Consider the following 115,343-nt stretch of genomic DNA (forward strand, 5'->3'; position numbering starts at 1 on the left):
GGGCATGACCGTGCAGCAGGCCCTCGACAAGCTCTGAGTCGTCCGCGTCGGCCGCCGGGCGCCGCCCCCGGGGGCACTCTCCCGCCGCAGCGCCGAGGCCCGTCTACCCTGAGCCGCGAACACGGCCACGGGGAGGCATTCGGATGCGGCGGGAAACGGATCGTCTGCGGGAGCCGGCGGCATGGGCGCTGGTCGGTTTTCTGGCACTGCGGTTGGCGGTCGACGCGCTGCGCGTCCTGTTCGGCGTCGGATCGGGCGTGGACGGCTTTCGGGCGCGCGCCTACGGCGGCCAGTCGACGCTGCTCGACGCCCTCGCTCCGGTGCTGCTCGCCGCCGCGGTGCTCCTGGTGACCCATGCCGGACGGCCCACGCCGCACGCTCGGGCGATCACCCGAACGGCGCTCGGGGTGCTCGCCGTACAGGGGATCGTGGGGCTCACCGCGGCCCTGGGCGCACTCGCCTACGACGGCGGCGGCTTCGCCCACATCCCGGCCGGGGCGCGGGTGGAACAGAGCGCGCTGAACGTGGGCGTGCTCGTGTTGTTCGCGCTGTGCGCCTACTTCCTGATCGTGGTGCTCGGCGCGCCGAGCCCGCCGACGGTCACCCGCGGCCGCTCGCTACCGCCGCAGGAGTGGCCCTCGTACGGACAGGACGCGACCGCCGCCGGGCAGCCGGTCGCGAGCCGGCCCGCGCCGACCGGGCAGTATCCGGCGACCGGGGCGCACACCGCCGCCACGACCGCCGTCGACGCCGGCTCGACCGGCGGGACGGCCGCGATGCCTCCGCGACCGACGGCCCCGCCGCCCGTACAGGCTCCCGGGCGGACCGACGCGTGAGCGCCGGAGTCGGGACGGAACCGGCGGAGGGCATCCCCGCGCCGCCTCGACTGTGGCGGTCGCGCCGCCGGTTGCGCGCCCTCGGGCGCGGTGTGGTCGGCCTGCTCTTCGCCGGCGCCGTGCTGGTGACCGGTGCCCGGCTGCTCGTCTTCGACGCGATGTGGCCGGTCGCGATCGTCACGGTGTTCGCCCCCTACGCGGCGGCGGCCTCGGTGGTCGTGTTGCTCGGGGCGGCCCTGGTGCGGATGCGGATCACCCTGCTCGTCGCGCTGGGCCTGGTGGTCGTCCACACCCTGTGGATGTTGCCGCGCCTGACCCCGGCCGGCGCACCCGCTCCGGGCGGCACCCGGATGCGGGTGATGACCGCCAACGCCTACTTCGGCACCGCCGACGCGGCGCGGATCACCGCGCTGGTGGTCCGCGAGCGGGTGGACGTACTCGCCGTGCAGGAGTTGACCCCCGAGTCGGCGGCGGCCCTGGACCGGGCCGGACTGACCCGGGAGCTGCCGTTCGGCGCCGGTCACGCGGAGCCCGGCGCGAGCGGGCTGGCGATCTACGCACGCCGTCCGCTGACCGACGCGCGGCCGTTGCCGGAGCGGACCACGATGCCGATGCCCGGCGCCACCGTGGAGATCGACGGGCACCGGATCCGGCTCCAGGGTGTGCACACCATCCCGCCGATGCGCGGGCAGGCCGGGAAGTGGGCGCACGACATGGACGCGCTGCGCCGCGAGGCGGAGCGCCGCACCCTGCCGACGGTGTTCCTGGGCGACTTCAACGCGACGCTCGACAACGCCTCGTTCCGCGCGCTGACCGACACCGGGCTGCGGGACGCGCACGAGGAGCGCGGGCGTGGGTTGACCCGCACCTGGCCGATGGCCCACTTCCACGGGCTGCCGCCGCTGTTCGGGATCGACCACGTGTTGGTGGCGGGCGGCATCGACGTGGTGTCGGTGTCCGAACACCGGGTGCCGCGCACCGACCACGCCGCGGTGATCGCCGAACTGGCCCTGCGCTGAACTGCGCCGGCGCGCGTCAAGATCCCGTCAGGAACGCCCCCACCTGCGTCGACGCCGCGTCAAGAGGGCGGGGCGGGCGGCTTCGGGGGCCTAGCGTCGGTGTCGAGGGGCACCGTGCCTCACGCACTTTCGAGGATTGATCACATGTCCGCTCTGCTCGCCGTCTTCGCCGTCGTCGTGATCGCCCGCGTCCTGGCCACGTGGACGTTGTCCGGGTTGTTCGCCCGGCGTCCGGCCGGTTCGGCCGACCCGGCGACGGGCGGCGGCACCCGCGCCGACAGTGTGCTCGCCGCCTGAGAGCCGATCGCGCCCGACACGAAACGAACGGCGGGGCCGTCACCCACGTGGGTGACGGCCCCGCCGCTGCACGCGCCTTCGGAACGCGGGCCGCCGGTCCGCGAACCGCGCGTCAGTGTCCGGTCGGGTGCCAGACCGTGCGGATCTCGGTGAACGCCAGCATGCGCGCGGTGCCCGGGTCCGCCGTCCAGTCCGGCTCCTTGGCCCCGGGGCGCAGCACCCGCTTGAGGTTGTCCGCCGCCGCGATCTCCAGGTCGCGCGCCGACGCGACGCCCGCGTCCGGCGCGACGCCGGTCAGGTCGATCGCGTTGACGTCCTGGTGGGACGCGAGCGTCGGGGCGATCTCCGCCGGGTGCCCGGTGAGGATGTTGACCACCCCGCCGGGCAGGTCGGAGACGGCCAGGACCTCGGCGAAGGACAGCGCGGGCAGCGCCGAGGCGCCGGCCGCGAGCACGACGGCGGTATTGCCCGTGGCGATCACCGGCGCGACCGCGCTGGTCAGGCCGAGCAGCGAGGAGCGCTGCGAGGCGATCACCGCGACCACGCCGGTGGGCTCGGGCGTCGACCAGTTGGCGAACGGCCCGGCGACCGGATTGGCGCCGCCGGCGACCTGGGCGAGCTTGTCGGTCCACCCGGCGTACCAGACCCAGCGGTCCACGGCCGCGTCCACCGCCGCGAGCGCCTTCGTACGGTTGATCCCCTCGGCGGCGGCGACCTCGGTCGCGAACTGCTCGCGCCGACCCTCCAGCATCTCGGCGATCCGGTACAGGATCTGGCCCCGGTTGTACGCGGTGGCGCCCGACCAGCCCGGGAACGCCTTGCGCGCGGCGACCACCGCGTCGCGGGCGTCCTTGCGGCTGCCGCGCGGGGCGTTGGCCAGGGTCCGGCCCTTGCTGTCGGTCACCGCGTACACCCGCCCGCTCTCGGACCGGGGGAACTTGCCCCCGACGTACAGCTTGTAGGTCTTCAACACCTCAAGGCGCTCAGACATCGAGGTAGGCCTCCAGCCCGTGGCGGCCACCCTCGCGGCCGAAGCCCGACTCCTTGTACCCGCCGAACGGCGAGGCCGGGTCGAACTTGTTGAACGTGTTGGTCCACACGACGCCCGCCCGCAGCCGCTGCGCGGTCCACAGGGCCTTGGCGCCCTTCTCCGTCCACACCCCGGCGGACAGGCCGTACGCGGTGTTGTTGGCCTTCTCCACGGCCTCGGCGGGAGTGCGGAAGGTCTGTACGGTCAGCACCGGGCCGAAGATCTCGTCCCGGGCGATCCGGTGCGCCTGGGTGACGCCGGTGAACACCGTCGGCGGGAACCAGAAGCCCTTGCCCGGCAGCTCGCCGGCCAGGGACCAGCGCTCGGCGCCCTCGGCCTCGCCCGCCGCGACCAACTCCTGGATGCGGGAGAGCTGCGCGGCCGAGTTGATCGCGCCGACGTCGGTGTTCTTGTCCAGCGGGTCGCCCACGCGCAGCGTCTTGATCCGCCGGGTCAGGCTCGCGAGCAGTTCGTCGGCCACCGACTCCTGCACGAGCAGTCGGGAGCCGGCGCAGCAGACCTGGCCGCCGTTGAAGAAGATGCCCTCGACGATGCCGTCCACGGCGGAGTCGATCGCCGCGTCGTCGTAGACGATGTTCGCGGCCTTGCCGCCCAGTTCGAGGGTGACCCGCTTGCGGGTGCCCGCGATGGTGCGGGCGATCTCCTTGCCCACGGCGGTCGAGCCGGTGAACGCGACCTTGTCCACGTCGGGGTGGGCGATCAGCGCGCGCCCGGTCTCCCCGGCGCCGGTGACGATGTTCACCACGCCGTTCGGCAGCCCGGCCTCGACGCAGATCTCGGCGAAGCGCAGCGCGGTCAGCGGGGTGGTCTCGGCCGGCTTGAGCACCACGGTGTTGCCGCCCGCGAGGGCCGGCGCCACCTTCCAGGCCAGCATCAGCAGCGGGAAGTTCCACGGGATGACCTGACCGGCCACGCCGATCGGCCTCGGGTCGGGCCCGAAGCCCGCGTGCGCGAGCTTGTCCGCCCAGCCCGCGTAGTGGAAGAAGTGCGCCGCGACCAGCGGGATGTCCACGTCGCGCGACTCGCGGATCGGCTTGCCGTTGTCGATCGACTCCAGCACGGCCAACTCGCGCGCGTGCTCCTGGATCAGTCGGGCGATCCGGAACAGGTACTTGGCGCGCTGCGCGCCGGGCAGCGCCGACCACGACTTGAACGCCTTGCGCGCGGCCTTGACCGCGCGGTCCACGTCCGCCTCGCCGCCGACCGCGATCTCGGCCAGCACCTCCTCGGTGGCCGGGTTCACCGTCTTCAGCCGGCCGCCGTCCGTCGCCTCGGCGAAGGCGCCGTCGATGAACAGCCCGTACGCCGGGGCGATGTCGACGATCGCGCGCGACTCGGGCGCGGGCGCGTACTCGAATGGGTTGCCCATGGCTGTCAGTCCACCGTCACGTAGTCGGGGCCGGAGTAGCGGCCCGTGGCCAGCTTCTGGCGCTGCATCAGGAGGTCGTTGAGCAGGCTGGAGGCGCCGAGCCGGAACCAGTCGGGGTCCAGCCAGTCGGAGCCGACCGTCTCGTTGACCAGGACGAGATACTTCATCGCGTCCTTGGTGGTGCGGATCCCGCCGGCGGGCTTGACGCCCACCTGGCGACCGGTCGCCTCGCGGAAGTCGCGGACCGCCTGGAGCATCACCAGCGTCACCGGCAGTGTCGCGTTGACCGCGACCTTGCCCGTGGACGTCTTGATGAAATCGGCGCCCGCGAGCATCGCCAGCCACGACGCGCGGCGAACGTTGTCGTACGTCGACAGTTCACCGGTCTCCAGAATCACCTTGAGGTGGGCGCTGCCACCGCCCGCGGCCTCGTCGCGCGCGCAGGCGGCCTTGACCGCGACGATCTCGTCGAAGACGTCGCGGTAGCGGCCCGCCAGGAACGCGCCGCGGTCGATGACCATGTCGATCTCGTCCGCGCCGGCGGCGACCGCGTAGGCCACGTCGGCGAGCTTGACGTCGAGCGAGGCGCGCCCGGACGGGAACGCGGTGGCGACCGCGGCGACGTGTACGCCGGAGTCGCCGAGCGCCGCCTTGGCCTCGGCGACCAGATCGCCGTAGACGCAGATCGCGGCGGGTCGGGGGGTGTCGGGGGCGCCCGGGTCCGGATGCAGCGCCTTGGCGCACAGGGACCGGACCTTGCCCGGGGTGTCGGCACCTTCCAATGTGGTCAGGTCGATCATCCGGATGGCGAGGTCGATCGCGGCGACCTTCGCATCCGTCTTGATCGAGCGGGTGGCGAGCATCGCTGCCCGCGCTTCGGTTCCGACCCTGTCGACGCCGGGAAGCCCGTGCAGGAAGCGTCGAAGGGCCGCTTCGGACGAGGTGACCTCGGCCGGGTCGGCGAGAATTGCAGACGGCATGCTCACAAGACGAGCATATCTACTCGCGTAGCGTCCGGGCCGGCGGTCCGGTCGAGGCAAAGTGCCGAGGCGTTCGATACCCGGGCATCGACACCCGCGCGCCGTGGTGCGGCACAATCACCGGTCATGAGCAGCGACGAGGACATCACCACGTACCGCTCCCGACCGGCGATGGCCGTCGGGGTGCTTCTGATCGCCGTCGGGCTGTGGATGGTGATCGACACGTTGATCCGCGGCGACGGGGACACCAAGTGGCTCGCGATCGCCGTCGTGGTCTTCTTCGCGATCCTGGTGGTCGCGCTCACGCTGCGCTCGGCGGTGCTGGTCGGGCCGGAGCAATTGGTGATCCGCAACCCGTTCCGCACCATCGTGGTGCCGTGGGGCGCGGTGGAGCGGGTGCGCGCCGAATACTCGATCGAGGTGCGCGCGGACGACAGGTCCTTCCACATCTGGGCGATCCCGGTCTCGCTGCGCGAACGCAAGCGCGCGCTGCGACAGCAGGGCCGCGCCGCCGCCGAGGATCCGTACGGCCGCGGCAGCGCGCACGACCTGCCCCAGCTCTCGCACGCCGACCAGGTGGTGGACGACCTGCGCGGGATGAGCGAGCAGTTCGCCAAGGCGTCCACCGGTCCGGTGCGGGTGCACTGGTCGCCGGAGATCCTGGGCGGCCTGGCCGTGTCCGGCGTCGCCTCGGTGCTGCTCGGGCTGCTCTAGGACCCGCCGCGATCCGCTCCGGCGCGGATCGGGCCGATCTCCGGCGCACACGCGAGCGGCCCTCGACCCGGGTGGGGTCGAGGGCCGCTCGCGTGTGCGTGGCCAAGCGTCAGGCCGTCGGGCCGATGCGGTCGATCAGGATCGGGGTCGGCTCGAACGTGGTGCCCGTCGGGGCGATCGTGATCGCGTCGGACAGGATCTCGGTCGCGTACTCGAAGCGCTCCGGGGTGTCGGTGTGCAGAGTCAGCAGGGGCTGACCGGCGACCACCGTGTCGCCCGGCTTGGCGTGCAGTTCGACGCCCGCGCCCGCCTGGACCTGCTCCTCCTTGCGGGCCCGACCCGCGCCCAGGCGCCAGGCCGAGACGCCGACCGCGTAGGCGTCGACCCGGGTCAGCACGCCGGACGAGGCGGCGGTGACCACCTGCGTCTCGCGCGCCACCGGCAGCTTGGCGTCCGGGTCGCCGCCCTGGGCCCCGATCATCCGCCGCCACACGTCCATCGCCGAGCCGTCGCGCAGCGCGTCGGCCGGATCGATCCGGGTCTGCCCGGCCGCCGCCAGCATCTCCCGGGCCAGCGCCACGGTCAGCTCGACGACATCCGCCGGACCGCCGCCGGCCAGCACCTCGACCGATTCGCGGACTTCGAGGGCGTTGCCCGCGGTCAGACCCAACGGGGTGGACATGTCGGTCAGCAGCGCGACCGTCTTGACCCCGTGGTCCACGCCCAGCCGGACCATGGTGCGGGCCAGTTCGCGCGCGTTGTCCAGGTCCTTCATGAACGCGCCCGAGCCGACCTTGACGTCGAGCACCAGCGCGCCGGTGCCCTCGGCGATCTTCTTGCTCATGATCGAGCTGGCGATCAGCGGGATCGCCTCGACCGTGCCGGTCACGTCGCGCAGCGCGTACAGCTTCTTGTCGGCCGGCGCCAGTCCGTCGCCCGCCGCGCAGATCACCGCGCCGACGTCCTCGAGGACTCGCAACATCGCGTCGTTGGACAGCGCCGCCTGCCACCCCGGGATGGCCTCCAGCTTGTCCAGCGTGCCGCCGGTGTGGCCGAGGCCGCGACCGGACAGCTGCGGCACGGCGACACCGCACGCGGCGACCAGCGGGGCCAGCGGCAGGGTGATCTTGTCGCCCACCCCACCGGTGGAGTGCTTGTCGGCCGTCGGCCGGGACAGCGTCGAGAAGTCCATCCGCTCGCCCGAGGCGATCATCGCGTCGGTCCAGCGGTTGATCTCCGTCGCGTTCATCCCGTTGAGCAGGATGGCCATCGCGAGCGCCGACATCTGCTCGTCCGCGACCTCGCCGCGGGTGTACGCATCGACCACCCAGTCGATCTGAGCCGCCGTCAGTTCACCGCGGTCCCGCTTCGTTCGGATGACCGAAATCGCGTCCATGCCGTCCATTTCCTCTCGGCCGCCGAGGCGGCCCGTTCGACTTCCGGACACACGGTGCTACGCGAGGTCCTCGGGCCCGAAGGCATCCGGCAGGATCTCCCGCAACGGCCGTATCCCGTGCTTGGTTTCCAGCAACATCCCCGGGCCGCCGTGCTCCCACAGCAACTGCCGGCAGCGCCCACAGGGCATCAGTACCGCACCCTCGCCGTCCACGCAGCAAAACGCCACGAGCCGGCCGCCCCCGCTCGCGTGCAGCGCGGACACCAGACCGCACTCCGCGCACAGCGTGAGGCCGTACGACGCGTTCTCCACGTTGCACCCGGACACGATCCGGCCGTCGTCCACGAGGGCCGAGGCGCCGACCGGATACTTCGAGTACGGCACGTACGCGCCCCGCATCGCCGCCCGCGCCGCGTCCCGCAGCGCGGGCCAATCGATCTCCGACACGCCCGTCATCCCTTCGTGTAGGGCTTGTTGGCCGCCGCCGGAGCGCGCACCTTGCCGACCAGACCGGCCACCGCGAAGATCGTCACCACGTACGGCATCATCTGCAGGAACTGGCTCGGGATCGACGTGTTCAGCGGCTGCAACGAGGTCGCGAGCGCGCTGGTGAAGCCGAATAGCAGCGCCGCGGCGACCGCCCCCAGCGGACGCCAGCGCCCGAAGATGACCGCCGCGAGCGCGATGTAACCCGCGCCGGAGGTCATGTCCTTCGAGAAGGTGCCCACCGTGCCGATGGTCAGGAACGCGCCGCCGACACCGGCGATCGCGCCCGCCATCATCACGTTGCGGTAGCGGGTCGCGTTGACCTTGATGCCGACCGTGTCCGCCGCCGTCGGGTGCTCGCCCACCGCGCGGGCGCGCAGCCCCCAGCGGGTGTGGAACAGGCCCAGGTGCACGATCACGATCAGCGCGTACATCAGGTACACGATCACGTTGACGTCGAACAGGACCGGGCCGATCACCGGGATGTCGGCGAAGCCCGGGATCCGGATGTTGTCGAACACGCCCGGGTCGTTGTACTGCTCGGGGTCCTTCTGCAGCAGCTGCGTGTAGAGGAAGCCGGTGATGCCGGTGACCAGCAGGTTGATCACCACACCGAGGACGACCTGCTCGACCAGGTAGCGCACCGCGAAGACCGCGAGCAGTCCGCCGATCAGCGCGCCCGCGACCGCGCCGGCGGCCAGCCCGGCCCACAACGACCCGGTCACCGACCCGGTCAGCGCGGCGGCGAACGCGCCGAACAGGAACTGGCCGTCGATGGCGATGTTGACCACGCCGGAGCGCTCGCCGATCACGCCGGCGAGCGCGCCGAGCACCAGCGGCACCGCGGCCAGCAGGGTGTTCTGCAGGGCGCCCGCGAAGGACATCTGCTTGCCCGCGACCGCCCACACCAGGAACGCGATCACGAACGCGATCAAGAACAGCGCGATGCTCAGCCGGACGGCCAGGCGCGAGCGGTCGAAGGCGATCCGCAACCCGCCCGCGACCATGCACACCACGGACATCGCGATCGCCACACCGCGCGCGGGCAGCGACAGGTCGCCCACGTGGGTGGTGTCGCGGTTGGGCACGGTCATCCCGAAGACCGCGTCCTCGCCGCCCGAGGTGCCGAAGCCGAACGCCCACAGCGCGTACAGCCCGACCAGGACGAAACCGATGCCCGTGATCAGGGCCTTCTTCCGGGCCGCGGCCCGCACCACGTCGGCGGCCTCGCCGGTGGGGTTCACCGGAGCCTCCACGTCGGGGGCGATCACGGTGTCCGCCACCTGCGTGCCTCCTTCAGGATTCCGCTCGGTCATGCCTGGACCCCCACGGTCTCCTTGGCGGCCAGCGGCCCGCCCTCGGCGCCCTTGCGGGCACCGCGCAGCCGGAAGATCGAGCGCACCAGCGGCGGCGCCGCGACGAACAGCACGATCACGGCCTGGATGACGATGACGATGTCGACGGACACGTTCGCGGACGCCTGCATGACCGAACCGCCCGCGCGCAGCGCGCCGAACAGCAGCGCGGCCAGCACCGTGCCCAGCGGCTTGGTCCGACCGAGCAGGGCCACGGTGATCGCGTCGAAGCCGATGCCGGCGTCGATGGCCGGGGTCAGCGTGTGTGCCGGGTTGGTCGAGCTCATCACCTGCGAGACACCGGCGAGACCGGCCATCGCACCGGCGATCACCATCGCCAGGATCTGTGCCCGGGCCACGCTCATCCCCGCCGTACGGGCCGCGTCCGGGTTGGAGCCCACCGCGCGCAGCTCGAAGCCGAGCGTGGAGCGGTTGAGCAGCCACCAGTAGATCCCGGCCGCGAGCAGCGCCAGGATGATGCCGAAGTGGATCCGCAGGTTGTCGCCGAACAGGTTCGGCAACACCGCGTTGTCGTGCGCGTCCTTGCCGATCGGCTGCGACTGCCCGCCGCGTCGGAAGGTGTCGGTGGTCAGCAGCCAGCCGAGCAGCAGCACCGCGACGTGGTTGAGCATGATCGTGACGATCACCTCGTGCGCGCCGAAGCGGGCCTTGAGGAAACCGGCGATGCCCGCGTACAGACCGCCGCCGATCACGCCGGCGAGGATCACGAACACCAGGTGGATCACCGGCGGCAGGTCGACGACGAACCCTATCCACGACGCGAACACCGCGCCGGCGATGATCTGCCCCTGCGCACCGATGTTGAACAGCCCGGTGCGGAACGCGATCGAGACCGCGAGACCGCCGAAGATCAGCGGGGTGGCCTGGGTGATCGTCTCGGAGATCGGCCGGAAGTTGTCCTCGATCGAGCCGTCGGCGAACAGGTCCGGGTTCATGATCGAACCCTTGAACATCGCGCTGTAGGCGTCGGAGACCAGGCTCCACGAGGCGGACAGCGCGTCGCCGGGGGCGGCGGTGAAGTACTTGTACTGGTCGAGCACGTCCTGGTCCGCGAGGATCATCAGGACGCCGCCGACCACCAGGGCGAGCAGGATGGCCAGGAACGTCACCACGGCCGAGTTGCCGGTGATGATCGCGTCGAGCATCGCTCGGCCCAGGGACGACTTGGGCGGCGCGGTCGCGCTCGCCCCGGTCGCCGCCGGCTTCGCCTCGCTCGGCTTGCCGGGCGTGCTCTTGTTGTCCTCGGTCACGCTGGGTCCTCCTCCCCCGGGGTTGCGTCGCTCTCGTTCGTGATCGTCTTGGCCTCGACCGGCGCGGCCGGGGCCGTGTCGCCACGGGTGGCTCCGGCGCCGTCGCCGTGCTCCGCGCCGGGCAGCACGCCGGCCATCAGCAGCCCCAGGTCGCCGCGCGAGGTGGTCGGCGAGACGATGTCCACGATCCGGCCCCGGTACATCACCGCGATCCGGTCGGCCAGCGCGACCACCTCGTCCAATTCGGTGGACACGATGATCACCGGGGTGCCCACGTCGCGCTCGGCCACGATCCGCTTGTGGATGAACTCCATCGCCCCCACGTCCACCCCTCGGGTGGGCTGCGAGGCGATGAACAGCCGCAGCGGGCGCGAGAGTTCGCGCGCGACCACGACCTTTTGCTGATTGCCGCCGGACAACGTGCCCGCCGGCGAGTCGATGGTCTGGGTGCGGATGTCGAACTCCTCGACCCGCTTGCGCGCGTTGTCGCGCACCGCGCTCGGCACGATCGACCCGCGCCTGCCGAACGGCGCCTGGGTGACCATGTCCAGGACCAGGTTCTCGGCCACCGTGAAGTCGCTCACGATGCCGTCGTGCTGGCGGTCCTCGGGGACGAAGCCGACCCCGGAGCCGAGGATCTGCCGCGGGCTCATGCCCGCCAGGTCCTTCCCGTCCAGGCTGATCGACCCGGCGGCGGGGGCGCGCAGCCCCAGGATCGCCTGGGTCAACTCGCTCTGGCCGTTGCCGTCCACGCCCGCGATGCCCAGGATCTCGCCCTCGCGCAGGTGCAGGTCGACCCGGTCCACCACGGCCTGCCCGTTGGCGTCGAGCACGGTCAGGTCGTTGATCTCCAGACGCACCGCGCCCGGCGCGGCCTCGGTCTTGTCGACCACCAGCTTGACCGGCCGGCCGACCATCAGCGACGCGAGTTCCTTCTCCGAGGAGGCCGGGTCGGCGGTGCCGACGACCTTGCCGCGACGGATCACGGTGATCCGGTCGGCGACGGCCTTGACCTCCTTGAGCTTGTGCGTGATGAACACGATGGAGTGGCCGGACTCGCGCAGAGCGCGCATCACCCGGAACAACTCCTCGGTCTCCTGGGGGTGAGCACCGCGGTGGGCTCGTCCAGGATCAGCACCTTGGCGTCGCGCACCAGGGCCTTGAGGATCTCCACCCGCTGTTGCAGACCGACGGGAAGGTCCTCGACCAGCATGTCCGGGTCGACCTTGAGGCCGTACTCGTCGACGAGGTCGAGCACCTTCTTGCGGGCCCGACGGCGGTCCAGCCAGCCCATCGGCTTGGTTTCCTCGTGGCCGAGCATGACGTTCTCGGCGACGGTGAAGACCGGGACCAGCATGAAGTGTTGGTGGACCATGCCGATGCCGGCGTCGATCGCGTCACCGGCGGTGCGGAACTTGCGGGGGGTCCCGTCGACGACGATCTCGCCCTCGGTGGGCTCGTAGAGCCCGTAGAGCACGTTCATCAGGGTCGACTTGCCGGCACCGTTCTCACCGAGAAGGCAGTGGATCTCCCCCGGCTCGACGGTCAGGTCGATGTGGTCGTTGGCGACCAGCGACCCGAACCGTTTCGTGATTCCGCGCAGTTCGAGCTTCAACGCGGAGACCTCCTCGGCTACGCCCCCCGCGAGGGGCCGCTACGGGTTCGACCCGGGTCCCCTCGGGGCCCGGGCGGTACGGACACGGGCGCCGCGGAATTGCTTCCGCGGCGCCCGATCGCTTGAGTCAGCTCTTCGGCTGGTTCTTCGAGGTGATCTTGATCTTGCCGCTGACGATGTCGCCCTTGACCGCGGTCAGCTCGGACTTCAGGTCGGCGGGGACCTTCGAGTCGAAGTCGTGGAACGGGGCGAGGCCGACGCCGTTGTTGGCGAGGGTGCCGATGGTGGCCTTGGTGGTGAACTGGTTGTTCGCCGCGGCCTTGACCGCGTTGAACACCTGGGCCTTGATGTCCTTGGTCACCGTGGACAGGAACACCGACTTGTACTGCGACGCGCTCTCGAAGCCGTCCTGGTCGACCCAGATGACGCTCGCCTTGCCGCCGCTCTTCTGCACCGCGGAGGCCGCGCCGAGGCCGGTCTGGCCGGCGACCGGCATGATCACGTCGGCGCCCTGGGCGATGAAGTCGTTGGCGATGCGCTCACCGTCGGCCGGCGAGTCGAACTTGCCCGCGAGCGAGCCGTCGCCCTTGACGTCGTCCCAGCCGATGACCTGGACGTTCTTGCCCTTGGTCTGGTTGTAGTACTTGACGCCCTGGACGTAGCCGTCCATGAACACCGTGACCGGCGGGATCGGCAGCGCGCCGAAGGTGGCGACCTTGCCGGACTTCGAGTAGCCCGCGGCGAGGTAGCCGCCGAGGAAGCCGGCCTCGGCCGTGTTGAACTCCAGGCCCTGGACGTTCGGCTCGATGCTGGACGAGTCGACGATCGCGAACTTCTGGTCCTTGTGCGTGGACGCGGCGGCCTTGGTCGCGTCGGCCATCAGGCCGCCGACCGCGACGATCAGCCCGCACTTGTCGTTCACGAGGCTGTTGAGGTTCGGCACGTAGTCGTTCTCGGTCTTCGAGGTGATGTACTTCACCTCGACGCCCAGCTCCTGCTTGGCCTGCTGGAGGCCCGCCCACGACGACGCGTTGAACGAACGGTCGTCGATGCCGCCGGTGTCCGTCACCATGCATGCCTTGAAGTCGATCTTCACCGCCTGCGTACCACCGGGGGTGGCGCTGGTGCCCGAGTCCGACTTCTTGTCGTCCTTGGGCTTGCTACCGCACGCGGCGGTGGCGGTGAGGGCGAGAGTGACGCCGACCGCAGCCGCGGTCACCTTGGATACCCGGCGCACGGGTGTCTCCTTCCGATGAGCGCCCCTTCGGGCGCTGCTCCCAGATGCAGACTCTGACGCGCTTGGATCCCTGGTAAACGCGCGTAGACCTGCTAGCCGTCGGAGAGCATACCTAGTAAAAGAATATGAGCGACAAAAACCGGAAATCGCCACCGCAACACGCCCCGTTAGCCCGGCCGATTCGACGAGGCCGAGACGGGTCGACGCGGAACCGGGCAGTCCGCGACATGACCAGGACGTGACAAGTCGTGACAGGACGGAAAAGACCCGGTGCCGCACGACGTCGAACGGCACCGGGTCGGAACATTACAGACTCGCGAACGCGACAGGAACGGGGACCGGAGTCGCGATCGTTAACAGTTCCGCATACGTCCGTTCCGGACCCGGCCGGCCCCTCGGGCGGCGCCGGGTCCGGTCGGGGTCAGCGGAAGGGGCGCAGCGCGAGCCCGGCGAACAGCTCGACACCGATCCCGATCGCCCGCTCGTCGACGTCGAACTGCCCCTGGTGCAGGTCGTATACGGGTTCTCCGACCGGTCGCACGCCGAGCCGGGTCAGCTCGCCGGGGACCCCTTCGAGGAACCACGAGAAGTCCTCGCCGCCGAGGCTCTGCTCGGTGCCCTCGACCGCGCTCGCGCCCAGCACGCCGGTGGCGACGGTGCGCATCGCGGCGACCGCGTCGGGATCGTTGACCACCGGCGGCACGCCGCGGTGGTGCTCCAACTCCCACTTCGCGCCGTAGGTCGAGGCGATCACGTCCACCAGCTCGTGCATCACGTCGGGGGCCTGCCGCCACGCCTCCAGGTCCAGGCAGCGCAGGGTGCCCTCCAATTCGCCGTGCTGCGGGATCACGTTCGGCGCGGAGCCGGACTCGATCCGCCCCCACACCAGGCTCGCGCCCGAGCGCGGGTCGATCCGGCGCGAGAACGCCGAGGGAAGCTCCGCGGCGAGCTTGGCGAGCGCGGTGACCAGGTCGGTGGTGCGGTGCGGGCGGGCGGTGTGACCACCGGCACCCGTGAGCGTGATCACCACCCGGTCGCAGGCCGAGGTGATCGCCCCGGAGCGCAACCCGACCCGGCCGACCTCCACCTTGGGGTCGCAGTGGATCGCGTGGATCTCCGAGACGCCGGCCAACCCGCCGGCCTTGATCACGTCGAGCGCGCCGCCCGGCAGCTTCTCCTCGGCCGGCTGGAAGATCAGCCGGACCGGGCGCGACAGCAGACCCTCGCGGGCGAACTCGGCCAGCACCAGAGCGGTGCCGAGCACGATCGAGGTGTGCACGTCGTGTCCGCAGGCGTGCGCGCGGCCGGGCACGGTCGAGCGGTACGGCACGTCCTTGACGTCGTCGACCGGTAGCGCGTCGATGTCGCCGCGGAACGCGATCAGACCCCCGTCGGCGCGGCCGCCGGGCGAGGCGCGATCGGGTCTGATGTCGCACACCAGGCCCGTCCCGGGCAGCAGTCGCGGGTGCAGACCCGCGCGTACCAGCCGTTCCCGGATGAGCCCGGTGGTACGGAACTCCTCCCGACCCAGCTCTGGGTGCATGTGCAGATCGCGCCGAAACGCGACCAGCTCGTCGGCGAAAGCCGCGGCCTTGCCGGCGGCCTGGGCGGAGAGGGAATCGCTCACCCACGCAAGGGTACGTTGCATCGGTCTTCCCGACGTGGTAGGGAGCGAATTACCCCCGTTCGGGTGAGAAAAAAGCCTCCCGCCGGCGCATGCGCTACGGCCGGTAGGGGTATGACTTACCGCTCGTTCCCACATTGGAAGGCTTCTGCCCACTCGCGCCGCTATAAACCAAGCGCCCCATTGATCAGGACTCTCCTTGCCTGCCATGGAACGCGTCCAGGATGCGAGACGCGGCAAGGGTCGCGGTGAGATTGCCGGCCCGGACGTCGCGTTCGAGGGCGGGCACGATAGCCCGTACCGAGGGGTGCTCGCGCAGCTCGGCGAGGAGCGCGTCGTGCACCGTCGCCCAGGTCCAGTCGACCTGCTGGCGGCGGCGCAATTCGGCCAACTCGCCGGTGGCCTCCAGGGTCTGCCGGTGCTTGAGGACGGTCTCCCAGACCTCGTCCAGGCCCTCCCCGGACAATCCCGAACAGGTCAGCACGGGCGTCGTCCACGACTCGCCGGGCCGGCGCATCAGCCGCAGCGCGCCCGCCAGTTCGCGGGCGGCCCGGCGCGCGGCGAGGGCGTACTCGCCGTCCGCCTTGTTCACCGCGACCACGTCGGCCAGTTCCAGGACGCCCTTCTTGATGCCCTGGAGCTGATCGCCGGTGCGGGCCAGGGTCAGGAACAGGAAGCAGTCGACCATGTTCGCCACGGTCGTCTCGGACTGGCCCACGCCGACCGTCTCGACCAGGACCACGTCGTAGCCGGCCGCCTCCATCAGCACGATCGACTCGCGGGTGGCTCGGGCCACCCCGCCGAGCGTGCCGGCGGTCGGCGAGGGCCGGACGAACGCGTGGTCGTCCACCGCGAGCCGGCCCATCCGGGTCTTGTCGCCCAGGATGCTGCCGCCGTGCCGGGAGGAGGACGGGTCGACGGCGAGCACCGCGACCCGATGGCCCGCGCCGGTCAGCCGGGTGCCCAGCGTCTCGATGAAGGTGGACTTGCCCACGCCCGGCACGCCGGTGATGCCCACCCGGTGGGCACCGCCGGCGTGCGGCAGCAACTTGACCAGCAACTCCTGCGCCAGGTCGCGGTGGTCGGCCCGGGTGGACTCGACCAGCGTGACCGCCCGGGCCAGGGTCGTGCGATTGCCCGCGAGCACGCCCTCGGCGTATGCGCCGACGTCGATCACCCGTGCCATCAGTCGACCGGCAGCTCGTGGTCCAACTGCTTGTACAGGCCCCGGAGCAGGTCCACCGCGGCGTCGGCGATCACCGTGCCGGGCGGGAAGACGGCGGTGGCGCCCATGTCGAGCAGCGGCCGCACGTCGGCGGGCGGGATCACCCCGCCGACCACGACCATGATCTCCTCGGCGTACAGCGCGGCCAGTTCCCGGCGCAGCGCCGGCACCAGGGTGAGGTGACCGGCCGCGAGCGAGGACACGCCGACCACGTGCACGTCCGCCTCGACCGCCTGTCGGGCCACCTCGCCCGGCGTCTGGAACAGCGCGCCCACGTCCACGTCGAAGCCGAGGTCGGCGAACGCGGTGGCGATCACCTTCTGCCCCCGGTCGTGCCCGTCCTGGCCCATCTTGGCCACCAGGATGCGCGGCCGGCGGCCCTCCAGTTCCTCGAACCGGGCGACCAGCCCGCGGGCCGTCTCCACGTTGGCCGACATGCCCACCTCTTCCCGGTAGACCCCGGTCAGCGTGCGGATCTGCGCCTGGTGCCGGCCGTACGCCGACTCCAGCGCGTCGGAGATCTCGCCGACGGTGGCCTTGGCCCGGGCCGCGTCCACCGCGAGCGCGAGCAGGTTGTGTTCGAGGTCACGCGGCCGGGTGCCCTCGACGTCCGCCTGCGCGGCGCCGGAGAGCGCGGCCAGCGCCCGGCGCACCGCGTCGTCGTCGCGTTCCTCGCGCAGTCGGCGCAGCTTCTCCAACTGGCCCTCGCGCACCGCGTTGTTGTCGATCTTGAGCACGTCGATCGCCTCGTCGCTGGCGACCAGGTACTTGTTGACGCCGATCACCGACTGCCGGCCCGAGTCGATCCGGGCCTGGGTGCGCGCCGCCGCCTCCTCGATGCGCAGCTTGGGCAGGCCCTCGGCGATCGCCGACGCCATGCCGCCCGCCCGCTCGGCCTCGGCGATGTGCTCCCGGGCGCGTACCGCGAGGTCGTGGGTGAGGCGTTCGAGGTAGGCCGAGCCGCCCCACGGGTCGATCACGTCGCACGTACCCGACTCCTGCTGGAGCAGCAGTTGGGTGTTGCGCGCGATCCGGGCGGAGAAGTCGGTCGGCAGCGCCAGCGCCTCGTCCAGCGCGTTGGTGTGCAGCGACTGGGTGTGGCCCTGGGTCGAGGCCATCGCCTCCAGGCAGGTGCGCACCACGTTGTTGAACACGTCCTGGGCGGTCAGCGACCAGCCCGAGGTCTGCGAGTGGGTGCGCAGCGAGAAGGACTTGGGGTTCTTCGCGCCGAACGACTTGACGATGTCGGCCCACAGCAGGCGCGCCGCGCGCAGCTTGGCGACCTCCATGAAGAAGTTCATCCCGATCGCCCAGAAGAACGACAGGCGCGGCGCGAACGCGTCGATGTCCAGGCCCGCCTCGACGCCCGCGCGCAGGTATTCGATGCCGTCCGCGAGCGTGTAGGCCAGTTCCAGGTCGGCCGTGGCCCCGGCCTCCTGGATGTGGTAGCCGGAGATGGAGATCGAGTTGAACTTCGGCATCTTCTGCGAGGTGTACGCGAAGATGTCGGAGATGATCGACATCGAGGGTTTGGGCGGGTAGATGTAGGTGTTGCGGACCATGAACTCCTTGAGGACGTCGTTTTGGATCGTCCCCGTGAGCTGTTCCGGTGCCACCCCCTGCTCCTCCGCCGCGACGATGTAGAGCGCGAGTACGGGCAGCACCGCGCCGTTCATCGTCATCGACACCGACATCCGGTCCAGCGGGATGCCGTCGAAGAGTTGGCGCATGTCGTAGATCGAGTCGATCGCCACCCCCGCCATGCCGACGTCGCCGGTCACGCGCGGGTGGTCCGAGTCGTAGCCCCGGTGGGTGGCCAGGTCGAACGCGATCGACAGGCCCTTCTGGCCCGCCGCGAGGTTGCGCCGGTAGAACGCGTTGGACTCCTCGGCGGTGGAGAAGCCCGCGTACTGGCGGATCGTCCACGGCTGGTTGACGTACATCGTCGGGTACGGCCCGCGCAGGAACGGCGTGATGCCCGGGTAGGTGCCCAGGAAGTCGAGCCCTTCCAGGTCCTCGTCGGTGTACAGCGCCTTGAGCGGGATGCCCTCGGGAGTGTCGTGGGTCAGCGCGTCGGCGTCCTTGCCGGTCTCCTCGCGCACCGCGTCGCGCCACGCGTCGAGGTCGCCGGACGCGGGCGCGTCGAGCTCGACCTGGGTGAAGTCGGGAATGCTCATTTCGCCCCCTCCGGGGTCGGCGAGAGGTTGTCGTACGTGGTGTGCAGCACGTCGAGCGCGTCGCATCCGCTGTACACGTACCCGTCCACGTCGGCGCCGTGCGCCTTTTGTCCCGCGAGCAGGATCCGACCCGCTCCGGCGGCACGCAGCGCGGCGGCGACCGGGGCCGCGAGTGTGGCGTAGAGCTTCTCCGAGGAGGTCAGCACGACGGTCGCCGGACGGCCCGCGTCGATCCAGCGCGCGACGGTCGCCTCGGCCGCGCTCTCGTCGCTCTCGGTGGTCCCCGCCTCCACGGTTGCGATGCCGCCGGCCGCGAACAGGTTGGCGGCGAAGCCGGCCCGCGCGGTGTACTGCGCGAGCGGTCCCAGGGTGGCGAGGAAGACGGTCGGCCGGGCGCCGGTGGCGGCGAGCCGCGCGTCGGAGCGGTCGCGCAGCGCCTCGTACGCCTCGGCGTAGCGCACCCGGGGCAGCCCGGCGGCGGAGACCGGGATCTCGGGCGCGGGTTCGCGCACGACGGGGGCCTCGGTCAGGTTCGGGAATTCGCTGACCCCGGTGATCGGGTCGGTCCGGGTGGCGATCGCCCGGTCCCGTGCGGCGCGCACCTCGGCGAGGCGGTCGGCGAGCCATCCCGAGTCGAGCGTCGCGACGATGTCGCCTCGCCGCTCGATCTCCTGGAAGAACGCCCATCCGGCCCGGGCGAGGTCGTCGGTGAGTTGTTCGACGAACCACGAGCCGCCCGCCGGGTCGATCACCTGGGCGAGGTGCGACTCCTCCAGGAGCAGTGCCTGGGTGTTGCGGGCGATCCGCCGGGAGAACGCGTCGGGCAGCCCGATCGCGGCGTCGAAGGAGCGCACGGTGACCGCGTCGGCGCCGCCGACGCCGGCCGCGAAGGAGGCGACCGTGGTGCGCAGCATGTTGACCCAGGGGTCGCGCCGGGTGGTCATCGCCCACGAGGTCAGCGCGTGCTGGCGCTGGGCGCCGGCCGCGGGGGACGCGCCGGATGCCTGGGCCACCCGGGCCCACAGCCGGCGTGCGGCGCGCAGTTTGGCGATGGTGGGGAACTGTTCGGCGGTGGCGGCGAAGCGGAACTCGATCAGCCCGAGGGCGGTGTCCACGTCGAGCCCGGCGGCGGTGAGCGCGCGCAGGTAGGCGACGCCGGCGGCGGTGGCCGCGCCGAGTTCCTGCCCGTCCGAGCCGCCCGCCTCGTGGTACGGCTGTCCGTCGGCGACGATCGCCTGGATCCCGGGGAACTCCGCGTGGGCGCGCGCCGCGAGCCGCGCGGCGGCGGGCAGGTCGGCGCCCGAACCGGTGCGCGCGTGCGAGGAGATCGGATCGGCGCCGAGGTTGCCGCGCAGGTCGGCGGGCGCCACGCCGCTCGCCCGGAACACCGCGAGTAGGGCGTCGGCGGCCGGAACGAAGTCGGCGCCGGTGGCCAGGGCCACCGGCGCCAGGTCGAGCAGCACGCCGTCGAGCGCGCGAGCCAGCGCGTCGGGGGCCAGCGCGTCGGCCCCGACGTGCAGGAAGACGGAGGTGACCCCGTTCTCCAGGTCCGCGAGCACGCTCTCGTTGGCCCGCGCCGGGTCGGTGTCCGCGTGCGCCTGGCGTACGTCCCAGCCGTCGGCCGCGTGACCGGCCGCGCGCGAGCCCCGGACGAACGGGCTCAGTCCGGGCAGGCCCGGCCGCGCCGCGGCCTCGGTGTAGAGCGGGGACAGCGTGATGCCGTCGTAGGTGGTGGTCGCGAGCAGGTCTTCGGGGCGCTCGGGCGTGTCGTTCTCGCCCAGCACCTTCGATTTGCGGAGCACGCCGGCCACGAGGCGCTGCCATTGGTCCCGCGTGGGTTGCGGGAACCGGCCAGCGAAGGTGGATCCGGTAGACGTGCCGCCATCGACAGTAGCCTCCGTCATGCGTCGCATCGTAGGGACCGGGGCGGCGGATGAATACGCACCACTGATGTGATGTCAGCCCTACCGGCGGGTCACCCCACCGACCTGCGGGTTCGCGCTTGCGGTGATCTTTCGTCCGGGCGTGGCCCGCTTTCCCCCATACGAGTGCTGACGGGGCGTCAGGAAATCGGAATCCCGCTACGCGCGCGTCACCCGGATGGTTCCACTCCGGCATGCGGAATGGATCACATCGCGCGCCCTGCAACAAGAGGGCCCCCGAACGGTGGCTACCATGGCCGGGGCCGGGCGACCGATACCCGGCCGGGCCGACCGACAACCAGAGGGTCCGACACCGAACGCGGACACCCTCCCAGCCGGCCGTGTCCCCTCATGTACCGCACCCGGAGGGTAGTTTCCGTGCCGGCTGGAACGCTCTACCGCGGCCGGGAAGGCATGTGGTCCTGGGTGGCTCATCGAGTCACCGGCGTCCTCATCTTCTTCTTCCTGTTCGCGCACGTCCTCGACACCGCACTCGTACGGGTATCCCCCGAGGCGTACGACGAGACGATCGACATCTACAAGAACCCGTTCGTCAACCTGCTCGAATACGGGCTCGTCGCGGCCATCCTGTTCCACGCGCTCAACGGTCTGCGGATCATCGCGGTGGACTTCTGGGAGAAGGGCCCGCGCTACCAGAAGCAGATGCTCTGGACGGTCGTCGGCGTCTGGGTCGTGTTGATGGCCGGCAGTGCCTACCCGATCCTGCAGCACTCGATCAAGACCATCTTCGGGAGCTGATGTGTCCGCCACCATCGAAAACGCACCCCGGATCCACGGCGGCGGGCCGTCGATCGAGTCGCCGCGCAGCAAGCGTTCGCCGCGCTCGACCAAGACCAACTTCGAGCTGTACGGCTGGCTGTTCATGCGGCTGTCCGGCGTGCTCCTGGTCGTCCTGGTCCTGGGCCACCTGCTCATCCAGCTCGTCCTGGACGGTGGCGTGTCCAAGATCGGCTTCGCGTTCGTCGCGGGCCGCTGGGCGTCGCCGTTCTGGCAGTCGTGGGACCTCATCATGCTGTGGCTCGCCGAGCTGCACGGTGTCAACGGTCTGCGCACGATCATCAACGACTACGCGGAGCGGGACCAGACCCGGTTCTGGCTCAAGGCGCTGCTGTACACGTCCGCGCTGATCGTGCTTTTCCTGGGGACGCTGGTGATCTTCACCTTCGACCCCAACATCGGCAACTGACCGCGGCCGACCCAGCACCCGAGGACTGAACGAGCATCATGCAGACCCACAAGTACGACACCGTCATCGTCGGCGCGGGCGGCGCCGGCATGCGCGCGGCCCTGGAGTCGAGCAAGCGCAGCCGTACCGCCGTACTGACCAAGCTGTACCCCACGCGTTCGCACACCGGCGCCGCGCAGGGCGGCATGTGTGCCGCCCTCGCCAACGTCGAGGAGGACAACTGGGAGTGGCACACGTTCGACACGGTCAAGGGTGGTGACTACCTCACCGACCAGGACGCCGCGGAGATCATGTGCAAGGAGGCGATCGACGCCGTCCTGGACCTGGAGAAGATGGGCCTCCCCTTCTCCCGGACCCCCGAGGGCCGGATCGACCAGCGCCGCTTCGGCGGGCACACCCGCGACCACGGCAAGGCGGCCGTGCGCCGCTCCTGCTACGCGGCGGACCGCACCGGCCACATGATCCTCCAGACGCTGTTCCAGAACTGCGTCAAGCAGAACGTCGAGTTCTACAACGAGTTCTACGTCCTGGACCTGCTCCTGGCCGAGGACGAGGCGGGCAACAAGACCACCTCGGGCGTGGTCGCCTACGAGCTGGCCACCGGCGAGATCCACGTCTTCCAGGCCAAGTCGGTGATCTTCGCGACCGGCGGCTTCGGCAAGGTCTTCAAGACCACCTCGAACGCGCACACCCTCACCGGCGACGGCATGGGCATCGCGTGGCGCCGGGGGCTGCCGCTGGAGGACATGGAGTTCTACCAGTTCCACCCGACCGGTCTCGCGGGCCTGGGCATCCTGCTCACCGAGGGCGCCCGCGGCGAGGGCGGCATCCTGCGCAACGCGGACGGCGAGCGCTTCATGGAGCGCTACGCGCCGACCATCAAGGACCTCGCGCCGCGTGACATCGTCGCGCGCTCGATGGTCCTGGAGGTGCTGGAGGGTCGCGGCGCCGGTCCGAACAAGGACTACGTCTACCTCGACCTGACCCACCTGCCGGCGGAGCAGATCGAGGAGAAGCTGCCGGACATCACCGAGTTCGCGCGCACCTACCTGGGCGTCGAGCCGACCACCGAGCTGGTCCCGGTGTACCCGACCGCGCACTACGCGATGGGCGGCATCCCGACCAACGTCGAGGCCGAGGTGCTGTCGGACAACACCACGGTGGTCCCGGGTCTGTACGCGGCCGGCGAGGTCGCCTGCGTGTCCGTGCACGGCTCGAACCGGCTCGGCACCAACTCGCTGCTCGACATCAACGTGTTCGGCCGGCGCGCGGGCATCGCCGCCGCCGAGTACGCGACCACGCACGACTTCGTCGAGCTGCCCGAGGCCCCCGAGGCCACGGTCGTCGAGCTGATCGAGCGGCTGCGCGACAGCGCGGGCACCGAGCGGGTCGGCCAGATCCGCGCCGAGATGCAGGAGACGATGGACGCCAACGCCGGCGTCTACCGCACCGAGGAGACGCTGAAGCAGGCGCTCGCCGACATCAAGGGCCTGCAGAAGCGCTACCTCGACGTCTCCATCCAGGACAAGGGCAAGCGGTACAACACCGACCTGCTCGAGGCGATCGAGCTGGGCTTCCTGCTCGACCTCGCCGAGGTCCTGGTCGTCGGCGCGCAAAACCGCAAGGAGTCGCGCGGCGGCCACGCCCGCGAGGACTTCCAGGCGCGCGACGACGAGAACTACATGAAGCACACGATGGCGTACCGCGAGGTCGACGCGAAGGGCGAGCACTCGATCCGCCTGGGCTACAAGCCGGTCGTGGTCACCCGCTACCAGCCGATGGAGCGTAAGTACTGATGACTGCCGTAGTGGAAGAGACCGCGCCCGGCACCGGGCACGGCAGCACGGCCGCCGAGCGCGACCACACGCCGATCGTGATCACGCTGCGGATCCGCCGGTTCAACCCGGAGACCGACGCGGAGCCGTACTGGCAGGACTTCAAGGTCGAGGCCGACCCGACCGAGCGCATCCTGACCGCCATGATGAAGATCAAGGCGGAGCAGGACGGCTCGCTCACCTTCCGCCGCTCCTGCGCGCACGGCATCTGCGGCTCGGACGCGATGCGGATCAACGGGCGCAACCGGCTGGCCTGCAAGACCCTGGTCAAGGACCTGGACATGGCCAAGCCGATCACGGTCGAGGCGATCAAGGGTCTGAAGCTGGAGAAGGACCTCGTCGTCGACATGGATCCGTTCATGCAGGCGTACAAGGACGTGATGCCGTTCCTGATCACGTCGGGCAACGAGCCGACGCGCGAGCGGTTGCAGTCGCCCGAGGACCGCGAGCGGTTCGACGACACCACCAAGTGCATCCTGTGCGCGGCGTGCACCACGTCGTGCCCGGTGTTCTGGAGCGACGGGCAGTACTTCGGCCCGGCCGCGATCGTCAACGCGCACCGGTTCATCTTCGACTCGCGGGACGAGGGCGCCGAGGAGCGTCTGGAGATCCTGAACGAGAAGGAGGGCGTGTGGCGCTGCCGCACGACCTTCAACTGCACCGAGGCGTGCCCGCGTGGCATCGAGGTCACCAAGGCGATCCAGGAGGTCAAGCGCGCGCTGATCTTCCGCCGCGTGTGATCGATCCGCACCGACGAGGGCCCGGAACCGTGCTTCGGTTCCGGGCCCTCGGGCGTTCGGAGTCGGCGACCGTCAGCCGGCTTCCGCCGCGCGGACCCGGTCGCCGTGGCGCAGGGTCGCGGCGCGCAGCGCGGTCTCGGCGTCGACGCCCTGACGGGCGGCCAGTTCGGTGACGGCCAGCAGCAGGTCGCCGATCGCCTCGGGGCCGGCGTAGTCGTCGGCGTCGACGGCCGGCGGGAGCGCGGGGGTGGGCACGGTCAGGCCGGCCCTGCCGGTGCGGGAGAGGAACTTCGCGGCCAGCGCCAGCGCCGGCTGGCTCATCGCGATGCCGTCGAGGGCCGACGCGCGATGCGACTTCTCCGCGGCCTTGAGCGCGTCCCAGTTGGCCTCGACCGCCTCCGGGGTGTCGGCCTCCACGTCGGCGAACACGTGCGGGTGGCGGCTGATCAGCTTGTCCACGATGCCGCCGGCCACGTCGTCGATGCCGAACGGGTCGGCCTCGTCCTCCTGGGCGACCCGGGCGTGGAAGAACACCTGCATCAGCACGTCGCCCAGTTCCTCGCGCAGGTGGTCCCGGTCCCCCGAGTCGATCGCGTCGACCAGTTCGTAGGTCTCCTCGACCAGGTAGCGGGCCAGCGACTCGTGGGTCTGCTTCGCGTCCCACGGGCAGCCGCCGGGCGAGCGCAGCCGGTCCATCACCGCGACCAGGTCGAGCAGGCGCGCGCCCGGCAGGTCCCAGGCGCCGGGCAGCAGTTCGATCTCCGGGACCGGCTCGCCGCCCTCGTCGCCGGCCGCGACCCGGGCGAGGGCCGGGCCCAGGCCGGGGTCGTCGTCGGTCGCCGCGAGCCAGACGACCAGGCCCGTGCGGGCCCGGTCGAGCAGGTGCCGGGCGAGCGCGAGCGGGCCCGCGTCGAGGTCGGCGATGTCGACCTCGACGCCCGCCTCGCGCAGATACGGCAGTTGGGGGTGGTCGGCGTCGGCGGTCAGCACACACCCGGTCGGCGTGCCGGCCGCCTCGCGCAGCGTGCGCCACGCGGGCCAGCTCAGCAGGCCGGGGGCGACCCGGTGGGTGCCGGCGAGCAGGACGAGGCGGGCGGGCGGCGCGGCGGTAGGCGAATCACTCACCCGGCCAGCCTACGGTCCGGCTCAGGTGCCGCTCGCCGCCCCGGGCGGGGCGTCGGCGGAACCGGCCGCCGGCTGCGTGCCCGGGGCCAGCCACGAGTAGGACGCGGCGGTGGTGGTCAGCTTCGCCGAGTCCCAGGTGCCGTACCTCGGGTTCACCTTGATCTTCATCGAGGTCGCCACGTCGCCCAGGTAGGCGTCCAGCTGCGCCTGGCCGTCGGCGGTGCCCAGGTCGATGTGGCGCACCCGGGCGATCTCCGCCTTCAGCGCCTCGGTCCGGACGAAGTCGTCCACCTCGGCGGGCAGCACGCCGATCCGCACCAGGCGGGCCTCCAGGTTCTGTGGGCCGCCGAGCCGGGCCTCCAGCGTGCGGCGGGCCTGGAGCACCTGGGTCGCGTTCAGACCGACGTGGTTGCGCTCGGCCGCCTCGGCGATCACCCGACGCGAGATCAGCTGGACCAACTCGGCCTGGTTGGCCTCCAGTTGGGCGCTGGTGCCGTTGAGCGGCAGGTTCTGCCGGGAGAACGCCTGCTCCAGCTTGTCGACCTTGGCGTTGAGGGTGGAGATCTCGATGCGCTCCCCGCCGACCATGGCGGCCGCGCCCGCCTTGGATTCCGAGCAGCCGGAGAGCGCGAAGCCGGTGACCAGCACCAGCCCCACCGCGGCCACCCGGGCCCGGGACGCGGCCCGCCGCCGGCGGTGCGCGGAATCGACAGGGACGGAACGCGACGTGCGACTCACACGAACTCCCGATGCTCGATGGCGCTGTACGGCGGTACGACTGTCGGCCACGGCGGATGTGCGACCCATGACCAACGATCAAAGATACGGGTGGGCACGCCCGAAGTCCGCACATTCGCCAAGATCATCCGCGGCGGCCGGCCACCGGCCGCGGCTGCCGGACCGGCGACGACGCGCCGGTCCGCCGGCCGGGGAGCCGGCTCGGGCCTACTTCTTCGCCGCCGCGATCGGCTCCAGCAGGATCGCGTCCACCAGATCCCGCGCCCAGGTCAACAGCGCCCCGTCACGCAGCGGTTGCCCGCCGATCCGGGCGGTCATCGGCTTGGGCACCAGGATCTGCTGGGTCGCCGCCTTGACCAGCGTCTTCGGGTAGAGCCGCTGGAGCCGCAACTGCTGCGACTCGCGCAGTTCGACCGGGCCGAACCGGACGAAGTTGCCCTGGAGCGTGACGTCGGCGATCCCGGCGGTGCGTACGTGCGCCCGGAACCGGGCCACCTCCAGCAGGTTCTCCACCGGCTGCGGCAACGGCCCGTAGCGGTCCACCAGTTCGGCCCGCACCGCGTCGATGTCCGCCTCGCAGGTGATCGCCGCGATGCGCCGGTAGGCCTCCAGGCGCAGCCGCTCGCCGGGCACGTAGTCGTGCGGGACGTGCGCGTCGATCGGCAGTTCGACCCGGATCTCCGGGACCTCCTCCGCGCCGTCGCCGCCCGCCGCGAGTTCCTTGTACTGGTTGACCGCCTCGCCCACCATGCGCACGTACAGGTCGAACCCGACGCCCGCGATGTGCCCGGACTGTTCGCCGCCGAGCAGGTTGCCCGCGCCGCGGATCTCCAGGTCCTTCATCGCCACGAACATGCCCGCGCCCATCTCGGTGTGCTGGGCGATGGTGGCCAGGCGCTCGTGCGCGGTCTCGGTCAGCGGCTTCTCCGGCGGGTACAGGAAGTACGCGTAGGCCCGCTCGCGGCCCCGGCCCACCCGGCCGCGCAACTGGTGCAGTTGGGACAGCCCGAAGTTGTCGGCCCGCTCCACGATCAGCGTGTTGGCGTTGGAGATGTCGATGCCGGACTCGACGATCGTGGTGCAGACCAGGACGTCGAACTCCTTCTCCCAGAAGTCCACCACCACCTTCTCCAGCGCGTTCTCGTGCATCTGGCCGTGGGCGATGGCCACCCGGGCCTCGGGCACCAGTTCGCGGATCCGGCCCGCCGCGCGGTCGATCGACTCGACCCGGTTGTGGATGTAGAAGACCTGCCCCTCGCGCAGCAGTTCGCGCCGGATCGCGGCGCCCATCTGCTTCTCCTCGTACGGCCCCACGAAGGTGAGCACCGGGTGCCGCTCCTCGGGCGGCGTGGTGATCGTGGACATCTCGCGGATGCCGGTGACCGCCATCTCCAGGGTGCGCGGAATCGGCGTCGCCGACATGGTCAGCACGTCGACGTTGGCGCGCAGCTTCTTCAACTGCTCCTTGTGCTCGACGCCGAAGCGCTGTTCCTCGTCGACGATGACCAGGCCCAGGTCCTTGAACCTCGTCTCGGCCGAGAACAGCCGGTGGGTGCCGATCACGATGTCGATCGAGCCCTCGCGCAGGCCCTCCAACACCGCCTTGGCCTCGGTCTCGGTCTGGAACCGGGACAGCGACTTCACCACCACCGGGAACTGCGCGTAGCGCTCGGAGAAGGTGGAGAAGTGTTGCTGGACGAGCAGCGTGGTGGGCACCAGGACGGCCACCTGCTTGCCGTCCTGGACCGCCTTGAACGCCGCGCGCACCGCGATCTCGGTCTTGCCGTAGCCGACGTCGCCGCAGATCAGCCGGTCCATCGGGATCGGCTTCTCCATGTCGCCCTTGACCTCCTCGATCGAGGAGAGCTGGTCGGGCGTCTCGACGTAGGGGAAGGCGTCCTCCAACTCGCGCTGCCACGGGGTGTCCGGGCCGAAGGCGTGTCCGGGCGCGGCCATCCGGGCCGAGTAGAGCTTGATCAGGTCGCCCGCGATCTCCTTGATCGCCTTCTTCGCCTTGGCCTTGGTCTTGGCCCAGTCGGCGCCGCCGAGGCGGTGCAGCGACGGGCTCTCGCCGCCGACGTACTTGGTGACCTGCTCCAACTGGTCGGTGGGCACGAACAGGCGGTCGCCCGGTTGGCCGCGCTTGGCGGGGGCGTACTCCAGGACCAGGTACTCGCGCTGCGCGCCCTGCACCGTGCGCTGGACCATCTCCACGTAGCGCCCCACGCCGTGCGACTCGTGCACCACGAAGTCGCCGGGCTTGAGCTGAAGCGGGTCGACCATGTTGCGCCGCCGGCTGGGCAGCCGGCGCATGTCCTTGGTCGAGGTGCGCTGCCCGGAGACGTCCTCCTCGGTCAGCACCAGGGTGCGCAGCGATTCGGAGCCGAAGCCGTGTCCGATGCAGCCGGTGGTCACGTGCACCACGCCCGTCTCCGGCACCTCGGCGAGGTCCGCGTCGAGCCGGGCCGGCACCCCCTCGCCGGACAGCGTCTCGACGAAGCGCGCGGCCGGTCCGTGGCCCTCGGTGACCAACACCACGCGCCAGTCGTCGGCGAGTCGGCCCTTGATCTCGGCCAGCACCCGCTGCGCGTCGCCGCGGTAGGCCTCGACCTCGACCGCGCCGATCTCGGTGCCGGAGTCGTCGGCGTCGGTCCCGAACGGGCTGAGCGACCACCACGGCACGCCGATCCCGGCGGCGTGCTCGCGCACGTCGGCCAGGCTCCACAGGGACGCGGCGCCCAGGTCGATCGGGCTCTCCCCGCCGCCCGCCGCCGCGGCCCAGGACGCGTCCAGGAACTCGCGACTGGTGGCCACCAGGTCGGCGGAGCGGGTGCGGACCCGCTCGGGGTCGCAGACCAGCACGTGACTGCCCGCGGGCAGCACGTCGAGCAGCAGCTCCATGTCGTCCACCAGCGCGGGGGCGAGCGACTCCATGCCCTCCACGGCGATGCCCTCGGCGATCTTGCCGAGCATCTCGACCAGCCCCGGATGCTCCACCAACAGCTCGCGGGCCCGCTCGCGCACCTCGTCGGTGAGCAGCAGCTCTCGGCACGGCGGAGCCCACAGGCCGTGTTCGGCCGTCTCCAGGGAGCGCTGGTCGGCGACCTTGAACCAGCGGATCTCCTCGACCTGGTCGCCCCAGAACTCGACCCGGAGCGGGTGCTCCTCGGTCGGCGGGAACACGTCGAGGATGCCGCCGCGTACGGCGAACTCGCCACGCTTCTCCACCAGGTCGACGCGCGCGTAGGCGGCCGCGGCCAGGCGCTCGACCACGGTGTCGAGATCGATCTCCTGCCCGGCCACCAGGGCCACGGGCTCCAGCTCGCCCAGGCCCTTGACCTGCGGCTGGAGCACACTGCGGATGGGCGCGACGACGACCTTGAGGGTGCCGGTGCCGGCGTCGGCGCGCTCGCCCGAGGTCGGGTGGGCGAGCCGGCGCAGCACCGCGAGCCGGCGGCCGACGGTGTCCGAGCGCGGGGACAGCCGCTCGTGCGGCAGCGTCTCCCACGAGGGGTATTCCACGACGGAGTCCTCGGGCAGCAGCGACCCCAGGGCCGCGACGAGGTCCTCGCACTCTCGGGTGGTGGCGGTGACCGCGAGTACGGGTCGATCCGCGCGGGCGGCGACGGCGGCCACCACGAAGGGGCGCAGCGCCGGTGGTCCGACGAGGTCGAGGGCGGTACCGCGGCCCTCGGACGCGGCCCGCACCGCCTCGGCGACGGCGGGGTCCTGGACGACGATGTCTAGCAGACCGGTCAGGCTCATGGGCCGGTTGGATCCTCCGCAACGCGAACGGCCCCGACCTTGGAAAAGGACCGGGGTTCCCCGACAACCCTACGCCCGAAGGGGTCGGTACCGCCCGCGATGGCAACGTGTGACTGTGACCAGTACCGCCCGTCCCTCCCCCTTGGCAATGTGACCGATAGGGGGTCCAATGGCCTGCGAACAGGAATCTGACGGGTCGTCGGATTTCCGGCGGGCGGCCGTCGGGAGTCCGGGCAGCGGCTGGACCAGGGGAGACGACGGACACGATGAGCAGCGCGCAGCAAAAGCTCTACATCGGCGGCGAATGGGTCGAGCCGGAGCGCGGTCACTACGAGGTGATCAACCCGGCCACCGAGGAGGTCGTGGGCCTGGCGCCCGAGGCGTCGCCGGCGCAGGCGACCGCGGCGACCGCGGCGGCGGCCGAGGCGTTCGGCACCTGGTCGCGGACCACCCCCGAGGAGCGCTCCCGGATCCTGGACCGGGCCGCGGACCTGTTCCTGAAGATGGGCGGCGAGGTGGTCCCGCTGGCCTCCACCGAGACCGGCGCCACGCTCTCGGTCGCGGGCATGATGCAGCTGGGCACCACGTACTCCCGGTTCAAGCGCTACGCCAAGGGCGCGCTCGAGCCGACCGAGTTCCCGCTCGCCCCGCAGCCGACCCCCGAGACCGCGCTGAGCCGGGCGGGCATCTTCGGCGCCGTGGAGGTGCGCCAGCCGGTCGGCGTGGTCACCTGCATCACCTCGTACAACAACCCGCTGGCGAACACCGCGGGCAAGGTCGCGCCGGCGCTGGCGATGGGCAACACGGTCGTGGTCAAGCCCGCGCCGCAGGACCCGCTGGCGGTGTACCGGATGGCCGAGGCGCTGGCCGAGGCCGGGCTGCCGGCGGGTGTGCTGAACGTGGTCACCGGCTCGGGGGTGGACGTGTCCGAGGCGACGGTGGCCTCGCCGCACGTGGACATGATCAGCTTCACCGGCTCGACCGCGATCGGCGCGCGGATCGCCGAGGTGGCCGGCCGTACCTTCAAGCGTCAGCTGATGGAGTTGGGCGGCAAGGGCGCGTGCATCGTGCTCGACGACGCCGATGTGGACGCGGCGGTGCACGGCATCGGCACGGTGTGGAGCTTCTACGCGGGCCAGATCTGCACCGCGCCGACCCGGGTGATCGCCCAGCGCGGCATCTACGACCGGCTCGTGGAGCGGCTCGCGGAGCACGCGAACGGGCTGAAGGTGGGCAGCCCGCTGGATCCCGCGACGCAGGTCACCCCGGTCATCTCCGCGGTGCAGCGCGGCCGGGTGGAGGCGCTGATCGCCAAGGGCCGCGAGGAGGGCGCCCGCCTGGTGGTCGGCGGCGAGCGGCCCGACTTCGCGAAGGGCTTCTACGTGGCGCCGACGCTGTTCGCGGACGCGAGCAACGAGATGACCATCGCGCGCGAGGAGTTCTTCGGCCCGGTGGTCACGGTGATCCCGTTCGACGGGGACGAGGAGGAGGCGATCCGGATCGCCAACGACTCGGACTACGGCCTGATCTCCTACGTCTTCGCCGGGGACACCACGCGCGCCTACGGCATCGCCCGCCGGCTGCGCTCCGGTGGTGTCGGGGTCAACACCGTCGGGCGCAACATGGAGGCCCCGTTCGGCGGCTTCAAGCAGTCGGGCGTCGGCCGCGACGGCGGTTCCTACGGCCTGGCCGCCTACAGCGAGATCCAGAGCATCGTCTGGCCCAGCGCCTGACCGGCGCGACACGGTCCGCGAGCGGCCCCGGGATCCCTCCCCGGGGCCGCTCGCCCGTTTGCGGCGGCCCCTTCGTGTTCGCGTCCGGGACATCGCGGGTTCGCGGGTTTCCCGCGTGGGGGTGGAGGTGTGGCCATAACCTGATGGGCGGTTCGCGGCGCTCGGTCGTGGGCCCGTCAGGGGGGATCTCTCGCGATGTCGCAACCGCAACGTCTGGTCCGGGCCTGGTCGGTGCGCGCGGGGGCCGCGCGTACCCAGGTGGAAGCCGGGGTGCGGGCGCGACGATGGTTGTGGTTCCGCGAGGCGTTCCCGGACATCGAGCGGTTGCGCGTGGTGGACCTGGGGGGCTGTGCCGAGTTCTGGTGGCACGCCCCGGTACGGCCCGCGCACGTGCGGGTGGTCACGACGGCCGAGCGGGCCGCCGAACCGGCCCCGTGGCTGGCGGTGGAGGCCGGCGATCCGCTGGCCTGGAACGGCGGTTGCGACCTGGTGGTATGCGACGGCCTGCTGGACCGGCTGGCCGCGCCGACCGACCGGGCCCGGCTCGCCGATGTCGTGCACGCCTCGGCCGAGCGCTACTGGCTGCGCACCGCCGCGCGCGAGCACCCGCTCGATCCGCAGACCTCGCTGCCCGCCGTGCACCTGCTGCCCGGTCGGGTCCGGACCCGGATCGACGGCTGCGCGCCGAGGGTGTTTCCGGCCCGGCGCGCGGAGTTGGCCGCGCGCTTTCCCGGATCGGTGGTCCGCGGTGAGCGGGTGGCCGGGCTCGTGTCGTCCTGGGTGGTGGCCAAGCCGCGTGCCGATCACGTGCCAGGCCGCCCCTGACGTTGCATTCCCAGCCGCTCGGGGGTGGGCGGCTGCGCGAGGAGGGGGATTCTCGGATGCGTGTTGTCATCGCCGGTCAGGGATACGTGGGACTGCCGCTGGCGGTTCGGGCCGCGCAGGTGGGCCACGAGGTGGTCGGCTACGACGTCGACCGGGGGCGGGTCAAGCGGCTGGCGGCGGGTGAGTCCTACGTCGAGGACATCCCCGCCGCCGAGGTGCGCGCGATCTCGGACGCGGGCCGCTACCGCGCCACGAGCGAGCCGAGGGATCTGGGCGGCTACGACATCGCGGTGATCACCGTGCCCACGCCGCTGCGCGAGGGCGTACCGGACCTGAGCTACATCGAGGAGTGCGCCCGCACGCTCGCGCGGTATCTGCGCCCGGGCGCGTGCGTGGTGCTCGAATCGACCACCTACCCGGGCACCACGGAGGAGTTGGTCGGGCCGATCCTGGAGGAGGGCTCGGGGCTGACCGCGGGCCGCGACTTCCACCTGGGCTACAGCCCGGAGCGGATCGACCCGGGCAATCCGACCTGGAACCTGGTCAACACCCCGAAGGTGGTCTCGGGGGTGGACGCCGCCTCGCTCGCGGTGGTGAAGGGCTTCTACGGCTCCCTGGTCGAGCGCGTGGTGCCGGTGTCCTCGCCCAAGGAGGCCGAGCTGGTCAAGCTGATCGAGAACACCTTCCGGCACGTGAACATCGCGCTCGTCAACGAGGTCGCCATGTTCGCCCACGACCTGGGCATCGACGTGTGGGAGGCGATCGACGCCTGCTCCACCAAGCCGTTCGGGTTCCTGCGCTTCACGCCGGGTCCCGGGGTCGGCGGGCACTGCCTGCCGATCGACCCGTCGTACCTGTCCTGGCGGGTGCAGCGCGCGCTGGGTCGGAGCTTTCGTTTCGTGGAGTTGGCCAACGACGTCAACAACCACATGCCCGACTACGTGATCCGCCGGCTCACCGCCGCGTTCAACACCCGGCGGCGCTCGGTCAACGGCTCGCGCGTGTTGTTGGTGGGGCTCGCGTACAAGAAGAACACCGGCGACGCCCGGGAGTCGCCGTCGACGCACGTGGCCCGCCTGCTGCTGAACCTGGGCGCCGAGGTCAGCGCCGCGGATGCGCACGTGGAGCGGTCCCAGGTGGTGGACGCGCGGTTGCGGCGCGTGGAGTTGACGCCGGAGACCGTCGCCGCGGCCGACGCGGTCGTCCTGCTCGTGGACCACGACGACGTGGACCTGGAGTTGCTGCGCACCGCCGAGTACGTGCTCGACTGTCGTCGGGTGCTCGGCGCGGGGCCCAACATCGAGGTGTTGTAGGCCGATCGCGGCCGGCGCGCGGTGGTCGGGGGCGTCGACCACCGTGCGCCGTTCCGCACCTCCCGGGTTCCTGCGGCCCGTTCCCGCCGGTCCCGGCCTACCTGTACTCGATGATCCTCGTCTTGTGCCCGGTGGCCTTGGTGTGCGCCTTCGCCGCCACCTGCGCCGCGTCCTTCGACCGGTACCGCTGGCGGGCGCCGTCCGACTTCGACGGACAACCGCCTTCTTGGCAGACCCATCCCCAGGTGCTCATGGACAACCTCCAGACATCACGGGCGCCACTCCCGTCCCGACCGAGGACACGAATGACTTGGACGGCCACACCGCAGCACCTGCGACCGCCGTGTGACCGACACTCGACACGCCATGACACGCTCGTGACGGAACCCGGACGTTCCGGAGAAAAACGTTTTCCTTTTGAATGCTTACCGCTTCGCTATCGACATACAAAGGATGCAATACCGCGATCAATGTTCTTTTCTGCCTATTACGACGAAAGAGTGGTACGGGATAGCTCGCCGGGGTGACGGCGCGCAAGGCGCGGCGGTCGGCTGCCGATAAGCGCGACACGTTATGTCAACCGGATCGCCTCGAACGCATGTCTTCGGCCCCGGCGGCGAATGTCACGGATTCGGGACACGCGGACCGGCAGGATCGACGGCGGCGAGCGGGCCGGGCGCGGCGGCCGGGCCGACCCGCAGCGGCACCGTCCCGCCCGAGACGCACTCCCCGGTGTCCAACCGCCACTTCCAGTGGTGTCGGGGGCACTCCAGCACCCCCGCCTCGATGTCCGCGTGCGACAGGTCCTCGCCGGCGTGCGGGCAAAAGCGCTGCATCCGCACCCCGCACCGCTCGATCGACTCGCCGTGTGCGGCCGACTCGCGCTCCCTGACCATCTGCATGGTCTGCGCCGGGTGTTCGCCGTAGCGCAGCAGGCTCATCAGGGTCAGGTCGAACACGTCCGGATCGCGGGCCAGGCCGAGCCGCATGGACAGCAGCGCCTCCTCCCAGCCGACCTCGCCGTCCACGATCGCGCGCAGCGCCCGCTGCGGCACCTCGATCGTGTAGGCGGGGTCGACCGGTTCGTCCTCGAACACGATGTCGCCCGCGATCCGGCCCAGCCGCACCGACCACGAGCCGCCGTCCGAGGTCAGTCGCACGTCCTTGCGCCACGCGCCGAGAAAACGCTTGTTCCAGCTCTGCAACCGGGCGAAATAGGCGTCCAGTTCGGCCGGCGTCACCGGCTCGAAGGGCGGTTCGGCGTACGCCCGCCACTCCCGCTCGCGGCGGTCCCGATAGGCGCTCAGGTAGGCGTCGGTGCGCCAGTGCGCCACCGGGCCGGTCGGCGCCGCGAGGTCGTCGCCGGGCGCCGCCTCGATCACCCGCACCCTCGGGCAGGCCGCCGCGAAGTCGGCCGCGAACGCGTCCCACAGCGGGAAGATGGTCTCGTCGCGGTCGTTGAACCGGGCCAGTTCCGGGTCCAGGAACACCGGCGGGCCGGCCGAGGGCAGATAGGACCGCGCGCCGGTCAGCCGGACCTTGCGCACCAGCGTGTCGAACAGGTCCGAACGCACCTCGGCGGTCTTCTCGCGCTGCGTCTCCCCGGGGTACGCGTAGGCGTTCGGATACCACATCGCGCCGGAGAACTGCGCGGACAACAGGTCGATGTCGTCCGGGAGTTCGCCGAGCGGGGTGTTGCAGTCGTTGAGGTCGAGGAAGCGGTATCCGTCGAGGTCGACGAGCAGCCCGCTGTCCTCCTTGTGGCTGGTGTCGAGGAACATCGTCAGGGTCAGCCCGGGCACGGGCGTGAACGACTCGCGGTGGCCGAGCACCACCTGCTCCCGGAACCCGAGCGCGGTCATCCGCCGGACCAGCGACTTGGACCGGTAGCGGGGCAGCACCGCGGTGACGCCCCGATCCAGCCGGTCGAGCAGCCGTTCGTCGAAGTGGTCCTCGTGCAGGTGCGAGAGGTAGAGGAGGTCGGGTCGGCCGGCGACCACCTCCGGCAGCAGTTCGCGGTTGTCCGGAAAGGGAAACCACGAGCCGAGGAAGGCGGGATGGAACCACGGGTCGATCAGCAGCGAGACGCCGGCGTGCGCGACCACGAACCCCGCGTGGCCGAGATAGCGGATCGCGCCGGGCGCCGGCGAGTCCGGCCCGGGAGCGACCGGCCGCGCCCGGCGGCGCTCGGACCCGGCCGTCACAGCCGGCTCAGCGCTCCCGCGAGCACCTCCGCGACGCGCTCCTGCTGCCCGGCGGTCAACTGCGGGTACAGCGGCAGCGACAGCAGTTCCTCGGCGGCCCGCTCGGTGACCGGGAAGTCGCCACGGGCGTGGCCCAGTTCGGCGAACGCCGGTTGCAGGTGCACCGGCACCGGATAGTGCACGCCCGCGCCGACGCCCGCCTCGTTCAGCAGCGCGAGCACCTTGTCCCGCTCGGGCACCCGGACCGCGTACAGGTGCCACACATGCTCGTTCCCGGGCGCGGTGCGGGGCAGCCGGACGCCCTCGACACCGGCCAGGAGCGCGTCGTAGCGCGCCGCCGCCGCCCGCCGCCGCACGTTCCAGTCGGCGAGCCGGCGCAACTTCGCGCGCAGCACCACGGCCTGGATGGTGTCCAGGCGCGAGTTGAACCCGAGCCGGGTGTGCACGTACTTGCGCGAGGAGCCGTGGTCGCGCAACTCGCGCAGTATTCGGGCGTGTTCCTCGTTGCCGGTACACACCGCGCCGCCGTCGCCGTACGCGCCCAGGTTCTTGCCGGGGTAGAAGCTGGTGGCCGCGATGGCGTCCGGACCCCACGCGCCGGGAGCCAGGCCGTCCTGGGTGGCGCCCTGGCACTGCGCGGCGTCCTCGACCAGGAACACCCCGCGCGCCTCGGCCAGCGCCCGCAGCGCGCCCATCGGGGCCAGTTGCCCGTTCAGGTGCACCGGCAGCAGGGCCCGGGGCCCCGACGAGTCGCCCAGCGCCTCGGCGGCCCGCTGCGGGTCGAGCAGGAGGTGGTCCTCGTCCACGTCGGCCAACACCGGCCGCGCGCCCGCCCGGACCACCGCCTCGGCGGTCGCCACGAACGTGTTGGCGGGCAGCACCACGCCCTCGCCCGCGCCCACCCCGAGCACCCGCAGCGCCAGTTCCACCGCGTCGGTGCCGTTGGCCACGCCCACGCAGTGCGCGGCACCGGTGAACGCGGCGAACTCGGTCTCGAACTCCGCCACATCGGGCCCGCCCACGAACGCGCAGGTGTCCAGGACCCGGGCGATGCCGGCCGCCACCTCGGTCGCCACCTCGGCGTGCGCGGCGGCCAGATCCACCAGCGGGATCCGGTTCGGCTCAGCACTCATGCGTGTCTCCCCCACCTCGTCGCTCCGATTCGGCGAGGTCCGGCGCCGCGCGCAGTCGGCGCGCCGGCACCCCCGCCCACACCTCGGCCGGCGGGACGTCCCGCGTCACGACCGAGCCCATCCCCACCAGCGATCGGGCGCCGATCACCCGGTGCTCGCGCACCAGCGCACCGGCCCCCAGGTACGCCTCCCGGCCCACCGCGACCCCGCCCGCCAGCCGCACTCCCGCGGCCAGCGTGGCGAACTCGCCCACGTCGTCGTCGTGGGTCAACACCACGTGCGGCATGGTGTGCGCGTGGGCGCCGACCCGGACCCCGGTGGTCAACACCGTCTGCGCCATCAGCACCGCGCCGGGACCGACCTCGCAGGTCCGCGGGACCACCGCGCTCACGTGCACCAGCGTCGCCCAGCGCTCGGCCGGCAGCCCCAGCCGGGCCACCACCCGCGACCGGCTCCACCAGTGCGCCGGACTGCCGGTGCACACCACCACGAGGGCGTCGGGCCACTCGTGCACCACATCCGCCCCGCCGAGCACCGGCACACCGTCCACCTCGGTGTCCTGCCGGGCCGGGTCGTCGTCCAAAAACCCCAGCAGCCGCCATCCCGAACTCCCGCGCGGGGCCCGGAAGTCCGGCAGCGCGGCGGCGACCTCCCGGGCGAACCCCCCGGCGCCGACGAGGAGCAGATCGCGAAAGGACACTAGACGGCCGCCCGCACGCCCGCCGCCGCCCGCACCGCGGCGACCACCCGCTCCTGCTGCGCCTCGGTCAGCTCGTGGAACAGCGGCAGGATCAACGAGTCGCGGGTCAGTCGCTCGGTGACGGGCAGCGGTACGTGCTCGACGTCGGCGTAGGCGGGCTCCAGGTGCGCGGCCATGATCCCGCGCCGGGCGGAGATGCCGGCCCGGGCCAGCTCGCCGAGCAGTTCGTCGCGCGACATCGGGAAGTCCTCGGGCAGCAGCACCCAGAACGCCTGGAAGTTGGTCAGCCCGTACCCGGGATCCGCGGCCGTCTCCAGGCCCGCGACATCGGCCAGCGCCTCCCGGTACCGGGCCGCCAACTCCCGCCGCCGCTCGACCATCGCGGCGAGCCGGCCGAGTTGCACCAGGCCGATCGCCGCCTGCACGTCGGTCATCCGGTAGTTGAAGCCCAGTTCGTCGTAGCTCTCCACCACCGGCGCCCCGCCCGCCCGGTCCGCCGCGTCCCGATCGGCCGCGCTCACGCTCATCCCGTGCTCGCGCAGCCGGCGCAACCGGGGCGCGTGGCCCGCGCGCGCCAGCGTGAGCATGCCGCCCTCGCCCGTGGTCAGCAGCTTGCGCGGGTGGAACGAGAAGGTCGCGGACATCGCCCCCGCGCCGACCGGCCGGCCCTTGTAGGTCGAACCCGCCGCGCAGGCCGCGTCCTCCACCACCACGATGCCCCGGCGGTCCACCAGGGCCCGCACCGCGTCCAGGTCGGCCGGGATGCCGCCCTGGTCGACCAGGATCACCGCCCGCGTGGCCGAGGTCAGCACCGGCTCGATGGTCTCCGGGGTCAGGTTGCCGGTGGCCCGCTCGACATCGGCGAACACCGGGCGCGCGCCCACGTAGCGCACCGCGTTGGCGGTGGCCACGAAGGACAACGACGGCACCACCACCTCGTCACCCGGCCCCACCCCGGCGTTGATCAGCGCCAGGTGCAGCGCGGTGGTGCACGAGGACACCGCGATCGCCTCCGGCACCCCCAGCCGGTCCGCGAAGGCCCGCTCGAAGGCCGCCACCCGAGGCCCCTGGGCCACCCACCCGGAGCGCACCGCGTCGGCCGCCGCGGCCGCCTCCTCGTCGCCCATCCAGGGCCGCATCACCGGAATTCGTTCCATGCCCATCGTGTCCTCCCCCAGCCCCGTCCGCGCCGAACCCTTGTCCCAGCTCCGCGTGTCCACGCCCGAGTCGCACCGAACTCCCCCGGTGCGCCCGTCGGTTCAGACCGCGTCCCGCCACCACGCCACCAGTCGGCGCAGCCCCTCGTCGATGTCCACCTCGGCGGTGAAGCCCAACTCCCGCGCGGCCTTGGTCGTATCGGCCAGCCGTCGGGTCACCCCGCCACTGGCCCGGGCCGGACCGTACTCGATGCCGAGGTGCTCGGCGCCCATCACCACCAGCAGCCGCTCGGCCAGCGCGCCCAGCGAAGTCTCGCTCCCGGACGCGATGTTGAACACCTCGCCGCTCGCATCCGCCCGCGCGGCCAGGAGATTGGCGCGCGCGATGTCGTCGGTGTACACGAAGTCCATGGTCTGGAGGCCGTCACCGAAGATCAACGGGGGTTCCCCCTTGCCGATCCGCTCCATCCAGCGGATCAACACCTCGGTGTACAGGCCGTGTACGTCCATCCGCGGGCCGTAGACGTTGAAGTAGCGCAGCGCCACGTAGTCCAGGCCGTACATCGCCCGGAAGCTGCGCAGCAGACCCTCGTTGAACAGCTTGGCCGCGCCGTAGAGCGTGTCGTTGTCGTACGGGTGGTGCAGTTCGGTGGTCGGGAAGTGCTCGGCCAGCCCGTACACCGACGCGGAGGAGGACGTGACCACCTTGCGCACGCCGGCCGCGACCGCCGCCTCCATCACGTCGTAGGTGCCGTCCACCAGCACTTCGAGGGCGAGCCGGGGCTCCTCGACACACTGGGTGATCCGGATCGCGGCGAGGTGGAACAGCACGTCGACACCCGGCGTCAGCCGGGCCAGCAGCGCGCGGTCGCGGATGTCGCCGTCCACCAACTCGACCCGCTCGTCGGCCAACGCCCGGGCCAGGTTGCCCCGGTGACCCCGGGTCAGGTTGTCGAGCACGACCACCTTCGCCGCGCCCTCGTCGAGCAGGCGGTCCACGATGGTGGATCCGATGGTCCCGGCCCCGCCGGTGACCAGGCAGTGCGATCCGGCGATCTCGACACTCGTCACGACTGTTCCCCCACGGCGACGGCGACGCCGCCCAGTTCCAGGCTGCGCGAGGCGGCCTCCAGCAGTTCCAGTACCCGCAGCCCCGCCCGACCGTCGGTGAGCGCGGGTCGCGCCGCGCCGATCGCCTCGGCGAACTCGGCCATCACCGCGCGCAGCGCCTCGCGTTCGGGCAGCGCCGGCAACACCACGTCGCCCATCCGGTAGGAGATCAGCTTCTCCCGGCGGGCGTCGTGGTCGAGCGCGGTGTCCTCGATCCGGTCGACCCCCTTGTCGTGCACCTGGAGCCGGGCCGCCGGGTTGGTGTCGTCCCACACCAGCGTGCGCCGCGAGCCGCCGATGATGGTGGTGCGGACCTTGGTCGGCGAGAGCCAGTTGACATGCACGTGCGCGATGGCGCCGTTGCTCAGCCGCAGCACCAGGTAGGCCAGACAGGCCCGTCCGGTGCCCAGCGGGTCCGCGCCGTGCGCGGACACCGACACCGGACGCACCCCCGGCGGCAGGATGAAGTCCAGGATGGACAGGTCGTGCGGCGCGAGGTCCCACAACACGTCCACGTCGGGCTGCACCAGACCGAGGTTGATCCGGACCGAGTCGAAGAAGCGGATGTCGCCCACCTCGCCGCCGTGAATCAGCTCTCGGATGTGCCGGACCACGGGCATGTAGCAGAACGTGTGGTCGCACATCAGGGTCAGCCCGCTGCGCTCGGCCAGTTCGACCAGCTTGACCGCCTCGGCGTACGCGGCCGTGATCGGCTTCTCGACCAGGACGTGTTTGCCCGCCTCCAGGGCCGCGGCGACCAGTTCGAAGTGCGTCGCGGCCGGCGTCGCGATGGCGACGGCCGCCACGGCCGGGTCCGCGAGCACGTCCCGATACGACGTACTCACCCGCACCGTGCTGTAGTCGCCCAGGACCGCTGTGGCCCGCGCCTCGTCGAGGTCACACAGCCACTCCACCCGCAGCGCCGGCGTGGCCTGCGCGTTGCGGATCAGATTGGGCCCCCAGTAGCCGGCCCCTATGACGGCCAGCCCGATGGGCCGACCGGATCCGGAACCAGACCCGGAATTCGACATGACGGAACGTCAACTCCCCTGCACCCCCCGGCCGCACGGGCCCAGCCGCCGCACGGCACCCCCACCCGAACGAAGCTAGCGCCCGATCCGGCCCGGCGCGGGTCAACCGGGAAATCCGCGGGGGTCGGACCGGCCTGCGAAGATCCTTGGCGGAGTCCCGGTTGCACGTGACGCCGAGGCGTTTGGCACGCTGTTGCACGCACAGTCACCGATCCGGGGCGCCGGCACGATCCCAGCATCGACACAAGCGGCCACCCGGCAAGCAGCACTGAACGAGAAGGGAACGCCACGTGGCCGCGGGTACCCCGACGACGACACTGGCGAAGGAACGCACGGCGGAAGTGGATCCGACGATCGAACCGGCCCCCGAGACCCCCGATCGGGGCACACCGCGGGGGACGCGCGAGAGCATCCTCCCGGCCGTGGCGGCCGCGCTGATCATCGGCAAGCGGATCAGCACCCGGGCGGGCGCCAAGGGCGACACCGTGCCGAACCCGCATCCGCTGGTGCGGGACTTCCTGCTGGCGCTGCCGCGCGAATCGCGCGAGCGCTGGCGGGGCCGCTGCCCCGAGGTCGAGCTGGTCTCCGAGCACCTCTTCGAGGCAGAGGCGGCGCGCAGCAAGCGGGCGGCCCGGCGGCCGTTCACCGTGCAGGAGGCACGCCGCTCGCTCAAGGGGGCCAAGCTGACGCTGCGCCGGATCCGCGAGGACGGCGACCCGCAGCACGACACCTACCAGCCGCCGTGCCGATCCTGCGCACCGATGCTCGACCACTTCGGCGTCACACCGACGGAAAGCGGCTGACGTGTCCCGGTTCTCCTCCGACGTGGTGCACGAACTCAAGCGGGCCGGCTGGACGGTGGGCCGGCGCCGGCTGACCCAGGCCGAGACGTGGGCCCGGCAGATCAGCGACCACGAGTCGCCCGACGGACACCGGCACAGCGTGTTCCCGGCGGCACTGGTGGCCTGGGCCGAGTTCGGCACCCTGCACTTCGCGATCGGCGGCGCGGGCAGGGACGTGCTGCGCCGACCGTTCACCATCGATCCCACCCGGGGGCTGCACCTGCCCCGCACGCTGACCGACGTGGGCCGCGCGCTCGGCACCCCGCTGGCGCCACTCGGCGACGAGGACGGCGGCAGCACCTACCTGGCCATCGACCCGGGCGGTCGGGTGTTCGGCGTGGACCACACCGGCGAGTGGTTCATCGGCTCGTCGATGGACGCCGCGATCAGCACGCTGGTCCTGGGCCACGCCCCGGTGCGCATCCGCGACGACGGGCGCTGGTGACCGCGGCCGGCGGTCGTCCGCATGCGAAAGGGCGGTGCCCCTCGGGGCACCGCCCTTCGTCGTCGTGGCTCGCTCAGGTGTTGAACCGGTTCTGCGCCCGCTCCAGCCCTTCGCGGACCAGCGCCTCGCACGCGTCGGCCGCCCGGTCCACCTCGAACCCCAGCTCCTTGCGCTCGGTCGCGGAGAAGTCCTTGAGCACGAACGCCGCGACGTCCATCCGGCCGGGGGGCCGCCCGATGCCGAACCGCACTCGCAGGTAGTCGGGCCCGAGCGACTTGGTGATCGACTTCAGGCCGTTGTGCCCGTTGTCGCCGCCGCCGCGCTTGAGCCGCAGCACGCCGTAGTCGACGTCCAGCTCGTCGTGCACCGCGACGATGTTCGCGACCGGGATCTTGTAGAAGTCGCGCAGCGCGGTCACCGGACCGCCGGACAGGTTCATGAACGACATCGGCTTGGCCAGCACCACCCGGTGCGGCCCGATCCGGGTCTCCACCACCTGGGCGCGCGACTTGTGCGCCTTGAATCTCGACCGATCCCGCTCGGCGAGCAGGTCGACCACCATGAACCCGACGTTGTGGCGATTCCCGGCGTATTCGGGCCCGGGATTGCCGAGGCCCACGACCAGCCAGGGACTGTCGTCCGTGGTGGCGTGGGCCTGCGACTCACTCATGATGCCGTTGTCCCCGCGTTCGTTGCGCGTGTGTCGACTCAGGCCTCTTCGGCCGCGGTCTCCTCGGCGGTCGGCTCGGGCGCCGACGGGGTGAGGATGTGCAGGATGACGGCCTCGGGGTCGCCCGCCAGCGCGGTGCCCTTCGGCAGCTTGATGTCCTTGGCGTGCACCGAGGCGCCCGGCTCCAGGCCGGTCACGTCGATCTCGATGGTGCCGGGGAGGGCGGTGGCGTCGGCCTCGACGGGCAGCGCCGGGACGACGGTCTCCAGCAGGCCGCCCGGGGCGATCTCGCCGACGGTGCTGACCGGAACCTCGACCGTGACCGTCTCGCCCTTCTGGACGATCAGGAGGTCGACGTGCTCGAGGTGCCGCTTGATCGGGTGCCGCTGGACGTCCTTGGGCAGGGCGAGCTGCGCCTTGCCGTCGATGTCCAGCGAGAACAGCACGTTGGGGGTCTTGAGCGCGAGCATGAGCTCGTGGCCCGGAAGCGCAAGGTGAAGCGGAGCGGAGCCGTGACCGTAGAGGACGGCCGGCACCTTACCCGCGCGACGGGCGCGACGGGCGGCACCCTTGCCGAACTCGGAACGCGGCTCGGCGACGATACGGACCTCGGACACGACGGGTACTCCTCGAACGACGCGGTGGCGGATGGCGGGGCGGGGTCCCCATGATGCGGATCGACTGCGGACGGTGATCGCCGGAGCCGGTTCGTAGGTGCCCGAGTGGCACCGGGTCCCCTGCAAAAGCCTTGGAGGAGTACACGACACACAACTACCGCGTCGATCACGGAGCAAGTAGCGCGCATCCCTCGCCGGGCAACCCCGTTAGCCTACCCGCTCATCTCGGTCGACCCGAAATCGGGTCGCGACAAGCACCACTCGAACGAGTGATGGCGCGCGCCCCGGTCGGGGCACGATACCGCGAAGAGCGAGCGGGCACACATACGCCGCCCGGCCGAACGGACGGGCGGCGTACGCGAGTTGGAACAGTCGAGACTCGGCATCCCGCTAAGGTGCCGAATGTCGGCGGGGCCTTCGGATCAGCTGTGACCCTCGAACAGGCTCGTGACCGAGCCGTCCTCGAACACCTCGCGGATCGCGCGGCCCACCATCGGGGCGATCGACAGGACGGTCAGCTTGTCGAACCGACGCTCCTCCTCGATCGGCAGCGAGTTGGTCACGATGACCTCGCTGATCCGCGAGTTCTTCAGCCGGTCCACGGCGGGGCCGGAGAGCACCGCGTGGGTGGCGGCCACGATCACGTCGGCCGCGCCGTTCTCGTACAGCGCGTCGGCGGCGGCGCAGATCGTGCCACCGGTGTCGATCATGTCGTCGACCAGCACACAGGTGCGGCCGGTGACGTCACCGACCACCTCGTGCACGGTGACCTCGTTGGCGATGTTCGGGTCGCGGCGCTTGTGGATGATCGCCAGCGGGGCGCCGAGGCGGTCCGTCCACTGGTCGGCCACCCGGACCCGGCCGGCGTCCGGGGAGACCACGGTCAGCCGCTCGCGGTCCACCCGCTTGCCCACGTGGTCGGCCAGCAGCGGCAGCGCGAACAGGTGGTCCACCGGGCCGTCGAAGAAGCCCTGGATCTGCGAGGTGTGCAGGTCCACGGCCATCAGTCGGTCGGCACCCGCGGTCTTGAACAGGTCCGCCATCAGCCGCGCCGAGATCGGCTCGCGACCGCGGTGCTTCTTGTCCTGACGGGCGTAGCCGTAGAACGGGACGATGACCGTGATGCGCTTGGCGGAGGCCCGCTTGAGCGCGTCGATCATGATCAGCTGTTCCATGATCCACGTGTTGATCGGAGCCGTGTGGCTCTGGATCACGAACGCGTCGGCACCTCGTACGGAGTCCTCGAACCGTACGTAGATCTCCCCGTTGGCGAACTCGAAGGCCTTGGTGGGAACGAGGTCCGCACCGAGCTCCGAGGCCACCTCCTTCGCAAGTTCGGGGTGGGCCCTGCCCGTGAAGAGCATGAGCTTGCGCTCAGGCGTCACCTTGATCCCGCTCACAGCACCGTCTCCTTGCCATTCGCCTCGGCAGAACCGTCGTTCGGCCCGGCCGTTGTGTGCACGTCACCCGCGTCGCCCTGGCTCGACGCGAGCGCGCGTTCGGCGGCCTGCGCCGAGGCCGTACCCGCGCGTTTGCGTGCGACCCACCCGTCGATGTTGCGTTGGCGCCCCCGCGCCACCGCCATCACACCGGGTGGGACATCTTCGGTGATCGCCGATCCGGCGGCCGTGTAGGCGCCGTCGCCGATCTCGATCGGGGCGACCAGCATGGTGTCGCTGCCCACGCGGACGTGGTCGCCGACCACTGTGTGGTGCTTGTTCACGCCGTCGTAGTTCACGAAGATCGTGGCCGCGCCGATGTTGGTGCCCACACCGATGGTCGCATCCCCGACATAGGTCAGGTGCGGCACCTTCGAACCCTCGCCGACCACGGCGTTCTTCATCTCCACGAAGCCGCCGGCCTTGGCCTTGGCGGCGAGGCGGGTACCGGGCCGCAGGTAGGTGTACGGGCCCACGGTCGCCTCGGGGCCGATCTCGGCCCCCTCGCTCGTGGTGTTGTACACGTGTGCCCGCGGCCCGACGACCGTGTCGAGCAGCGTGCAGTTGGGCCCCACCACGGCCTCGGCGGCGATGCTGGTGACGCCGTGCAGCTGGGTGTTGGGGTGCACGACGGCATCCGGCTCGAACGTCACGTCGACGTCGATCCAGGTGGTCGCGGGGTCGATCACGGTGACCCCGGCGCGCATCACGGCCTCGATCAGGCGGTCGTTGAACACCCGCCGTGCCTGGGCGAGCTGCACCCGGTCGTTGACGCCCAGGATCTCCCGGTGGTCCACGGCGGCCGCGGCGCCCACCCGGTGTCCGGCCTCGCGCAGCACGTGCAGCGTGTCGGTGAGGTATTCCTCGCCCTGGCTGTTGTGCGGGGTGATCTGGCCCAGCGCCTCGCGCAGCAGCTTGCCGTCGAACGCGTACACGCCGGAGTTGATCTCGGCGATCGCGCGCTGCGCGGCGGTGGCGTCCTTGTGCTCGACGATCGCGGTGACCGCGCCGCGCCCGTCGGGGGTGTTCTCCCGGACGATCCGGCCGTAGCCGGCGGGGTCGGGCACCACCGCGGAGAGCACGGTGACGGCGTTGCCCTCGCTCTCGTGGGTGGCGACCAGGGCGGCCAGGCTGTCCGAGGTCAGCAGCGGGGTGTCCCCGCAGGTGACCAGGACCACTCCGTCGGGTTCGCGGCTGCTCGCGGCGAGCCCGTCCAGGGCGACGCGCACGGCGTGGCCGGTGCCGTTCTGTTCCTCCTGGACGACCACCTTGGCGGTCGGGTCCAGTACGGAGAGGTAGGCGGCGACCTTGTCGCGGCCGTGGCCGACGACGACGATCAGGTCTTCGGGGTCCAGTCGTCGGGCGGCCTCGACCACGTGCCCGACCATGGCGCGACCGGCCAGGGCGTGCAGGACCTTCGGGGTGGTCTTGGAGCGCATGCGGGTGCCCTCACCCGCAGCGAGTACGACGACGGCAGCCGGGCGGATGGGGCTCACAGAGCAAGGCTCCTCGGCATCGCTGGCGGGTGATGCCCGACGACTCCGAAGGCCGACTTCGGAGATACGAAACGACGGCACGACGAAGTCGAGCCGAACAAACCGGGCCCTATGAGGATAGCGCCGTCGGCGGGAGCCTCCACGCGCCGATGCGGCCTGCACGACCGAAGGGCTCCGCTACCAGGATTTGAACCTGGACCAAGGGGACCAAAACCCCGTGTGCTGCCGAGTTACACCATAGCGGAATGAATCGGGCATTCCGCTTGAGCAGCGGGTTCATCCCGTTTTCACGGCACCCACTATGCCGGCCCCCCGGCGTCCCGTGCGCGAATAACCCCCCGGAAACCGGGCCCAAGATCGCCGAAGCGCCGTCGGCATGCCCGCGCGCGCACCCGGAAAACGTCTTCCCCGGGGTGCGCAGGGCAACAATGAGAAGGCGTACAGACCCCTCGCTTTCCGCTCATGACCTGCCATACTGACGGAACTTACGGCTCCGTAGGTTACGTCGCCGTAGCGTTGCCTGTCCCCGATCCGAGGGAATCCCTATGACCGTTTCCTCCTCCGGTTCCACCGGCGCCGGCGTGCTCGAAGCCGAACGGAAGTCCGCCGACTCCGCCACCCGCGGCACGCTCGGCGGCGAGCGCAAGCACGCCGCCGAACAGATCGCGCTGGCACTCTTCATCGGTGTCCCGTTCCTCGCGCTGGTGGCAGCCGTACCGGTCGCCTGGGGATGGGGGCTGTCCTGGCGCGACGTGGTGCTCGCGGTGGTGATGTACGCCATCACCGGCCACGGGATCACCATCGGGTTCCACCGCTACTTCACCCACGGGTCGTTCAAGGCCAAGCGCTGGGTCCGGATCGCGCTGGCGATCGCGGGCAACATGGCCGTACAGGGGCCGCTGGTGCGCTGGGTGGCCGACCACCGCAAGCACCACAAGTTCTCCGACAAGGAGGGCGACCCGCACTCGCCGTGGCGCTACGGCACCGGCGTCGGCGCGCTGTCCAAGGGCCTGTGGTGGGCGCACATGGGGTGGCTGTTCGACGTCGAGCAGACCTCGCAGGAAAAGTACGCGCCCGACCTGCTCAAGGACCGCGACATGATTCGCGTCTCCCGCCAGTTCCCGCTGTGGGTGGCCGTCTCGCTGGCCGCTCCGGCACTGGTCGGCGGGCTGTGGGCGTGGTCGTGGCAGGGCGCGGTGACCGCGTTCTTCTGGGCCGGCCTGGTCCGGGTCGCGCTGCTCCACCACGTGACGTGGTCGATCAACTCGATCTGCCACGCGGCGGGCGAGCGGCCGTTCAAGTCGCGCGACCGTTCCGGCAACGTGTGGTGGCTGGCCATCCCGTCGATGGGCGAGTCCTGGCACAACCTGCACCACGCGGACCAGACCAGCGCCCGGCACGGAGTGCTGCGCGGTCAGCTCGACAGCAGCGCTCGGACGATCCGCTGGATGGAGAAGCTGGGCTGGGTCTGGGACGTGCGTTGGCCGGACCGGGAACGGGTCGCCGCACGGCGCGCGGCATGATGGGCCAGTGACCGAGACCAGCAGGCGGAGTGCACCGCGCGGCGGCGGTCGTGTGCGCATGACCGGAAAAGAGCGCCGGGAGCAGTTGATCGACATCGGTCGAACGCTGTTCGCGGAGCGTGGCTACGACGCGACCAGTGTCGAGGAGATCGCGCACAAGGCCGGTGTGTCGAAGCCGGTGGTCTACGAACACTTCGGCGGCAAGGAAGGGCTGTACGCGGTCGTCGTGGACCGCGAGACGAGCGCGCTCCTCGACGGGGTGACCGGCGCACTGACCGGCGGCCACCCCCGCGAACTGCTGGAGCAGGCCGCCTTCGCGCTCCTCGACTACATCGACCAGAACACCGACGGCTTCCGCATCCTGGTCCGGGACTCCCCGGTGGCCCAGTCGACGGGCACCTTCGCCTCGCTGATCAGCGACATCGCCTCGCAGGTCGAGGACGTGCTCGGCCTGGAGTTCAAGTCGCGCGGCTACGATCCGAAGCTGGCCCCGATGTACGCGCAGATGCTGGTCGGCATGGTCGCCCTGACCGGCCAGTGGTGGCTGGACGTGCGCCGCCCCAAGAAGGCCGACGTCGCGGCCCATCTGGTCAACCTGGCCTGGAACGGCCTGTCCGGCATCGAACCGAAACCGAGACTGGTCGGCCGCCGCAGTTCCTGACCGGCCGCACTGTCTGCCGGTCATGGGCGCCACTGCGGCGGAGCACCACTCGGAATACTTCCACCGCGAATGGTATCGCTACAGATAGTATCCGTAGCGATACCATTCGCGGCCGTGCTTGTAGAGGTATGTTTCTTATAACTGTACTTCTACATCTGTGAGGCCCGGTGGACAAGCCCGTCGAGATGTTCGATCGCGACCACGAGTGGTCGGCGTTGAGCCGGTTCATCACCGACGCACAGCCGGGCGCCACGCTCGGGGTGGTCTCGGGGCGTCGTCGCCAGGGCAAGACGTTTCTCCTGGACGCCGCCTGTCGGGCCGCAGGAGGGTTCTACTTCGGTGCGACCGAAGCCACGGACGTCGAGTCGCTGCGGCGGATCAGCGCGGCCCTCACCGCCCATGTCCGACCTGCCACCCCGTACCACTTCGCCGACTGGTTCGAGGCCGTCGACGCGCTCCTGGCCCTCGGTGCGGAGCGCCCCGTGCCCGTGGTCATCGACGAGTTTCCCTATCTGGCCAGGGCCAACCCGGAGTTGCCCTCCGTCCTCCAGGAGGCGTTCCGACCCCTTCGCGAGCAACGCACCTCGTCCCGGGCTCGGATGTTGCTCTGTGGATCGGCCCTGTCCTTCATGGGCAAACTCCTTTCCGGCAACGCGCCGTTGCGTGGTCGCTCCGGTCTCGAGCTGATCATCCGCCCGCTCGATCACCGACTCGCCGCCCGCTTCTGGGACATCACCGATCCACGATTGGCCATGCGGGTCAACGCGATCGTCGGCGGGACCCCGGCCTATCGGCGCGAATTCGCGCGCGGCGATTCGCCCACCGGGCCCGAGGACTTCGACGACTGGGTCGTGCGCACGGTGCTCAATCCCGAAACTCCGCTCTTCCGCGAGGCCCGCTACCTGCTCGCCGAGGAGCCCGATCTTCGGGACACCGGCCTGTACCTGTCCGTCTTGGCCGCCGTCGCCGAAGGCAACGGCACCCGGGGCGGGGTGGCCGGTTACCTGGAGCGCAAGGCCACCGACATCGCGCACCCGATCAACGTCCTCGAGGACGCCGGACTGCTCCATCGCGACGCGGACATCTTCCGCGACAACCGATCCACCTACCGCATCGCCGAGCCGTTGATCGCCTTCTACCACGCGATCATGCGACCCGTTTGGGACCAGTTGGAACGCCCCGGGAGTGCCGGTCGGGTCTGGCAGGCCAGCCGTCGTCGTTTCACGAGCAACGTCCTGGGCCCGCACTACGAGCAGGTCTGTCGCGAATGGGCTCTGCACCACGCCGATCCCGACCTGATCGGTGGGCTGCCCGCACGGGTCGGGCACGGCGTCGTGCACGACGCCAAGGCTCGGGTCGGCCACGAGGTGGACGTCGCCGTCATCGGCATCGCCGATGGCGGCAGACCACCGTTGCTCGCGATCGGCGAGGCCAAGTGGAACGACACGATCGGCATCGCGCACATCGATCGCCTCCGCGCCATCCGAGACCTCATCCGGAACGCCGGCCGGTACGACACGAGCGAGACTCGACTGATCTGTTTCAGCGGCGCCGGATTCAACGACAAGGCCCGCGCGGCCGCCGCGGCCGATCCCGACATTCGACTTGTCGGCCTCGACACGATCTACGGCACGACCCCGCGCTGAGGCCGGGACCCCGAGCGGCTGCGGCGTCGGGAACCTCGTGATCGCTATCGGGGCGGCGCGGATGTGCTGCCGGTGTCGACCCAGGTGGGGAGGGGTTCGCGGGCCGTGATCCAGGATTTGGGGATGTCGGTTGTGCCCGTGCGGGAGGCGACGACGCCTGCGGTGATGGCGCAGGTGGTGTCGATGTCGCCGCCTCCGGTCGCCGTGTGCCAAAGGGCCTCGGTAAGGGAGTCCGGGTGGTGGGCGGCGGTCCACAGGGCGAAGGGGACCGTGTCGGGGGCGCTGATGCGCGAGCCGTTGCCGAGTACGGACACCGCGTGCCGGACCGAGGAGTGGGCCGGGAGGCGGGAGGCCGCGCGAAGGCCCGCCGCCACATCGCTCTCCGGGGTGTGGCCGGCCACCTCGGCCAGGAACTCCACCGGATCCGGGGCCGCTTCGCCCCGCCCCCCAGTCGCCAGCGCCGCCGCGACCGCTCCCGCCACCGCCTCCGGATGCGCGTGTGTGGTCTCGGCGGACCGCTCCGCCTCGGCCGCCACCACCACGAGCCCGTCGTCGGCGAACCACGCCCCCAACGGCGCGACCCGCATCGCCGCGCCGTTGCCCCACGAGCCCTGGCCCTCGAACTGGCGGCGCGTCACCTCCCGCCACGGCTCGCCCTCGTGGATCGCACGCAGCACGCCGTGCATCGACGGGCCGTAGCCGCGATACGGATCGGCCTCGTAAGACGCGGCGAAGTGCGCCGCGAGCGCGTCCTGGTCCACCACGTCGCGCAGGTGCAGGATCCGCAGCAGGGAGAGCGCCATCGCGGTGTCGTCGGTCCAGTACCAGAGGCGGGCCTGCGGGGCGATGCGGCGGGTCAGCCGCTCGGTGAGCTCGGCCCCCCGGTAGCCGAACCACTGCTCGCCGAAGGCGTCGCCGAGGGCCAATCCGTGCAGGGAGCGCGCCGCGTTCGCGACGCGTCGGGTGCGGTCCATGCGCCCCACCCTGCCGGCCGGCTCGGGCCGGCGGCCAAGGGATTACCCTGCCGGGACGGCGACTTCGGCGTGCCGGCACGCGGGTTCCGGCCCTTCTTGGTGCGGTACGGCCATAAGGTGGCCGCATCCTCTCGGAACGTGGCGGATATTGCCGACTCTTATCTCGACATCAAGAGGCTCGGCATCGAACGATTCGCTAGAATGACCTCATGAAAGACGAGGTCGACCGGCTTGTCGCGGCATGGAAGCGGGAACGCCCCGACCTCGACGTCGAACCCCTCGAAGTACTGAGCCGGGTGACCCGACTGGCGCGGCATCTCGACCGCGCCCGGCGTACCGCCTTCTCCGCGCGAGACCTCGAACCGTGGGAATTCGACGTGCTCTCCGCGCTGCGCCGCGACGGCGCGCCCTATCAGCTCTCGCCCGGCCAACTGCTCACCCAGACGCTGGTCACCTCCGGGACGATGACGAATCGTATCGACCGCCTCGCGGCCAAGGGCCTGGTGTTGCGCCTGCCCGATCCCGACGACCGACGCGGGGTGCTGGTCCGGCTGACCGACGACGGCCGGGATCGGGTCGACGCGGCGATGGCCGAGTTGCTGGAACACGAACGGGCCATCCTGGCCGGCCTGACGGTCGATCAGCAGGCGGCGCTGGCCGGGCTGTTGCGCTCCCTGGTCACGCCGTTCGACAACCACGCCTGAAACAAACCTCTTTGACCATTTCATGGTCGGGATTCACTCTAAGTGATCAAATGTGTCAAGGACCCGTTGTGTGTCGGGAACGACGCCGTGTAGACAAGTCCCTGTTGGGAGCGAGACCGCAAGGGTTCGCCTCGGGGAACAGGAGCAGGGCATGACCTCCACCATTCACCCGGTCCGCGGTACGCGGCGGCGTCGGCCCACTCCCGCCGACCTCGCGGCACTGACCGGGCACGACTAGCCGAGTCGGGGCGGGGGCCCGGGGGGTGAGGAGCATCGTCCGGATCCGCGAAGGCGTCTTGGGGAAGTAACGCCGGAGCGGACGAGTGACGGTGATCCGAGGGGTGGCACGCCGGGGAGGCGTGGGGGCGGCGAGCACCGGAATGTGGGCGGGGGAACGCACGCGGGGGGCTCGAAGGTGGGGGACGGGTGGGGAAAACCCGGGGGCGGGACCGGGGCGGGACGGGGCGGGACCGGGGTGGGACCAGGGGTGGGAAGACCGGGGCCGGGGGCGATTCGGGGAGAAGGGTGCTCGGGTACGGGTGGGGCGGCGGGGGAACGGATGACGATCCGTTCCCCCGCCGCCCCATGTCCGTCCCGATCGACCGGAGGCAAACCACCTCCCGGTGGAGCGCACTCCGGCTCAGCCGCCCTGCGGCCCACCCGCCTCGCGGCCGTCCGCCTCCGGGGTGAACGTCACCGGCAGCCGCTGCAGGCCGCGCATGATCAGCCCGCCGCGCCACCGCAGTTCGTCCGCCGGCAGCGCGAGCCGTACATCGGGTAGCCGGCGCAGCAGCGTACCGATCGCGATCTGGCCCTCGAGCCGGGCGAGCGGTGCGCCGATGCAGTAGTGGATGCCGTGCCCGAAGGCCAGGTGCTGGTTGTCCGCGCGGGCCGGATCGAGCAGGTCGGGCGCGGGGAACCGGCGCGGGTCGCGGTCGGCCGCCGCGAGCACCACGAGCACCGGCTCGCCCGCCGGGATCCGGGTCCCGCCGATCTCCACCTCGGTGGTGCTGAACCGCCACGTGGCCACCTCGACCGGCCCGTCGTAGCGCAGCAGTTCCTCGACCGTGGGCGCGAGCAGTTCGGGATCGGCCCGGAGCGCGAGCCGTTCCCGGTCGTGCGTGAGCAGCGTCAGCAGCCCGTTGCCGATCAGGTTGACCGTGGTCTCGAAGCCGGCGAACAGCAGGATGAAGGCCATCGCCGCGGCCTCGTCCTCGGTCAGGTGTTCGCCGTGGTCGCTCGCCCGGATCAGCCCCGAGATCAGGTCGTCGTCCGCGTCGGTGAGCGTCGCGCGTTTGCGGTGGATCAACTCGGCGAGGTAGGTACGCATGTGCCGCACCGCCCGGGCCACCCCGCCGCGCGGCCCCGAGCCGTGCCGGATCATCATCCCGGCCCAGGTGCGGAAGTCCGCCTGGTCCTCCTCCGGCACTCCGAGCAGGTCGCAGATCGCGTAGATCGGCAGCGGGAACGCGAAGTCGTGGATCAGGTCGGCCTCGCCGGTCCGGGCGAAGTCGTCGAGCAGCCGGTCGGTCAGGGCCTGTACGCGCGGGCGGAACTCCTCGGCACGGCGCGGCGTGAACGCCTTGGACACCAGGCGGCGCAGCCGGGTGTGGTCCGGCGGGTCGAGGTTGAGCAGATGTGCGCCCACTCCCGAGCGCTGCTCGCCGGGCACGCCGACCTTGCCCTGCTTCCAGGCCGCCTCCGACCGGCGCGGGTCCTTGCTCAACCGCTGGTCGGCGAGGGCCTGCCGGGCGTCGGCGTATCGGGTGACCAACCACGCCTCGACCCCGCTGGGCAGCGTGGTGCGATGGACCGGCGCGTACTCGCGCAGATGCGCGTACGCCGGATACGGATCGGTGATGAACTCCCGGGTGAACAACTCGGGCCCGGCCGGCACCGGATGCACGGGGCAGCCCGCGGGGTCGTCGGTCACGTCCGCGGCGTCCGCGTCGCGCGCAGCCCCTTGATCCCGAGCCAACCGATCGCGTTGCCGGCCGCGAACGAGACGATCGTCAGCGCCAGGTGGATCAGGAAGAACGAGGTCGCGCCGTCGTTCCAGGAGCGGTCGTCGGCCCAGATGTTCTTGAGGAAGTTCGGCCACAGGATCCAGCTCCAGACGCCGAACAACACCAGACAGGCGGATGTACCGCGGCCGATCCTCAACGTGAAGCACCCGTTTCCCGGTCAAAAGTTCAGCAAATTTGTCCCGGTTCAGTATGCGGCGGCGCGGTCACCGAACCACAGCCGGGGGCCGCCAGTACGCTCATCGCATGTCTTACTGGTTCCGGGCTTCTTGTAAGCCGGCCGTCGCGTGCGCGGGGGCGATCGCTTTCGTGTTGGGTTCCGCCTCTATCGCGCAGGCCGCGCCGGGGACGCCGGAGCCGCAGCCCCCCGCGTCGATGTCGGATGTGGGTGGCGCGCGCTTGGCCCAACCGGGTGTACAGAGCGATCTGCCGCCCGGGAGCCCCCCGCCGCCCGCCGTCGAGGGCTACTCGTGGGTGGTCGCCGACGCGGAGACCGGCAAGGTCCTGGCGGCGAAGAACCCGCACTGGAAGTTGCCGCCCGCCAGCACGCTGAAGATGTTGTTCGCGGACACCGTGCTGCCCAAGATCGACCGCAACACCACCCATCAGGTGGCGCCGACCGAGCTGAGCAATCTCGGCGAGGGCAGCAGCCTGGTCGGGATAAAGGAGAACGAGACCTACAAGGTCGAGGACCTGTGGCGCGGGGTGTTCCTGCGCTCGGGCAACGACGCGGTGCATGTGCTGTGCGCTATGAACGGTGGCGTGGACGCCACCGTGCGGCAGATGAACGAGCGGGCCAAGCAGCTTCAGGCGGGCGACACCAACGTGGTCTCGCCGGACGGCTACGACGCGCCGGGGCAGGTCTCCAGCGCGTACGACCTCGCGCTGTTCGCGCGCGAAGGGCTCAAGAACAAGGACTTCCGCTCGTACGCGAGTACGAAGGTCGCCGAATTCCCCGGTGTCGCGGGGGCCAAGTTCCAGATCCAGAACACCAATACGATGCTGGGCCAGTATCCGGGCATGCTCGGCGTCAAGAACGGCTACACCACCAACGCCGGGAACACCTTCGTCGGCGGCGCGCAGCGCGACGGGCACACGTTGCTGGTGAGCATCATGCACGTCGAGGGCAAGGGCAAGACGTACGAGGACACCGGGAAGCTGCTCGACTGGGGCTTCGCCGCGTTGGCCCACGCGAAGCCGGTCGGCGTGTTGGTGGAGCCGTTGCCGGTGCCGGGGGACAAGAACGACAAGGGCACGAAGGCGGCCGACGGGAAGTCGGGCGACACCAAGACCGCGAAGGCGTCGTCCGCCTCGGACGACGACGGGTTCGACTGGGTGTTGTGGGCCGGGCTCGGGGTGCCGGCGGCGCTTGTGGTGGGCGGCGGCGTGCTGTTCGCCCTTCGGCGGCGCGAGGGGGCTTCGGGCGTGCGGTTCGAGGACGACATCCTGCCGTAGGGGTGGGGCGGCCTCAAACGCCGGCCGGGCTGGGTTGGTCGGCTTCGCGAGAACGCTTGGCTTTTACCGATGGCCTCAAACGCCGGCCGGGCTGAAGTGAATGGCTTCGTGAAGACACTTGGCTTTCACCTTGGGCCTCGGACGCCGGCCGGGCTGCGGTGAATGGCTTCGCCGACGCGCTGCGTCGCAGGTGGCCTCGAACCTCGGCCCGGCTGGGTTGGTTGGCTTCGCCAGGACGCTTGGCTTTTACCGATGGCCTCAAACGCCGGCCGGGCTGAGGTGAATGGCTTTGCGAAGACGCTTGGCTTGCACCTTGGGCCTCGCACGCCGGCCGGGATGGATTGGTTGGCTTTGCCGGCACGCTGCGGTCGTGGGTGGACTCGAACAGCGGCCCGGCTGGGTTGTGGTGGTGGTTGGCTATGGGTGGTTTCGGGTGAAGCGTTCCAGGAGGATGCCCAGGGTGGCGGTGCCGGCTACCGCCAAGGCGTATGTGCGGATCGGGTGGGTGGGCTTGGTTCTGTAGGCGGACAGGTCCAATGGGGGTTCCGCGGCGGCTTTTTCGGCGGCGGCCTCGATGTTGTCCTCGGCCTCGTCGGCCTCCTGGGCGTTGGCCGTCCAGGCCGCGCAGAACAGGAGCAGGCGGATCACGAAGTAGATCCACAACAGCAGTGCCACCGGGACGCCGAACGCGCCGTACGCGCTCTTGCCCGCGACCCCCGCGATGTACGAGGACACCAACAGCTTCAGCAACTCGAAGCCGACCGCCCCGATCAACGCGCCCTTGATCGCCACCGAGCGGTGCATGGTCAGCCGAGGCATCCCCACGAGCAGGTACACGAACAGCACCACGCTCGCGCCGACCGCGACCGCGAACGCGGCGATCTGCAGCAGGACCCGGCCGACCGGCTGGTGTTCGAGCCCGATCGAGTCGGAGACGTGCCGGATCACCACCGTCGCGAACGTGGACGCGCCGACCGACAACGCCAACGCGAGCCCCAGGCCGATCAGGACACCGACGTCGGCGATCTTGCGCACGACGACGTTGCCCGGCTCCTCCTCCGCGTCCCAGATCGCCCGGATGGAGGAACGCGTCGCGTCCACCCACCCCGTCCCGGACACCAGGAGCAGCACGCCGCCGATCACCCCGACCGTGCCCGCGTTGCGCACCAGCGCGTCCAGGTCCAACTTGTCGGCGATACCGGGGATCTGCTCGGAGATCTTGTTCTGCATCCGGCGGACCTGGGAGCGGTCGAGCGCTGCGGCCACCACCGCCGCGGCGAGCGTGATCAACGGGAACAGCGACAGGAACCCGTAGTAGGTCACCGCGGCGGCGAGTCGATTGCCCTGTCGATCGCCGTAGCGCGAATAGGCCCGCCAGGTGGGGCCGATGACCGGGATCCTCGCCAGCCGCTCCTTGATCGCCACGGATGACTGCTGCCCGCCCGACGCCCTACCCACACGCGACTCCACTCTGTGACGTCCCGTACGGCCGGGACGGCATCACACGGGCAGCGGACCTGGCAACGATTGGCCGAACGCGAAGTCACGTTGCGGGCGCCACACCCCGTCCGTGCCGTGCTCGTACAGGCTGAAGCCCCAGATCGGGAAGACCGCGTCGTAGTCGACGAGTTCCGCGAACGCCAGGTCGAGCATGTGATCGGGCAGATGATGCGCGACGGTCACATGCGGGTGGTACGGGAAGTGCAACTCGCGCTCCAGCGGCCCGGATCGCACCGCGGCCTCGATCCGCTCGCACTCGGGGATACCGCGCGCGACCTGGACGAACACCACCGGCGAGGTCGGTCGGAACGTACCGGTGCTGCGCAGGTGTATGTCGAACGGGGCCTCGCCGGCGGCGACCGCGCGCAGGTGCTCCTCGACCTCGGCCATCGCCTCGTCGGCCACCTCGGTCGGCGGCAGAAGGGTCACGTGGGTCGGGATGGCGTTCGCGAGCGGATCCCCGAACCCGGCGCGGCGAGCCTGCAACTCGCTGCCGTAGGGCTCGGGAATCGCGATCGACACCCCGATGGTGCGCTTGGCCATGTGCTGCGCCTCAGCCTCCCGACCGGCCGGCGACCGGGGGCAGGAAGCCGACACGGTCGTAGGTCTCGGCGAGCGTCCGCGACGCCACCGCGCGGGCCTTGTCGGCGCCCCGGGCGAGTACGGCGTCCAACTCGGCCGGGTCGTCCAGGTAGCCGCGCACCCGCTCCTGGAACGGGGTGACGAACTCGACCAGCACCTCGGCCACCTCCTTCTTCAGGTCGCCGTAGCCCCGACCCGCGAAGCGCTCCTCCAGCGCGGCGATCGAGGTGCCGGAGAGCGCCGAGTGGATGGTGAGCAGATTGGACACCCCGGGCTTCTCCGTCTCGTCGAAGCGCACCTCGGTGCCGGTGTCGGTGACCGCGCTGCGGATCTTCTTCGCGCTCGCCTTGGGGTCGTCGAGCAGATTGACGATGCCCTTGGGCGTCGAGGCGGACTTGCTCATCTTGATCGTCGGGTCCTGGAGGTCGACGATCTTGGCCGTCTCCTTGACGATGAACGGCTTGGGGACGGTGAACGTATCGCCGAACGTCGCGTTGAACCGCTGCGCGATGTCGCGGGTGAGCTCCACGTGCTGGCGCTGGTCCTCGCCGACGGGGACCGCGTCGGCCTGGTAGAGCAGGATGTCGGCGACCTGGAGCACCGGATAGGTGAACAGGCCGACCGTGGTGCGGTCGGTGCCCTGCTTGGCGGACTTGTCCTTGAACTGGGTCATCCGCGCGGCCTCGCCGAAGCCGGTCATGCAGTTCATCACCCACGCGAGTTGCGCGTGCTCGGGCACGTGGCTCTGCACGAACAGGGTGCAGCGGTCCGCGTCCAGGCCGGCCGCGAGCAGCTCCGCGGCGGAGATCCGGGTGCGCTCGCGCAACTGCTTCGGATCCTGCGGAACGGTGATCGCGTGCAGGTCGACCACCATGTAGAAGGCATCGTGGCTGTCCTGGAACGGCACCCACTGCCGGATCGCGCCCAGGTAGTTACCCAGGTGGAACGAATCCGCGGTGGGCTGGATTCCGGACAGAACACGGGGACGCGTCGAGGCCATGCCGTCATTCTCTCAGGCGCGGGACGCGGTTCCGGTCAGGGGAGCCACGCGACGTCCGCGCGGGGCGCACAACAAAGCGGGTGAGCGCCCGGGGGAATACGCAACGATCGTGCGGTATGGGACAACGCAGGCGCCTTTACGCCCCCGGCGCCGGCAACCTAGGCTGTCCAGGGCCGACACAGAGGGTCGTCGACCGCCTATCCACGGTGACGATCGGGTGCGGCCCCGGCCTGCCGCCGACTGCACGGCATCACCATCGGCAGGGTCGGACGGGCGTGGGCCGCGGGGATCCCGGGCGCGCGCCTGCCGCCGCCGTCCGCGAAAAGGGGATATCGCGTGCGCCTCACCTCGCGCTGCGGTCGATCGGGCCGTTCCGACCTGCGGTCGGAGCGTATATCGCCCGGAGCAGAGCGGGCGCGGGTGCCCCGACAGCGGCGGCGTGGCTTCGTCGCCCCGCGGGCGGCCGAACTGCGGCACTACGTGATGTGTCCGCCGGTGTTCCTGGACGAGACGTCGCCCGCGACCGCGATGGGTCAGTGGGAACGGCTGCGCGCGGTGTTGATCGGGCTCGGGCACCGGGTGAGCCTGGTGCCGGGTCGCCCGGGGTTGCCCGGCATGGTCTTCGCCTCGCGGGCGGCGACCGTGGTGGGCGGGCGCGTGCTGGGCGCGCGTTCGCGTGCGGTGGAGCGTTCGGCCGAGACGCCGGCGTATCTGGAGTGGTTCGCCGGGCACGGCTTCCGCTCCGCATTGGAGCCGGTGTTCGCGCACGAGGGCGAGAACGACCTGATCCCGGTCGGTCCCCGGCTGCTGGCCGCGGTGGGGCCGCTGACCGAGGCGGCCGCGCATGCCGAGGCGCAGGCGTTCTTCGGGCTGCCGGTGGTGCCGCTGGAGTTGGCCGACCCGCGTTTTCCCCGACTCGGCTCGGCGCTGGCCGTGCTGGGCGAGCACACCGCGGCCTACTACCCCGGGGCGTTCACCCCGACCGCGCTGCGCCGGCTGACCCGGGTGTTCCCGGAACGGATCGAGGTGGACGAGGCGGACGCGGCGGCGCTCGGCCTCGACGCGGTCTCCGACGGACGCAGCGTGGTGATGGGCGACACGACACCCGCGCTCGCCGCCCGGTTGGCGGAGCGGGGATTCCGTACGATCGAGTTGGACATGTCCGCATTCGCGGCCCACGGCGCGAGTGTGCGCGGTTGCGTACTGGAACTGCGCGCCGCTCGTTGATCCAACGCCCCCGCGGGGTATCCCGTCCGTACCCACCCGGGTGACTTTCCTCCGTCTTGTCGTTGATTGCGGGATATTCCCCCTTCATACCGAACCTCCTCCCGGTATCGCCGGTATCGCCGTTCTCCACTCTCGTAGCGATTCCCACGGTTCTCCACCGTTGCGAAAGGACGTCATGAGCACGCAGCACTCCCCCGTCCCCTCCTCCCCCGAGCACAAGTCCGGGGTCGGCCGCCCGGGCGGTCCCGGCACCGAGAGCACCCGGCTGATCGCGTTGGCCGAGGACTACAGCGCGCACAACTACCACCCGCTGCCGATCGTGGTCGCCGAGGCGCACGGGGCCTGGATGACCGATGTCGAGGGCCGGCGCTACCTCGACATGCTGGCCGGGTACTCCGCGCTCAACTTCGGACACGGCAACGCGCGCCTGATCGACGCCGCCAAGCGGCAGTTGGACCGGGTCACGCTGACCAGCCGGGCGTTCCACAACGACCGCTTCGCGCCGTTCTGCGAGCAGCTCGCGGAGTTGGCGGGCATGGAGATGGTCCTGGTGATGAACACCGGGGCGGAGGCGGTGGAGACCGCGGTCAAAACCGCGCGCAAGTGGGGCTACGAGGTCAAGGGTGTGCCGGACGGGCGAGCCAGGATCATTGTGGCGGCGGGCAACTTCCACGGCCGCACCACGACGATCGTCAGCTTCTCCACCGACGAGGAGGCGCGCCGGCACTTCGGCCCGTACACCCCGGGCTTCGACGTGGTGCCCTACGGCGACGCGGCGGCGTTGCGCGCGGCGATCACCGACGACACGGTGGCGGTGCTGATCGAGCCGATCCAGGGCGAGGCCGGCGTGCTGGTGCCGCCGCCGGGCTATCTGGCCGAGGTGCGCCGGGTCACCGCCGAGCGCGACGTGTTGTTCATCGCGGACGAGATCCAGTCCGGGCTGGGCCGCACGGGCCGCACGTTCGCGTGCGAGCACGAGGGTGTGGTGCCCGACATGTACATCCTGGGCAAGGCGCTCGGCGGCGGCATCCTGCCGATCTCGGCCGTGGTGTCGTCCCGCGCGGTGCTCGGCGTATTCGCCCCCGGCGAGCACGGGTCGACCTTCGGCGGCAACCCGCTGGCCTGCGCGGTGGGCCTGGAGGTGCTGGACATCCTGCGCTCCGGCGAGTTCCAGCAGCGCTCCGCCGACCTCGGCGACCACCTGCACCGCGAACTCGCCGCGCTGGTCGGCCACTCCGTGACCACGGTCCGGGGCCGGGGCCTGTGGGCGGGCGTCGACATCGACCCGGCACACGGCACCGCGCGCGCGGTCTCCCAGGCCCTGCTCGACCGGGGTGTACTGGTCAAGGACACCCACGGCCAGACCATCCGCATCGCCCCACCGCTGGTCATCTCCAAGGACGACCTGGAGTGGTCGTTGGACCAACTGCGCGCGGTCCTGACGTAGTTCCCGGTCGGGGGAACGGCCGCCCCCACGGGGGCGGCCGTCGTCACGCGGGGCCCGGTCGGCGCGAGGGAGAAGTCAGCCCCGAAGCGCGTGAACGAACGCCGCCCAGGGGCCCGCAGCAATGTTCAGGTGCCCGAGACCGGGGTCCTTCGAGTCGCGGACCGGGACGAAGCCCGGGAGATCATCGCGGACTTCGACACAGTTGCCCTGATCCCCGTTGCTGTACGAACTCTTGCGCCACGCCGTGGCCCCTGTGCCTGGGGTTGCTCGCATGCTTCGAACTCCTTGATGGCTGCCCGGATCATCGCGGCCGACTCTTGTGGAGAGAGGGCGTAGGCCCGTAGCCGATCGTACGACGCCTGGTGCTCCGCGACCGATGCCGCATCCTCGATCAACTGCCCGGTATGGCTTCCTTCGAGGTAGGAGACAGGGGCACTGTCCGGTGGGGTCAGCAAGGTCAGCGACCCGTTCAGTTGCGCATGGGCGCCGGAATCAAACGGCAGGATCTGCAATGTGCCGTACTGCGTATCCATCTGGGGCAGGAGTGCCTCCAGTTGCGAGCGCATGACGGATGCACCGCCGACCGAACGGCGAATGACCGCCTCGTCGAGGACCGCGCCATATCGGGGAGGTTGCTGTCGGCCGAAGATTCGCTGACGATTCATCCGCGCCGTGACCCGCCGTTCGATCTCGGCGTCCGAAGCCCCCGGCTCGAAGGCCCGAAATTGGGCGCGAGCGTAGCCCGGAATCTGCAACAGTCCGGGTACCGTCTGGGCCGCGAACTCGAGAATCCGGATCGCTGACGCCGCTATCGCCATGAACGCGCGGTATCGGTCGGGGAATTGATCGTGCTCGACCATCTCATACAGCCTCACGAACAGGCCGTCGGTGTCGAATGCGAGGTCCAGCCTGGCCGGCATGTCCGGCGGGATGCGGCTCTCCCCGGTTTCATACCGGGACAGGGCGGCCTTGCTGTAGCCCAAGACGGCTGCGCATGTGGTCAGCGACATGCCCAGGCTGTTGCGTTTGACGCGGATCTCCCGCCCGTACATCTGGCGCGGGGAACCTTTGCTCTCTAGGTCTTTCTCCTGGAATCGCACAGGTGTTCCTCTATTCCGTTCCGCTATGGATCGGTAACGGTGTCGGGCCGCGAAGTCCGGCCTTCGGGTCGATCATAGGAACACACAGCGACCGACTACATACGGAAGTTGAACCGGCCGGCTGCCGTGTAGTCGAGACAGGGGGCGAGTCATCGCCTTGGACAGCTGCTCGCCCCCTGCGTGCCCCCATGGAGAGGACAGCACCACCATGCCAGAAACACATGAAGCCGGCGCCGTTTCGCCGGTCGACGCCACGGTGACGGACGCTATGCAAAATGCCCGGCTCGCCTGTCTCGTGCGGCAGGCCGCGCTCGTGCTGCGACGGCAGGAGGCGGCTCGGCCGCGTCGCGAGGTGGTGGCGCACAGTTCGGAAGACCTGCGGGTCGGTGAGGAGTTCTTTCAGCGGTACCGGCACGCGCGGTGCCGGGATGGCGGCTCCGGGCGGGATGGCACGCTCATGGACGTGATCGGCACGACCGTCTACCTGCGTGGGCGGGACGGGCTCGAATTCGTGTGCCGGGTCCACGACTTGGTGATCGTGGCCGCGCCGCCGCCGGGGCTCCATCGGCGTGTGCGCTACATCGGGGCGGGCGAGGCCGGGCCCCGGCCGGACGGCGTACTCACCGAACTGTGGGCCGTCGACCAGGGCAAGCTCGCGATCGTGCAACCGCCCGCTCGCCACGCCTGGTTCGCGCTGCTGTCCGAGTTGGAGAGCGTCGGCCTCACGCTCGGCCCCGTGGCCGACTGGGCGGAGCCGCCCTTCGTCTCGGACTCGGCCGGGCGGCGCCCTCCGCGGCGGTGACCGCGCGTCGGCCGGGTTGTTCGGTTGTCCACGGTCTGTGACCTGGGCTTTCGGACAATCCCCCGGCCCACCAGAGTCGGCCTCGGATGTCCGGCGAGCACCGTCCCGGGCATCTCCACGAGACGAGAGGTGGGAAAGACATGCGGATCCCTCGCATCTTCACGACCGCCCTGGTGGGCGCCGCGATCGCGGTCACCCTGGGCACAGGCCCCGCCGGCGCGACCGGACCGCGCGCCGTACCCGCGGGGGCCGAGGCGAACTCCGCCACGGCCCTGAAGGAATGTGGCGTGCGAGCGCACGACGGCCGGTTGTGGTGTGGCAACAGGGGTGAGGCGCCGGTCCGGCGGGAGCCGTACCACGAGAGCGATTTCATCGGCGAACTGTTCACCACCTTCAGCTGGTTCGACTGCTGGGCCACCGGCGGCCTGCACGGGGGCGGCAACACGACCTGGTACCACACCACCCCCGACTGGGGAGACCCCGGATACATCCCGGGCGACTGGGTGTTCACACCCTCGTGGTTCGACGCCGACCCTTCCCGGTACGGACTCAGGCACTGCTGACCGACCCGAACGGGAGGACCTACCCATGAACACACGTATCCGTCCACCGGTCCGTCGCACGGCGACGACCGCCACGATCGCCGGGTGCCTCGCGGGGGTGGCCATGCCGAGGGAAAGGATCGCTACTGCGTGACCGTGGCCGCCGGCACGGCCCGTGCGACTCCTCCGGCTACGCCTTCAACGGCTCCTTCGGCTCGGACGTGCCCTACGTGGGCGACACGCTCGACGATGCCGTGACGTACATCAAGATCCGGCACTGACCCGCCACGCGACACGGACCGGAGCCGGTACCTCGTTCCCCCGGGTACCGGCTCCCTCACGTGCGGCGGCGCGCCTCACCCCGAAGGGCACGGCGGATGAAATCCCACACCGGGGAAATACCGGTTCCACTCCTCGCGGGTCAGTCGCGGATGGGCGAGCGCGCACACCCGGGCCGCCACGCGCTCGACGTCGGTGAACCACAACCGCGCGGTGCGATCCTCGCTCGCCGTGACCAACACCCGACCGTCGGGGCCGAAGGCCAGTGCGTGGACCCGGTCGGTGTGACCGGCGAGAACGCCCTCGGCCCGGGGCCGGCGCGGATCGCCGACGCCCCACAGGCGCGCCGTGCCGTCCACTCCGGAGGTGGCCAGGGTGCGCCCGTCGGAGGCGAACGCGACGGCGGAGACGCCGCCCACGTGCCCGGTCAGCGTCGCGAGCGGACGCGGCGCCACGGGGTCGCCGACGTCCCACAGCCGGGCGGTCCCGTCGAAGCCGGCCGTGGCGAGCACCCGACCGTCGGGGGCGAACGCGACCGCGTCGATCCCGTCCGTGTGCCCGACGAGATCGCCCAGGCGGCGCGGATGGCGAGGGTCGGCCACATCCCACAGGTGGACCGCGTCGAGTTGGGAGACCGCCAGGATCGCGGCGCGCGGATGGAACGCGACAGCCAACGAACCCGCGCCCTCCGGCACCACCCCCACCTGGCGCACCCGGGCCGGATCGCTCACATCCCACAGCCGCACCCCCGGAGTGCCGCCTCCGGCGCTCGCCAGGAGGTCCCCGCCCGACCCGAACGCCAGGGTGCGCACGTCGTCCCGGGCAGGCACGCTCGACAGCCGGATCGGATGTCGCGGGTCCGCGACGTCCCACAGGCCGATCGTGGTGTCGATGCTCCCGGTGGCGGCGATCCGTCCGGAAGGGGCGAAGCCGACCGCCTTGATCTGGCCGGTGTGCCCGGACAACGTGGCCGCCGGCCGGGGGTGGTCGGGATCGCCGACGTCCCACAGCCGCGCGGTGAAGTCCTCGCTGCCGACCAGGGCGGTACGGCCGTCCGGACCGAAGGCGACGGCGGACAGGGCACCGTCGTGCCCGGCGAGGACCGGCCCCGACACGTCGGTCAGTCGCACGGTGTGGTCGGCGCCCGCCGAGGCCAGGATGCGCCCGTCGGGGCTGAAGGCGACCGCCCAGATGGTGTTGGTGTGGCCGGTCCCGGTCGCCAGCGGGCGGGGCCGGGTGGGCTCGGACACATCCCACAGGCGAGTGGTGAAGTCCCAGCCGGCGGTGGCCAGCCGCGTCCCGTCGGCGCTGAACGCGACCGTCTGGACCGGCCCGGTGTGCCCGCCGACCGAGGCGAGCGCGACCGGCTCGCCCGGTCGGCCGACGTCCCACAGCCGGGTCTGGTGGTCCTGCCCGGCCACCGCGAGGATCCGGCCGTCGGTGCTCAGCGCCACGGAGGTCACCCCCTCCGCGCGGTCCGGCAACCGGCCGAGCGGGCGCGGATCGCGGGGGTCGCCGACGTCCCACAGCCGGGTGTCGCCGTCCTCGCTCCCGGTGACCAGGACGCGCCCGTCCGGGCCGAAGGCGACGGTGCCCACCGTCGCGGTATGGCCGGCCGGCGCGGACAGCCGGGTCGGGGTGCGACGGTCCGAGATGTCCCACAGGCGCACCACACCCCCCGCGCCCGCCGTGACCAAAAGGCGCGCGTCGGGACCGGGCACGGCCCGGAACACCGCCTCGTCGTGCGCCGCGAAGTGGGTGATCAGCACCGGAGCGCGGGGATCGGACACGTCCCACAGACGCACCGTGCCGTCATAGTTCGCGCTGACCAGCAGCCGGCCCCCGGCATCGACGGTCAGCGATTCCACGTCCTCGGGCTGACCGGGCAACTCCGCGAGCACGGTCGCGCGGTGCGGGCTCCGCACGTCCCACAGCCGGATCGTGCGATCGTCACCCCCGGTGATCAGGGTGGCCCCGTCGGGCGTGAACACCACGCTGTTGACGTCGTGCTCGATGCGGGTCGCGAACGGGGTCGTGAACGCGCTCAGCAGGCTGCCGCGCGCCGCGTCGGTGGGCGACAACCGGTAGGCGGCCAGGCTCAGCTGCGCGGCCGTCGCGGGATCCATCGGGCGCAGGTCGGCGGCGTTCGCGGCCACCTTCCCCGACAGCGCCGCGTCGCGCTCGTCGTCCGCCCGGTGCTGGGCGCGCACCGCCGTGTAGCCGGCCCCCAGGGTCAGCGCGAGGAGCGTCACGAGCACCGCCGTCAGGGCGCCGAACAGCCGGGTCCGACGCCGATCGGCGGACACCCCTGCGGCCAAAAACGCCCGTTCCAGGTCGTTGAGTTCGGCGAATCCGCGCCGCGCCCGCTCGCGCACGTCCGCCAACCGATCGCCCCGGTACAGCAGTTCGCGGTCGCGGCCGAGCGCGTCCCAGGCGCCGGCGGCCTCGGTGAGCCGCCGATGGATGCGCAGGTCCTCGCGGTCGCGCAGCAACCAGCCGGCCAACCGCGGCCAGGCCCGGATCACCGCCTCGTGGGCCACCTCGACGGTGTCCCGGTCGAGCACGATCAGCCGCGCTCCGGTCAGCACCTCGAGCAGGGCGTCCAACTCGGCGGGCCCCGCGAGCCCGGCGAGTTCGGCTCGGTACACACGCCTGCGGGTGTCCTCGGCGCCCTCGCCCAGCGCGGTGAGCCGGACGAAGACGCCGCGCAGCAGCAGCCGTCGCTCCGGCGTGCTCGCGGCGTACACCCCCTCCGCGGTCTGCGCGACGGCGCCGTGCACACCGCCGAGGGCGTGGTAGTCGGCCGCGCGCAGATCGTGCCCCTCGCGGCGGTACCAGGTCTGCCGCAGCGCGTGCGCGAGCAGCGGCAGGCTGCCGGGCCGGTCGGCCGCGTCCGCGATCAGGTCGGCGACCAGGTCGGCGTCCACGTCCACGCCGACCCGCCGGGCGGGTGCGGTGACGATCTCGCGCAACTCCTCGCGCGTGGGCGGCCCGATCGGCAGTTGGGTGCCCTCGCGCAGCGCGACGACCAGGTCCGGGTGCGCCGAGCAGTGGGCGTAGAAGTCGGCGCGCACGACCAGGACGACGCGCACCCGATCCCCCGGCGCCCGCGCCAGGTCGGCCACCGCGCGCAGGAACGCGTCCCGTTCCGCGTGGTCCGCGCACAGCGTGAACGCCTCCTCGAACTGGTCGACCACCAGCACCAGTCGGGTGCTCGGCCGGCGCGACAGCCAGGCGTCGAGCACGCGGTCGAGCGCGCCCGGCTCCTCGGCCGGTCGCGCGGTCAGCGCGTCGGGATCGAGCGGTCGCCCGGCCGTCGCCTCGGGCTCGGGGTCCGGGTCGAGATCCGCGTCCGGCAACCCGGCCAGCGCGTGGGCGAGTTCGACCAGGGGATGAGCGCCGGGGGTGAACCGGCACGGCTGCCACGTCCGGTCCAGACCGGCCAGCACCCCGGCGCGGACGAGGGACGACTTGCCGCTGCCGGACGCCCCGAACACCGCGAGCAGCCGGGGCCCGCCCTCGGCCTCCAGGCAGGCGATCGCCCGCGCGATCGACTCGCCCCTGCCGAAGAAGATCTCCGCGTCCTGCTCGCGGTAGGCGGTCAGGCCCGGGTAGGGGCACGGGGGCTCGTCCTCCACCGGTGCGGCCGATGTCGACGCGGCGGCGTCCCGCCAGCGCTCCTCCCAGTCATCGACGTCGCCGCCACAGGCCCGGACATATGCCAGCGTCACCGCCAGCGTCGGCAACCGCTCACCCTTCGCCGCCTCCGCGAGCGTGCTCGCCGCGTAGTGCGCCCTGCGGGCCAGCGTGCGATAGGTCGGCGCGCCGGCCGCCTGCCGCAGCTCTCTCAGCTCCCAGGCCAGTCGCGCGACGGGACCGGCGTCCGGGTCGACGGGCCGCTGTGGTCGGCCGGCCCGCGGTACGGGTCGCTCGATGTCGGGATCGCTCATCGCCTCGGCGCTCTCGTACGCCTTGGACCACGCGTCGATCGAGCCCGCGCGATCACGCGGCGGCCGGTCCGTCCCGCTCCCGACGCCGTCGCCCCCTCAACGTATCGTCGCGACCGGTACCGGTCGGCGTTTCCGGCGCATGGGGCCGGATCGCTTCGACCGATCGGATTCGGCCCCGCCCCCGTGCGCGGGGCCGAGGTCGTCAGCGGGCCAGGTCCGGGCGGTATGAGCCCGCCACCCACGCGCGGGTGGCGACGCCGGCCCGGTTGAGGGTGTTGATCGCGGCGATCGACCAGATGATCTGGGCCATCTCCACGTCGTCGAAGTACTTCGCCGCCTCGTCCCAGACCGGCGCCGGCACGTGCCCCTCGGTGAGCAGCGTGACCGCTTCGGTCAGGGCCAGCACCGCACGCTCGCGGGCGGTGAAGAACGGCGTCTCGCGCCACACCGGGATCGCGTGCATGCGCTGCTCGGTCTCGCCGATCTCGCGGGCGTCCTTGGTGTGCATGTCCACGCAGTACGCGCAGCCGTTGATCTGCGACGCGCGGATCTTGATCAGCTCCGCGACGATCGGGTCCAGACCCTCGGCCGCCGCCTTGCTCAGCGCGACGGCGGCCTTGTACGCGGCGCCGTGCAGGGCCTTGACGGGCAGTCGGGCCGGCTCGCCGGCGACGGGGGTTTCCTCGGTCACTTCCTGAATGCTCATGATCATGACCCTACGTACGGACCGGACCGCGATTAAGGTCCAATCCCATGCGAAGTTCCTGGGCCATCGGCGATGTGGACCTGTACCTGGAACCCGGCCCCGTGCGCGGCCGGCGGAGCGGACTGGAGCGTGCGCTGCGCGCGGCGATCGTGGACGGCCGGCTCGCCCCCGGCACCCGGCTGCCCTCCTCGCGCGCCCTGGCCGTGGATCTGGCGATGGCCCGCAACACGATCGCCGAGGCGTACGCCCAACTCGTCGCCGAGGGCTACCTGATCGCCCGCCGGGGCGCCGGCACCCTGGTCGCCGAACGCCCGGCCGACCCGGTGCCGGTCCCGGTGTACGCGCGCCCCTCGGCGCCGCGCTTCGACCTGCGGCCCGGACGCCCGGACCTGTCCGCGTTCCCCCGGGCCCGCTGGGCCGCGGCCCAGCGGCGCGCGCTGGCCGCCGCCGGCCCCGACGCGTTCTGGCCGTCCGTCGACCCGCGCGGCCGGATCGAACTGCGCGAGCGCCTGGCCGACTACCTCGGCCGGGTCCGCGGGGTGCGCACCCGGCCGGATCGCATCGTGGTGTGCGCGGGCTACGCGCAGGGCCTGTTCCTGCTCGGCCACACACTGGCCGCCCGCGGTGCGCGCCGGATCGCCATGGAGGTCCCGGGGATGCCGTTCCTGCGCGACATCGTGGCCCGCACCGGCGTCGAGGTCGGCACCGTCGCCGTGGACCGGCACGGCGCCCGGATCGACACCGCCGGCGACGCGGACGCGATCGTGCTGACCCCGGCCAACCAGTCCCCGATGGGCGTGCCGCTGCACCCGGACCGGCGCGCGGCGGCGCTGCGCTGGGCCGCGGAGACCGGTGGCGTGGTGATCGAGGACGACTACGACGGCGAGTTCCGCTACGACCGGCACCCGGTCGGCGCGCTCCAGGGTCTGGGCGCCGAGCACGTGGTGTACGCGGGCACCGCGAGCAAGATGCTCTCGCCGGGCCTGCGGCTCGGCTGGCTGGTGGTGCCGCCGTACCTGCTCGACGACCTGCTCGCGGTCCGCGACCGGCCCGAGTTGGCGGTGGGCACGTTGGACCAGCTCACCCTGGCCGAGTTCATCGCCGCCGGCGACCTGGACCGGCACGTGCGCCGCGCCCGCCTGGCCTACCGCGACCGCCGCGACCGGCTCGTCGCGGAGCTGGCCCGGCGGGTACCGGCCGTCCGGGTGTGCGGCATCGCGGCGGGCCTGCAGGTGCGTCTCGAACTGCCCGAGGACGGCCCGGGCGAGGAGGAGACGCGTGCGCTGCTGGCCCGGCGGGGCGTGGGGGTACACCGCATGGGCTGGTATCACCTGCCTCCGTACGCCGAGCACCCGCCGGGGCTGGTCGTCGGCTACGCGGCGCCCACCGCGGCCGCCTTCGCCGGCACGCTGGAGGCCCTGGTCGCCGCGCTGGCCGAGCTGTTCGGGCCGAAGGCCGCGCCCTGACGTGCCCGTCTCCCCGAACACACCGGGGGGCGGGCCGTTAGGCCCGCCTCCGGTCGATTCCGCTCGAGGCCGGCGCCGAGCAGGCGCCGGCTCCGACTCAGATCAGGCCCAGCTCGCGCACCGCGTCGCGCTCCTCGGCCAGTTCCCGCACCGAGGCGTCGATCCGCGCCCGGGAGAACTCGTTGACGTCCAGGCCCTGGACGATCTCCCACTTGCCGTCCTTGCAGACGACCGGGAAGGACGAGATCAGGCCCTCGGGCACCCCGTAGGAGCCGTCCGAGACGACACCCATCGAGGTCCAGTCGCCGTCGGCGGTGCCGTTGACCCAGGTGTGCACGTGGTCGATCGCCGCGTTGGCCGCGGACGCCGCCGAGGACGCGCCGCGCGCCTCGATGATCGCCGCGCCGCGCTTGGCGACGGTGGGGATGAAGGTGTCGGCGAGCCAGGTGCGGTCGTCGACCACCTCGGCGGCGTTCTTGCCGGCGATCTGCGCGTGGAAGATGTCCGGGTACTGGGTGGCCGAGTGGTTGCCCCAGATGGTCAGCTTCGCGATGTCGGTGACCGCGACGCCGGCCTTCTTCGCGAGCTGGGTCAGCGCGCGGTTGTGGTCCAGGCGGGTCATCGCGGTGAAGCGCTCGGCCGGTACGTCGGGCGCGTGCTGCTGCGCGATCAGCGCGTTGGTGTTGGCCGGGTTGCCGACCACGAGCACCTTGATGTCGTCCGCCGCGCCGGCGTTGATCGCCTCGCCCTGCGGCTTGAAGATGCCGCCGTTGGCGGCCAGCAGGTCACCGCGCTCCATGCCCTTGGTACGCGGGCGGGCGCCGACCAGCAGCGCCACGTTGGCACCGGCGAAACCGTCGGTCGGGTTGTCGAAGATGTCGATCCCGGCGAGCAGCGGGAACGCGCAGTCGTCGAGCTCCATCGCGGTGCCCTCGGCGGCCTTGACCGCCTGGGGGATCTCCAGGAGGCGCAGGCGCACCGGGGTGTCGGGGCCGAGCAGGTGACCGGAGGCGATGCGGAACAGCAGCGCGTAGCCGATCTGACCGGCCGCGCCCGTGACGGTGACGTTGACGGGGGTACGGGACATTGCGCGCGGGTCTCCTCTGCTGCGGCGGGATCCGACGCCGATGGCAGTCCGCCGGTAGCTCGGCATCGAGATACTTTTCGCGGCCACACTACTCCCGCCTCCGGGACGGCTCGGCCACCCACCGGTGTGAGGTTCGCCCCGGCGGCGCGTCGCGGCGCACACCGCCCGCCGGGGTGCGCCGGGTTCGCCGGTTTCCGTTTCGGCGCAACCGGCCGGTAGGTTCGTGACGGATCGAAGTCGCACGGCCTCGGAGGGTGATCCCGATGTGCATGTCACCGGACCGCATCGTATCGATCCCGGCGGCGCCGGTGTCGGTGCCGGAACCCGCGCCCGTGCCGATCGCGCCCGCGGTCGAGGGCGCGTCGGTCGACCCGATCGACGCGGTGGTGCTCGGCTGGGTCGACAACGCGGGCATCACCCGGGTCAAGACCGTCCCGTACTCCCGCCTGGACGCGGTCGCCGTGCACGGCGTGGGCTTCTCCCCCGTGTTCGACGTGTTCCTCGCCGACGACTCGATCACCGCGGGCGACCTGGTCGGCGGTCCGGCGGGCGATCTGCGCCTGGTCCCCGACCTGACGGCGCTGCGTCCGCTGGCCGCGCAGCCGGGCTGGGCCTGGGCGCCCGGCGACCGCTACACCCAGGACGGCGTGCCGTACGCGGGCTGCCAGCGCACCTTCGCCCGGCGGATGGCCGCCCGCGCGGGGCTGCGCGGGTTGTCGTTGCGGATGGGCTTCGAGGTCGAGTGGGTCACCGGCACCGAGGACGCGGCCGGCCGCTTCGCCCCCGCCTTCCACAAGGCCGCGTACGGGATGACCCGGGTGGTGCGGGTGTCCGCCCAGCTGCGCGAGCTGATCCGCGCACTCGCCGCGCAGGAGGTACGCGTGTTGCAGGTGCATCCGGAATACGCGGCGGGCCAGTTGGAGGTGTCCGTCGCCCCGGAGGACCCGGTCGGCGCGGCGGACACCACGGTCCTGGTGCGCGAGACGATCCGGGCGGTGGCCGCCCGACACGGGCACGCGGTCAGCTTCGCCCCGTGCGTGGTGCCCGGCGAGGTGGGCAACGGTGCGCACCTGCACTTCTCGCCGTGGCGCGACGGGACGAACCTGTGCCACGGGGGCGAGGGGCCGCAGGGGCTGACCCGGGAGGGCGAGGCGTTCCTGGCCGGTGTGCTGCGCGAGTTGCCCGCGCTGCTGGCGATCGGCGCGCCCGGCGCGGCCAGTCATCTGCGTCTGGTCCCGGCCCAGTGGGCGGGGGTGTACCGCTGCTGGGGCCTGGAGAACCGCGAGGCCGCGATGCGGCTGGTCACCGGGATGACGGGCGAGCGGCAGCACACCGCGAACGCCGAACTCAAGTGTTTCGACGCGACCGCCAATCCGTATCTGGTGGTCGGCTCGGTGATCGCGGCCGGTCTGGCCGGGCTCGACGACGGACTGCGGCTGCCGGTGGAGGTGCCGGGCGACCCCTCGACCGCCGGGGACGTACCGCGCCTGCCCGGCTCCCCGGGCGCGGCGCTGGCCGCGCTGGAGGCGAGCGCGGTGCTGCGCGAGGCGCTGGGCGAGACCCTGTTCGACGCGATCACCGCCGTCCGCCGAGCCGAGATCACCCGCACGGCGGGGATGACCCCGAGCGAGATCGCCGCCGAGGCCCGCCGGTTGTATTAGCCGCGGGGCACGTCTCGGCCGCGCCGGGGTGTATCGGCCGCACCGGTTCCGCCGTGCCGATTCACCGACCGCGCCGGTTGTCCCGAGGCGGGACGCCCGGCGCGGTCGGTGCCGGCCGGCCCCAAGCCCTGTCCGCCGGACAGGGCCTAAGTGCCCGTGCGCTTGGGCACCCACGGGAAGTCGACCAGCGGCTCGGGGATGCTCAGCCCCAGGAGCAGGACCGCGCCGCCGAAGAACAGCAGCATGGCCACGTCGGTGAACCGGCTGCGAACCGCCAGCACCCCCACGTCGGACACGAACACCCGCAACAGCGCGGCGACCAGGAAGGTCCCGGCGATCATCATCGCGGCGGGACGGAACCCGCTCAGCGCCGCGGTCAGCAGCGCGGCGAACAGGCAGCCGAAGACCACCGTCGCGGGCCACTCGCGCAACCGTCCGGGGCCGGTCGGCGAGCCGCCGCCCTCGGGCGGGAAGGTGCCCGGATCCCGCCTCCTGCCGTCCCTGCGTCGCCCCCGGGTCGTTGCCACCACGTCCACCTCTCATCGACAGGGCGAGCGATGCCGCGACGGGCCCGAAGCGGTGCGGCCCCGGGCCCGTCGCGACCGGGTCACAGGTCGGTGACCTGCCGCTCGGCGGCCTCGACGACGTTGGTGAGCAGCATCGCGCGGGTCATCGGCCCCACCCCGCCGGGCATCGGGGCGACCCATGCGGCCTTCTCGTACGCCTCCGGGTGCACGTCGCCGACCAGGCCGTGCTCGGTGCGGGTGATGCCCACGTCGAGCAGCACCGCGCCGGGCTTGACCATGTCCGCGCTGATCAGTCCGGGCACCCCGGCGGCGGCGATCACGATGTCGGCCTGGAGCACGTGGAACGGCAGCTCCTTGGTGCCGGTGTGGCACAGGGTCACCGTGGCGTTCTCGGTCCGGCGGGTGAGCAGCAGGCCGATCGGGCGGCCGACGGTGACTCCGCGGCCGATCACGCACACCTCGGCGCCGTTGATCTCGATGTCGTGCCGGCGCAGCAGTTCCACGATGCCGCGCGGCGTGCACGGCAGCGGCGCCTCCTGGCCGAGCACCAGCCGGCCGAGGTTGGTCGGGTGCAGGCCGTCGGCGTCCTTGTCCGGGTCCATCAGCTCCAGGACCCGGTTGGCGTCCAGGTGCCGGGGCAGCGGCAGTTGCACGATGTAGCCGGTACAGGCGGGGTCCGCGTTGAGCTCGCGGACCACGTCCTCGACCTGGTCCTGCGTCGCGTCGGCGGGCAGGTTGCGCTGGATGCTCGCGATGCCGACCTGGGCGCAGTCGCGGTGCTTGCCGCGCACGTACGAGTGGCTGCCGGGGTCGTCGCCCACGAGCACGGTGCCCAGACCCGGCGTGATGCCGCGGGCTTCGAGGGCCTCGGCCCGTACGGCCAGTTCGGCTTTGATGGCGGCGGCGGTGGCCTTGCCGTCGAGGATCTGCGCCTTCAAGTTGTCTCTCCTGGTCCACGGTTCCGGGCCGGTCGTTGCGATTGTCCCGTATCCGGGCCGGCGGTGCGGCGGACCCCGTACAGCAGCCGCGCCGGCGGGGCCAGGATGCGCTGCCGAACGAACGCGGGCAGGTGTCGGGCCGCCATCGGTTCGTTCGCGCGGCCGATCACCCGACCGAGTCGCTTCAGGTGTTGCCGCAATACCGGATACCCCCACAGGTCCGGGAGTTCGGGCAGGGTCGGGGGGCGGCGCTCCTCGGCGGCCGAGGCCAGTTCCGCGACGTAGGCGTCGAGTCGGGCCAGGTCGTCCTCGGGGATCGGCTCGGGCGAATCCGTGCGGTAGGTCTCGGGCGCGGTCATCAGCCGGTAGCCCAGTCGCTGGGCGGTGACGATGGCGGGCCACAGGCGTTCCGCGTCCAGGTGCCGGCCGGTGATTTCGCCGAGCGCGGACTCGTACACGCTCCACAGGTCGATCAGTTCGCGGCGCGCCGCCCGGCGGGTGCTGCCCCAGGCCCGATCGTCGACGATCTGCCCGGTGACGGTGGCGCGCAGCAACATCGCCTCGGCGCGGATGGCCCGGCCCAGCTGCCGGGGCAGCCGGCTGGCCGAGGCGCGCGGCCACAACACCAGGCTCGCGACCAGGCCGACCGCCAGGCCGAGCACGGTGTCGATGATCCGGGTGGCCGCCAGGTCGCCCACGTGCGCGTCGGGGCTGCCGGCGGCGGCCAGGAACAGGCCGACGGGGGTCACGCAGGCCGCGCCCACGGCGAGGTTGCGGGCGATCACCGTCTGGGTGGCGCCGAACAGCAGCGCGACGACGATCACCACGAGCCACCGGTCGGGCCGCAGGTCGTGGAAGAACAGCGCGATCACCGCGACGCCGAGCAGGGTGCCGATCGCCCGTTGCAGCACCCGGCCGAAGTCGAGCACGACATTGCCGCCCTGGAGCGCGGCCCCGGCGGCGATGGCCACCCACACGGGGTGCACCACGGGCAGCAGCGCGGCGGCGAGCGCGGCCGAGCCGACTCCGAGGCCGGTGCGCAGCGCGGTCGGCGGCACCAGCGAGGACCGGTCGAACGCGGCGCGCATCCGTTCGCGGGCGGAGGGCCGCCGGCCGGGGATGATCTCGCCCTCCTTGACCGCGGGTTGCCCGGCCGCCGCGGCGGCGGCCCGCAGCGCGGTACGCAGTGTGCGTTCGGCGGCGGTCTCGGTGTCGGCGAGCACCGCGGGCAGCACCGGGACGAGGGTGGGCCGCCCGACGGCGCCGGCCAGCGCGCGCACGGTGTCCACGATCTCCGGGGGCAGCGGCCGGTCCCGCTCGACGGCGAGCAGTTGGGCGGCCTGGAACAGGTCGAGCGCGCGCCGGCACAACACCCGCAGGCGGCGGGCCTCGCCGGTGCGCCGGTTGCGCCTGGTGTCGGCGCGCAGCACGGTCACCCACGCGCTGTGCACGGTCTCGGAGGCGCGGTGCCGGGCGGCGTCGCTCGGCTGGTCGCCGATCGCGGCGAAGAAGTCGGCCAGCGCCTCGAAGCAGGCGGCGAGCGCCAGGTGCTCGGGGTGGCGCGGGCGCACCAGCCACCCGGACATCGACACCAGCCAGGCCCCGGCGGCGCCCGCGAGCACGAGGGCGCCGCGTTCGAGCACCCGGTCGGGCTGGTGCGGCAGGAACGCGCCCATCGCGCAGACCAGGGTGAACATGTACCCGCCGGGACGATCCACCTGGAGCGCGCCGCACAGGAAGGTGGCGACGCCGGCCACCAGGGTGATCACCGGGACGTACAACAACGCGGTGCCGGCCGCGAGCGAGCCCAGCATCAGCGACACGGCCAGGCCGACGCCGACCAGGGCGAGGGTGATGCCGCGACGCGCGTAGGGCTCCTTGGCCGCGTACAGGACGGCGTAGCCGCCGAGCGCGGCGAAGGTGGCGTCGCCGAGGCCGAGCGTGGCGGTGACGATCGCGAAGGGGATGCCGACGCCGAGCGCGGCGCGGATCCCGGCGGCCCAGGTGAAGCGTTTCCCGGTGAGCGTGACCAGCGGCCTGATCTGGTTCTGCGGGCCCAACTCCGGCGGATGCACCGCCGGGAAGGGAGGCAACGTCGGCGGCCCGTTCGGGTCCGCCGAGGGCCCGGGCGGCAACGCGAGGGGTGCACGTTCCGGATGGGGTCCCGGGGTCGCCTGATCCTGCATGCTCCCATGCAACGCACGTTTCACCGGGAATGCCAAGTTCCCACCCGCATGATCCCGCTCACCGAACCCACCCGGGACCTACCCGGCACCAACCGCTTCGGTATAAGGTGCCGCCTCCAATGGACTCTCGGGTCGTGGGGGCGACGCCGGGCTCGAACACGGCGCTCACGCGTCGACATGCCCGGGGGTCACCGGCGTCGCGCACGGTGTGCGCGCGTTCTCAGGGGAGAGTTCCGCATGTCCCAACCTCCGGGTCCGTACGGCCCGCCGCCCGGTTACGGCGTCGAGGGCCAAGGCGCGGGCTACGGCCAACAGCCCGGCTACGGCCAACCGGCCTACGGTCAGCCCGGCCATGGTCAGCCCGGTTACGCCCAGCAGGCCGGCTACGCCCAGCCGTACGGCTACGGCCCGCCGCAGAACCTCGGCGACTACTGCGCGGGCTGGGGGCGGCGCCTGGGTGGGGCGCTCCTGGACGGGCTCGTCATGTTGCCGGTGCTGATCCCGTACTACATCGGGTTCGCGATGTTCATGGACAAGACCGAGACCACCAGCAACCTCGACGGCAGCGAGACGACCACCTACGACGGCGGGTCCGGTCCGGTCGTGCTGATGATCGTCGGCGGTGTGCTCTCGTTCCTGTTCGGTCTCTGGCAGCTCTACCGCCAGGGCAAGACCGGTCAGACGATCGGCAAGAAGGCGGTCGGGATCAAGGTGTTGCGCGAGCGGGACGGCATGCCGACCGGCTTCGGGATGGCCTTCGTCCGCGCCATCGCGCACTTCCTCGACACGATCGCGTGTTTCCTCGGCTGGTTGTGGCCGCTGTGGGACGACAAGAAGCAGACCTTCGCCGACAAGGTCTGCTCGACGGTCGTGGTCAAGGTCTGAGCGTCCCCGCCGACGCGCGCGAGGCGCGGCCCCGTTCGGGGCCGCGCCTCGCGTGTGTCCGGGGCCGGATCAGTGGAAGAAGTGCCGGGTCCCGGTGAAGTACATGGTGATGCCGGCCGCGCGCGCGGCCTCGACCACCTGCTCGTCGCGGACCGAGCCGCCCGGCTGCACGACCGCCTTGACGCCGCCCTCGATCAGCACCTCCAGGCCGTCGGGGAACGGGAAGAACGCGTCGGACGCGCCCACCGAGCCGGCCGCCCGCTCGCCGGCGCGCTGCACCGCGAGCCGGGCCGAGTCGACCCGGTTGACCTGGCCCATGCCCACCCCGACGGTCGCGCCGCCGGTCGCGAGCAGGATCGCGTTGGACTTGACCGCGCGTACCGCCCGCCAGGCGAACACCAGGTCGCGCAGCGTGTCGGCGTCGGCCGGCTCGCCGGTGGCCAGCGTCCAGGCGGCGGCGTCGTCGCCGGGTGCCTGGTAGCGGTCGGCGTTCTGGAGCAGCAGCCCGCCGTCGATCTGGCGGAACTCGACCGGCGTGCCGGGTGCCTCGGGCGCGCGCAGCACCCGGATGTTCTTCTTCCGGGCCAGCACCTCGACCGCGCCGTCCTCGTAGGCCGGCGCCACGATGACCTCGGTGAAGATCTCCGCGACCTGCTCGGCCATCGCCACGCTCACCGGCCGGTTGACCGCGATCACGCCGCCGTAGGCGGACACCGGGTCGCTCGCGTGCGCCCGCAGGTGCGCCTCGGCGACGGTCTCGCCGATCGCGATGCCGCACGGGTTGGCGTGCTTGATGATCGCCACGCACGGCTGCTCGTGGTCGTAGGCGGCGCGGCGGGCCGCGTCGGTGTCCTGGTAGTTGTTGTAGGACATCTCCTTGCCGTGCAGCTGCTCGGCGCCGGCCAGGCCGCCGGTGCCGTCCACGTAGAGCGCGGCGGCCTGGTGCGGGTTCTCGCCGTAGCGGAGCACGTTCTCGCGGCGCCGCACCGAGCCGAGGAAGGCCGGGAAGCCCTCGTCGTCGGCCGGGGCGTAGCCGCTCGAGAACCAGGACGCGACCGCGACGTCGTACGCGGCGGTGTGGCCGAACGCCTCGCCCGCGAGCCGCTTGCGCTGCGCGAGGTCGAAGCCGCCGGCCTCGATCGCGGCGAGCACGTCGGCGTAGCGGTCCGGGCTGGTCACCACGGCCACGGACGGGTGGTTCTTGGCCGCGGCACGCACCATCGAGGGGCCGCCGATGTCGATCTGCTCGACACACTCGTCCGGCGTGGCGCCCGACTCGACGGTCGCGGTGAACGGGTACAGGTTGACCACGACCAGGTCGAACGGCCGGATCTCCAGCTCGTCGAGTTGCGCGCGGTGCGACTCCAGGCGCAGGTCGGCGAGGATGCCGGCGTGTACGCGCGGGTGCAGCGTCTTGACCCGGCCGTCCAGGCACTCGGGGAAGCCGGTCAGCTCCTCGACCTTGGTCACGGGCACGCCCGCGGCGGCGATCCGGCCGGCGGTGGAGCCGGTGGAGACCAGTTCGACCCCGGCGGCGTGCAGGCCGCGGGCCAGCTCCTCCAGACCGGTCTTGTCGTACACGCTGATCAGCGCGCGACGGATCGGGCGCAGCCCGTCCTGGTCGGCGGGGGTGGGGGTGGGGGCGGCGGAAGTCATGCGGGGATCCGGACCTTTCTTCCTTCGATGCGGTAGCCCTCGCGGGCCAGCCGGCCCACGACCTCGACGAGCAGGGTGCGCTCGACAGTCTTGATGCGCTCGTGCAACGCCTCGCCGCCGTCGGCGTGATCGCCGTCCTCGACCGCGACGACGCCCTGAGCGATGATCGGCCCGGTGTCCACGCCGGCGTCCACGAGGTGCACCGTGCAGCCGGTCACCTTGGCGCCGTACGCGAGCGCGTCCCGGACGCCGTGCGCGCCGGGGAACGAGGGCAGCAGTGCGGGGTGGGTGTTGACGGTGCGTCCCTCGAAGCGGGCCAGAAAGCGCGGGCCCAGGATCTTCATGAAGCCGGCCGAGACCACCAGGTCGGGCTCGTACGCGGCGACCGCGGCGGTGAGCGCCGCGTCCCAGTCGGCCCGGGTGGGGTGGTCGGCCACCCGCTCGACGAAGGTGGGTACACCGGCGCGTTCGGCGCGGATCGGCCCCGCGATGCCGTCGCGGTCGGCGCCCACGGCCACCACGCGCGCCCCGTACGCGGGATCCGCACACGCGTCGAGCAGGGCCTGCAGGTTGGTGCCGGAGCCGGAGACGAGGACGACGAGCCGGGCCGGCCCGGGGGTGCGCGGGGCGTGAACGGCCACTGCTTTCAAGCTCTTTCCGGAAAGGGAAGGGTGGGAAAAGTGGGAGGGGCACCCAAGGGATTCGGGCTCTCGCCGGGATCTCGCACGGGTCCGGCAGGGCGTTCCCCGACGGGAGGCGGGAACACGGAGCGGCGCCCGTACGTCGGCAACGATAGCGTCAGGGGGTAGGCAGTACCGAACCGGCGGGGTGGGATGCCATCGGCGGTGCCGGCGAGATCCGGTCGACGGGCCCACGGGCCGCGGTCGACGGGCCCGCGGGGGCCTTGGGGCCCCGCGGACGCCGCCGCCCGGCTACGGTGCACCCCGCACACGTACGATCCTGGGAAGGGAATCCCGCGATCCGGCACGACGAGGGCAGGCAGAGGATGAGTACCGGCAACGAGACCGACGAGCGGGATCCCTACGCCCCGCCGCCGGAGGGTACGCCCGACCGCCCGCCGGCCGCCCCGTGGAACGTGCCCGGCAACGGGCGAGGGGACGGCGACGGAGGCAACCGACAGGGCCGCGAGGACCGGCCGCAACGGGCGCCGCGCGAGCCGCGCGAGCAGCCCGACCCGAAGGACGTCCGGGTCCGCAACGCGCGCCTGGCGCTGTGGGCGGGGGTGTGGGCGGTGTTCTTCGCCCTGTTCTTCCCGTCCGACCTGGGCCTGGTGCTGGGCGTGGTGCTGGGTGTGGTCGCCCTGGCGCTCGGCATTCGCACCGTCCGCGGCACCACCCCGGCCACCGCCGGGCCGCGGATCGAGGAGGGTCCGGGCGGCACCGCCCGTCACCCGGGACACGCCCCCGGCGGCCCGGCCCACCGGCCGCGCGTGCGCCGGCCGGCCCGCGCCCGCTCGGGTGCCGCGCTCGCGGGTCTGGTCACCGGCGCGATCGCGGTGGTCTACGTGCTGGGCGTGTGGACCTTCGAGGCGGTCAACAAGGACTACTACGACTGCATGGACAGCGCGCTCACCAAGACGGGCGAGCAGCGCTGCCTGGACAAGCTGCCGGACCGGTACCACTGGGTCGTGGACGGCACGTTCTAGGGCTCCCGCCGGGCTCGGGGCTCGGCCCTGCGGGGCGCGGAATCCCTGGGCGCGGAGTTTTGCGGTGCGGAGTTTCGGGGCTCGGAGTTTCGGGGCTCGGAGTTTCGGGGCTCGGAGTTTCGGGGCTCGGAGTTTCGGGGCTCGGAGTTTCGGGGCTCCGCGGATCCGAGGGGCAGGTGCGCTCCTGCGTGGTTCGGGTCGGAAGGCAATGAGGCGAGGGTCGTCTCCGCCGCGGCGGGGGCGGCCTTCGGGCTTTTCGGGGTCTGCGGCCTCCGCGGGCGCTTGGGGCTCGTCGCGTCGTCGGGGCCGATCGGGGCCGTCGGGCCGGGTGGGCGCGCCGGGCTTCCCGGGGTCTCCCGGCCGCGCCACCAGCTGGCGGCCAGGGCGGCTGGGGCGGCGGCGAGGGCGATCTCGACGGTGAGCGCGGCGGCGGTGCGCCACACGTTCGGGCCCAGGTCGGCGAGGTTGGCCAGGCCGGCGGTGCCGGTGGCCAGCCGGGTCGAGGCGAGGGCGAGCAGGCCGACGCCCACACCGGCGCCGACCGCGTGCACGGTGACCGGGACCCAGGACCGGGGCGGCTCGGCGCGGGCCGCGAAGCAGCCCGCCACCACGCCGGCGAGCACCGGCAGCACCGCGGGGGCCCACGCGGCGGAGGGTACCGTCGCGGGGCCCGGCAGGGCGGCGAGCAGGGGCAGCGTGGGCAGCGTGCCGAACGTGCTGCCGGTGGGCGCGATGGTGGTGGCCGCGCCGAGCGCGAAGCCGGTGCCGGCCGCGTAGCACACCGCCCACACGATCGCGTTGGGCACGAGGGCCGCGCACACCACGGCCAGCGCCGCGAAGCCGACCGCGTCGTCCGTGGTCAGCTTCAGGGCCAGGCGGACCTGCCCCGCGTGGGCGAACAGGCAGACCAGGACCAGCAGCGCCCCGCCCGCCGCGAGCACCGCGGCCGAGGCCAGACCGGCGCGGACCGCCGGCACCCGGACCAGGATCGGCCCGAACGCGCCCAGCACACCGGCGGCCAGGACACCGAGCCCGGCGACCGCGACCGTGTCCGGGACCGGCCGCACGCTCGCGCTGCCGACGCCGGCGGCCACCGCGTACATCAGGCCCGTGTAGACCGGCACCTGCGCCGCGAGCACGAGCACGGTCCCGGCGATGCCGTCGGCGAGGCGTCGGCCCATCCGACACAGCAGCCAGATCAGCGGGACGGTCAGACCCAGCGGGGCGAGCCGCAGCGGCACCACGGTCACGATCGGCGCGACGGAGCCGGTGGCGGCGTGGCCGGTCTCCACGATCTCGAAGCCGACGTGATGCGCGGCGAGCCAGACCCCGCCGACCACGCGCAGCAGCGCCCAAGGGTGGTCGAAGCTGCCCGAGCCGATGCCGCAGGTGGCCACGATCAGCACCAGCAGGGCGATCGTGCCGAGCCCGGCCGCGGCCACGAGCAGCGCGGACACCACGCCTCGGGCGAGCGCCTGGGCGATCCGGGCGGTGTCGGGACGCCACGCGGCGAGGGCGGCCAGGGCCGCCGCGCCGGGTGGTGTGGACCGCGCGGGCGGCGCCGAACCGGTGGGGGCGGGCGGGCCCCCGGGACGATCGGGCGGTTGTGCTCGGGGGCGGCGGGGGTCTCGACCGGGGCGAGCGCGGGGAGGGCGTCCGGGGGACGGTCGGGCCTGGGCGGAACGACCGGCGGCGGGGCGGCGGGGCGCGGAGGTGGGGGCGGGGGTTCGTGCGCCGTGTCCGGTGCCTGGGGTGCCGCCGAGGGCGTGTGTGCCGTCTCCGGTGCCGCCGGGGGTCGCCGAGGCGTCTGCGCCGCGTCGTGGGTGTGTACCGCCTCGGCCGCCGGTGCCGGTTCCGCCGTCTCGTCGAGCGCGGTGGGGGTCGTGGTCGACGGCGCGGGCGGCTGGTCGAGGGGATGCTCGAAGGGCCCGGAGCGGGGCGCGAGCAGGCTCTCCACGCCGACCCACGGGCCGGCTCGGGCCACCGCCCAGGGCGTCGACGAGCCGTGCTCGGTTTCCGGCATTTCGGTCACGGTCCCCATGCTGCCCGCGCGACTCCGATCCCAGCCGCATATGCCTGTCGGGCGGGGCAAGACACCCCATTTGCTCGATCGCAAGCATTTAATATGCATTTTCAAGCGACCCTCGGGTACCTCAGCCCTTCATGGGCATCGACGACGAGCACACGGTCCCGCGCGCGAGCGCCCCGGGGTTCGACGCCCTGGTCGCGGCGACCGCCCCCGACATCGCGCGCTACACGTTCCTGTTGACCGCGAGCCCGGCCCGGGCCGCGCACGTGACCCGGCACACCTTCGCCCGGGTCTGGCGCGACCTGCCGGACGCGGCGGACACCCCGGCCGACGCCGCCTACGTACGCACCGTCGCCGGCGACCTCGCGCTGGACCGCCGGTTCCTGGTCCGCCGGGCGCTGTGGCGGCTCGTACCGCACCCCGACCGCACCGCCCGGGTGGTCCCGCACGCCGACGACGACACGCGGCGCGACCAGGACGTCGCGCTCCTGCGCGCGCTCCAGCGGGTGCCCGCGCACCGGCGCCGGGTCTTCGTCCTGCGGCACCTGTTCGGGATGTCCCCGGAGCAGGTGGCGGCGGAGACCGAGGCGACCACCGAGGCGACCCGGATCCGGCTGATACACGCCCACGAGGACCTCGCCGACCGGGTCCCGGCGATCACCGGCCCGTCCCCGAACTGCGCCGAGGCGCACGCGTTCCTGAGCACGCTCACCCGCGACCTGGCCGCCCGCCACGCGCCGCACGTCCCCGGAGCGCACGCCGTACGCGTGGGCAGCCGGGCGCGGACCGCGGCGCTGGTCACCGTGGTGGTCGCGGCGATCCTGGCGCTCGTCGTGGCCGCACTCCCCCGGCTGCTCAACCCGGGCACCTCCCGCGACTCGCGCGCGGGCGACCGGGCCCGGTCGCTCACCGCCTCGGAGGCGGCCCGCCGGGTGCCACCGGTGCCCGCCGCGGCGGCCGCGACGCCGGAGGAGACCCCGCCGCCGCCTGCCGCGGCCCCGCCCGCGCCCGCGGAGCGGGGGGCCGCGCCGGCCGAGGGGCCGGCCACGCCCGAGGCTCCCGCGCCCCCGTCCCCTGTGCCCGGGCAACCGGCCCTCGGCGTGACGCCGGCCCCCGCCGCCCCGCAGCGGCTCTCGCCGCTGCTGCGACCCGCCACGCCCACCGGCGCCCGGAGCACGAGCGGGACGGCGGCCGACCTGCGGGCGCGCACGGGGACCGCGGCGACCGGGCCGGGCGCGCTGCTGGCCCCGGAGCGGGCCTTCGTCCTCGACACGGGTTGCCTGAACAACGGGCTGCGCCGGGCGGCGTCGCCCTGACCGACCCGGGACGGCACGACGCCCCGCGCCCCACCGGAAAACGGCGGGATACGGGGCGTCGTCGGTGACCGGGTGGGTCAGCCGGCCATGATCTCGCGCATCAGGCGCGCCGTCTCGGACGGCGTCTTGCCGACCTTGACGCCGACGGCCTCGAGCGCGTCCTGCTTGGCCTGCGCGGTGCCCGAGGAGCCCGACACGATGGCGCCGGCGTGGCCCATGGTCTTGCCCTCGGGGGCGGTGAAGCCCGCGACGTAGCCGACGACCGGCTTGGTGATGTGCTCGGCGATGTAGGCCGCGGCACGCTCCTCGGCGTCGCCGCCGATCTCGCCGATCATCACGATCGCGTCGGTGTCCGGGTCGTCCTGGAACGCCTGGAGGCAGTCGATGTGCGTGGTGCCGATGATCGGGTCGCCACCGATGCCTACGGCGGTCGAGAAGCCGATGTCGGCCAGCTCGTACATCATCTGGTAGGTCAGCGTGCCCGACTTGGACACCAGACCGATCCGGCCCGGCTTGGTGATGCTCGCCGGGATGATGCCCGCGTTGGACTGGCCGGGGGTGATCAGGCCGGGACAGTTCGGGCCGATGATCCGGGTCTTGTTGCCCTTGGCGCCGGCGAGCGCCCAGAACTGCGCCGTGTCGTGCACCGGCACGCCCTCGGTGATGACCACCGCGAGGCCGATCTCGGCCTCGATGGCCTCGACCACGGCGTCCTTGGTGAACTTCGGCGGCACGAAGACCACGGTGACGTCGGCGCCGGTGGCCTCCATGGCCTCGGCCACGGTGCCGAATACCGGTACCTCGGTGCCGTCCACGTCGACGGTGGTGCCGGCCTTGCGCGGGTTCACGCCACCGACGATGTTCGTCCCGGAGGCGAGCATCCGGTGGGTGTGCTTCATCCCCTCGGAGCCGGTCATGCCCTGGACGATGACCTTGCTGTCCTTGGTCAGGAAGATAGCCATGCTGGGTCGGTCTCCCTTACTTCGCGGCAGCGAGCTCGGCGGCCCGCTCGGCCGCGCCATCCATGGTGTCCACCTGCTGGACCAGCGGGTGGTTCGCGTCGGTCAGGATCTGCCGACCCAGCTCCGCGTTGTTGCCGTCCAGTCGCACGACGAGCGGCTTGGTGACCGCCTCGCCCTTCTGCTTCAGCAGTTCGAGCGCCTGCACGATGCCGTTCGCGACCGCGTCGCACGCGGTGATGCCGCCGAAGACGTTGACGAAGACCGACTTGACGTCGGCGTCGCCCAGGATGATCTCCAGGCCGTTCGCCATCACCTCGGCGGACGCGCCGCCGCCGATGTCGAGGAAGTTGGCGGGCTTGACGCCGCCGTGGTTCTCCCCGGCGTACGCGACCACGTCGAGCGTGGACATGACCAGGCCCGCGCCGTTGCCGATGATGCCGACCGAACCGTCGAGCTTGACGTAGTTCAGACCCTTGGCCTTGGCCGCCGCCTCCAGCGGGTCGGCCGCGTCCTTGTCCTCGAGCGCCTCGTGGTCGGGGTGGCGGAAGTCGGCGTTCTCGTCGAGCGAGACCTTGCCGTCCAGCGCGATGATCTTGCCCTCTTCGGACTTGATCAGCGGGTTCACCTCGACGAGCGTGGCGTCCTCTTCGACGAAGACGGTCCACAGCGTCTTGAGGGTCGCGACGATCTGGTCGTGCAACTCGGCCGGGAACTTCGCCGCCTCGACGATCTCGCGGGCCTTGGCCTCGGTCACGCCCTCGATCGCGTCGACCGGGATCTTGGCGAGCGCGTCGGGGTTCTCCTCGGCGACGACCTCGATCTCGACGCCGCCCTCGACGGACGCCATCGCGAGGAAGGTGCGGTTGGTGCGGTCGAGCAGGAACGAGACGTAGTACTCGTCCACCGGCTTGGCCAGCCCGGCCAGCATGACCTTCTTGACGATGTGGCCCTTGATGTCGAGGCCGAGGATCTGCTCGGTCTTCTCGACGACCTCGTCGGTGCTGAAGGCCAGCTTCACGCCGCCGGCCTTGCCGCGGCCACCGACCTTCACCTGGGCCTTGACGACGGCCTTGCCACCCATGCGCTCGGCGGCGGCCCGTGCCTCCTCCGGCGTGAAGACGACTTCACCGGGCAGAACCGGCACACCGTGCTTAGCGAAGAGATCCCTCGCCTGGTACTCGAACAGGTCCACGCGGGTCCGTCCTTGTGATCGCGATCGGATATGCGGAACATGCGCAGCCGCGTCCGTCGTCGCGCAGGTCCGGCAGGCTCGCCCCCGGTTCCGGTGGACGGCGTCCGCACGCGTAGCTGATCCGCCTTGCAGGCTATCGGGCAGGAGTGCCGGGCCCGAATCAGGGTCCGGGTCACACCCCCGGGGCGCCTCCCGACCACGGCACCACCGTGTGTAGAGATCCGCCCGTTTACGCCTGTTCCACCGTGACACAGGGAACACACCAAAACGGACAGTGACCATCCGATGTGTCCGACACCACGCCGGCGCTCGCGGCGGATGGCCTCGTATGTCAGCGTTCCGAAGCCCTCGGGGGCGGCGCCTGTGGAGAAGCCCGGCCTACAGGTCCAGGAAATCCCGGAGCCGACCCTGGATATCGGCCAGTTCCGATTCCTCCACGAAGCCCATCCGCCGACCGAAACGCTCGTGCGACACCGCCCGCACGTCCTCGGTACGGGCGAAACTCACACTCGTCGATCCGGAGCCCGAACTCGACACCCGGACGTGGTGCGGCAGGCCTCGGTCACGACTGGTCAACGGGACCACGATGGCCATTCCGCGAATGTAGCGGTTGTACGGGTCCGCCGAGACGATCACGCAGGGGCGCCGTCGGCCCTGCTCATGCCCCGTCACCGGATCAAGATCAAGCATCCATACATCGCCTTGGCGGGGGCGAAGAGCAGGGCTCACCGAGTGCCCTCGTCATCCAGGCCATCGGCAAGCGTCGCTTCCCATTCGGCCTGCTCCGCACGATAGGACCGCCACTCGTCCGGATCCGCCTCCAGCCGGGTATAGGCCACGTCGATGGCTGCGAAACGCTCGGCCCTCTCCTCCCGCTCTATGGCCGCAGCAATCACCGCGCCCATCGACATCTCACGTTGCTCCGCCAGGCGTGCGATGCGGTCTCGCACCTTGGCGTCCACCTTCACTGTGGTTTGCATACCGATCAGGTTACCTCGAAGGCTACCGATCGGGATACCGTTACGGCTCGGGCGCGGGAAGCGGCAGGCCCTGGAGCGCGGCGGCCATCACCTCCGGGAACAGGTCGGGGGTGCAGGCGAAGGCGGGGCTGCCGATTGCCGCCAGGGCGGCGGCGTTGGTGTGGTCGTAGGCCGGGGCGCCCTCGTCGGAGAGGGCCAGCAGGGTGAGGAAGGTGGTGCCGGCGGCCTGCATGCCCGCCGCGCGGCGGACCATCCCGTCCCGCACACCGCCCTCGTACAGGTCGCTGATCAGCACGACGACGGTCTCCGTCGGCCGGGTGATCAGCGACTGGCAGTAGGTCAGCGCGCGGTTGATGTCGGTGCCGCCGCCGAGGCGGGTGCCGAAGAGCACGTCGACGGGGTCGCTCAGCCGGTCGGTCAGGTCGACCACGCTCGTGTCGAAGACCACCAGCGAGGTCCGCAGCGCGTGCATCGAGCCGAGCACGGCGCCGAACACCGACGCGTAGACCACCGAGGCGGCCATCGAACCCGACTGGTCGACGCACAGGATCACGTCCTTGTGCACCCCGTGCCGTCGGCGCCCGTAGCCGACCAGGCGCTCCGGCACGATCGTGCGGTGCTCGGGCTGGTAGTGGCCGAGGTTGGCCCGGATCGTGGCGTTCCAGTCGATGTCCCGCGGGCTCGGGCGGTGCACCCGGGTCGAGCGGTCGAGCGCTCCCCGGACCAGGCTCGTGGTGCGTTGCGCGACCCGGCGCTCCAGGTCGTCGACGACGCGGCGGACCACCGCGCGGGCGGCCTCCTTCGTCGCCTCGGGCATCAGCGCGGTGAGCGCGAGCAGGGTGCCGACCAGGTGCACGTCGGGTTCGACGGCGGCCAGCATCTCCGGCTCCAGGAGCAGCCGGGTCAGGTCGAGCCGCTCGATCGCGTCCTGCTGGAGGATGCTCACCACGCCCGCCGGGAAGTAGGCGCGGATGTCGCCGAGCCAGCGGGCCACCGACGGCGCGGAGGCGCCGAGGCCGGCGGCGCGCGGCCCGGTCGCCCGGCGGCTGCCGCGCGGGGCCTGGGTCTCGGGGCGGTACAGCGCGCCCAGCGCCTGGTCGATCCGGGCGTCGTCGCCGGTGAGCCCGCGGCCGGTGCCGTCGGGTTCGCCGCCCAGCACCAGGCGCCAGCGGCGCAGCCGTTCGTCGTCGGCCTCGCTCGTCACGGGGTCACCTCCCGGTCCGCCAGGCCCAGGATCCGGGCCAGCAGCGGCAGTACGGCGTCGGCGCGCCCGCCGTCGAAGTGCTCGGCGGTCGCGATCGGGACGGCGGCCCCCGCCGGGGTGCGGATGCGCTCGCCGAGCAGCCGCCGCTCGGGCGCGGCGAAGGTGGCGAAGGTGCGGCGCAGCAGCGGCAGGATCTCCACGAACAGGTCGTCGGGGGTGCCGGTGATCCAGGCGTCGACCAGGTCGAGGAGCCCTTCGTCGTGGATCAGCAGCATGCCGCCGCCGGCCAGGAATCCCTCGATCCAGGCCGCCGATTCGCGATGCGGGACGCCCCGGGTGAGGGCGCGGGCCAGGCGGGGCGCGGCCGCCTCCGGCGCGAGGCGGCCCAGGTCGAGCAGCAGGCGGGTGGCGCGGCCGGCGAGCAGGCCCGGCAGGTCCTCCCGGTCGGCGAGTCGCCGCAGGGTGGTGTACCACTCGTCCTGTCGGCGCTCCGGCAGCAGTTGTACGGCGGCGTGCACGTCGTCGAGGCGACGGCGCATCGCGGCGGCTCCGTCGGAGTCCAGTCCGGCGCAGGCCGCGGGCAGCCCGACGCAGATCCGGACCACCAGGCCGGCCACGACGGTGTCGAGCGCCGAGGTGTCGGTGCCGCGGACGTCGCCGTAGCGCAGCGCCCGCACCAGTCCCGGCAGCGCCTCGGCGAGCCGGCCGACGTCGGCGTCCAGGGCGGCGCGCCGGTCCAGCACCCGCATGATCACCGGCAGCGCGTCGGGCAGGTCGGCGCGCAGGCAGCGCTCGGCGACCTCGGTGACGTCGGCGAGCGATTCGGCCCGGATCGCCAGGTCGCTCGCGCGCGCCTCGGCCGCGGCGACCACGGTGGTCCCCCACACACCCGCCTCGGCCACCCGGATGGCCAACTCCGGCTGCCAGTCGAGCCGCCAGGTCTCGCGGAAGGTGCCCCGGCTCTCCCGGCCCGGGACCGGCACACCCCACGGGACGTCGAGCAGGGCGAGCCGGTTGAGCAGTCGGCTGCGGTCGGCGTGCGAGTCCTTGCGCAGGTCGAGTTCCAGTTCGCGGGCGGCGGGCTCGGGCCGCAGCCGCAGCCGGCGCTGCTCGCGGGTGAGGTCGCGCTGGAGCGGTACGGCGGGCACCGTCGGCGGCACCTCGCCGATCACGTCGCCGACCACGAGGGCGTCGTGCACCAGCGCGAGCGGCCCGGTGACGCCGTCGCACATGACCGCGCGGACCGCTTCGAGGGTCTCGTCCAGACCGGCCAGCGGTCGTCCGCGCAGCGCGGCGAGCGCGTCGGCGTGGCGGGTCGCCTCGATCACATGCGCGGAGGAGACCGGGTGGCCCGCCTCGCGCAGCAGCGTGGCGATCCGGACGAACCAGCGGGGCAGCGGGTCGGGCTCGGCGGCGGTGTCGAACAGGTGCCGGTACCAGCCGGGGGACGCGACCCCGGCCCCGTAGCCGGAGCTCTGCGCGAGGCGGTGGTGGGTCCACGGCACCCACGTGGTCTCCACCTTGACCGCGGCCCGGTGCGGCGCGAGCAGCGCGCGGTCGGCGGCGGCGGAGCGCGGGTCGGCGAGCGCGGGCACGTGCCAGGCGCCGCACACCACGGCGATCCGGGTGTGTCCGGCCCGGTGTGCGGAGCGGACGCACTGGCGCATGTACGCCTCGCGCAGTCGTTCGATGTCGGGTTCGGCGGTCGGGTCCGGGTCTGCGGGCCGCTCGTCCTCGCGCAGCGCGGCCATCGCGTCGGCGAGCGCCGCGAAGGGCCGCAGCGGGTCGTCGGCGGGCGCACGGTGTTCGATCACGTCCTCCCACCAGTGCTCGGCGTCGTCTCGACCGGCCAGTCGGGCCAGGGCGGCGATCGGGTCCACCGGGGGCAGGACGGGCTCGGCCGGTTCCTCGCTCTCGCGCTCGCGGCGGGCCCGGTCGAGGGTGAAGGACACCGCGACCGGCAGGTCGATGAACCGGACCGGGACACCGTGCCCGCTCGCGTGGGTGATGGCCACCCATTCGGGGCTGAAGTCGGCGTACGGCCAAAAGCCCGCCTGGGCGGGATCGTCGATCGCGTGCGCGAGCAGCGCGACGGGCGGACGCAGACCGGGCTCGGCGGCGAAGGACAGCAGCGGGTCGGCCTCGGGAGGACCCTCGATCAGCACGATGTCGGGCCGCAGCCGGTCCAGCGCGGCGCCGACCGCCCGGGCCGAGCCCGGGCCGTGGTGCCGCACGCCGAGCAGGGTCGGTCGCGCGGCCGAGGGCCGCGCCATCAGGCCGGGTCCGCGTCGCGACAGGCCCGGTAGAAGTCCTGCCAGTCGGCGCGCGGGCGCACCGCGGTCTCCAGGTATTCGCGCCAGACCAGGGTGTCGGCGGCCGGGTCCTTGACCACCGCGCCCAGGATCCCCGCCGCCACGTCGGCCGAGCGCAGCACACCGTCACCGAAGTGCGCGGCGAGCGCGAGGCCGCCGGTGACCACGGAGATCGCCTCGGCGGTGGACAGCGGCCCGGACGGGGTCTTCAGCCTGGTCCGGCCGTCTTCGGTGAGGCCGGCGCGCAGTTCGCGGAACACCGTCACCACACGCCGCAGTTCGGCCTCGGCGCCGGCCACCGGCGGCAGTTCGAGGCCGGAGCCGAGCTGGGCCACCCGGCGGCTGACGATCTCCACCTCCGCGTCGGCGGTCGCGGGCAGCGGGAGCACCACGGTGTTGAACCGGCGACGCAGCGCCGAGGAGAGTTCGTTGACCCCCCGGTCTCGGTCGTTGGCGGTGGCGATCAGGTTGAACCCGCGCACCGCCCGCACCTCGTCGTTCAACTCCGGCACGGGCAGGGTCTTCTCGGACAGGATGGTGATCAGCGAGTCCTGCACGTCGGCCGGGACGCGGGTCAACTCCTCGACCCGGGCGAGAAGTCCGCGGCTCATCGCGCGCATCACCGGGCCGGCCACCATGGCCGCGCGGCTGGGCCCGTGGGCGAGCAGTTGCGCGTAGTTCCAGCCGTAGCGGATGGCCTCCTCGGGGGTGCCGGCGGTGCCCTGGACCAGCAGCGTGGAGTTGCCGCACACGGCGGCGGCCAGATGCTCCGCCACCCACGTCTTGGCCGTGCCCGGCACGCCGAGCAGCAGCAGCGCCCGGTCGGTGGCCAGCGTGGTGACGGCGACCTCGACGATCCGGCGCGGCCCGATGTACTTGGGCGAGATCACCGTGCCGTCGGGCAACGTGCCGCCGAGCAGGTAGGTGGCCACCGCCCACGGCGAAAGCTTCCAGCGCGGCGGCCGGGGCCGCTCGTCGGCGGCGGCGAGCGCGGCCAACTCGTCGGCGAACGCGTCCTCGGCGTGCGCCCGGAGCACATCCCGCTCGACCTGCTCACCCGATTCGGCAGACACGCCCGTCACGGCTCCCCCATTGCTCGAACGAACCCGAACAGGGACAAGTCTGCCGGTCGGGTCCGACACTCCCGCTGCCGAACGGGGGCCACCCGGGAGGCACGCGCCTCGCGCGTCGGCGGCTGCCTTGGGGTCACTCACAAGGGTGACGGCACGTCGATCTCGGACGTTGCGGGGAAGTCTGTCTACTATCGTCCCAGGGTCCATTGACGACGATGGGAGGCCGCCGGTGATGACGCAGGCACTGCCGGAATGGTTTTACCCCGGTCCCGAGGACGGCTGGACCGCCGAGGATCTCGATCGGCTCCCGCCCGAGGCTCCGCGTCGGATAGAGCTGATCCACGGAGCCCTCATCGTGATGTCCCCGCAGTCGTTGTTTCACATGCGCGTGCTGAATCGGCTCAACGCCGCGCTCGAAGCCCAGGCTCCGACCACCCTGTTCGTCGCGCGGGAGATGACGATCCGCCTGGGCCGCCGGTCGCGTCCGGAGCCCGACATGACGGTGGTCGACGCCGCCGCCGCACGGAACCCGGAGCTGACCGCGTTCGAACCCGCCGACGTTCGCCTGGTGGTCGAGGTCGTATCGCCCGAGTCGGAGGAACGCGATCGCACCGTCAAGCCGACGCTCTATGCCAAGAGCGGTATCGCCCACTATTGGCGCATCGAGAAGGACATGGGCGTCGCGGTGGTCTACGTCTACGAGCTCGACCCCACCACGACGGCGTACGTCCCGACGGGCGTGCATCGCGGCGTGATGAAGCTCGACGTGCCGTTTCCGCTCGTGCTGGACGTGGGCGCGTTGACGCGCTGAGCCTCGAGAGTCAGCCGCCCAGCAGTTCCGCGCGCATCGTCGCGCGGTAGCGCAGGGTCGCGGCCAGGGCGCGGAAGGCCTTGGGCCATTCGCCGTCGCCTTCGGCGAGCGCGTCCACGCGGTCGACCAGGGCCGGGTCCAGGCCGCGGCCGGCGACGTCCCTCGCGCCGCTGAAGCTCCAGGGGTACGCGCCGGACTCGGCCGCCGTCGCGAAGGCGTCCAGGACCGCGTCGCCCAGGGAGAGCGGCCACGGGGTCGGGCAGTTGGTGAGCAGTTGCAGGGCCTCGGACAGGCCGTGCGCGGCGATGTGGCGGGCCACGTGGTCGGCGCACTCGGCCGGCGGCAGCACGGTGAGCAGGCGGGTGGGCGCGCCGCGACCGGCCAACGCGCGGGCCCAGTCGACGTCGCGTTGGAGCACCGCCGCGCGGGCCCACCCCTCCCGGACGTCCTCGGCGAACCGGCGCGGCAGCGCACGGGCCGCGATCTCCTCGGGGCTCGCCCCGAACACCTCCCGCCACACCGACAGCGGCGTGGCCGCGACGACCTCGCCCAGCCACCACGAGTGGTCCTCGCGCCCGGTCGGCGAGGACCGGTCGATGCCGTCGCGCACCATCGCCTCGTCGCACTCGCCCGGCGGCACCACCAGCACCCGCCCCGCTCCGTCGGGCCGCAGGCAGGCCCGGCCCCGCGCGCTCATCCGGGCCACGAACGCCGATTCGGGCAGCGCACCGAGGCGTCGCGCCGCGGCCACCCGGACCACCTTGGCCCGATCGTCCAGGGCCGCCTCCAGGAAGGCCTCGTCGCCCGCCGTCGCCCCGGCGGCCAGCGCCTCGACGAACACCGCGCGGTCCTCGGCCGGTTCGGCCCGCCAGGTCCGGGCCAGCAACTCCCTGGCCGCGTCCGGGTCCGCCGCCCGCAACACCGCGAACGCGGCCAGCCGCTCACCGAACCGGCCGTGCCGCCACAGGTCGATCGGGTCGTCGGGATCCCCGGCCGCGATCCGGGTCAGCCAGGCCCACTCCGGATTGAGCCCGGCCAGCCAACGCCCCCTCGGCCCGGCGAGTTCGGCCACGACCGCCCGCAGATCCGTGCGCGAGCGGGCCGCGGTCAACAGGCCCGGCAGTTCGGACTCGGGTGCCCGCAGACCGGCCGTCCGGGCCAGGGCCAGCCATTCCGGCAGGAAGTCCATCCCGTCGCCTTCGAGCAGGATCCGCAACCGCGCCCGGGCCGGCTCCGGCACGGACGGTCGCGGGTCCACCTCGGTGCACGGCTGCGGCGGCGCGCCCGCGGGGGCTCGGCGGCCCGCCCGCCGATGCACCATCACGATCGCCGCCAGATCGAGCAGCCGCACCGCCTCGTCGGTCCGGTCCACGCGCGCGGCCAACTCGCCCAACGCGCCCTCGGCGGGCCATTCCGCGGCCCTGCGCCGCCCGGTGCCCACCAGTGCCGCCGACACCAGGTCGTCCCACACCGGATCCGCGACCCGCATCCGAACTCCCCTTCCACACTCGGCGATCGGCCGTCGAGGACCGGCATCGGCGTCGAACCTCCGGCTCGACCGGGCCGGTTACAGCGGGACGGCCTGGCCCTCGTGCCAGGCGGTCACCGGCACGAATCCGCGCGCGCCGTATTCGCCGAACACGGTCAGCCCCGTACCGCCGGACATCGCGGACAACCGCCACAGCGCCTGCTCGCCGGTCCGGGCGCGGTCCACCGGCAGCCAGAACCCGTCCGCGCCGGCGATGCGCCACCCCATCGGCTCCGGCACCGCCAGCACGTCGGCGAGCACCACCGGCCAGGCCTCCAGCCACGGCTCGCGGCGCAACGCCTCGGCGTAGGCCAGGGTCGCCTCCTCGGGCCCCACCCCGGCCGGCTCGGCCCCGGCGGCCGGCTCACCGGTCCGCTCGCCCAGCGCCACCCGCAGCGGCACCGCGTCGTCGTGGAAGGCCGCGTCGGCCTCGATGGTGCGCCCCACGGGCAGGGCCAACTGCGGCGCCCGCCCCTGCGGCCCGAAGGCCAGCACCAGCGCGGGCCGGCCCGACCCGGTGCCGCGCAGCCAGATCCGCCGCTCGGTCAGCCCGCCGTCGACGCTGTCCCGGCTGCCGAGCACCAGCCACCGATCGTGCACCGCGGTGCCCTCGGCCCGCGCCGCCCGCAGCACGTCCTCCGCGTCCACGGTCCAGCCGATGCGCGCCCGCAGTCCGGCCACCAGGGACGGATCCAGGTCGTCGGCGTGTTCGTGGGCGCGCAGGAGCAGCCACAACTCGGCGTAGTCCTCCAGCAGTCGGCCCGGCCAGCCCTCCGCCCCGGACGCGGGTATCGCGCCCGCCGCGCGCAACCTGGCGGCCAGGCCGGGGGCCTTGGCGTCGACCATACGCTCCGCGATGCCGTCCCACATCGCGTATCCCTCACGCTCGGTGCCCGCCAGACCCTGGTGCACCCGATCGGCCAGCCACCGGCGCAACCGCTCGGTGCCCTCGGCGACTTCGGCCGCCCGCCGCTCGGCCCGCCGCCGGGCCGCGGCGGGATCGGCCGGACCGGCCCGCCCCCGCCGTCCGGCCGCCGGGGCGTCGACCCAGTCGGGAGCGCTCGCCCCGACCGGCACCGCGGCCGGATCGTTCGCCCACAGGAGCATCAGGCCGAGGGCGTGTACGCAGGGAAAGCCCGGTCGGGGGCACGAACATCGCCCCGTGGGACCGGCGGGATCGACCACCGTGCGGTAGGCCGTCGCGCCGCCGCCCGACCCCCAGATCGGGCCGTGCGCGGCCGTCGAGGCGCCGGTGGCCGACCACGACTCCGGTCTCGCGAGGGCGCTCCCGGCCGTGCGTGCTGCGGCGTCGGGGGCCAGTGCCAACACCCGTTCCGCGGTCCACCGTTGCTGCATGACGGCCACGGTACGGGCCCGCACCGACACGTGTGTGCGAGCCCGTCGAACCCGCGGATCGCAGCGGGCCCGATGTCCGGATCCGGGCGAAGTGCCCGGTCAGGCGGCGGTGGTCGCCACGTGTGCGCGCACCCAGTCGACGATGTCGGTGGTCGGCGCGCCCGGGGTGAACACCGCCGCGACACCGATCCGCCGCAGCTCGGGGACGTCCTCCTCCGGGATGATCCCGCCGCCGAACACCAGGATGTCCTCGGCCTCGCGCTCCTTGAGCAGTTCGATCACCTTGGCGAAGAGCGTCATGTGCGCGCCGGAGAGCACCGAGAGGCCGATCGCGTCGGCGTCCTCCTGGATGGCCGTCTCGACGATCTGGACCGGGGTCTGGTGCAGCCCGGTGTACACCACCTCGAAGCCCGCGTCGCGCAGTGCGCGCGCGACCACCTTGACCCCACGATCGTGTCCGTCGAGCCCGGGCTTGGCCACGACGATCCTGATCGGTCCGGGAACACCCATCACTGCCTCCATGTACGTAGCGAAGCCCTCGCCCGGAGCGTAACCCCCACCCGGTCGGCACACGGGCGGCGGTCGACGGCGTCCGCCCGGACGGGTGTCGCCGCGGCGGACCTCGTCACCCGCCCGGCCGCCTGACCTGCGGTTCCGATCGCGAGGATTGTCCTGTGAACGTCAAGGGAGCTACAGTCCGTTTCCGACCGGCCCCCGAAACGTAAGGCGACGTAGGTGACGGACGTTCGCTACCCGAGTGCGCAGCAGCAGGCTCGCCACGGGTCGGACACCGAGGGTGCGTATTCCCCCTACGGCTCGTCCGACCCGGTCCACGGCGGCTACGACCAGGGCTACGAGTACGGCGCGAACGCCTACTCGGGCGACCCGAGCGGCGGTTGGCCCGCGGTCGACGCGGCGGGCGGGTGGGGTGTACCGACACCCGCGTACGATGGATACGACACCGGCACCGGCTACCCCGCGGCGGCCGGCTACGCGTCCGGCGGGTACGCCGCCGTCGACCACTCCGGCACGCAGTACTCCGCCGTCGACCACACCGCCGTCGGCTACGACACGACGGGCCACGGCTCGGGCGGCTACGACACCTCGGGGTACCAACCCGCCTACGACGCCTCGGGATACGTCCAGGTGCCGGGCCACGACGGCTACGGCAACGGCTCGTCGGACGGCTACAGCGGGTCCTACGACGCCTCCGGCGGCCATGCCGCGACCGGCACCTACGGCTACCCCGCGGTCCAGGACACCGGCTACGGCACGCAGACGCAGACCTGGGCGGTCACCGACACCGCGGTGCAGGATCCGGCGCCGGCGCCGTACGTCGATCCCGCGTGGGACGGCGGCTCGAACACCGGTATGTGGTACGCCGCTTCGGACACCGCCGCGTGGGAGTCCGACACCTGGTACTCCCCCGTCCCGGTGCGCGACGACGCCGACAAGTGGTCGGGCGGAAACCGCTCGACGACGGACCTGTTCGACGACGGCACCACGCGTGCGCCGGCCGAGCCCGCGTTCGATGTCGGCGACCATGACCTCAGCGTGCCGGCCCGCACCGACACCGAGACCGACGCGGACGACGCGCGCGTCGAGCCGGCCGGGAAGCCGAAGGCCCGGGAGGCCCGGGAGGCCAAGGCCACCAAGGGAGTCAAGGAAGCCGGGGAGTCCGCCGACAAGGCCCGGGTGAAGCGCAAACGCGCGTTCCCGCTGACCGCCGGCGCCCCGCTCGCGGTGATGGGCGCGGCGGCGATGGCCGTCGCGGCGGTCGGGGGCCTGCACACCGCGGGCGCCGAGACCAAGGACGCGGACCCGGTGGCCGGCGGCGAGGATCTGCCGCTGATGTCGCCGATGGACAAACAACTGGTGGATCTCCAGGTCGGCGCCGAGGACTTCGCCGAGCGCGCCAGTCGCGCGCAGACCCGGGTCTCGCTCCAGGAGCGCCAGGAACAGGCCCAGCAGGACCAGGAAGCCGAGCGCAAGCGCCGGGAGTCCCTCCGGCCCAAGTTCGTGCTTCCGGTCGCCCAGAAGGGCCTCAGCGCCTATTTCGGCTCCTCCGGCTCGCGCTGGGCGCACACCCACACCGGCATCGACTTCCCGGTGGACCTGAGCACCCCGGTGTTCGCGGTGATGGACGGCGTGGTGCGCACGCAGGTCAACTCGGCCTACGGGAACATGGTGATCCTGACCGGCAAGGACGGCACCGAGACCTGGTACTGCCACCTGACCCGGGCCAAGATCCGCTCCGGTCCGGTCAAGGCGGGCGACGTGATCGCCTACAGCGGCGACACCGGCAACAGCACCGGCCCGCACCTGCACTTCGAGGTCCGGCCCGGCGGCGGCGCCCCGATCAACCCGCTGCCCTGGCTGCGGGCGAACGGCCTCGACCCGACCTGAGCCCGACGCGCGTCGGGGATCCGGGACCTATCGTGGACGGATGAGCTCATCCGAGGCGCAGTTCACCGCCGAGACCGGAAACCGTGGCGAATTCGTCCGGCAGGCCAACCGGTTCACCGGGCGGCCGGAGCCGGAGCGCGGGCGATATCAGCTGGTGGTGTCCCTGGCCTGTCCGTGGGCGCATCGGGCGATCATCGTCCGTCGGCTGCTCGGGCTCGACGACGCGCTGGGTCTGTCCGTGGTGGACCCGATCCGGGACGAGCGCGGATGGCGGTTCACCAACCACCCGGACGGGCGCGATCCGGCAACCGGGCTGGCGTTCCTCGCCGACGCCTATCGGGCCAGTGACCCCACCTACGCCGGTCGGGTGACCGTACCCGCGATCATCGACCTGACCACCGGGCACGTGGTCACCAACGACTATCCGCAGATCACCCTCGACCTCTCCACCCGCTGGACCGCGCTGCACCGGGCCGACGCGCCCGATCTGTACCCCGAGCACCTGCGCGCGGAGATCGACGCGATCAACGCGGACGTGTTCCGGGACGTGAACAACGGCGTGTACCGGTGCGGGTTCGCCACCTCGCAGGCCGCCTACGAGGAGGCGTTCGACGCCCTGTTCGCCCGGCTGGACCTGCTGGAGAAGCGGCTGAGCGGGCAGCGCTTCCTGGTCGGCGAGTCGATCACCGAGGCGGACATCCGGCTGTTCACCACGCTGGTCCGCTTCGACGCGGTCTACCACGGCCACTTCAAGACCAATCTGCGCAAGCTGACCGAGTATCCGGTCCTGTGGGCCTACGCCCGCGACCTGTTCCAGACCGAAGGCTTCGGGGACACGGTCGACTTCGACCACATCAAGCGGCACTACTACGTCACACACGACGCGATCAACCCGACCGGAATCGTCCCAAAGGGCCCCGACCCAAAACTCTGGCACACCCCCCACAACCGCGCCTGACCCCACAGACGGGCGCGGCACGCGGGACGCGGCGCGGGGCGAGGCGCGGGGCGAGGCGAGACGCGAGGCGGGGCGAGGGGCGGGGCGAGGGGCGGGGCGAGGGGCGGGGCGGGACGCGCGGGGCGGGGCGGGGCGGGGCGGGACGCGCGGCGCGGCGCGGAACGCGAGGCACGGCGCGGCGCGAGGCGAGGCGGGGCGAGGCGGGGCGCGAGGCGGGGCGAGGCGCGAGGCGGGACGCGCGGCGCGGGGCGGCGCGGAACGCGAGGCACGGCGCGGCGCGAGGCGAGGCGCGAGGCGGGGCGAGGCGGGACGCGCGGCGCGGGGCGGGACGCGCGGCAAGGCGCGGCGCGGGGCGGCTCGTGGTGGTGGACGGGACGCCAGGCAAGGCGCGAGGCGCGGCACGGGAAGCGGGGTGCGGCTTGTGGTGCGTGGTGCGGCGGGACGTGGCACGGGTGCAGGGCGGAGTGTGCGGGGTGCGGAACGGGCGCGGGATGCGGGTCCGGGGCGCGGGGACGCGAGGTAGCGCGGAGACGCAGGCGCGGAGGCGCGGAGGCGCGGGGGTGCCGGCACCGGACCGTGGTCCGGAGGGACCAAGGGCGCGGGCGCGAGGCGGCAAAGGGGTACGGGCGCGAACCCCGTGCCGTGCCGGCCGAGTGCGCACGAGGGGGCGGGTGGGCTGTTTGCCCACCCGCCCCCTCGTCGTATGCCTGCCGTGTCGACTACTTGGTCAGGTCGACGGCCGGCGGGGTGTCGTCCGGGCCGCCGTCGGAGGCGGCCGCCGGAGCGGCCGAGGATCCGGCCGGTGAGTCCGGCTCGGCCGGGGCCTCGACCACGGCCATGTTCTCGGTCTCGGTTTCCGCCGCGGCCTCGATGCCGGTTCCGGCCTCGATGTCGGACTCGAAGCCGGCTGCCGGTTTCGGCCCGAGGGTCCCGACCCCGAGGGTGCCGACGTGGTCCTCGTGCCCCTCCCGGCCGCCGAACGCCGTGCCGCCCGGCTCCGACGCCGCCGGCGTGAAGAACCCGGCCGGCGGCGTGGGTGCGGCCTCGGATCGGCCGGGCGGCAACATCGACCACAGCGCCCCGGCGAGGCCCGCCAGGCCCACCCCGATCGCCGCGGTGGCCAGCGACCACTCGGGGCTGATCAGCGCGTGACCGCCCGCTCGGAGCAGGTACGCGATCGCGATGCCGGTGAACACCACACCCGCGATCAGGGCCATCGGGTCGAAGCGCTGCCTGTTCGTCCTCATCGGGATTCGCCCTCCATCCGGGTCACGCCGCTCGTCGGTGTCCTGCGCGGGTCGACCCGCTCGATCGTCGCGCTCATCGCGGCTGCCGTCCGTGGTCGCCGTACAGCAGTTCCACCTGGCCCGCGCCGACCTTCAGGTCCAGCGTGATCGTGCCGCGCTCCGGCTGCGCGATCGGCTCCACCGTCTCGCTCCGGTCCGGCCGCCAGCCGTCGTCGCGACCGCTCATCGTGCGCACGTCGCCGACGTCGGAGCGGGCCTTGAACACCACCCTGACGTCCTTGGGCACCCACACCTGGATCTGCCCGGCGCCCACGGTGGCCTTGACCGTCGCCGCACGGGCCGGCCCGAGGTCCAGGGTGCGCAGGTCCAGGTCCAGGTCGCCGCCGCCGAGGTGGTACGACCCGGGCAGCGCCGCGACCGAGGTCGGCGTGTACGTGCGCTCCCCCCACGGCCCGGTCAGCGGCACGGTGATCGCGGTGAGCCCGGCGAGCAGCGCGGTGAGCGCGAGGGCGGGCAGGATCAGCAGCCGGGCCCGACCGAACCAGGTGCCCGCGAGCAGACCCAGGCCGACGACGCCCAGCACGATCGCCACCGCGACGGTGAACGTCACGTCGGCCGCGTCGGTGCGGTTGAGCACCCACAGCAGGCCGCCGACCATCATGGCCACCGACAGCGTGGCCGGCACCACGTACGAGCGCGGACGCTTCGCCGGCCGGCCCGGCTCGGCCGCGACCGGCTTCGCGGGCGGTTGCCCGTCCTCCGGCGCCGAGCCGGCACCGGGCACCTGCCACCACATCGGCGGTCTCGGGGCGGTGTCGCCGGCCGGGACGGTGTCGACCGGCGCGGGAGCGCCCGCCATCGCCGCGACCCCCGCCGTCCGCGCGGCGGCCTCGGACCTGCGTTTCGTGTCGGTCCAGACCATGAACAGGACCACGGCGGTGATCATCATCAGCGGGACCGACGGGCCGAAGCCCGAGTCCAGATACGTGAAGAACAAGGCGACCCCCATCACGGCGACCACGGTGGCGGCCGTCGCCCCGCGGTCGAACTTCCCGGAGAGCACCCGGCGCAGCACCGGCTGCTCCTCTCCACGGGCCGGGATCAACAGCCAGCCCAGGCTGTACACCAGTACGCCCACCCCGCCGAAGAGCGACAGCACCGCGAAGACGATGCGGAAGATCACCGGATCGAGGCCGAAATGCTCGCCGAGCCCGCCGCACACGCCGGAGACCATGCGGTCGTCGACGCTGCGCAACAGTTGGGGCCGAGTGGTCGTCGTCGTGGGCGCCGCCGACGACCCCGGAGGGCCGCCCGGGACGTCGCCGGCCCGGTTGCCGGCCGAGACACCGGGTTTCATGTCGTCGTTCATGGGTCCATCGTGGCCTGCGCGCGGCCCCGTTCCCATCGGGCTCCGCCCTGGTCCGCCCCTGGCCCGACCCCGAGAGGGAATCAGGGTCGGGCCCTGATGCGCCCGGACTTGCCGGCGTGTGACGATCGGTCGTGTGACCGCCGTATATCCGCCCCCCGCCGCGCCGAACCGGCCCGTGCACCCGACGCCGAAGCTCCGCCGCGCCGCGTCCCACCGGTTCGCCGGCGGCGTCGCGCGCGGCCTGGCCGAGCATCTCGGCGTCGAGGTGGTGGTGCTGCGCGTCGCCTTCGTCGCGCTCGCGTTCTTCGCGGGTCTGGGCGTGGTCCTGTACGCGGCCTTCTGGATCTTCGTACCGCAGAGCGTGGGCACCGCGGCCCCGCCGAGCCGCGAGCGCGGCCGGGAACGGCATCAGGCGCTCGCGCTGATCATCGTGCTGATCGCGGCGACCATGCTCACCGGACTCGGGACCGATACCGACACCGGCTCCGGCGACTGGTTGTGGCCGCTGCTCGTGGCCGGGCCCGGGGTGATCCTGCTGTGGCGTCAGGCCGACGAGTCGCAGCGGCAGCGCTGGTTCTCGCTGGACGGGCGCAGCCGGGTGGCGGGCTGGCTGCGCGCGCTGATCGGCGCCACGCTGGTGGTCGCGGGCCTGATCTTCTTCTCGCTCGGCCGGGGCGGCATCGGCGACGCGCTGGCCGCGATGCGCGGGGCGGGCCTGCTCCTGGTCGGCCTGCTGGTCATCTTCGGCCCGTACCTGCTGCGGCAGACCCGCGAGCTGGGCGCCGAGCGCCGGGCCCGCATCCGGGCCCAGGAGCGGGCCGAGGTGGCCGCGCACGTGCACGACTCGGTGCTGCACACGCTGACCCTGATCCAGCGCCAGGTGGAGGACCCGCGCGAGGTGGCCCGACTGGCCCGGGCGCAGGAGCGCGAGTTGCGGGCCTGGTTGTACCGCCCCGACGGCGAGGAGCCGGACCGCACCTTCGCCGCCGCGCTGCGCGGGGTCGCCGCCGAGGTGGAGGACGCGCACGGGGTGTCCATCGAGATCGTGTGCGTGGGCGACTGTCCGGTCGACGACCGGCTGTCCGCGCTGATCGCCGCCGCGCGCGAGGCGATGGTCAACGCGGCGAAGTACGCGGGCGGCGCGGCCATCTCGGTGTTCGGCGAGGCCGACGAGGACACGGTCACGGTGTTCGTCCGCGACCGAGGACCCGGTTTCGACCCGGACGCCGTACCCGCCGACCGGCTGGGTGTGCGAGAGTCCGTGCTCGGGCGCATGCGCCGCAACGGGGGCGCCGCGAACATCCGCAGCGAACCCGGCGAGGGCACCGAGGTCGAGCTGGAGATGCGCCGCGCCGACGCCGGCCGGTCCGCTGTGGGAAGGACGAACACGTGAACACCTCCGAGACGAGTAGCGCACCCGTCGAGGGCACGCCCCGCACCCGGGTGGTCCTCGTCGACGACCACCGGATGTTCCGCACCGGCGTGCGCGCCGAGATCGGCGAGGCGGTCGAGGTGGTCGGCGAGGCCGACGACGTGGCGAGCGCGGTGGCCGTGGTCACCGAGACCCGCCCCGAGGTGGTCCTGCTCGACGTGCACCTGCCCGGCGGCGGCGGGGTCGAGGTGTTGCGCCGGTGCGCGTCGCTGATCCCGGCGGTGCGCTTCCTGGCGCTGTCCGTGTCGGACGCCGCCGAGGACGTGATCGGGGTGATCCGGGGCGGCGCCCGGGGCTATGTGACCAAGTCGATCACCGGCGACGAACTGATCCGCGCGATCGGCCGGGTCGGCGAGGGCGACGCGGTGTTCTCGCCGCGCCTGGCGGGCTTCGTACTGGACGCGTTCGCGGCCACCGACGTGCCGCCGATCGACGAGGACCTGGACCGGCTCACCCAGCGCGAGCGCGAGGTGCTGCGGCTGATCGCGCGCGGCTACGCCTACAAGGAGATCGCCCGCCGACTGGTCATCTCGGTCAAGACGGTGGAGACCCATGTCTCCGCCGTGCTGCGCAAGTTGCAGTTGTCCAACCGGCACGAGCTGACCCGCTGGGCGACGGACCGGCGACTGGTCTGAGCCGAAAACGGCACCCGACGACACACGACGGCGCCCGTCCCCGGGACGAATCCGGGGACGGGCGCCGTCGTGTGTCGTCGGTGTCCGGGACTAGCCGGGTCGGATGGCCGCGAGGAACGGCATCGAGTCCAGCGGCGCCTTGGTCACGGTCTTGCCCGGGCGCGGGGCGTGCACGATCGTGCCGTTGCCGAGGTACATGCCCACGTGCCGGTTGTCCGAGTAGAAGAACACCAGGTCGCCCGGCTGGAGGGCGCTCTTGGCGATCTTGGGACCGTCGTTGATCTGGGTCCAGGTGGTGCGGCTGAGCGAGACGTTGGCCGCCTTCCAGGACGCCTGGGTCAACCCCGAGCAGTCGTAGGAGCCGGGGCCCTCGGCGCCGGACACGTACGGCTTGCCGATCTGCGCCAACGCGAAGTTGATCGCGGCCTGGGCCCGCCCGGAGGCCGGGACGTTGGTCGCCGGGGCGTTGTCCTTGTCCTTGTCCCGGGAGCTGCGGTCGTTGCCGCGCGTGGTGTCGTTCGCGTGCTCGTCCGAGTTGAGCACGTCCTCGCGCTGCTTCTCGGTGAGCGTGTTGAGCAGCCGCTGCGCCTCGGCGAGCTTGGCCTGGATGTCGGTCTTGTTCTTGTTCAGGTCGGTGCGCAGCTTCTCCAGTTCCGCGAGCTGCGAGGAGGCCTCGGTGCGGTCCTGCTGGAGAACTCGGGCCTGCGCCGCGATCTGCTTCAGCTTCGCGGCCTGCTGGCCGTCGAGCTGGGACATCATCTGCGACTTCTGCAGGTAACCCTCGGGGTCGCCGCTGAGCGCGAGCGAGAGCGACGGCGGGAGGCCGCCGCTGCGGTACTGGTTGGCCGCCAGGACACCGATCTGGTCGCGCAGGGCGTTCAGCGCGGCCTGTTCCTCGGTGATCCGGGCCTGGGTCTGGTTCGCGGTGCCCTGCTGCTTCTCGATCTGTTCCTCGACGCCGTTGGCGGCGTCGGTGGCCTTGACCACGTCGCTGTGCAGCTGGTTGACGCGGTCCTTGGTCTGCTGGAACGACTGCGCGGGGTCCGCGCTCGCGGTGCCGGCGAAGGTCATCACGCCGGTCATCGTCGCGGCGGCGGTGACCACGGTCGCGGCGGTACGCACGGCGGTGCGCGGCTTGGGCTTGCGGTGTTGCCCGGGTCGACGTTGGGACGCCACTGGTGGCGGGTCTCCTTCCTCGGCCGCCTACCGGGTTAGCTGACGGGTTCGGGCGGAAGAAGGCGCCCTACGGTGCCGAAGCACCGATTCACCCCAAGGGACTGCGAGGGTCCCCGGTTCCGGCTTCGCGTCGCGGCGACCATGGTTGCCCACCGTCACCGAAACCCGTCACCGAATTCGGCGGAGGCGATCGTGTCGACCGGGTGGCCGACCTCGAGCCGATCGCCTGCCGCAGAACACTAGTCACACGCGTGTCAGGACCATCACCATTGGCCTTCACATTGCCGAAACTTTACCAAAGTCACCGTTTCCATCTCCGCGTATCACGGGAAAAGCGCCCGGATTCCTTAAAGTCGATCTTGATCCCTTTTGGCGATCTTTAGTGGTATTCGACCGGTGTGCGAGACGTCGACCGCCGCCGGCTAGGCTGCCGGTCGGCGGCGGCGTTCCCGGCGTCGGCGCCCGGAACGCCGGCCTGGTGCGCGTCGGGGCGATGATCGACGAGGGGTTGTACGACGTGGACGTTCTGCGGCAGATCCTGCTGGTGCTGCACATCGTGGGCATCGCGGCCCTGCTCGGCGGCTTCCTCACCCAGATGTCCGCGCTGCGCACCGGCGACGTGCGGATCGTGCCCGCGATGACGCACGGTGCGCTGACCATGCTCGTCACCGGCCTGGCCCTGGTGGGCGTGGTGCGGTCCGGCCTGGACCGGGACGTGGACACCGCCAAGATCGGCACCAAGCTCGGCATCCTGCTGGTCGTCCTGCTGCTGGTCTGGGGCAACCGCCTCGCGGAGCGGGTGTCCTCGCGTGTCCTCGGCGCGATCGGCCTGCTGACCGTGGCGAACATCGCCATCGCCGTCATGTGGACCTGAGCCCCCCGCCTCGCTAACGGGTGTCCACCACCCGGAACACCTCGGCCATGCGTCCGGCGCCCAGGTCGAACCGCGCCGCGTTGCCCTCCAGCATCGACACGACGTGCTCGCGCAGCTCCGGCAGATGGCCCGTCTGGCTCTCGTGCGACAGCAGCGCCGCGATCTTGCGTTCGAACACCTCCGTCACGTCCACCGCGTGGTTCGGCGCCGCGGTCGGCGACAGCCAGGTCTCGGGCACCGTCCACTCCTTCAGCCCCTCCGCCTCCAGCAGTTCGGGGTGGGCGAACGGGTTGCGCGCGTCCGGATAGATCGCCCGCATCGCCGCCTCGCCGGCCTCCAGGTGATCCGGGTGGCTCGGCGCCAGCCGGGACCAGTCCCGCTCCGGACTCGGAATCACCATGCGCTGCGGGCGCACCTGCCGGATCACCCGGCTGATGTCGCGCCGCAGTTCCATGGAGGCCGCCACCCGCCCGTCCGGATACCCCAGCCAGTACAACTGCCGCACCCCCACGTGCGCCGCCGCCGCGCCCTGCTCCGCACGCCGGATCCCGCCGATCTCCGACCGCGGCACCGCCGGATCGAACCCGCCCGCGTCCCCGTCGGTGACCAGGCAGTAGCTCACCTCGATGCCCGCCTCGGTCCACGTGGCGACCGTTCCCGCCGCCCCGAAGTCGATGTCGTCCGGGTGCGCGGCCAGCACCAGGACCCGCTCCACGTCGCGATCGTCCAGCACGATGTACTCCCTTGATCCGACTTGATCCGACTCGATCCGACCCGCTCCGACCCCATCCGCCGGCCGGGCGGGCGGCGGATCCGCCGATCCCGCTCGACCGGATGTCCGACGGCGCGAAGATGGTTGTCGGCGCAATGATCCCTGGCCGCGACGACGGCCCGGGCACGACCCGCCCGACACCCACCTAGACTCGGGGAACGATGAGCAGCCTCTTCGACGACATCCCCCTGCCCGGTTTCGACGCCGCGGCCACCAAGTCCCCCGCCGGCTCCGCGGACGAGATCCCGCTGCCGCCCGAGCCGGACGAGAACCACGTGTACGGCCTGCCGGAGGACTATCCGGACGACCTGTACGAGGGGCAGTACGCACCGCCACCCGAGCCGCGCGACGCCTACTACCGCAACGGCGCCCCGCGCCCCGTGGTGGACCCGGCCCGGCTGCTCGACGGGATGAACCCGCAACAGCGCGCCGCGGTCGTGCACGAGGGGTCCCCGCTGCTCATCGTGGCGGGCGCGGGCTCCGGCAAGACCCGCGTACTGACCCACCGCATCGCCCACCTGCTCGCCTCCCGCCACGTGCACCCCGGCGAGATCCTGGCGATCACCTTCACCAACAAGGCCGCCGCCGAGATGCGCGAGCGGGTCGAGGCGCTGATCGGACCGCGCACCAAGGCGATGTGGGTGTCCACCTTCCACTCGGCCTGCGTACGCATCCTGCGGCAGCAGTACAAGAAGCTCGGCATGAGCTCCTCGTTCTCCATCTACGACTCGGCCGACCAGCAGCGGCTGATGGCGATGGTCTGCCGCGACCTCGACCTGGACCCGAAGAAGTTCCCGCCGCGCAAGTTCAACGCGCAGGTGTCCAACCTCAAGAACGAACTGATCGACCACGAGGACTTCGCGGCCAAGGCGATCAACGAGTCCGAGCGCATACTGGCGCAGGCCTACACGATGTACCAGGAGCGGCTGCGCCAGGCCAACGCGCTCGACTTCGACGACCTGATCATGACCACGGTGCACCTGCTCCAGGCGTTCCCGGACGTCGCGGAGCACTACCGGCGGCGGTTTCGGCACGTGCTGGTGGACGAGTACCAGGACACCAACCACGCGCAGTACACGCTGGTCCGCGAACTGGTCGGCGGCGCGGCCGGCAGCGGCCCGCGCCTGACGGTGGACGGCGAGTTGGTCGACCCCGCCGAGGCCGGGCTCGTCGGGCTCGAACCGGCCGAGTTGTGCGTGGTCGGCGACGCGGACCAGTCGATCTACGCGTTCCGCGGCGCGACCATCCGCAACATCCTCGACTTCGAGGCCGACTACCCGAACGCCACCACGATCCTGCTGGAGCAGAACTACCGCTCCACGCAGACCATCCTGAGCGCGGCCAACGCGGTGATCGAGCGCAACAGCAACCGGCGCGCGAAGAACCTGTGGACCGACGCCGGCGCCGGCACCCCCATCGTCGGCTACGTCGCGGACGACGAGCACGACGAGGCGCAGTTCGTCGCCGACGAGGTGGACCGCCTCACCGACGCGGGTCACACCAAGCCGGGACAGGTCGCGGTGTTCTACCGGACCAACGCCCAGTCCCGCGTCTTCGAGGAAGTCTTCATCCGGGTCGGCCTGCCGTACAAGGTCGTCGGCGGCGTGCGCTTCTACGAGCGCCGCGAGGTCCGCGACGTGCTCGCCTACCTGCGCCTGCTGGCCAACCCCGACGACACGGTCTCGCTGCGCCGGATCCTGAACGTGCCCAAGCGTGGCATCGGCGACCGGGCCGAGGCGTGCCTGGACGTGCTCGCGACCCGCGACCGCATCCCGTTCGCCCAGGCGCTGCGCCGGGCCGACGACGCGCCGGGCCTGGCCAAGCGCTCGGCCAACGCGGTCAAGGGCTTCGTCCGGCTCCTGGACGACCTCACCGCGGTGGTGGACGGCGGCGCGGGTCCCGCGACCGTCCTGGAGGCGATCCTGGAACAGAGCGGCTACCTCGCCGAGTTGCAGGCGTCCAGCGACCCGCAGGACGAGACCCGGATCGAAAACCTTCAGGAACTCGCGGCGGTGGCGCTGGAGTTCGAGCAGGCCCAGGCGCAGGAGGGCGGCTCGGGCACGCTCGCCGACTTCCTGGAGCGGGTCTCGCTGGTGGCCGACTCCGACCAGATCCCCACCGACGCCGAGGACGGCGGCGTGGTCACCCTGATGACCCTGCACACCGCCAAGGGCCTGGAGTTCCCCACGGTGTTCCTCACCGGCCTGGAGGACGGCGTCTTCCCGCACATGCGCTCGCTCGGCGACGCGAAGGAGTTGGAGGAGGAGCGCCGGCTGGCCTATGTGGGCATCACCCGCGCCCGCGAGCGGCTCTACGTCACGCTGGCCAAGATGCGCAGCGCGTGGGGCGCGCCGTCGTACAACCCGCCGTCCCGTTTCCTGACCGAACTCCCGGAGAAGCTGGTCGACTGGCGCGGCACCTCGCCGTCGGCGGCCAAGGCGATGTCGGCGACGAAGTCGACGGTCGGCTCGCGCGGCGGCTTCGGCAAGGGCGCGCAGATCAAGGAACGTCCGGCCATCGCACTGTCCCCGGGCGATCGGGTCACCCACGACAAGTTCGGCCTGGGCACGGTGGTCTCCACCGCCGAGACCGGTGACAAGGCGAAGGCCACCATCGATTTCGGCGCGGGCGGCGAGAAGACCCTGCTGCTGCGCTACGCGCCGGTGCAGAAGTTGTAGCGCCGGTCTCGTCGAGACGAGCGCGGGCCGGGTCGATGTCCCTCGACCCGGCCCGCGTACGTGTTACCGGTCCGCTCAGCCCGCGATCTGGATCTCGTACGGCGCCGACTCCACGCCGGAGGCGGACACCACGCACAGCTCCACCCGGCCCGGCTCCACGTCGACCGGGACCGGGACGACCACGCACGCGTCGGAGGGGTTGGCGAAGCCGGTCTCGGCCGGGATCAGCGGGGCGTGCACGTGGACCGCGCCGAACTTGACCACCACGCGCGCCAGCAGGTCCGCCTCGTGCGAGCCGCCCGCCGCCAGGTTGATCCCGCGCACCTCGATGTCGTCGCCCTGGCGGACCGCGGAGTCCAGGTCGCCGCGCGTGCGCACGCGCACCACGGACAGGATCACCGGGCGGTCGTTCTCCGCCAGCTTGCCGGCGAGGTAGGTGACCACCGAGACCACGGCGAGCGCGACCAGCGTGGCCGGGATGTCCGGGAGCCGATCGGGGTCGCGGGCCAGGCCGACCACGACGAAGCCGACCGCGACGAGGTTGACCAGGACGTACTGGGCGTCCACGAACGAGGCCCGGCCCGCGTCGTCGGTGACCAGGTCGCGCAGCGAGGCCTGGTCGGCGCGGAGCTTTTGGAGCACCCGACGGCCGACCTTGTCGCCGACGATCCGGCGTACCGCCACCGCGGCGAGCAGCGGCGCGGCCACCAGGGTGATCTGGTCGAGCGCGACGTCGCCCAGTCGATCGAGCAGCCGGTCGCGCTGTCCGTCCCCGGACGCGGCGGCCAGCCGCATGCCCAGGAAGGCGAAGCAGTACATCAGCGCCACCATCCACAGCGCGGCGACCGCCTTGGAGGTGGACAGGCGCCCGTCCAGGCCCCGTACGGGCGCGAACACGCCGCCCTGGGCCCGGGCGGCCCAGCCGACCACGCTGAGCGCTCCGGCGACCACCACGGCCGCCACGATCCCGGCGGTGCGCGCTCCGGTCCAGCCCGCGCCGATCGCGGTCAGCGCCTGCACCAGGACGAGCACGGCGACCAGGAACCACAGCACGATCAGCGCACGACCGCCGAGCACCTGTAGCCACGCCCGCCCCTGGGCCCGCCGCATGGCGGCCAAGTCCTGGGCCCTGCCCCGCAGTTCGTCGGAGATCCATTGGCGCGCGCCGCCGTCGGAGTGGGCGACCGCCGTGGGCACGCCCTCCTTGCGGGCGAGCGCCCGCCGCAGCGTCTCGAAATCGGCGACGGTCCTGCGGTATTCCTCCCGGACCACGCAATGACAGTCCGGTCCGTGCACACCGACACCGTGCGCCACTTCGCCACGCCCTCCCCACCACCACATACGAACGTGCTCGTTCAGCGGCACATTGTGCCGCATCCGAGAGGGCCGTACGGGCCCGGTCCGGCGATCGCGCGCAATCTCGATCCGAGACCCGCCGCAAGGCCAACCCCCGTGTCCCACAAGGCGTTGCGCCGGCTCGTCGACCCGGCCGCGGCCAGCTCCGGGAACGCCGCCGGCCCCCGTCCGAAATCGGACGGAGGCCGGCGAAAGCACCCACGATCGAGGGATCGAGCGGATCGACGCGGGAGGCTACTCCCACTCGATGGTGCCCGGGGGCTTGCTCGTCACGTCGAGGGTGACCCGGTTGATCTCCCGGACCTCGTTGGTGATCCGGTTGGAGATCCGGGCCAGCAGGTCGTAGGGCAGGCGCGACCAGTCGGCGGTCATGGCGTCCTCCGAGGACACCGGACGCAACACGATCGGGTGACCGTAGGTGCGGCCGTCGCCCTGGACGCCGACCGAGCGCACGTCGGCGAGCAGCACCACGGGGCACTGCCAGATCTCCCGGTCGAGCCCGGCCCGGGACAACTCCTCGCGGGCGATCGCGTCCGCCTCGCGCAGGATCTCCAGCCGGTCGGCGGTGACCTCGCCGATGATCCGAATCCCCAGGCCGGGGCCCGGGAACGGCTGCCGCCAGACGATCTCGGACGGCAGGCCCAACTGCTCGCCGACCGCGCGCACCTCGTCCTTGAACAACTTGCGCAGCGGCTCGATCAGCTTGAACTGGAGGTCTTCCGGCAGCCCGCCGACGTTGTGGTGCGACTTGATGTTCGCGGTGCCGGTGCCGCCGCCGGACTCGACCACATCCGGGTAGAGCGTGCCCTGGACCAGGAACTCGACCTCCTCGCCGTGCGCGCCCGCCTCGGCGACCACCTCGGCGGCGGCCTGCTCGAAGACCCGGATGAACTCGCGCCCGATGATCTTCCGCTTCTCCTCGGGGTCGGTCACCCCGGCGAGCGCGGTCAGGAAGCGCTCCTGGGCGTTCACCACCTTGAGCGAGACCCCGGTGGCCGCGACGTAGTCCCGCTCGACCTGCTCGGGCTCGCCCTTGCGCAGCAGGCCGTGGTCGACGAACACGCAGGTGAGCTTGTCGCCCACGGCGCGCTGGACCAGGGCCGCGGCGACCGCGGAGTCGACCCCGCCGGACAGGCCGCAGATCACGTGCTTGTCGCCGACCCGCTCGCGGATCAGCTCGACCTGCTCCTCGACGATGTTGACCATCGTCCAGTTCGCCTTGAGCTTCGCGCCCGCCTTGAGGAAGCGCTCCAGGATCGCCTGGCCGTGCTCGCTGTGCATCACCTCGGGGTGGTACTGCACGCCGTACAGCCGCGCCTCGTCGTTCTCGATCGCGGCGACCGGCGCACCCGCGCTGGTCGCGGTGACCGTGAAGCCGGCCGGCGCGGCGGAGACCGAGTCGCCGTGCGACATCCACACCGACAGGTCGGTGGGCAGCCCGTCGAACAGGGTGCTCCGCGGGCCGGTCACGGCCAGCGGGGTGGCGCCGAACTCGGCGAGACCGGTCTTCTCGACCACCCCGCCCAGGGTCTGCGCCATGGCCTGGAAGCCGTAGCAGATGCCGAGCACCGGAACGCCGGCCGTGAACAGCGCCGGGTCGATGCTGGGCGCCTCGTCCGCGTACACCGAGGAGGGGCCGCCGGACAGGATGATCGCGGCCGGGCGCTTGGCGAGCATCTCCGGCACGGGCATGCTGTGCGGCACGATCTCGCTGTATACGTGCGCCTCGCGCACCCGGCGGGCGATGAGCTGGGCGTACTGGGCGCCGAAGTCGACGACGAGGACGGTTTCGGTGCCGCCTCCGTCCGGGCTGGCAAAGGTCACGAGGGGCCTTCCGGCGAAGCGAAAAAGGGGTGTACGCCGATTCTACCGGCGTCGCGCGGGTGACCCCGGCTGGTGCCCGCTCCCGCCGGCGCGGCATACTGCCGCCATGTCCTCGTTCGGCGTGACGCGCAGCTTTAGCTATGGCACCGGGATCCCCGGCGCCACCGTCACCGCCTGAACGCGGCACAGCCACAGGCAGACGAAGACGCCCCGGGTCCGGTACCCGGGGCGTCTTCGCGTTCGTGTCGAGGCCCCGGATCCGACCCCTTCCGGAGAGCAGGCCGCATGGACGACACCACCATCACCCCGCCGCAGACGCCCGAGGCCGTGATCGACACGGGCCGCGCCCGCATCGACGACCTCGACCGGCGGATCATCGCGCTGATCACCGAGCGGGTGGACATCTCCGTCGAGATCCAGCGGGTCCGCGTCGCGGCGGGCGGCGCCCGCGTGCAGCTGTCCCGCGAGATGGAGGTCATCGCCCGCTACCGCGAGGGGCTGGGCAAGCCGGGCACCACGGTCGCGCTGACCCTTCTGGAGTTGTGCCGCGGCCGGGTCGGCCCCCGGGCGTAACCTCATCGCGCCGGCGGTCGTTGTGACTGATGGCCGGCCCGCTTCATGCGCGGGCCGGGCACCGCAAGGCCGCCGACGCGATGAGGCGCGCTCACCAGCGCGCCGTGGGACCTCGCGTTGGTGCCGTGACCGGGACGCAGGGGACAGCAACCGGTCACAACCCCGCCGGCGGCCGGTGTCGGGGACGCCCGACACCGGCCGCCGCGCCTTGGGTCGATCTGCGGATCGACCCCGGCGCGTCGGGCTTCGGCGTGCCCCATTCACCACGAATCCCACGCACCACCAAAGTCGCGCAACGCGGATCTTTCACACCAAAGCCGTCGGCAGCGCCAAGAGTAGCGGGATTCCCCACCCCCATCGGTGGTTCCGGCGCAGTGCGCGACCGCCCCGGGGGCGTCCGGTTAGCGCAAATGACGATCATTAACCGGTTGATAAATGTCATTTTGCCCCGACTTGGCAGTCCCTCACTCGGCCGCGCTCGGCGAACGGAATTCACCCTTCCTCCGTCTCGCGCCCCGCGAGCCGCACACACGCCTGCCGGCGACCGGCGCGCGCCGGGTGTCGCGGGCACGGCACCCGTGGGCACCGGCCGCACGAGCGGATCAGCGCACGCGCAGGGTCTTCATGATGCGCAGGGACAGCGTCAGCGAGCGGGCCCACTGCTCGTCGGTCATGCCGAAGGGAGCGGCGATCGGGAGGAGCCGCTGGGTGGCCACGGTCTGCGCCTCGGTGAACTTCATGATCCCCTCCGCGCCGTGTCGTCGGCCGAGTCCGGAGTCGCCCATGCCGCCCATCGGGGCGCCCGCGCTGCCGTACGCGGCCGCGTAGCCCTCGTTGACGTTGACGGTGCCGGCGCGCAGTCGGCGGGCGAGTGCTTCGCCGTGTCGGGTGTCGCGGGTCCAGACGCTCGCGTTGAGGCCGTACGCGCTCTCGTTGGCGCGGGTGAGGACCTCCTCCTCCTCGGTGTAGCGGTACACCGACACCACCGGGCCGAAGGTCTCCTCGGCGCACACCGCCATCTCGGGGGTGACGTCGGCGAGCACGGTGGGTTCGTAGAACAGCGGGCCGAGGTCGGGTCGGGCCCTGCCGCCGACCAGCACCGTCGCGCCCGCCTCGCGGGCCTCGTCCACATGGCGGGTGACCGCGTCGAGTTGCCGACGCGAGACCAGCGAGCCCATGTCGGTGTCCCACCCGTAACCGGGCGCGAGGCGCATCGCCTGGATCCGGCCCAGGAAGCGGTCCACGAACGCGTCGTGCACGTCCTGGTGCACGTACATCCGCTCGATCGAGACGCACAGTTGGCCGGCGGAGGAGAAGCAGGCGCGCACCGCGCCCTCGGCGGCCCGGTCCAGGTCCGCGTCCGCCAGCACGATCATGGCGTTCTTGCCGCCGAGTTCCAGCGACGCGCCGACCAGTCGCTCGGCGGCGCGTCGGGCGACCTCGCGGCCGGTGCGGGTGGAGCCGGTGAAGCCGACGTAGTCGGCGCCCTCGACCACGGCGGTGCCGATCACGGGTCCGTCGCCGAGCACGATCTGCCACAGGTCCTCGGGCAGGCCGCAGTCGATCAGCACGTCCTGGGCCCACAGCGCGGTCAGCGCGGTCTGCGTGTCGGGCTTCATCACCACCGCGTTGCCCGCGACGAACGCCGGGATCGCGTCGCCGATGGACAGCGCCAGCGGGTAGTTCCACGGCGACACCAGTCCGACCACGCCCTTGGGGTGGCGCACCTCGACCGCCTTCGTCAGCACCGGCAGCGCGCCGGCGCGGCGGCGCTCGCGCAGGTAGCCCGCCGCGCGCCGGCCGTAGTGCCGCGAGCACAACGCGACGTCCAGGACCTCCTCGAAGGCGTGCTTGCGCGCCTTGCCGGCCTCGGTCTGCACGATGTCCAGGATCTCCGCCTGGCGCTCCAACACCCGGTCGTGAAAGCGCAGGAACACCGCGGCCCGCTCACGCACCGAACGCTTCGCCCACGCGGTCTGCGCGAGCCGCGCCCGGGCGAACGCGGACGTGACGTCCTCCGGGGTGGACTCGGGGAGTTCGGCGATCGGCGACCCGTCGAACGGACTACGGGTCGTCACCTTCGTCGGTACGGCGCCGGTCACCACGCGCCGCGCCAGTCGCTCGGCGGGCAGGTGGGGCACGACGATGGAGGCTGCTGCGGGCGCTGCGATGTCCGTCATGGCACCAGCCTAGACAGCGCTACTTTCGGGTAACAAGAACCGTCCGGCGCGCGGACGGGCCCGACCCGCCCGCACGCCGTTCCCGGGCCCGATTCAGTCGGTGTCGAGGTCGGCCAACGCCGACTCGATGGCGCGGTGATACGTGGGATACGCGTACATCATGTCCCGCAGCGTGGCCACCGGGACCGCCGCGCGCACGGCCACCAC

At 72.1% G+C, this 115,343-nt stretch carries 97 protein-coding genes, 1 tRNA gene, 3 pseudogenes and 1 riboswitch (2 of these 102 running past the window's edge); of the genes and pseudogenes, 37 read left to right on the forward strand and 64 right to left on the reverse strand.

The genetic code is table 11. The annotated features are described in order from the left end of the window. From B4N89_RS10435 to B4N89_RS49730, 4 genes are all read left to right on the forward strand, one after another. Positions 1-37, forward strand: the final stretch of a protein-coding gene (locus B4N89_RS10435) for a hypothetical protein (protein ID WP_078975609.1). It extends 296 nt beyond the left edge of the window; 37 of the gene's 333 nt are visible here — the last part of the coding sequence; its start codon lies off the left edge, out of view; it ends in the stop codon at positions 35-37. Positions 38-143: 106 nt separating this feature from the next. Beyond that, positions 144-836: a hypothetical protein gene (locus B4N89_RS48930; RefSeq protein ID WP_143657921.1), complete on the forward strand. Its 693-nt coding sequence runs from the start codon at positions 144-146 to the stop codon at positions 834-836. Next, complete coding sequence (locus tag B4N89_RS48935) at positions 833-1,855, forward strand: endonuclease/exonuclease/phosphatase family protein (protein WP_143657922.1); 1,023 nt, start codon at positions 833-835, stop codon at positions 1,853-1,855. The genes B4N89_RS48930 and B4N89_RS48935 overlap by 4 nt, the downstream gene beginning before the upstream one ends. A gap of 144 nt (positions 1,856-1,999) precedes the next feature. Beyond that, positions 2,000-2,152: a hypothetical protein gene (locus tag B4N89_RS49730; RefSeq protein WP_161500686.1), complete on the forward strand. Its 153-nt coding sequence runs from the start codon at positions 2,000-2,002 to the stop codon at positions 2,150-2,152. A 112-nt stretch (positions 2,153-2,264) separates the two neighbouring features. On the opposite strand, the gene B4N89_RS10445 is transcribed toward B4N89_RS49730, so the two are convergent. From B4N89_RS10445 to deoC, 3 genes are read right to left on the reverse strand one after another with little or no spacing between them, the layout of a single operon-like run. Then, the gene (locus B4N89_RS10445; protein ID WP_078979257.1) at positions 2,265-3,143 is read right to left on the reverse strand and encodes an aldehyde dehydrogenase family protein; all 879 of its coding nucleotides are present in this window, start codon (positions 3,141-3,143) and stop codon (positions 2,265-2,267) included. Next, positions 3,136-4,572, reverse strand: coding sequence for an aldehyde dehydrogenase family protein (locus B4N89_RS10450; RefSeq protein ID WP_078975611.1), 1,437 nt, complete (start codon positions 4,570-4,572; stop codon positions 3,136-3,138). Before B4N89_RS10450 ends, B4N89_RS10445 begins: the two co-directional genes overlap by 8 nt. A gap of 5 nt (positions 4,573-4,577) precedes the next feature. Further along, positions 4,578-5,552 (reverse strand): deoxyribose-phosphate aldolase, encoded by a 975-nt coding sequence (gene deoC / locus B4N89_RS10455; RefSeq protein WP_078975612.1) that lies wholly within the window; start codon positions 5,550-5,552, stop codon positions 4,578-4,580. 126 nt (positions 5,553-5,678) lie between these two features. Between deoC and B4N89_RS10460 the strand changes: the two genes are divergently transcribed. Continuing rightward, positions 5,679-6,266 carry a PH domain-containing protein gene (locus tag B4N89_RS10460; RefSeq protein ID WP_078975613.1) on the forward strand — a complete coding sequence of 196 codons (588 nt, stop codon included), beginning with the start codon at positions 5,679-5,681 and terminating at the stop codon, positions 6,264-6,266. A gap of 109 nt (positions 6,267-6,375) precedes the next feature. Here the strand turns inward: B4N89_RS10460 and B4N89_RS10465 are convergent, their stop codons facing one another. The 11 genes from B4N89_RS10465 to B4N89_RS10510 all read right to left on the reverse strand — a co-directional run bounded on the left by B4N89_RS10465 (position 6,376) and on the right by B4N89_RS10510 (position 20,556). Continuing rightward, the gene (locus B4N89_RS10465; protein WP_078979258.1) at positions 6,376-7,662 is read right to left on the reverse strand and encodes a thymidine phosphorylase; all 1,287 of its coding nucleotides are present in this window, start codon (positions 7,660-7,662) and stop codon (positions 6,376-6,378) included. Between the two features lie 57 nt (positions 7,663-7,719). After that, on the reverse strand, positions 7,720-8,118 hold the full coding sequence (locus B4N89_RS10470; protein ID WP_201260824.1) for a cytidine deaminase: 399 nt from the start codon (positions 8,116-8,118) through the stop codon (positions 7,720-7,722). After that, positions 8,115-9,431 (reverse strand): ABC transporter permease, encoded by a 1,317-nt coding sequence (locus tag B4N89_RS10475; protein ID WP_078975614.1) that lies wholly within the window; start codon positions 9,429-9,431, stop codon positions 8,115-8,117. Before B4N89_RS10475 ends, B4N89_RS10470 begins: the two co-directional genes overlap by 4 nt. A 29-nt stretch (positions 9,432-9,460) precedes the next feature. Continuing rightward, positions 9,461-10,774 carry an ABC transporter permease gene (locus B4N89_RS10480; RefSeq protein WP_078975615.1) on the reverse strand — a complete coding sequence of 438 codons (1,314 nt, stop codon included), beginning with the start codon at positions 10,772-10,774 and terminating at the stop codon, positions 9,461-9,463. Beyond that, the gene (locus B4N89_RS10485) at positions 10,771-11,847 is read right to left on the reverse strand and encodes an ABC transporter ATP-binding protein (protein ID WP_235618553.1); all 1,077 of its coding nucleotides are present in this window, start codon (positions 11,845-11,847) and stop codon (positions 10,771-10,773) included. The genes B4N89_RS10480 and B4N89_RS10485 overlap by 4 nt, the downstream gene beginning before the upstream one ends. Then, positions 11,847-12,389, reverse strand: a complete 543-nt coding sequence (locus tag B4N89_RS51285; protein WP_235618554.1) for an ATP-binding cassette domain-containing protein — start codon at positions 12,387-12,389, stop codon at positions 11,847-11,849. The genes B4N89_RS10485 and B4N89_RS51285 overlap by 1 nt, the downstream gene beginning before the upstream one ends. A 127-nt stretch (positions 12,390-12,516) precedes the next feature. Then, entirely contained in the window at positions 12,517-13,626 is a 1,110-nt protein-coding gene (locus tag B4N89_RS10490) for a BMP family lipoprotein (protein ID WP_078975616.1), read from the reverse strand. Between the two features lie 421 nt (positions 13,627-14,047). Continuing rightward, entirely contained in the window at positions 14,048-15,253 is a 1,206-nt protein-coding gene (locus tag B4N89_RS10495) for an amidohydrolase (RefSeq protein WP_235618555.1), read from the reverse strand. Positions 15,254-15,437: 184 nt separating this feature from the next. Then, on the reverse strand, positions 15,438-16,436 hold the full coding sequence (gene meaB, locus B4N89_RS10500) for a methylmalonyl Co-A mutase-associated GTPase MeaB (protein ID WP_078975618.1): 999 nt from the start codon (positions 16,434-16,436) through the stop codon (positions 15,438-15,440). Then, positions 16,436-18,652 carry a methylmalonyl-CoA mutase gene (gene scpA, locus B4N89_RS10505; RefSeq protein WP_078975619.1) on the reverse strand — a complete coding sequence of 739 codons (2,217 nt, stop codon included), beginning with the start codon at positions 18,650-18,652 and terminating at the stop codon, positions 16,436-16,438. The genes meaB and scpA overlap by 1 nt, the downstream gene beginning before the upstream one ends. Continuing rightward, positions 18,649-20,556: a methylmalonyl-CoA mutase subunit beta gene (locus tag B4N89_RS10510; protein WP_078975620.1), complete on the reverse strand. Its 1,908-nt coding sequence runs from the start codon at positions 20,554-20,556 to the stop codon at positions 18,649-18,651. The genes scpA and B4N89_RS10510 overlap by 4 nt, the downstream gene beginning before the upstream one ends. Positions 20,557-20,952: 396 nt before the next feature. Here B4N89_RS10510 and sdhC point away from each other — a divergent pair, with 396 nt between their 5' ends. The 4 genes from sdhC to B4N89_RS10530 are packed head-to-tail and all read left to right on the forward strand — an operon-like array spanning position 20,953 to position 24,356. Continuing rightward, positions 20,953-21,333, forward strand: coding sequence for a succinate dehydrogenase, cytochrome b556 subunit (sdhC, locus tag B4N89_RS10515; protein WP_078979260.1), 381 nt, complete (start codon positions 20,953-20,955; stop codon positions 21,331-21,333). Position 21,334: 1 nt separating this feature from the next. Beyond that, the gene (locus B4N89_RS10520; RefSeq protein ID WP_101897047.1) at positions 21,335-21,781 is read left to right on the forward strand and encodes a succinate dehydrogenase hydrophobic membrane anchor subunit; all 447 of its coding nucleotides are present in this window, start codon (positions 21,335-21,337) and stop codon (positions 21,779-21,781) included. A gap of 38 nt (positions 21,782-21,819) precedes the next feature. Continuing rightward, complete coding sequence (gene sdhA / locus B4N89_RS10525; RefSeq protein ID WP_078975621.1) at positions 21,820-23,577, forward strand: succinate dehydrogenase flavoprotein subunit; 1,758 nt, start codon at positions 21,820-21,822, stop codon at positions 23,575-23,577. Next, complete coding sequence (locus tag B4N89_RS10530; protein ID WP_371863005.1) at positions 23,574-24,356, forward strand: succinate dehydrogenase iron-sulfur subunit; 783 nt, start codon at positions 23,574-23,576, stop codon at positions 24,354-24,356. Before sdhA ends, B4N89_RS10530 begins: the two co-directional genes overlap by 4 nt. Before the next feature lie 72 nt (positions 24,357-24,428). On the opposite strand, the gene B4N89_RS10535 is transcribed toward B4N89_RS10530, so the two are convergent. The 3 genes from B4N89_RS10535 to mfd all read right to left on the reverse strand — a co-directional run bounded on the left by B4N89_RS10535 (position 24,429) and on the right by mfd (position 29,984). Then, complete coding sequence (locus tag B4N89_RS10535) at positions 24,429-25,481, reverse strand: MazG family protein (RefSeq protein WP_078975622.1); 1,053 nt, start codon at positions 25,479-25,481, stop codon at positions 24,429-24,431. Positions 25,482-25,502: 21 nt separating this feature from the next. After that, on the reverse strand, positions 25,503-26,219 hold the full coding sequence (locus tag B4N89_RS10540) for a SurA N-terminal domain-containing protein (RefSeq protein ID WP_161500687.1): 717 nt from the start codon (positions 26,217-26,219) through the stop codon (positions 25,503-25,505). Between the two features lie 207 nt (positions 26,220-26,426). Next, positions 26,427-29,984, reverse strand: a complete 3,558-nt coding sequence (gene mfd / locus B4N89_RS10545; RefSeq protein WP_078975624.1) for a transcription-repair coupling factor — start codon at positions 29,982-29,984, stop codon at positions 26,427-26,429. 266 nt (positions 29,985-30,250) lie between these two features. Here mfd and B4N89_RS10550 point away from each other — a divergent pair, with 266 nt between their 5' ends. From B4N89_RS10550 to B4N89_RS10560, 3 genes are all read left to right on the forward strand, one after another. Then, positions 30,251-31,717 (forward strand): aldehyde dehydrogenase family protein, encoded by a 1,467-nt coding sequence (locus tag B4N89_RS10550; protein WP_078975625.1) that lies wholly within the window; start codon positions 30,251-30,253, stop codon positions 31,715-31,717. Between the two features lie 195 nt (positions 31,718-31,912). Continuing rightward, positions 31,913-32,542, forward strand: a complete 630-nt coding sequence (locus tag B4N89_RS10555) for a hypothetical protein (RefSeq protein ID WP_078975626.1) — start codon at positions 31,913-31,915, stop codon at positions 32,540-32,542. A 56-nt stretch (positions 32,543-32,598) separates the two neighbouring features. After that, entirely contained in the window at positions 32,599-33,855 is a 1,257-nt protein-coding gene (locus B4N89_RS10560; protein ID WP_078975627.1) for a nucleotide sugar dehydrogenase, read from the forward strand. A 97-nt stretch (positions 33,856-33,952) separates the two neighbouring features. Here B4N89_RS10560 and B4N89_RS49735 read toward each other — a convergent pair whose 3' ends face one another. The 7 genes from B4N89_RS49735 to B4N89_RS10595 form a co-directional block, all read right to left on the reverse strand. Beyond that, on the reverse strand, positions 33,953-34,108 hold the full coding sequence (locus tag B4N89_RS49735; protein ID WP_161500688.1) for a hypothetical protein: 156 nt from the start codon (positions 34,106-34,108) through the stop codon (positions 33,953-33,955). Between the two features lie 370 nt (positions 34,109-34,478). Next, a complete protein-coding gene (locus B4N89_RS10570) occupies positions 34,479-36,059 on the reverse strand; it encodes an MBL fold metallo-hydrolase (protein ID WP_078975629.1) in 1,581 nt (526 codons plus the stop codon). Further along, positions 36,056-37,192 (reverse strand): DegT/DnrJ/EryC1/StrS family aminotransferase, encoded by a 1,137-nt coding sequence (locus B4N89_RS10575; protein ID WP_078975630.1) that lies wholly within the window; start codon positions 37,190-37,192, stop codon positions 36,056-36,058. The genes B4N89_RS10570 and B4N89_RS10575 overlap by 4 nt, the downstream gene beginning before the upstream one ends. Continuing rightward, complete coding sequence (locus B4N89_RS10580) at positions 37,182-37,892, reverse strand: acetyltransferase (protein WP_078975631.1); 711 nt, start codon at positions 37,890-37,892, stop codon at positions 37,182-37,184. The genes B4N89_RS10575 and B4N89_RS10580 overlap by 11 nt, the downstream gene beginning before the upstream one ends. Further along, positions 37,892-39,049, reverse strand: a complete 1,158-nt coding sequence (locus B4N89_RS10585; RefSeq protein WP_235618557.1) for a DegT/DnrJ/EryC1/StrS family aminotransferase — start codon at positions 39,047-39,049, stop codon at positions 37,892-37,894. Before B4N89_RS10585 ends, B4N89_RS10580 begins: the two co-directional genes overlap by 1 nt. Positions 39,050-39,151: 102 nt before the next feature. Continuing rightward, the gene (locus tag B4N89_RS10590) at positions 39,152-40,120 is read right to left on the reverse strand and encodes an SDR family NAD(P)-dependent oxidoreductase (protein ID WP_078975632.1); all 969 of its coding nucleotides are present in this window, start codon (positions 40,118-40,120) and stop codon (positions 39,152-39,154) included. Next, positions 40,117-41,190: a Gfo/Idh/MocA family protein gene (locus tag B4N89_RS10595; RefSeq protein ID WP_078975633.1), complete on the reverse strand. Its 1,074-nt coding sequence runs from the start codon at positions 41,188-41,190 to the stop codon at positions 40,117-40,119. Before B4N89_RS10595 ends, B4N89_RS10590 begins: the two co-directional genes overlap by 4 nt. 290 nt (positions 41,191-41,480) lie before the next feature. On the opposite strand from B4N89_RS10595, the gene B4N89_RS10600 reads away from it, so the two are divergent. Further along, positions 41,481-41,993, forward strand: coding sequence for a YwqJ-related putative deaminase (locus B4N89_RS10600; RefSeq protein ID WP_101897048.1), 513 nt, complete (start codon positions 41,481-41,483; stop codon positions 41,991-41,993). A gap of 1 nt (position 41,994) precedes the next feature. Beyond that, on the forward strand, positions 41,995-42,477 hold the full coding sequence (locus tag B4N89_RS10605) for an SUKH-3 domain-containing protein (protein ID WP_078975634.1): 483 nt from the start codon (positions 41,995-41,997) through the stop codon (positions 42,475-42,477). A 73-nt stretch (positions 42,478-42,550) separates the two neighbouring features. Here the strand turns inward: B4N89_RS10605 and pth are convergent, their stop codons facing one another. The 5 genes from pth to B4N89_RS10630 form a co-directional block, all read right to left on the reverse strand. Next, a complete protein-coding gene (gene pth, locus B4N89_RS10610) occupies positions 42,551-43,147 on the reverse strand; it encodes an aminoacyl-tRNA hydrolase (protein WP_078975635.1) in 597 nt (198 codons plus the stop codon). Between the two features lie 38 nt (positions 43,148-43,185). After that, the gene (locus B4N89_RS10615) at positions 43,186-43,764 is read right to left on the reverse strand and encodes a 50S ribosomal protein L25/general stress protein Ctc (RefSeq protein ID WP_078975636.1); all 579 of its coding nucleotides are present in this window, start codon (positions 43,762-43,764) and stop codon (positions 43,186-43,188) included. A gap of 422 nt (positions 43,765-44,186) precedes the next feature. Beyond that, the gene (locus B4N89_RS10620) at positions 44,187-45,164 is read right to left on the reverse strand and encodes a ribose-phosphate diphosphokinase (protein WP_078975637.1); all 978 of its coding nucleotides are present in this window, start codon (positions 45,162-45,164) and stop codon (positions 44,187-44,189) included. Further along, positions 45,161-46,699, reverse strand: a complete 1,539-nt coding sequence (glmU, locus tag B4N89_RS10625; protein ID WP_078975638.1) for a bifunctional UDP-N-acetylglucosamine diphosphorylase/glucosamine-1-phosphate N-acetyltransferase GlmU — start codon at positions 46,697-46,699, stop codon at positions 45,161-45,163. Before glmU ends, B4N89_RS10620 begins: the two co-directional genes overlap by 4 nt. A 172-nt stretch (positions 46,700-46,871) precedes the next feature. Beyond that, positions 46,872-46,944, reverse strand: a tRNA-Gln gene (locus B4N89_RS10630). A gap of 300 nt (positions 46,945-47,244) precedes the next feature. On the opposite strand from B4N89_RS10630, the gene B4N89_RS10635 reads away from it, so the two are divergent. The 3 genes from B4N89_RS10635 to B4N89_RS10645 all read left to right on the forward strand — a co-directional run bounded on the left by B4N89_RS10635 (position 47,245) and on the right by B4N89_RS10645 (position 50,529). Continuing rightward, the gene (locus B4N89_RS10635) at positions 47,245-48,222 is read left to right on the forward strand and encodes an acyl-CoA desaturase (protein WP_235618558.1); all 978 of its coding nucleotides are present in this window, start codon (positions 47,245-47,247) and stop codon (positions 48,220-48,222) included. A gap of 58 nt (positions 48,223-48,280) precedes the next feature. After that, the gene (locus B4N89_RS10640) at positions 48,281-48,883 is read left to right on the forward strand and encodes a TetR/AcrR family transcriptional regulator (protein WP_101897050.1); all 603 of its coding nucleotides are present in this window, start codon (positions 48,281-48,283) and stop codon (positions 48,881-48,883) included. 167 nt (positions 48,884-49,050) lie between these two features. After that, the gene (locus B4N89_RS10645) at positions 49,051-50,529 is read left to right on the forward strand and encodes an AAA family ATPase (RefSeq protein WP_078975640.1); all 1,479 of its coding nucleotides are present in this window, start codon (positions 49,051-49,053) and stop codon (positions 50,527-50,529) included. A gap of 44 nt (positions 50,530-50,573) precedes the next feature. Here the strand turns inward: B4N89_RS10645 and B4N89_RS10650 are convergent, their stop codons facing one another. Beyond that, positions 50,574-51,503 (reverse strand): ADP-ribosylglycohydrolase family protein, encoded by a 930-nt coding sequence (locus tag B4N89_RS10650; RefSeq protein ID WP_078975641.1) that lies wholly within the window; start codon positions 51,501-51,503, stop codon positions 50,574-50,576. 209 nt (positions 51,504-51,712) lie between these two features. Between B4N89_RS10650 and B4N89_RS10655 the strand changes: the two genes are divergently transcribed. After that, positions 51,713-52,207 (forward strand): MarR family winged helix-turn-helix transcriptional regulator, encoded by a 495-nt coding sequence (locus B4N89_RS10655; RefSeq protein ID WP_078975642.1) that lies wholly within the window; start codon positions 51,713-51,715, stop codon positions 52,205-52,207. Between the two features lie 640 nt (positions 52,208-52,847). Here the strand turns inward: B4N89_RS10655 and B4N89_RS10660 are convergent. Together B4N89_RS10660 and B4N89_RS10665 are read right to left on the reverse strand one after the other, a co-directional pair. Next, entirely contained in the window at positions 52,848-54,140 is a 1,293-nt protein-coding gene (locus B4N89_RS10660) for a cytochrome P450 family protein (RefSeq protein WP_101897051.1), read from the reverse strand. Continuing rightward, complete coding sequence (locus tag B4N89_RS10665; RefSeq protein ID WP_078975644.1) at positions 54,137-54,370, reverse strand: SCO4848 family membrane protein; 234 nt, start codon at positions 54,368-54,370, stop codon at positions 54,137-54,139. The genes B4N89_RS10660 and B4N89_RS10665 overlap by 4 nt, the downstream gene beginning before the upstream one ends. 260 nt (positions 54,371-54,630) lie before the next feature. Between B4N89_RS10665 and B4N89_RS10670 the strand changes: the two genes are divergently transcribed. After that, positions 54,631-55,686 carry a D-alanyl-D-alanine carboxypeptidase family protein gene (locus tag B4N89_RS10670; RefSeq protein WP_235618559.1) on the forward strand — a complete coding sequence of 352 codons (1,056 nt, stop codon included), beginning with the start codon at positions 54,631-54,633 and terminating at the stop codon, positions 55,684-55,686. Positions 55,687-56,103: 417 nt separating this feature from the next. Here B4N89_RS10670 and B4N89_RS10675 read toward each other — a convergent pair whose 3' ends face one another. From B4N89_RS10675 to trpS, 3 genes are read right to left on the reverse strand one after another with little or no spacing between them, the layout of a single operon-like run. Continuing rightward, positions 56,104-57,144, reverse strand: coding sequence for a YihY/virulence factor BrkB family protein (locus B4N89_RS10675; RefSeq protein WP_235618560.1), 1,041 nt, complete (start codon positions 57,142-57,144; stop codon positions 56,104-56,106). Positions 57,145-57,186: 42 nt separating this feature from the next. Further along, entirely contained in the window at positions 57,187-57,729 is a 543-nt protein-coding gene (locus B4N89_RS10680) for a 2'-5' RNA ligase family protein (RefSeq protein WP_078975647.1), read from the reverse strand. A gap of 10 nt (positions 57,730-57,739) precedes the next feature. Next, a complete protein-coding gene (trpS, locus tag B4N89_RS10685) occupies positions 57,740-58,768 on the reverse strand; it encodes a tryptophan--tRNA ligase (RefSeq protein ID WP_078975648.1) in 1,029 nt (342 codons plus the stop codon). A 420-nt stretch (positions 58,769-59,188) separates the two neighbouring features. Between trpS and B4N89_RS10690 the strand changes: the two genes are divergently transcribed. Beyond that, entirely contained in the window at positions 59,189-59,995 is an 807-nt protein-coding gene (locus tag B4N89_RS10690; protein ID WP_078975649.1) for a dimethylarginine dimethylaminohydrolase family protein, read from the forward strand. A 175-nt stretch (positions 59,996-60,170) separates the two neighbouring features. Continuing rightward, entirely contained in the window at positions 60,171-61,442 is a 1,272-nt protein-coding gene (gene rocD, locus B4N89_RS10695) for an ornithine--oxo-acid transaminase (RefSeq protein WP_235618561.1), read from the forward strand. A 75-nt stretch (positions 61,443-61,517) separates the two neighbouring features. On the opposite strand, the gene B4N89_RS10700 is transcribed toward rocD, so the two are convergent. Together B4N89_RS10700 and B4N89_RS51290 are read right to left on the reverse strand one after the other, a co-directional pair. After that, on the reverse strand, positions 61,518-61,715 hold the full coding sequence (locus B4N89_RS10700) for a DUF397 domain-containing protein (RefSeq protein WP_078975650.1): 198 nt from the start codon (positions 61,713-61,715) through the stop codon (positions 61,518-61,520). Between the two features lie 35 nt (positions 61,716-61,750). Further along, a pseudogene (locus B4N89_RS51290) lies at positions 61,751-62,494 on the reverse strand (helix-turn-helix domain-containing protein); the annotation flags it as partial. A 316-nt stretch (positions 62,495-62,810) separates the two neighbouring features. On the opposite strand from B4N89_RS51290, the gene B4N89_RS10705 reads away from it, so the two are divergent. Next, positions 62,811-63,344: a hypothetical protein gene (locus B4N89_RS10705; protein ID WP_235618562.1), complete on the forward strand. Its 534-nt coding sequence runs from the start codon at positions 62,811-62,813 to the stop codon at positions 63,342-63,344. Between the two features lie 140 nt (positions 63,345-63,484). Further along, positions 63,485-63,907, forward strand: a complete 423-nt coding sequence (locus B4N89_RS10710; RefSeq protein ID WP_078975651.1) for a hypothetical protein — start codon at positions 63,485-63,487, stop codon at positions 63,905-63,907. A 335-nt stretch (positions 63,908-64,242) separates the two neighbouring features. Here the strand turns inward: B4N89_RS10710 and B4N89_RS10715 are convergent, their stop codons facing one another. Together B4N89_RS10715 and B4N89_RS10720 are read right to left on the reverse strand one after the other, a co-directional pair. Next, positions 64,243-68,115: an AAA family ATPase gene (locus B4N89_RS10715; protein ID WP_078975652.1), complete on the reverse strand. Its 3,873-nt coding sequence runs from the start codon at positions 68,113-68,115 to the stop codon at positions 64,243-64,245. 202 nt (positions 68,116-68,317) lie between these two features. Continuing rightward, positions 68,318-68,821: a carboxymuconolactone decarboxylase family protein gene (locus B4N89_RS10720; RefSeq protein ID WP_078979268.1), complete on the reverse strand. Its 504-nt coding sequence runs from the start codon at positions 68,819-68,821 to the stop codon at positions 68,318-68,320. Between the two features lie 47 nt (positions 68,822-68,868). On the opposite strand from B4N89_RS10720, the gene B4N89_RS10725 reads away from it, so the two are divergent. Then, positions 68,869-70,287, forward strand: a complete 1,419-nt coding sequence (locus B4N89_RS10725) for a PLP-dependent aminotransferase family protein (protein ID WP_078975653.1) — start codon at positions 68,869-68,871, stop codon at positions 70,285-70,287. A 97-nt stretch (positions 70,288-70,384) separates the two neighbouring features. Here the strand turns inward: B4N89_RS10725 and B4N89_RS10730 are convergent, their stop codons facing one another. Next, positions 70,385-71,374, reverse strand: a complete 990-nt coding sequence (locus tag B4N89_RS10730; protein ID WP_078975654.1) for a malate dehydrogenase — start codon at positions 71,372-71,374, stop codon at positions 70,385-70,387. 269 nt (positions 71,375-71,643) lie between these two features. Between B4N89_RS10730 and B4N89_RS10735 the strand changes: the two genes are divergently transcribed. Then, complete coding sequence (locus tag B4N89_RS10735; RefSeq protein WP_078979269.1) at positions 71,644-73,035, forward strand: glutamine synthetase family protein; 1,392 nt, start codon at positions 71,644-71,646, stop codon at positions 73,033-73,035. Positions 73,036-73,181: 146 nt separating this feature from the next. Here B4N89_RS10735 and B4N89_RS10740 read toward each other — a convergent pair whose 3' ends face one another. From B4N89_RS10740 to B4N89_RS10750, 3 genes are all read right to left on the reverse strand, one after another. After that, a complete protein-coding gene (locus tag B4N89_RS10740) occupies positions 73,182-73,562 on the reverse strand; it encodes a DUF3017 domain-containing protein (protein WP_161500689.1) in 381 nt (126 codons plus the stop codon). A gap of 80 nt (positions 73,563-73,642) precedes the next feature. Then, positions 73,643-74,500 (reverse strand): bifunctional methylenetetrahydrofolate dehydrogenase/methenyltetrahydrofolate cyclohydrolase, encoded by an 858-nt coding sequence (locus tag B4N89_RS10745; protein WP_078975656.1) that lies wholly within the window; start codon positions 74,498-74,500, stop codon positions 73,643-73,645. Beyond that, on the reverse strand, positions 74,497-76,686 hold the full coding sequence (locus B4N89_RS10750) for an FUSC family protein (protein WP_101897052.1): 2,190 nt from the start codon (positions 76,684-76,686) through the stop codon (positions 74,497-74,499). The genes B4N89_RS10745 and B4N89_RS10750 overlap by 4 nt, the downstream gene beginning before the upstream one ends. Positions 76,687-76,923: 237 nt before the next feature. Between B4N89_RS10750 and B4N89_RS10755 the strand changes: the two genes are divergently transcribed. Then, positions 76,924-77,571 carry an RDD family protein gene (locus B4N89_RS10755; protein ID WP_078975658.1) on the forward strand — a complete coding sequence of 216 codons (648 nt, stop codon included), beginning with the start codon at positions 76,924-76,926 and terminating at the stop codon, positions 77,569-77,571. 69 nt (positions 77,572-77,640) lie between these two features. Here B4N89_RS10755 and purH read toward each other — a convergent pair whose 3' ends face one another. Together purH and purN are read right to left on the reverse strand one after the other, a co-directional pair. Continuing rightward, a complete protein-coding gene (gene purH / locus B4N89_RS10760; protein ID WP_078975659.1) occupies positions 77,641-79,227 on the reverse strand; it encodes a bifunctional phosphoribosylaminoimidazolecarboxamide formyltransferase/IMP cyclohydrolase in 1,587 nt (528 codons plus the stop codon). Beyond that, positions 79,224-79,868, reverse strand: coding sequence for a phosphoribosylglycinamide formyltransferase (gene purN, locus B4N89_RS10765; protein ID WP_078975660.1), 645 nt, complete (start codon positions 79,866-79,868; stop codon positions 79,224-79,226). The genes purH and purN overlap by 4 nt, the downstream gene beginning before the upstream one ends. A 365-nt stretch (positions 79,869-80,233) precedes the next feature. Between purN and B4N89_RS10770 the strand changes: the two genes are divergently transcribed. Together B4N89_RS10770 and B4N89_RS53345 are read left to right on the forward strand one after the other, a co-directional pair. Continuing rightward, positions 80,234-80,893: a hypothetical protein gene (locus B4N89_RS10770; protein WP_078975661.1), complete on the forward strand. Its 660-nt coding sequence runs from the start codon at positions 80,234-80,236 to the stop codon at positions 80,891-80,893. 45 nt (positions 80,894-80,938) lie between these two features. Then, positions 80,939-80,998: pseudogene (locus tag B4N89_RS53345) on the forward strand (hypothetical protein); the annotation flags it as partial. 284 nt (positions 80,999-81,282) lie between these two features. Here B4N89_RS53345 and B4N89_RS53350 read toward each other — a convergent pair. After that, positions 81,283-83,013 (reverse strand): annotated as a pseudogene (locus B4N89_RS53350) (DUF6350 family protein); the annotation flags it as partial. Between the two features lie 43 nt (positions 83,014-83,056). Between B4N89_RS53350 and B4N89_RS10780 the strand changes: the two are divergent. Beyond that, positions 83,057-84,238, forward strand: coding sequence for an RNA polymerase sigma factor (locus B4N89_RS10780; RefSeq protein ID WP_078975662.1), 1,182 nt, complete (start codon positions 83,057-83,059; stop codon positions 84,236-84,238). Between the two features lie 77 nt (positions 84,239-84,315). Here the strand turns inward: B4N89_RS10780 and sucD are convergent, their stop codons facing one another. The 7 genes from sucD to B4N89_RS10815 form a co-directional block, all read right to left on the reverse strand. After that, positions 84,316-85,200, reverse strand: a complete 885-nt coding sequence (sucD, locus tag B4N89_RS10785; RefSeq protein ID WP_078975663.1) for a succinate--CoA ligase subunit alpha — start codon at positions 85,198-85,200, stop codon at positions 84,316-84,318. A gap of 16 nt (positions 85,201-85,216) precedes the next feature. Continuing rightward, complete coding sequence (sucC, locus tag B4N89_RS10790; protein WP_078975664.1) at positions 85,217-86,392, reverse strand: ADP-forming succinate--CoA ligase subunit beta; 1,176 nt, start codon at positions 86,390-86,392, stop codon at positions 85,217-85,219. Between the two features lie 378 nt (positions 86,393-86,770). After that, a complete protein-coding gene (locus B4N89_RS10795; RefSeq protein WP_268812486.1) occupies positions 86,771-87,121 on the reverse strand; it encodes a type II toxin-antitoxin system PemK/MazF family toxin in 351 nt (116 codons plus the stop codon). After that, a complete protein-coding gene (locus tag B4N89_RS10800; RefSeq protein WP_078975666.1) occupies positions 87,118-87,372 on the reverse strand; it encodes a ribbon-helix-helix protein, CopG family in 255 nt (84 codons plus the stop codon). Before B4N89_RS10800 ends, B4N89_RS10795 begins: the two co-directional genes overlap by 4 nt. A 40-nt stretch (positions 87,373-87,412) precedes the next feature. Continuing rightward, positions 87,413-88,576, reverse strand: a complete 1,164-nt coding sequence (locus B4N89_RS10805) for a VWA domain-containing protein (protein ID WP_078975667.1) — start codon at positions 88,574-88,576, stop codon at positions 87,413-87,415. Then, a complete protein-coding gene (locus B4N89_RS10810; protein WP_078975668.1) occupies positions 88,573-90,849 on the reverse strand; it encodes a DUF5682 family protein in 2,277 nt (758 codons plus the stop codon). Before B4N89_RS10810 ends, B4N89_RS10805 begins: the two co-directional genes overlap by 4 nt. Then, positions 90,849-91,961: an ATP-binding protein gene (locus tag B4N89_RS10815; protein WP_078979271.1), complete on the reverse strand. Its 1,113-nt coding sequence runs from the start codon at positions 91,959-91,961 to the stop codon at positions 90,849-90,851. Before B4N89_RS10815 ends, B4N89_RS10810 begins: the two co-directional genes overlap by 1 nt. A 232-nt stretch (positions 91,962-92,193) precedes the next feature. On the opposite strand from B4N89_RS10815, the gene B4N89_RS10820 reads away from it, so the two are divergent. Beyond that, a complete protein-coding gene (locus B4N89_RS10820; protein ID WP_078979272.1) occupies positions 92,194-92,772 on the forward strand; it encodes a Uma2 family endonuclease in 579 nt (192 codons plus the stop codon). A gap of 10 nt (positions 92,773-92,782) precedes the next feature. On the opposite strand, the gene B4N89_RS10825 is transcribed toward B4N89_RS10820, so the two are convergent. The 3 genes from B4N89_RS10825 to B4N89_RS10835 form a co-directional block, all read right to left on the reverse strand. Beyond that, a complete protein-coding gene (locus B4N89_RS10825) occupies positions 92,783-94,261 on the reverse strand; it encodes a DUF5691 domain-containing protein (RefSeq protein ID WP_101897053.1) in 1,479 nt (492 codons plus the stop codon). A 78-nt stretch (positions 94,262-94,339) separates the two neighbouring features. Beyond that, positions 94,340-95,656: an SWIM zinc finger family protein gene (locus B4N89_RS10830; protein ID WP_078979273.1), complete on the reverse strand. Its 1,317-nt coding sequence runs from the start codon at positions 95,654-95,656 to the stop codon at positions 94,340-94,342. A 99-nt stretch (positions 95,657-95,755) separates the two neighbouring features. Next, a complete protein-coding gene (locus B4N89_RS10835; RefSeq protein ID WP_078975670.1) occupies positions 95,756-96,166 on the reverse strand; it encodes a cobalamin B12-binding domain-containing protein in 411 nt (136 codons plus the stop codon). A gap of 225 nt (positions 96,167-96,391) precedes the next feature. On the opposite strand from B4N89_RS10835, the gene B4N89_RS10840 reads away from it, so the two are divergent. Further along, on the forward strand, positions 96,392-98,062 hold the full coding sequence (locus B4N89_RS10840; protein WP_078975671.1) for a M23 family metallopeptidase: 1,671 nt from the start codon (positions 96,392-96,394) through the stop codon (positions 98,060-98,062). A gap of 40 nt (positions 98,063-98,102) precedes the next feature. After that, positions 98,103-99,020, forward strand: a complete 918-nt coding sequence (locus tag B4N89_RS10845) for a glutathione S-transferase family protein (RefSeq protein ID WP_078975672.1) — start codon at positions 98,103-98,105, stop codon at positions 99,018-99,020. Between the two features lie 719 nt (positions 99,021-99,739). Here B4N89_RS10845 and B4N89_RS10850 read toward each other — a convergent pair. Then, entirely contained in the window at positions 99,740-100,267 is a 528-nt protein-coding gene (locus tag B4N89_RS10850) for a hypothetical protein (RefSeq protein ID WP_143657923.1), read from the reverse strand. Positions 100,268-100,340: 73 nt separating this feature from the next. Continuing rightward, a complete protein-coding gene (locus B4N89_RS10855) occupies positions 100,341-101,636 on the reverse strand; it encodes a PspC domain-containing protein (protein WP_161500690.1) in 1,296 nt (431 codons plus the stop codon). A 133-nt stretch (positions 101,637-101,769) separates the two neighbouring features. Here B4N89_RS10855 and B4N89_RS10860 point away from each other — a divergent pair, with 133 nt between their 5' ends. Together B4N89_RS10860 and B4N89_RS10865 are read left to right on the forward strand one after the other, a co-directional pair. Then, positions 101,770-103,029: an ATP-binding protein gene (locus B4N89_RS10860; protein WP_235618564.1), complete on the forward strand. Its 1,260-nt coding sequence runs from the start codon at positions 101,770-101,772 to the stop codon at positions 103,027-103,029. Continuing rightward, complete coding sequence (locus B4N89_RS10865; protein ID WP_078975676.1) at positions 103,026-103,703, forward strand: LuxR C-terminal-related transcriptional regulator; 678 nt, start codon at positions 103,026-103,028, stop codon at positions 103,701-103,703. Before B4N89_RS10860 ends, B4N89_RS10865 begins: the two co-directional genes overlap by 4 nt. 90 nt (positions 103,704-103,793) lie before the next feature. Here the strand turns inward: B4N89_RS10865 and B4N89_RS10870 are convergent, their stop codons facing one another. Continuing rightward, positions 103,794-104,879 (reverse strand): C40 family peptidase, encoded by a 1,086-nt coding sequence (locus tag B4N89_RS10870; RefSeq protein ID WP_078975677.1) that lies wholly within the window; start codon positions 104,877-104,879, stop codon positions 103,794-103,796. 9 nt (positions 104,880-104,888) lie between these two features. Further along, a riboswitch (cyclic di-AMP (ydaO/yuaA leader) is annotated at positions 104,889-105,027 on the reverse strand. Positions 105,028-105,396: 369 nt separating this feature from the next. On the opposite strand from B4N89_RS10870, the gene B4N89_RS10875 reads away from it, so the two are divergent. Continuing rightward, positions 105,397-105,753 carry a hypothetical protein gene (locus B4N89_RS10875; RefSeq protein WP_078979274.1) on the forward strand — a complete coding sequence of 119 codons (357 nt, stop codon included), beginning with the start codon at positions 105,397-105,399 and terminating at the stop codon, positions 105,751-105,753. 13 nt (positions 105,754-105,766) lie between these two features. Here the strand turns inward: B4N89_RS10875 and B4N89_RS10880 are convergent, their stop codons facing one another. Further along, entirely contained in the window at positions 105,767-106,486 is a 720-nt protein-coding gene (locus tag B4N89_RS10880; RefSeq protein ID WP_078975678.1) for a PIG-L deacetylase family protein, read from the reverse strand. Between the two features lie 200 nt (positions 106,487-106,686). On the opposite strand from B4N89_RS10880, the gene pcrA reads away from it, so the two are divergent. Further along, positions 106,687-109,203 carry a DNA helicase PcrA gene (gene pcrA / locus B4N89_RS10885; RefSeq protein ID WP_078975679.1) on the forward strand — a complete coding sequence of 839 codons (2,517 nt, stop codon included), beginning with the start codon at positions 106,687-106,689 and terminating at the stop codon, positions 109,201-109,203. A gap of 75 nt (positions 109,204-109,278) precedes the next feature. Here the strand turns inward: pcrA and B4N89_RS10890 are convergent, their stop codons facing one another. Then, the gene (locus B4N89_RS10890) at positions 109,279-110,475 is read right to left on the reverse strand and encodes a hypothetical protein (protein ID WP_101897054.1); all 1,197 of its coding nucleotides are present in this window, start codon (positions 110,473-110,475) and stop codon (positions 109,279-109,281) included. A 318-nt stretch (positions 110,476-110,793) separates the two neighbouring features. After that, positions 110,794-112,383: a glutamine-hydrolyzing GMP synthase gene (gene guaA / locus B4N89_RS10895; protein WP_078975680.1), complete on the reverse strand. Its 1,590-nt coding sequence runs from the start codon at positions 112,381-112,383 to the stop codon at positions 110,794-110,796. A 285-nt stretch (positions 112,384-112,668) separates the two neighbouring features. Here guaA and B4N89_RS10900 point away from each other — a divergent pair, with 285 nt between their 5' ends. Continuing rightward, the gene (locus B4N89_RS10900; protein ID WP_078975681.1) at positions 112,669-112,956 is read left to right on the forward strand and encodes a chorismate mutase; all 288 of its coding nucleotides are present in this window, start codon (positions 112,669-112,671) and stop codon (positions 112,954-112,956) included. Between the two features lie 602 nt (positions 112,957-113,558). Here B4N89_RS10900 and B4N89_RS10905 read toward each other — a convergent pair. Together B4N89_RS10905 and B4N89_RS10910 are read right to left on the reverse strand one after the other, a co-directional pair. Continuing rightward, positions 113,559-115,136: a succinic semialdehyde dehydrogenase gene (locus tag B4N89_RS10905; protein ID WP_078975682.1), complete on the reverse strand. Its 1,578-nt coding sequence runs from the start codon at positions 115,134-115,136 to the stop codon at positions 113,559-113,561. Between the two features lie 93 nt (positions 115,137-115,229). Beyond that, positions 115,230-115,343, reverse strand: partial view of a dihydrolipoyl dehydrogenase family protein gene (locus tag B4N89_RS10910; protein ID WP_078975683.1) — the final stretch only. Its footprint extends 1,278 nt past the window's final position; the window shows 114 of its 1,392 coding nt (coding positions 1,279-1,392); the start codon falls outside the window, past its right edge — the gene reads right to left on this strand; it ends in the stop codon at positions 115,230-115,232.

Source organism: Embleya scabrispora, from assembly GCF_002024165.1.
Taxonomy (GTDB): domain Bacteria; phylum Actinomycetota; class Actinomycetes; order Streptomycetales; family Streptomycetaceae; genus Embleya; species Embleya scabrispora_A.

What these genes read in the sequence shown, in the direction of transcription:
- B4N89_RS48930 (WP_143657921.1), top strand. Translation starts at nt 144, where the DNA reads ATGCGGCGGGAAACGGATCGTCTGCGGGAGCCGGCGGCATGGGCGCTG.
- B4N89_RS49730 (WP_161500686.1), top strand. Translation starts at nt 2,000, where the DNA reads ATGTCCGCTCTGCTCGCCGTCTTCGCCGTCGTCGTGATCGCCCGCGTC.
- B4N89_RS10445 (WP_078979257.1), bottom strand. Translation starts at nt 3,143, where the DNA reads ATGTCTGAGCGCCTTGAGGTGTTGAAGACCTACAAGCTGTACGTCGGG.
- B4N89_RS10450 (WP_078975611.1), bottom strand. Translation starts at nt 4,572, where the DNA reads ATGGGCAACCCATTCGAGTACGCGCCCGCGCCCGAGTCGCGCGCGATC.
- deoC (WP_078975612.1), bottom strand. Translation starts at nt 5,552, where the DNA reads ATGCCGTCTGCAATTCTCGCCGACCCGGCCGAGGTCACCTCGTCCGAA.
- B4N89_RS10460 (WP_078975613.1), top strand. Translation starts at nt 5,679, where the DNA reads ATGAGCAGCGACGAGGACATCACCACGTACCGCTCCCGACCGGCGATG.
- B4N89_RS10465 (WP_078979258.1), bottom strand. Translation starts at nt 7,662, where the DNA reads ATGGACGCGATTTCGGTCATCCGAACGAAGCGGGACCGCGGTGAACTG.
- B4N89_RS10470 (WP_201260824.1), bottom strand. Translation starts at nt 8,118, where the DNA reads ATGACGGGCGTGTCGGAGATCGATTGGCCCGCGCTGCGGGACGCGGCG.
- B4N89_RS10485 (WP_235618553.1), bottom strand. Translation starts at nt 11,847, where the DNA reads ATGCGCGCTCTGCGCGAGTCCGGCCACTCCATCGTGTTCATCACGCAC.
- meaB (WP_078975618.1), bottom strand. Translation starts at nt 16,436, where the DNA reads ATGGCACGGGTGATCGACGTCGGCGCATACGCCGAGGGCGTGCTCGCG.
- scpA (WP_078975619.1), bottom strand. Translation starts at nt 18,652, where the DNA reads ATGAGCATTCCCGACTTCACCCAGGTCGAGCTCGACGCGCCCGCGTCC.
- B4N89_RS10510 (WP_078975620.1), bottom strand. Translation starts at nt 20,556, where the DNA reads ATGACGGAGGCTACTGTCGATGGCGGCACGTCTACCGGATCCACCTTC.
- sdhA (WP_078975621.1), top strand. Translation starts at nt 21,820, where the DNA reads ATGCAGACCCACAAGTACGACACCGTCATCGTCGGCGCGGGCGGCGCC.
- mfd (WP_078975624.1), bottom strand. Translation starts at nt 29,984, where the DNA reads ATGAGCCTGACCGGTCTGCTAGACATCGTCGTCCAGGACCCCGCCGTC.
- B4N89_RS10550 (WP_078975625.1), top strand. Translation starts at nt 30,251, where the DNA reads ATGAGCAGCGCGCAGCAAAAGCTCTACATCGGCGGCGAATGGGTCGAG.
- B4N89_RS10555 (WP_078975626.1), top strand. Translation starts at nt 31,913, where the DNA reads ATGTCGCAACCGCAACGTCTGGTCCGGGCCTGGTCGGTGCGCGCGGGG.
- B4N89_RS10560 (WP_078975627.1), top strand. Translation starts at nt 32,599, where the DNA reads ATGCGTGTTGTCATCGCCGGTCAGGGATACGTGGGACTGCCGCTGGCG.
- B4N89_RS49735 (WP_161500688.1), bottom strand. Translation starts at nt 34,108, where the DNA reads ATGAGCACCTGGGGATGGGTCTGCCAAGAAGGCGGTTGTCCGTCGAAG.
- B4N89_RS10575 (WP_078975630.1), bottom strand. Translation starts at nt 37,192, where the DNA reads ATGAGTGCTGAGCCGAACCGGATCCCGCTGGTGGATCTGGCCGCCGCG.
- B4N89_RS10585 (WP_235618557.1), bottom strand. Translation starts at nt 39,049, where the DNA reads ATGGAACGAATTCCGGTGATGCGGCCCTGGATGGGCGACGAGGAGGCG.
- B4N89_RS10595 (WP_078975633.1), bottom strand. Translation starts at nt 41,190, where the DNA reads ATGTCGAATTCCGGGTCTGGTTCCGGATCCGGTCGGCCCATCGGGCTG.
- pth (WP_078975635.1), bottom strand. Translation starts at nt 43,147, where the DNA reads ATGAGTGAGTCGCAGGCCCACGCCACCACGGACGACAGTCCCTGGCTG.
- B4N89_RS10635 (WP_235618558.1), top strand. Translation starts at nt 47,245, where the DNA reads ATGACCGTTTCCTCCTCCGGTTCCACCGGCGCCGGCGTGCTCGAAGCC.
- B4N89_RS10640 (WP_101897050.1), top strand. Translation starts at nt 48,281, where the DNA reads ATGACCGGAAAAGAGCGCCGGGAGCAGTTGATCGACATCGGTCGAACG.
- B4N89_RS10650 (WP_078975641.1), bottom strand. Translation starts at nt 51,503, where the DNA reads ATGGACCGCACCCGACGCGTCGCGAACGCGGCGCGCTCCCTGCACGGA.
- B4N89_RS10655 (WP_078975642.1), top strand. Translation starts at nt 51,713, where the DNA reads ATGAAAGACGAGGTCGACCGGCTTGTCGCGGCATGGAAGCGGGAACGC.
- B4N89_RS10680 (WP_078975647.1), bottom strand. Translation starts at nt 57,729, where the DNA reads ATGGCCAAGCGCACCATCGGGGTGTCGATCGCGATTCCCGAGCCCTAC.
- trpS (WP_078975648.1), bottom strand. Translation starts at nt 58,768, where the DNA reads ATGGCCTCGACGCGTCCCCGTGTTCTGTCCGGAATCCAGCCCACCGCG.
- rocD (WP_235618561.1), top strand. Translation starts at nt 60,171, where the DNA reads ATGAGCACGCAGCACTCCCCCGTCCCCTCCTCCCCCGAGCACAAGTCC.
- B4N89_RS10700 (WP_078975650.1), bottom strand. Translation starts at nt 61,715, where the DNA reads ATGCGAGCAACCCCAGGCACAGGGGCCACGGCGTGGCGCAAGAGTTCG.
- B4N89_RS10705 (WP_235618562.1), top strand. Translation starts at nt 62,811, where the DNA reads ATGCAAAATGCCCGGCTCGCCTGTCTCGTGCGGCAGGCCGCGCTCGTG.
- B4N89_RS10710 (WP_078975651.1), top strand. Translation starts at nt 63,485, where the DNA reads ATGCGGATCCCTCGCATCTTCACGACCGCCCTGGTGGGCGCCGCGATC.
- B4N89_RS10715 (WP_078975652.1), bottom strand. Translation starts at nt 68,115, where the DNA reads ATGAGCGATCCCGACATCGAGCGACCCGTACCGCGGGCCGGCCGACCA.
- B4N89_RS10720 (WP_078979268.1), bottom strand. Translation starts at nt 68,821, where the DNA reads ATGAGCATTCAGGAAGTGACCGAGGAAACCCCCGTCGCCGGCGAGCCG.
- B4N89_RS10725 (WP_078975653.1), top strand. Translation starts at nt 68,869, where the DNA reads ATGCGAAGTTCCTGGGCCATCGGCGATGTGGACCTGTACCTGGAACCC.
- B4N89_RS10730 (WP_078975654.1), bottom strand. Translation starts at nt 71,374, where the DNA reads ATGTCCCGTACCCCCGTCAACGTCACCGTCACGGGCGCGGCCGGTCAG.
- B4N89_RS10735 (WP_078979269.1), top strand. Translation starts at nt 71,644, where the DNA reads ATGTCACCGGACCGCATCGTATCGATCCCGGCGGCGCCGGTGTCGGTG.
- B4N89_RS10750 (WP_101897052.1), bottom strand. Translation starts at nt 76,686, where the DNA reads ATGCAGGATCAGGCGACCCCGGGACCCCATCCGGAACGTGCACCCCTC.
- B4N89_RS10755 (WP_078975658.1), top strand. Translation starts at nt 76,924, where the DNA reads ATGTCCCAACCTCCGGGTCCGTACGGCCCGCCGCCCGGTTACGGCGTC.
- purH (WP_078975659.1), bottom strand. Translation starts at nt 79,227, where the DNA reads ATGACTTCCGCCGCCCCCACCCCCACCCCCGCCGACCAGGACGGGCTG.
- B4N89_RS10770 (WP_078975661.1), top strand. Translation starts at nt 80,234, where the DNA reads ATGAGTACCGGCAACGAGACCGACGAGCGGGATCCCTACGCCCCGCCG.
- B4N89_RS10780 (WP_078975662.1), top strand. Translation starts at nt 83,057, where the DNA reads ATGGGCATCGACGACGAGCACACGGTCCCGCGCGCGAGCGCCCCGGGG.
- sucD (WP_078975663.1), bottom strand. Translation starts at nt 85,200, where the DNA reads ATGGCTATCTTCCTGACCAAGGACAGCAAGGTCATCGTCCAGGGCATG.
- B4N89_RS10800 (WP_078975666.1), bottom strand. Translation starts at nt 87,372, where the DNA reads ATGCAAACCACAGTGAAGGTGGACGCCAAGGTGCGAGACCGCATCGCA.
- B4N89_RS10810 (WP_078975668.1), bottom strand. Translation starts at nt 90,849, where the DNA reads ATGGCGCGGCCCTCGGCCGCGCGACCGACCCTGCTCGGCGTGCGGCAC.
- B4N89_RS10820 (WP_078979272.1), top strand. Translation starts at nt 92,194, where the DNA reads ATGACGCAGGCACTGCCGGAATGGTTTTACCCCGGTCCCGAGGACGGC.
- B4N89_RS10825 (WP_101897053.1), bottom strand. Translation starts at nt 94,261, where the DNA reads ATGCGGGTCGCGGATCCGGTGTGGGACGACCTGGTGTCGGCGGCACTG.
- B4N89_RS10830 (WP_078979273.1), bottom strand. Translation starts at nt 95,656, where the DNA reads ATGCAGCAACGGTGGACCGCGGAACGGGTGTTGGCACTGGCCCCCGAC.
- B4N89_RS10835 (WP_078975670.1), bottom strand. Translation starts at nt 96,166, where the DNA reads ATGGGTGTTCCCGGACCGATCAGGATCGTCGTGGCCAAGCCCGGGCTC.
- B4N89_RS10845 (WP_078975672.1), top strand. Translation starts at nt 98,103, where the DNA reads ATGAGCTCATCCGAGGCGCAGTTCACCGCCGAGACCGGAAACCGTGGC.
- B4N89_RS10850 (WP_143657923.1), bottom strand. Translation starts at nt 100,267, where the DNA reads ATGAGGACGAACAGGCAGCGCTTCGACCCGATGGCCCTGATCGCGGGT.
- B4N89_RS10855 (WP_161500690.1), bottom strand. Translation starts at nt 101,636, where the DNA reads ATGAACGACGACATGAAACCCGGTGTCTCGGCCGGCAACCGGGCCGGC.
- pcrA (WP_078975679.1), top strand. Translation starts at nt 106,687, where the DNA reads ATGAGCAGCCTCTTCGACGACATCCCCCTGCCCGGTTTCGACGCCGCG.
- B4N89_RS10900 (WP_078975681.1), top strand. Translation starts at nt 112,669, where the DNA reads ATGGACGACACCACCATCACCCCGCCGCAGACGCCCGAGGCCGTGATC.
- B4N89_RS10905 (WP_078975682.1), bottom strand. Translation starts at nt 115,136, where the DNA reads ATGACGGACATCGCAGCGCCCGCAGCAGCCTCCATCGTCGTGCCCCAC.